Raw genomic sequence first — 91,363 nt, forward strand, 5'->3', positions numbered from 1 at the left:
TCATAAGGCTCGGCGCATATTTCTCCTTTCAAATTAAATTTAACTGCATTAAAAACAACATTTAACCCAAGTCCTAGGTGTTTATCGCCCATATTAGTGGTATAAAAAGGAGTAAAGATATCATGCAAGATAGTTTCCTTAATACCGACCCCGTTGTCTTGATAAATAATTTCGACATGCTTAGGAAAAGCTTTAATCTCGATCTCAATTAAACCGTGTAGCTTTATTGCAAAACCATGTTCGCAGGAATTAATGATTAAGGTTTTTAATATGTCACCAATAATTGCAGGGTAAGAAGTTATTACAACATTATCACCCTGAATATCGAATTTAATACACTTTCCTAAATAACTTGAGAAAGGCAGAACTCTGCGTGATATTTCTTCTTTTAGGTTAAACTGGACTAGCGGTTTATCTAAATCAATAGACACATTGAGTGCCTTAAATTCTTCGACAATACTGGCAAGTCGAGCGATGCTAGCCTGTATTAAATCTTTTGCATCGTTTGTATCGTTTAAAAAGCTATGAAGGTGCTTGCTAGATAGCTCTTGAGATTTAAACTTTTGGCAAATAAGTGTAAGTTGATCATCAATTAAAGAGCTAGCGGTTACAATGGTGCCAATGGGCGTATTTAATTGATGCGCCATACCAGATACTAATGCGGTTAACGATGCTATTTTTTCGATTTCAATAAGTTGTGCTTATGTGTTATGAAGTTTTGTTAATGTTTTAGATAGGGCATTCTTTTGTTGCTTCGTCCTCACTGTCATCAACGTTAATACGATTAAAATTGAGCATAAGGCAAAAGCAATCGCCATAAAGATCACTTTATTTGCTTTATTTTTTGAAGCCTGAACTTGATTTGATTTAGTTAAAAGTTCTATTTCTGCTTCTTTAGTCGTTATATCTAATTCTGCTAACGCTTTGGCAAGATTAGTACTGGTTTGTCTTCTTAGAATTTTTTCTTGAGTTTCATAGAGCTGTTTGTATGCATCAATTGCTGCATGGTAGTTTTTTTGTTGTAAATGCAAAGAGGCTGATAGCTCTTGTGTAGCTAGCAATAATTGATAGTCAGAGATTTTTTTATTTTTTAAATCAATTGACTGAATTTGTGCTAGAGCCAATGCAGGTTTATTTTGGGCTTTGTATGTTATAGCAAGTTCTAATACTACAGCAAGCTTATCGCTTTGAAGATTATTCTCATTTAGTAAATTGAGCGCTTTTTTCAATATTATTTCTGCTTTTTTATATTGTGCTTGAGAGTTATAAATTTTTCCCTGAGTGGTTAGATTAACTATTTGGTGTGAAAGAAAGTCGTTGCTTTTCTGAAAGTTATATATGTTACTAAGTAGTTCTAATGCTTGGTCATATTTTTTTAAACCAAGCAAAGCCTTAGCAAGAAGATTACTCGTAAACGACTCATTAAAGGTATGGTTATTTGTTTTGCTGTACTCTCTAAATTTTTTAAATATTTCTGCTGCATTGTTATATAGGTGTAATTTTAAGTAGATAACAGCGATGTTGTTTTCAGTTTGCATTACAAGGTTATTATTCCTCATCTTTGCAAAAGGGAGCGCTTGTTTGTAATGATTAAGTGCTTCTTGATATAACCCTAAATGGGAATAGATATTTCCCGAAATATTATAGTAGCCATACATCAGACTCTTATCTTTCGATTTGGTAACCATACTCTCGAACTCTACAAGCGTAATCATCGCTTCATCTAGTTTATTATTACCAGATAAAACCCACGCTTTATAGTTAGTCATAATGATCTTCTGTTCAAGATTTAACTCAGAATTGGCTAGTATTTTATTTACTTCTTCTAAACCTAGCTGTCTTGAGTTTGCGTAAGTGTTTCTGACTTGGTTGCGTAGTTTTTCAAATTCTGTTGCTGTAATTGCGGTTGCTTGCAAAGGAACTGACAAAAACATGCCTGCGATAATTGGAACCATGAATCTCATGATTTATACCTATCCAAGCAAACATGTATCATCTGACAATACGTGTTTACTCTACTGCTTTAAGATGATGTTCATTGTAAGTTTTCACTCATTTTAAGGGCATCTGAAAAGGCTTAAATTAAAGGCAGAATTCTCGTGCATGTTTAAAAAAAGCATTAAAGGTTAATTTAAGGTAACGCCAAAAATGTATTTTTCTAGTTATAAATTCTTATATTTAATGCTGGTCATACCTATTTAATTGCTAGCTATTGACTAGGTTAGGGTTATAAATAAAATATGCTGGCTTTCAACTCTGAGAGCTAGAGTTAACCCCTAACCACTCACGCAGTTTAAGAGTATTTTTATGTCAAACGTGTCTACTTGCATTACCTATGATGCATCTACGTCGTTAGTTATGATGACGTTAAGAGGGACGGCAAGCGCACAGGATGTGATTAACTTTTACCAAATCGCCCAACAATACTCAGTATTATATGGGTCAGATAAAATACTCGTTGACGTGTCTGAGTTGACGCACAATTTCGCACCTGCTGATTTATTCACAATTATGCCGGCAGTGGCAAACTCTTTGAAAGAAGCTGTTGTAGCAATTGTCGTAAGTTTTGATGGTTTTATGCACGACTTATTTATGCAAAAAGCAAAGCGCTATAACTTACAAGCTGAAAACTTTGAATGTTTTAACAAAGCAAAAAATTGGCTGGTTCGTCAATAATTGGTCGAGCTAGTCATCGCTATTTTGTTGTGTATATCTGGGCTTACAAATACCGCTAATTTTTAGCTTTTATTGTGCGATTTACCTTGATGTTTACCGCCAAAACCTAGCAATTCATTACGTAACCTTTTAAACTGTTTAGCCAATTAATAATTATAATTTGTTATGACAGCAACTAGGATAGATGCAAGCAAACTAGCTCAAAATTCAGAGCCGTTTAGCTTCAATGATCAACAAAAAAATTCTCTTTTTGCCCAGCTTAAACAGCAACGTGGCATCTTATCTCAAACAGATATTTCTTCTCTTTGTCAGCAGTTTCAAGTTAGCCAACTTGAGTTACTAAAAGCCTGTGTACCCGTCGCAAGTTTATTTTCTGTGGCGCCTATTTCTAAATTCTACGTGGGCGCTATTGCAGTTGGGTTAAATGAGCAAGGCGAAACAAATTTCTATTTTGGCGCTAATGTTGAGTTTTCTCATCAAGCCTTGAGTTTAGTCGTTCATGCTGAGCAATCAGCGATTAATAATGCATGGCTTAATGGCGCGCAAGCAGTACTAAAAATTGCCATTAGTGACGCCCCTTGTGGCTATTGCCGTCAATTTATGAATGAATTGAGCACTGCAGACTCACTTGAGATTTTATTGCCAGAGCGTGACTTTAACCTTCATGAGTTATTACCTTATTCATTTGGTCCGAAAGATTTAGGTAATGATGCGTGTTTATTCTCGCATAAGCAAAGTGATAAACAATTTGCCGACCTTACCATTGATGACGCAAAACTTATTCAATTAGCACTCAATGCATATGTGCCATACACAGGTAATTTTAGTGCTGTTAAATTAAGTACATTTACCGAAGGGGATTTTTACGGAAGCTATGCCGAAAATGCTGCCTATAGTCCAAGCCTTTCGCCATTACAAAGTGCATTGAGTCAGTTTTATCTTGCGGGTTTAAGCTTTGATGATAAAACAGTTAAGTCGATAACCTTGTTAGAAACACAAGGGGCAGAAAATCAATATGAGGTCGCTAAATCTGTGCTGGCAAGCTTTGCAAACCCACCAGCATTTGAGCACTATATTGCGAAATTAAGTAACGCTTAATTAAGCAATAGTTTTGCAGCTTCAATGACGACGGCGACTGATTTTTTCTCAATCTCGCCGTGGTCAACATTCGGAATCTCTTGTTTAGTACGATTTACTAAAACACCTGCAACACATGCTGCGCGTAAGCCAAGGGCAGCACACATAGTAAATAGTGTTGCTGATTCCATCTCGTAGTTCATCACACCTAGTTTTTGCCACTCTTCACAGCTGCCTTGGAATGAGCGCGGAACATAACCTGAATAAGTATCGTAACGCTCTTGACCCGGGTAGAAAGTATCACTCGATGCAGTAATACCAATGTGGAAATTAATTCCTAATTTATCACATGCATTGACCATTGCTTGTGTAGCAAAAAAGTCAGACACAGCAGGGTAGCTTAGTGGTGCAAAATGCTGGCTTGCGCCATCTAATCGAACAGATGCTTGGCTAATTAAAATGTCGCCTTCATTGATGTGGGGCTGAATAGCACCGGTCGTGCCAATTCGCAAAAAGGTATCAATACCAAGTTGGGCAAGCTCTTCAACAGCAATTGAAGTAGATGGGCCGCCAATACCGGTTGAACAAACGACAACACTGTGGCCGTTTAGCTCACCACGGTAAACATGAAATTCACGAGTCTTCGCTAAGCATTCAGGGTTATCAAGAAGCGTAGAAATGCGTGCTGAGCGGTCAGGATCGCCAGGTACGATAGCAAGAGTTGCCCCTTTTAAGTCGTCACGTGTGATCCCTAAGTGAAATACCTTTTCCATTATTAAACCTTATTTTTGTCTAAAGCGTAATACTTTAATCATATGTGTTTAAAGTACAGGACAGATGTCCGATTAACTTAACAATGTTGCAAGAATTGCACAGTTAACCTAAACCTAAAGATGTCACCTTTAATGAGGATACATTATGCCAGCATCATCTTCTATGAACAAAAATCACGAATTTGCTCGTTGTTTAGAGAGCTCTCAAATATCTGCATCTGCACCGTTTCATTGGTTAGCACTTGCATTTAAGGACATCGCTAATGCGCCAATACTGAGTCTTGTCTACGGATTAGTATTTACCTTGATACCAGCGACAATTATGTATTTTGTATATCAGTTTGATACGCACTTAGTTATTTTGCCTGCTGTGGTTGGCTTTGCATTAATAGGCCTGCCTTTGCTGCTGGCCTTTATGATGTGGCGTGGGAGCTTGAAAAAGGCCATAAACCTACTCTAATGCATAGCCTTAAATCTATGTTTAGAAACCCAGCAGGTGAATGGGGCTTTGCGGTGTTACTAATGGTGATTATGATTGTTTGGATGCGTTTAGCTGCGCTCATCCACGCCCTATATCCGAATGTTGTCAATCCAAGTTTTGAGCAATTATCGGCGTTTTTAACGCTCGGTAGTATTGTTGGTGGTATTTTACTGGTCACTGTATTTGCTATCTCTGCGTTTACCCCGCAAATTATGATGGAGCGCCGAGTTGATATCATGACTGCGGTAATTTCTTCGATGAACGCGGTTAAAACCAATTTTGCTGCCATGGTTGTTTGGGCTGGGATAATACTCTGTTTAGTGTTTGTTGGTTTTATTACAGGCACTGCTGGGTTTATTGTGATTATGCCTTTATTAAGCTACGCCAGTTGGCATGCATACATTGCTGTTATCAAAACCAAGAAGCCAAGAGGCTACGAATAATGAGTATTCACTTCGTTTGAATATAAATCTATAGCGGCAATCGACTCGGTTGCCGCAAAATTTGACTTTCTTTTCGCGCATGTTATACCTGCCAAAATACAGCGCTCTTATTTGACTAGAGCAGTTTAAATTTTTCTGCATTAAAAATATAATCTTTCAATATCAGTGAGTTATAGATTCGGTTGAGCAAGTGATTGTTGAGTCTTAAAAATCTTAACTATACACAAAACTGATTGCGTAAGTTTTTTGTTTACGCATGAATATGCAGACAATGATCAGCGGAGTAGAGATGAGTAACACACAAAAAGCATTCCACGAAAAACTAAGTCAGTGTCTTTGTCCTCCTGGCGATGGTGTATTTACAGTAAATACAGCAAAAGAGCGTAAAGATGCGCTGCGTACTAAATTATACGGTCAAACAGATAATGTTGATGTGCTTTGGAAAGAGTCACTTGAAACATTGGCAGAGTCTGAGCACAAAGCCGTTATTTTAGGTATTAGCTCTGACTGCGGCGGCGGTATATTACGTGGTGCTAACTGGGGACCTCTTTTTTTACGTTCTACCTTGATTGATCAACAACCGCAAGCACGCGCTTTTGATTTAGGTGATGTGCGTGTGATCCCACATTTACTGCATGATAAATACCTAAACGATGCGACCATCACAAACTGCCAAAAAGCGTTATATGCTGATGAAAACAGTGAATACCATGTATCACCTTTGTCTATCACAGAAGATGTCTGTGACGGCTTTTATGCGAACTACCCTGATAAGGGTATTTTTGGTATCGGTGGCGACCACTCAATTAGCTACCCGCTAACTAAAGCTTACTTAAAAGCAAAACGTGATGCTGGCAAACGCACTGCAATCATTCACTTTGATGCTCATACAGATTTATTAGTAGAGCGTCTTGGTATTGATTTATGCTTTGGTTCTTGGTGTACACATATTCTTGAGTACTTACCAGCGCCACGTAACCTAATTCAATTTGGTATCCGCTCTAGTGGTAAGCCTAAGCAACATTGGGAAGACACGTTTGGTGTTAAACAACATTGGATCACGAAATTATCGAACGTGGCGCTAAAGCAGTTGCTGATGAAGTGATTGCACAGCTCAAAGCAGATAATGTTAATGAGCTTTATGTGAGCTTTGATATTGATGCGCTTGATGAAAGCTTTGCTTCAGCGACAGGAACACCAGAAGCCGGTGGCTTAACACCTCAGCATGCATTAGACATTCTTGTTGCATTGGCTGACGAGTTCCCAATTACAGGTGCTGATATGATGGAAATCGCGCCATTCACCGACAGCTCACTAATCGGCCAAACAAGTTCTGAAACGACACTCAGAGAAGGTGCTAAAATCTCTGCATTTTTGATTGGTGCAATGAATAAGTAATTCATTTTGCAAGATTAGCGGAAACTTAGTTTCCGCTAATTGTTTATTTCTATTTTACATTTCAAATTTCATCACCTCGCGCTATATTTGTATAAAAAATAATTATAATTTCCGGTATAGCGACTATGCATAAGCTCTTTATCTTACTTTATTTACTAGTGTCTCTACCTGTATTCTCTGCAATTACAGTGGTCACTGAAAATTTACCGCAGTTACAGTATCAAGATGAGAATGGTGAGTTAGTGGGGACTGTAGTTGATAAAGTACTAACATCGCTCAAGCAAAGTAACATCAACTATGAAATTTCTGTGAACCCTTGGTCTGTTTCTTACAATGCGGCTCTAAGAGATGAAAATACATGTATATTCTCAATAGCTAGATTACCTGCTAGGGAGCGTGATTTTATCTGGTTGTCAAAACTTGGACGTTTCTCTGCTTCATTTTATTCGTTTAATTTTCAGCAAATTTCAATTAGTAATTTACAACAAGCTAAGCAATACCGTATTGCGGTGCTAAAAGATAATTACTCTCATATTTTCTTAAAAGAACATGGCTTTGATGAAACAAATCAGCTGATATTACTTGACGCGAATTCAAGTCCGAAGTGCACCACTCGCTAAATTAGGCTGCTTTGCGTAATTCATCGAATATTACCGCTGGTTGCCTAAACCCTAGACATTTTCTCGAACTCGCATTGAGCGCCTTTTCTATGTGCGCAATTTGCTTATCTGTCACCGTTCGTAAATCAGTGCCTTTGCGAATATATTGACGCAACAAGCCATTAAAGTTCTCATTTAACCCTCTTTCCCATGATGAGTAGGGGTTAGCAAAGTAGATGTCGGTTTTTAGCTTGTCTGAAACATGCTCATGTTCACAAAACTCACTCCCGTTGTCTGCGGTTATCGTATGAACATGGCGTCGATAGCGCCACAGCATACCTATCATTGCTCTGCTCACTTGCGCTGCACTTTTTGCTGGCACTTTGCGTATCAGGTAAAACTTACTTGTACGCTCGACTAAACTAACGATTGCTCCCGTACCATGCTTGCCAAGTACTGTATCCGCTTCCCAATCACCAAATCGTGTCTTAGTGTCAACAATCGCAGGTCTATGTTCAATGCCAACACGATTTGGGATGATGACACGTTTGCTTCGGCTGCCTTTACGATAACGTCTGTGCCCTTGTCGCAGATGTTTGTATAGCTTGCCACCACTCAATTTATCTTTTTGAATATAGCCATAAATCCATTCATGACTCACAGGATGCCCGATAATTTTGCTTACACCCGCAACCTGCTCAGGGCTCCATTTTTGCTCCAATCCAAACTCAACGAACGCAATTGTAAGTGCTGGCATGGAATACTTGGCAGCTAGATGTTTTCGTTTACATGCCTTTGAATGTGCAACCTCAGGCAAGTAATGACTTCGAGTACTATTGCGCCTAACTTCACGACTTATAGTGCTGTGGCTCACTTTTAGCCTTTTCCCTATCTCTCGATAGCTAAAACCCTCGCGTAAGTAGGCCTCAATCTGGTATCTTTGCCCTTCGATCAACTGCTTGTAACTCATGGTATCTACTCTTGTTTTTTGGCGATTACAGAGTACCACCAACAGGCAGTTGATCTCTTCTCACCGTTTAACCATGAGTGGTGCACTTATTATCTGAATTCGGGGATAGTTTTGACAATATTTATGATGTGTTAAAAAGTCGTCGAACGAGCATAGATTTAGTCGTTTTAAGTGATCAACAATTTGATTTTGAATTACAAAAAGACTCTACACTCAACTCACTAAAACCAGTGTTTAGTATTCCTGTTGTTAATCCTGACTTATATTTTGCTTGTAATAAAAATATGAACACTGCATGGCTTGAGAAGTTAAGTAAAGCCTTTGCTGATTACGATTAAAAATAGCACTTGTTGATTGTAATAAAGCGGCTATAATCAGCTGCTTTTTGTCCATTCTCGCCAAACTCTAGCTAGCAAAACGAGCAAAAAGTTGTTTGCATTCAACACTCTGAATGCGTTTAAATGTTAGGAGTTACAATGAGTGACTTACTCATTATTATTATTTTAATTCTGATCAGTGCGTTGTTTGCTATGAGCGAAATTGCAATAGCAGCATCACGCAAGATTAAATTACGAGTAATGGTGGACGAGGGGAGTTCTAAAGCCCAAGCGGTGCTGGCGTTGCAAGAGCAACCTGGTGCTTTCTTTGCCATGATACAAATTGCCCTGAATGCAATTGCCATTTTGGGTGGTATTGTTGGTGAGCAAGCATTATCGCCTTATATCGAACAAATCTTAGGTATGATTTACCAAGGACCTTTACTAAGCCAAATCAGCTTTTTGATTTCGTTTTTGAGTATTACCTCTTTGTTTATTCTATTTGCTGACTTATTACCTAAACGGTTAGCGATGATTATGCCGGAAGCCGTTGCAGTTAATGTGGTTTCTATAATGCGCTGGGTAACTTTTGCGCTAACACCCTTTGTCGTTTTCTTTAATGGAATTACCAACCTGATTTTGCGCGCGTTTAAAGTACCCGCTGAACGAGAAGACATTGTTACGACAGAAGACATTGTGGCGATGATGGATGCAGGGGCAGAGTACGGTAGCTTACAGCAACAAGAATATGAGTTAATTGGCAATGTATTCGATTTAGAAGCGCGTTTTTTATCGAGTGTAATGACCCCACGTGATCAAATTGTCTATTTTGATGTTAAAGCAGATGCTCAAGAAGTGGCGACCAAAATTATCGAACACCCACATAACCACTTTTTAGTCTGTGATGGTAATTTAGATAAATTAATAGGTTCAGTTGAATCAAAAGATATTTTGCGCAAAGTACTTAAAGGGCAAAGCGCCGAAATTGATAATGAATTGATAAGCCGAGATATTTTTTATCTTCCAGAAACATTGAGTTTGTCTGAAGCTTTAAACACATTCAAAAAAGCGGCTGAACCATTTGCCGTTGTGGTTAACGAGTATGCACTCATGGTAGGTATTGTCACTGTCAAAGATTTAATGAAAGGCTTTATGGGTGATTTAATTAGCCATCAAGGCGAAGAGTTAATTATTCAACGTGATAATTCATCTTGGCTGGTCGATGGTTTAACACCTGTGGTTGAGCTTGCTAAGGTACTTGAAATTGAAGAGTTTCCTGAGCAATCTCATTACGAAACAGTCGCAGGGTTTTTGATCTACACCATGAAACGCCTGCCTAAACGCGCTGAGTTTATCAATTTTGGTGGCTATAAGTTTGAAGTTGTCGATGTTGAAGGAGTGAAAGTCGAGCAACTACTCGTTACTCGCATTTCGGATACTGTTTAAGTCGCCGATGCGGCCTTACTCAAAGGCGCCTTTCACAAGGGCGTTACCTTTGCTTACCATATGAACACCCTTTGACCAGCATTCTGTTGGCGCAAGCGTTGTTTTATTAAGTAGCACAAGATCGGCATCTGCATTTTGTTTAATGACACCTTTATTGATACCCAGTATCTGTGCAGGGTTTGATGTAATCGCCATTAAAGCGTGTTCAATCGAAACATTATATTTTTGCACTGCTTCTACAAACGAACCATGCAATGTAGACTCTTTACCGACTTCAAGGCCAAGCAGATTATAGCTTTTGTCAAAAATAGGGAGACTTGCATGGCCATCAGAGCTCATAGTGAGCTTTGTTGGGTCGACCTTATTCTCTAGGCAATAAGCGAGTGCGTGTGCGGCAGAGTATTCACCATGAGCAAGGTCATACTCGGTTGTACTTGTTGTAAAGTCGATAGTGCCACCGGCTTTACAAAACTCTACCCCAGCATTAAGTAAGTCGATATTTCGATTCATGTGAGTTGGGTAAAATTGTGCCAGTGAAATATCGGTTAGCTTATCAACCTCATGTAATAACGATAAATGTGTATCAACAGGGCCAACATGAATGCTGACTGTGCCTTTTTTACCACTTAACATGCCTGCCACTTTTGCCTCTGCGGCAAGCTCTGCCAGCTGTTGTACCGTGGGTTGGCTACTACGATGATCAGATATAGCAACTTCACCCACACCAATAAACTCATCAATGTACATTAAATCGCTGGTGACTGAGCCAGTCAGTGTTTTCGCAGGTAAATGATATGAGCCCGAATGACAAAACACGTTGAGCCCAAGCTCTTTCAGCTCTTTTGCTTTAGCAATCAGGTTACTATGCGTTCGGCTACTTGAGTCAGTGCCAAGGGCTGCAATAACGGTTGTTGTGCCATGCAATGTTGCATCAGTCAGGTTCATTTCTGGTGTTCTGCTTGCAAAGCCAGCTTCGCCGCCTCCGCCAGTTATATGAACGAGTGAATCTACAAACCCTGGGGCTAAAATACAATGAGTGCCATCGACTGTGGTAATCCTCTGATAAGTATCGATGGTGATTTCAGGCTGTATATCAACTATTTTTCCGCCAGCAATAAGAACATCTTGAGTGCCTAAAGGTGAGGGGGCGAAAACGTCTGCGCCTTTTATAAGTGTTAACATAATTAAATCTTTTACTGATAGTTAATAAAGTGTGCGAGAAAAATAAAGCAGCTAGCAAGGCCAAACAAAGCTAAAGTGAAGCGCCAAATAAAACGTGCCCATTCACTCCAATCTAATTTAACAATACCTAAACAGCCAATGAGACTAGCAGAAGTCGGAATAAAAATATTGGTTAAACCATCACCCAACTGAAATGCTAACACCACAATTTGACGTGATATATTTAATAAATCACCGAGCGGTGACATTAGCGGCATCGTTATGGCTGCTTGTCCAGAGCCTGACGAAACAAAGAAGTTAAATACACTTTGAAATAATAGCATGCCCCAAGCCGCAATATAGTCGGGTACAACTGAAATGCTGGTGGCACTGTAGTACAGCAAGGTATTTAGAGTTGAAGGCGAGGTTAAGTCACTACCGCCAAGTATTATAATAACGCCTTTTGCAAGTGCCACTAAAAGCGCTGCAGGTAGCAGTTCTTGAGCACCTTCTTTAAATGCGTTTGCGCTTTCATTGGCAGTTTGTTTTTTAAATAGGCTGGCGATTACAGCACAAGCAATCCCTAGGCAAAAGAATTGCGCTGCTAATTCAGGAATATAATACTGCCTAGCCATCACGCCCCAAATAACCCAAACAATGCCAGCAATAAAAGTAAGTAAGATTAGTTTATCTGCGTTATCTAAATTTATTGCACTGTCTTGGTGTTGGTTAGATTGTTGTTTAGTGGCTCTGATAGAGTTGGCATAGCGAATAGTGAATACAAGGCCAAATGAAGTAAAAACAAGCCAAGCAACCATTCTGAACCCTGCGCCAGAAAAAACGGGAATTTCAGCTATAGACTGAGCTATGGCAATGCTAAACGGGTTCATCCATGAGGTGGCAAAGCCAATTTGTGTAGCAACATAGGTTGTTAATACCGTTACTTTTGCGTCATAGCCAAGTTGTTTCATAATCGGGAATAACACAATACAAAAGGCAATGGCTTCCTCACCCATGCCGAAAACCGCACCACCTAAAGAGAAAAGCACGAACAAGAGAGGAATGAATACCCACTCAATATGTTGTGTTTTATTGATCAGTGCCATGATGCCGTTATTTACCGCACCGGTTTTTAAGATAATCCCAAACGCACCGCCAGTGATTAAAATAAACGCCATCACACCAATCGCTGCGCCATACTTATCACCTGACACTAATCCTTCAAATAAGACATTAGCTAAACGAATTTCACCACCTTCTGCAAATAATGCTGGCGGGGTATGATTTGAGGCTGTTTGATATTGTGATAATTCAACACTATGGCTATCTTTTTCGGCATTAAATACACCGGGGGTTATAAATAGGCTGGCAAAATAGGCGATAACTGCGACGCACAACAAAATGATGCTCGCATCTGGCATCGCAAACTGTTTGTTTTTCATAAAGTCACTTAAATGTCATTCGACGTTTATAAGATAAGCAAGGTATTGTAGCCCTTGCTAAGAAAGATTAATACTGAGAGTCGTCAGTTTAAGATAACGTAAGCTCAAAAGTGTGGGCGACGATTAAGCCGCCCATACCTTGCTAAAAGCGATAGCTCAAACTTAACGTATAGCGACTGCCATAAGCATTATGGTTTATAGAATCAAAACCTCGACTTGAACCATATAGTTTAGGCGGTTCTTTATTAAAGATATTATCGATACGAGCACGGATTGATAATGCATCATTGATAAAATATCCGGCTGATAAATCCCATACTAGCCAGTCATCAACATCACGCTTTAACTCATCATTAAGCTCGCCAAGTTCTTCTAGCTCGTCTATTTCACGGCCACGAAGCCCTTCAATATCATCCTCATAGCTACTGGTATAATTGGCACCTAAGTTAAGATAATAATTTTCGGCTTCCCAATCGATAGACAGTCGGCCAATATTTTCTGGATATCGATAAGTGCCGATGAGTTTTTCTACAGCATCTGAACCGGGTTTATTTCTCTCAAACTCTAAATAGTGTGTACCATCAAGGGCAAACGTTAAATCACCTTCAGCTAAGCGAAAACGATGATCAAATTTAAAGTCGATACCCGCTAAGGTTTGCGTGCCGGTATTTTCCAGTGGAATAACATGATCTCTAAATAGTGGCAGGAATAGCTCATCTTCTCGCGGGTTAAACTCACTTATATAGTTTGCTAGGATCTCTGAAAGATTAGCGCCATCACTTTCGATATTAAGGCCTGCATTATCGGTTACTTCACACAGCTGCTGCTCGTAGGAAATACCTTGTTGTCCTTGTGGTACTAAGCCACAGTGACGAAGAGACGCGTCCGTAATTGCTCTATCTAGCACGGCAGTCATATTGGTATCGATGACTTGCTCATGATCAAAATGCCAATAATCGACAGTTAGGTTGGTATTTACAGATGGACTCCATGCAAAGCCAATGCTGAGCGCTTCAGATTCCTCGGCTTTGAGTGCTTGATTACCAAGCTCTAGGCTGTTAACACTGACTTCTGTACCATCACCCATACAGTATAAATCTGCAACAGCCTGATTTGCGCCGCAATCAAAGCTTGATTGTGTGGTCCGTAATTTTACGCCAGCTTGAGTTAATGATGGTGCTCTAAACGACGTTGACCAAGAGCTCCTAATAATTAGAGAATCTGAAGGGCGGTAGCTTAAACCCACTTTAGGGTTAAATGTTCCACCAAAGTCATCGTAATGATTGTAACGACCAGCAATTTGCAATTCTAGCTGCTCAGTAACTGGCATATTCAACTCTACAAATGCAGCGTACTGTGTGCGGTCTGCTTCTGATAAGCTCGAGCCAAAACCAAAAACGTCGACTAAATAACCATTTTCAGCACGCGCTTGAGAGTCTAAAGACGGAATATCTTTTAACTCTTCTCGGCGAGCCTCAATACCAAATGCAGCATAAATGGGTAACTCATTAAATGTAAATAAATCGCCATTAAAGTTTAAATCCCATCCGTAGACTGTACTTTCACCACTTCTACTTGGGTTTGCTTTTGCAAGCTCAAGCACCGCATCATTATTAGCATCACCCTGTAAAAAAGGGTTGTAGAATGGCATTAACTGACCTTGCGCACAATTGAGCTGAGTTCCATCAAATGTAGCTAATGAACCGCCGGAGCATAATTCACCAGTGATTGCAGCATGAAATTGGTAGCGGTTGTAAATACCATCAATCGCTTCTTGCTCTGACTTAGAACGAGAAAATGTTACACCTGACTCCCAACTCCAGTCACCAATGTAACCGGCTAGGCTACTGACTAAGCGAAAGTTTTTAGTTTCAACTTCAACAGTTCGTGGTGAATTAAAACGTGCATCAAATGCAAAGCCATACACATCTCGACCCGCTTGAGTGGTAAATGGATCAATATAAAGCTGGTCCATTAAGTCGTTACTGCCATCAGCGTTATCATAAATGAATAGCGCATCTTCTATGATAAACGGACCATCATCGTCGTTTATTTGATTGATTGGTGCAGGTGATGAATAGGCTTTTGATTTAGTTTGGCTATAGAAGAAATCGGTATGCCAATCTAAATGACCTAAGATGCTGTTAAACATAAAGCCAGTTGAAAGGCTTTCAAATGGGGTTTCTAGGTAATCATCTTGGTTTGCATAGTAAGCACAAATTTGCTCACCATACTCAGTCGTGACAAGCTCTGTTTTACAGTTTGGCGCTGGTAGCTCATTGCCATCTCGGCTACTGAAGTAATAAATGTTTGGAGAGTTCTCAAGTTTCGGTAAGTATGAGTAACCATTTACTAGATTAGGCGTTGCGGTATAACTTCTGTCGGTCGCTTTAAAGGCATTGCGGTCGTAAATATCAGCAAATACCGTTAAGTTACTTTCACCGATATTGGTTCCGTAGACTAAGTTAAGTTGCTTCTTAGCTTCATCATGACTGTCAAAGCTATTGGTGTAAGAAGTGTTTACTTCAGCTCCTTGATAGTCATCTTTGAGAATATAGTTAATAACACCGGCTACCGCATCAGCTCCATAAATTGCTGATGCGCCAGTGGCTAAAATATCAATGCGCTCGATTGCAGCAAGCGGAATTGAATTTACATCAACAAAGTTTTCAGTGCCTGCTGCAAACGAGCTTGGTGCAACACGGCGGTCATTAATGAGTGTTAATGTGGCTGAGGGACCCATACCTCTTAAGCTTGCAGCGGATTGACCCGCTGGCGTTGAGGTTGATGTACCACCACTTTCAGATGTTGAAAAGGTACCGGAACCGCCTTTAAAAACCGATAAATCTTTTAATAATTCATGAATAGTGTTCGCTCCTGAGCGCTTGATTACATCTTGGTCAAGCACTGTAAGCGGGATGGTTCCTTCTAAATCAACCCCTTTAATTCGTGATCCTGTTACTTCTACTCGTTCAATTTTTTCTGATTGTTGGTCGTTTTGAGCATACACAGTTTGTACTGGGCACAGCACAGCACTGATTGCTACAGCAATTGATAACTGACGAAACATATTGATTTACCTTTGTCTTAAAAAACACACGGCAAAACCGTGACGTTTTGAATAATTGTTATAATTTTTTAGACAGGGCAGTGGGTTATAGACACAACTAGCCCCTCACAGGAAGTGAGGTGTGGCTACTCGTCAAACCACTCCGAAAGGTAGTGTGGAGAGTAGAAATATGTGCACAGCGATAATGCGTTTTTCAACATAATTCCAATCCGTAAGGTCTTTTGACAAAGCTAGCGATACAGTGCTAGCTTACTCGCGTTTTTAAATGTTCCTTTTTTTTATAGCAAGCAACAAAAAGCTGCGCAAGCAATTTTCTAATATTTTTTTACAAGAGTGTAACAATATGAACATCCTTAAGGAGCAAAAGACTAAATATCAAACTTCAGCTTTTTCTTTGGTATTTAGTTTGTTTTTCGCATCATTTGGCAGCAAAGTCTATGCAAATGATCAACAGCAAACGTTGGTTTTAATTGGCGGATCTTTGACCACCTGCTCAAGTATGAGCCCTAAAAATTGTCTTTCGAATAAACAGATTAGTGGTAAACAGAATAATCAATATCGATTAAATAATGATGCTTTATCTGCAATAAAGACAAATTGGCCAACCAAGAACAAAAAAAATCGTCAGCAAACGCTTAAGGTATTAGCACAGATTGCACGTCAAAAGTCAGGTGTGATCACCAAAAGTGATATTTTATGGGCTTGGCGCGATTTAGATAACAAGTTACTAAACGAGCTTACTGATTCAGAATACAACTTTGTCATAGACTCACTTGAAGTGGCTGTATCAAATACAGATTCGACCCGCCAAAAAGAGTTGGTAAGTACAAGCGATAATAACGAACGTGCAGCCAATGATATTTTAGACTTTGTTGCTGCTTCATTAAAAACAACCACCGAATCACCAACAATTTTAGCGGTTACTGCATCAAGCAGAGATCCATATGAATCATCTGACTTTTATGAAGGGTTATTAAACTTTACTGGTGTTGAATCAAGCTGGTTACCTCTAACACCCGCCTTAGCAATTGCGATTACTAGTAAGCAATGTGAGAGTTTGGAATCTTTACGTACAGAGTCTATGGGCGTTTTTAATCGTGAGACTATTTACCCTGATCGAATCAAGGCCGAAAAAGCGCTTTGTGATAAAGGGGTCGATCATTTAGTTAAACTGATTGAAAACGCGACGGGTATTATGTTTAACGGTGGCGATCAGAGTTTAACCAGAAAAGTACTGTTTGATGAAAACGGTAAGCAATATCCTTGGACTCACTCAATTTTACAAAGACCATTACTTGTTGGCACAAGCGCAGGTACAGCGGTGCAAAGTGGTGGTAAAAATGCCTATGGAACAGTGCCGATGATTTCAAATGGTGCAAGTTTAGCGGCAATGAGAGAAGGCGCGTTTGCGGTATCACCGCCAAGTGAGCGCTGTGAAAATGAATGCGGTGATAAGCTTTCGGCTGATAGTCTTACCTATGAAAAACAAGGTGGGCTTGGCAGCTTTACTTATGGTGTTCTTGATACACACTTTAGCGAGCGCAACAGAACAATGCGTTTGGCAAGATTACTGGCAGATACCGGGCAACAGCATGGTTTTGGCATTGATGAGACCACCGCCCTTGTATCAATTCGAGCTGGTGAAACCGCACTAATGACGGTGATTGGTAAAAGCGGTGTCGTGCATGTTAAATCTAACGCTAAAAATAACGGAGCAATCAGTTATTGACGTTTGCTGGTGCAGTTATTGATGTAACAAAGGATGGTTTTACTCTAGCTAAACGAACTGTTGATAATGCACTCCCTAGTATTAAAATTCCGCCACTGCCGATGCAGCGTTTTGGCACTATATTTTCAGATGCTAAATTACGTTCGCTTGTACAAGCTATGTGCTTAACACAAGAGCAACAAGCAGTCGCTCAGCATGATGAGTTTTTATTGGATTTAAATGCCACTGACAATACTCATTATTACCGTGTAAACACCAGTAGTACAGGCTGTGCGGTAGAAAACCTAGCCTTTAAAGTTAAGACATTTTAAGGGTGTAAGGTACTGAAAAAGTAGTGGATTATTTGTTCATTATTAGTTAGCGTAAGACTAATAATGAACAAACCATGGAATGGGGTTATGAAATATAACGTACTACTTTTATTTATTTTTGGCTGTTTATTTGCCTATTTATCTATACCAGTCATAGGTTATGGTTCAGCTATTGCGATTCCAACCGAAGTACTTTCAGCCCTTTATGACTTGTCACCTAACTTTGCTTTATCAATGGTTGATATCGTTACTTTAGGCCTTCCTTTATTAGCTTTACTTTTAGTATTTTTACTCATTAGTAAGTCTCTTTACCTTAAAGATAAAGCGTATTCATACTTTATATTGCTGACACCATTTTTAGCGCTGCATTTATATTTTGCAGTTAACACCTTTTCTGCAAATATTGATAACACCACTTTACTGACTAGTCTGCCTAAGTATGTATTACTAGTGCTTTTTGTTGCGCTTTTTTCTACTCATAAGAAACCGAACTTTAGTTGATGTAAGTCATACGCGAAAGTTCAACATATAAGCTAATCTGTAATTAATCAGTGAACGAAGTTGATAACACAATGAAAAAATTACTGCTATTAACAAGTGGGGGTGATTGCCCTGGGCTTAATGGGGTGATCAGAGCGGTGGTTAAAGCAGCCGAGCATGATGGCAATTGGCAGGTGTATGGTAGCCGAAGAGCTTACTGTGGTGTGCTTGAAAAGCCAAATGATATTATGCACTTAACCAGTGAAGTTGTGGCGGGTATTCATGTTCGTGGTGGAACAATTCTCGAAACTGTTAATAAAGGGAATCCAACCGCTTTTCCTGCTGAAATAGCAGGCGAACAAGTGTTTATTGACCGCTCTGATGAGTTAATCAGTATTATTAAGCAACTTGGATTTGATGCCGTTATAAATATTGGTGGTGATGGTTCGCATAGGGTATCTCAGCATTTATTTGAGCATGGCTTAAATATCGTAGGCGTACCAAAAACCATTGATAATGATTTATATGGCACTGATTACACAATTGGTTTTCAGACTGCTGTCGACACCGCCACCGAAGCAATTGATCGATTAATACCAACAGCGCAAAGTCATAACCGAGTGATTGTGACTGAGGTAATGGGACGCGATGCCGGTTGGATTTGTTTGCACTCTGCTATTGCCGCCGGCGCTGAAGTCGCGCTGATTCCAGAAATTCCTTACGATATTGAAGCGATTAAAGCCAAACTAACATCACGTTTTGATAAAGGCCACGGATTTGCCAATATTGTCATTTCAGAAGGAGCTAAACCTGTTGCTGGTGGTGTTGTTAGTAAACAATCAAATGAACTCGGTTACGAAAACCCTGTACTAGGTGGTATTGCTGAGCAGCTTGCTTCACAAATACGTGTAGCGCTTGACCTTGATGTAAGAGTAACCGTATTAGGGCATATTCAACGTGGTGGCACACCTAATGCGTTTGATAGGGTGCTTGCAGCAGAGTTTGGGGTGCAAGCATTTGAGCTAGTAAAGCAAGACCAATTTGGTTTTATCCCTGTCAGTAAAGACGGTGAAATTAAACCAATCAGTTTAAAAGAAGCTACTTCTGAATATCGTGTCATCCCTCTAGAACATCCTTTAATAACAAGTGCCCGCGCAATGGGCATGTGTTTAGGCGAATAATCTGCGAATTGATATAACTTCAATTCGCATAACTAATAGTTTTAAAACAACTTTCTCAGTTACGTTCGTAATAATTCAATTGGCAATTTGTTTATTGCACAAAATTCATGCGTTAAAGCAAGCATTTTATTTAATGTAAAGTTCTTTAAAGATGGTTGATCTGTGCCTTTTTTAGTTTAGAATGATCGTTCACTCTAAACTAAGGAACTACACATGCAGCGCTCTTGCATTCCATTTTTTGCAGTGTCAGCTTTGGCTGGTGCTGTTTTATTATCAGGCTGCGGCCAATCAGAATCGGCTCAAGGGCAAACGCAGGCAGCTCAAGCTGTTCCTGTTGGCGTTATTGAGATGCAAAGTAAACCACTTACACTAACTAAAGAATTGCCAGGTCGTGTGGCTGCTTCACGTATTGCGCAAATTCGTCCGCAGGTTAACGGTATTATTCAGTCTCGTATGTTTGTTGAAGGTGCTGAGGTTGAAAAAGGCCAAGCTTTATATCAGATTGACCCATCTACATTTGAAGCTGAAGTAGCGACTAGTAAAGCCGCTATTACTAAAGCTCAAGCCAGTATTGCTAATGCCAAGGCAAAAGCAGAACGCTACAAAGAGCTATTGAGCATCAAAGCTGTAAGCCAACAAGATTACGACGAAGCTGATGCAGCATACAAAGGTGCAAAAGCTGATTTACTAACGGCTCAAGCGCAGCTTAAAACCGCTGAAATCAATTTAAACTACAGCAAAGTATTAGCGCCAATTAGTGGCCAAATTGGTAAATCAGATGTCACAGCCGGTGCCCTTGTGAGTGCTAATCAAGCAACAGCATTAGCAACCATTACTCAATTAGACCCAATCTATGTTGATTTAACTCAGTCAAGCAGTGAACTAACACGTTTGAAAAAAGCCATTGCTGCGGGTGAGCTTGATAAAGATGCCGCTTTACATTCAAAAGTTGAATTAAAGATGGAAGACGGCAGTACTTATCAACATAAAGGTACATTGCAATTCTCTGAAGTGACTGTTGATCCAAGCACAGGCTCAGTAACCTTGCGTGCTGAATTTCCTAACCCTGAAAAATTACTGTTGCCAGGTATGTATGTTCGTGCAGTGATTGTTGAAGGTGTGAAAAGTGATGCGATTTTAGCACCACAGCGTGGCGTAAGCAGAAACACCAAAGGTGAGCCTACTGCCATGGTAGTAAGCAAAGGCAATACCGTAGAAGCACGCGTGCTTAAAACTGATCGTACTGTTGGTTCAAATTGGTTAGTGACAGACGGCCTAAACAGTGGCGATAAGTTAATTGTTGAAGGTTTACAGAAAATCCGCCCAGGTGCACCAGTCAATGCAATGCCTGCAGAATCAGCAGCTAACAGCCAGTAACGGAGAAACTTAATGTCACGATTTTTTATTGATCGGCCCATATTTGCATGGGTGCTTGCTATCGTTGTGATGCTGGCAGGTATCTTAGCAATTAGAAGTTTGCCGGTTGCGCAGTATCCATCCATTGCACCACCTGCAATTAGTATTCAAGCCACATACCCTGGTGCGTCGTCCGTACTCTAGAAGATACGGTTACACAGGTTATTGAACAAAAAATGAAAGGGTTAGATGGCTTGCTCTACATGTCTTCAACCTCTGAGTCTAACGGCTCAGCGACGTTAACCTTAACATTTAGTGCAGATACAGACCCTGATATCGCACAGGTTCAAGTACAAAACAAATTGTCGCTTGCAACACCGTTATTACCAGAAGAAGTACAACGTCAAGGTGTGTCGGTTGCAAAATCTGCTCGTAACTTCTTAATGGTTGTTGGCTTTGTATCTGAAGACGGCAGCATGAACAACATCGATATTGGTGATTATGTTTCATCAAACGTGCTTGATATAATTTCGCGCGTAAACGGTGTCGGTGAAGTACAGCTGTTTGGTTCTCAATACGCAATGCGTATTTGGTTAGACCCAGCAAAGTTACTTAAATACTCGTTAACTCCTGCTGATATTAGTGCCGCAATCAGTGCTCAAAATGCGCAGGTGTCAGCAGGTCAATTAGGTGCGTTGCCAGCGGTGAGTGGCCAGCAATTAAATGCAACGGTAACTGCACAAAGCCGCTTACAAACACCTGAGCAATTTAGAAATATTTTTGTAAAAACCAATGCTGATGGTTCAGTTGTTCGTTTAAGTGACGTTGCTGATGTTGAATTAGGTGGTGAAAATTACGGTGTTGTTGCGCGTTTTAACGGCAAACCGGCATCAGGTTTAGGTGTTAAGCTTGCTAGTGGTGCTAATGCACTTGATACAGCAGATGGCGTAAAAGCCGCCCTTGCTGAACTTGAGCCTTTCTTCCCTGAAGGTTTAACAACGGTTGTTCCTTACGATACGACGCCATTCGTATCACTTTCAATTGAGAAAGTAGTAAGCACTCTAATAGAAGCTGTTGTGCTGGTGTTCTTGGTCATGTACTTATTCTTACAGAACTTCAGAGCAACACTTATTCCGACTATTGCAGTACCTGTTGTATTGCTTGGTACGTTTGCTATCTTGCAAGTGTTTGGCTTCTCAATTAATACCCTAACCATGTTTGCGATGGTACTTGCAATCGGTCTACTGGTAGATGATGCAATCGTCGTGGTTGAAAACGTTGAACGTGTTATGACTGAAGAGAACTTATCTCCTCTTGAAGCAACACGTAAATCAATGGATGAAATCAAAGGTGCCCTTGTTGGTATTGCGATGGTGCTCTCGGCAGTATTCGTGCCTATGGCGTTCTTCCCTGGCTCAACAGGGGTTATTTATCGCCAGTTCTCAATTACTTTAGTAACTGCGATGAGTTTATCAGTGTTGGTTGCATTGATTTTAACGCCAGCTTTGTGTGCGACCATGCTAAAACCTAGTCATGTACATAACGATAAATCTTTATTTGGTCGTTTCTTCCTTGGCTTTAACCGTGGTTTTGACAGAACGAACTCGGGTACACAAGGTTTTGTGTCTCGCATGATCAAGCACAGTAAACGCTACTTACTTATTTATGGTTTAATCGTGGGTGGCATGGTGTTTATTTTCTCACAATTACCATCGGCATTCTTACCAGATGAAGACCAAGGTATTTTGTTTAACCAAGTCAGCTTACCTGCCGGTGCGACAACAGAGCAAACGTTAAAAGTTGTTGAAAAGATGGAACATCACTTCTTAGAAGAACAATCAGAAGCGGTAAAATCTATCTTTACGGTAACAGGCTTTAGCTTTGCAGGTTCTGGTCAAAACGCGGCAATCGGCTTTGTGGGTTTAAAACACTGGGATGAGCGTCAACGCCCTGATCTAACCGTCGGTGCGGTTGCAGGTAAAGCCATGGGGTACTTCTCAACCATTAAAGAAGCATTCGTGTTTGCTTTCCCACCTCCTGCGGTTGTTGAGCTTGGTACTGCAAACGGTTTCACCTTGTTCTTACAAGATAGGGTTGGTCTAGGTCACGAAAAACTACTTGAAGCACGCAACATGTTTTTAGGTATGGCTGCACAAAACCCGGTGTTATCAGGTGTGCGCCCGAATGGTCAAGAAGATAAGCCAGAGCTTGAGCTTGATATTGATTTAGCAAAAGCCGAAGCATTAAAGTATAACGCAAGCAGATATCAATAATACGTTATCAACGGCTTGGGGTAGTAGCTATGTAAATGACTTTATTGACCGTGGTCGTGTGAAAAAAGTGTACTTACAAGGTACGCCAGAATCACGCATGGTGCCAGAAGACCTAGATGAGTGGTATGTACGTAACAATAATGGTGACATGGTGCCATTTACTGCCTTTGCTCATTCTTATTGGACCTATGGCTCACCGCGTCTTGAGCGTTATAACGGCTTCTCAGCGATGGAAATCCAAGGTGCTGCTGCTCCAGGCTACAGTACGGGTCAAGCGATGGCTGAAGTTGAGAAAATAGTTAAGAAGTTACCACCGGGTGTATCGTTCGAATGGACAGGTATTTCATATGAAGAACGTTTAAGTGGTGGTCAAGCGCCATTACTGTATGCACTTTCATTGTTGGTTGTATTCCTATGTTTAGCGGCGTTATATGAGAGCTGGTCAGTTCCTGCAGCGGTAATGCTTATTGTACCGCTTGGAGTCTTTGGTGCGTCGATTGCGTCATTTGTATTTAATTTATCTAACGATATTTATCTCCAAGTGGGTCTATTAACCACCATAGGTCTGGCATCAAAAAATGCCATCTTAATTGTAGAGTTTGCAATTCATAAAATGGATGAAGGTATGAAACTTGTCGATGCCGCGGTAGCAGCTATTCGCCTTCGTTTACGTCCAATCTTTATGACATCAATGGCATTTGTGTGTGGTGTACTACCACTGGCAATTGCATCAAGTGCAGGCTCAGGTGCACAAAACGCACTCGGTATTGCTGTTATTGGCGGTACGCTTGCGTCATCGACTATTGTGGTAATCTTTGTGCCGCTGTTCTTTGTACTGGTGCGCCGAGTATTCCCCGGCAAAACAAAATCAACTAATGAGGAGCAGGCATAATGAAAGCTAAACTTATCTCAGTGTCTGTTGCTGCACTTATGTTATCTGCCTGTAATATGGCGCCAGATATGGAGCAACGTGAATTACCTGTTGCTCAAAACTATGATATCCAAGGTACAGCGGGCGATATCAATGCGCTCAATTGGCAGTCATTTTTCAGTAATGCGCAACTTCAACAGTTGATTGCGCTAACGCTTGAAAACAACAAAGATATTAAAACTGCTGCACTGAATGTGCAGCAGGTTAGAGCAATGTATCAGATTGAAGATTCTGCACTTTACCCAAGCATTGATCTCAATGCATCGGGTACTCGTCAGCGTCTTCCAGCAGATTTATCTGGTACTGGTCAAGCTACTATCTCTGAAAACTATTCAGCAACTGTTGGCTTAACCGCTTATGAGATTGATCTTTGGGGCAAAGTCCGCAACCAATCAGAGCAAGCTTTGCAAAACCTGTATTCTGCAGAATACAGTTTAACCAGTGTACGCATTAGTTTGATTTCTGAATTAGTGAATGCATGGCTTAACTATGCGACTGACAAAGAGCTATTGGCTTTAGCAAACGAGACTTTAAAGTCTCAGCAGGAGTCTTTAGAGCTAACCCGTAAAACATTTGCTCTAGGTGCTGCCTCTCAGTTAACGCTATCGCAACTTGAAAGCACAGTAGCAACCGCGAAAGTTGATATCGCAAACTATCAGCGTTTATTAAAGCGCGATAAAAATGCCCTCGACTTTTTAGTGGGTAAAACCGTGACTGCGGATTTATTACCATCACAAAATATTGATGATGTACTGAGTTTACCGGATGTGCCAGTAGGGTTACCGTCAGAGCTTCTTACTCAGCGACCTGATATCAAAGCTGCAGAGCATGATTTATTGGCAGCCAATGCAAATATTGGTGTGGCAAAAGCGGCATTCTATCCAAGCATCAGTTTAACCGCGAATGCGGGTACAGCTTCTGCTGACTTGAGTAATCTTTTTGATTCAGGTTCAGGTACTTGGAGTTTTGTACCTTCAGTAAACTTGCCTATTTTTAATATGGGTCGCAATCAAGCTAATCTCGATGTTGCAAAAGCACAGCAAGAAATGGCAATAACCAGTTACGAGCAAACCATTCAACAGGCATTTAAAGAAGTCTCTGATGCCCTTGCTGACCGTGAAGGTTATATGCACCAGCTAGATGCCCTGAATGATTTGTACCAAAGTAATGAGCTATCTTTTACTTTATCGGATGCGCGTTTTCAAAAAGGCGCAGACAGCTACTTGCAAGTATTGGATGCACAACGAAATTGGTACAGTGCAGGACAACAGTTAATTTTGGGTAAGCAAGCGTATTTGGCGAGCCAAATTAATTTGTATAAAGCACTGGGCGGCGGCTGGAATGCACAAAATACTGTGCAATAAATCAGCAAAAGCATAATTTATTTAAGGTTTTGCAGGATCTTAGTTGTTTTGACTCTCCTCTAAGATTAAGATCCTGTAAACCTTATTTAAATTAAAGTTAACCATAGTCAGTAAAGCTTGGAGAAACCATGACGCAAAAAACAAAAAGACACAATGACCCTGCGCTTGCCGAGGCAAGACGTAATCAAGTGCTTTGTGCCGCGGCAGATTGTTTTCGACGTAAAGGCTATCATGGCGCGGGAATGGCGGAAATCTCGAAGACTGCGGGTATGAGTGCTGGCCATATCTATAATTACTTCGCCAGTAAAGAAGCAATTATAGAATCGATTGTTGAACGTGATATGGAAGAAATGTTCTCAATCTTTAAAGAGTTTGCTGATAAACCCGGCGATCGTGTCACTGTTCTGCTAGATGGTCTTGACCGAGGCGTTGAGCGCCATACCGATTTGAGTCAAGGTGCGCTTGATTTAGAAATGCTTGCCGAGGCAGCACGTAATGAAAAAGTCGCTAACTTACTGCGTGAGTCAGATAGCCACGCCCGTGATTCAATGCGCGAATTATTAGTGGGTGAAAAGGGATCGTTACAAGGAACGGCACTTGAAGAAGTGAATGCTCGTATCGAAGTGATGTTTTCTGTGATGGGGGGGCTTTTACTACGCAAAATGCTGAACCCAGATCTAGATATTAATGAATTACTTAAAGCACTTCGCCCAACAATGAAAACCTTGTTACTACATTTTGAATAAAGCGCATCTACTAGCGCTTACTAAAGCTTTAGATAGTTACGAACTAAATTTAATGGCAATAAATCGATTTACAAAACGAAATTTTGCCTTAGTAGCATAGGGTTTTCATACCTATAAATCGACGTACTAATTAGGTGAATTGGTGTCAAATGATTGATTATTTTCACTTAACGTGAACACTCTACTAAAGTTTGCAATGTCAGCAATTGCCTTGTGATTAGCATCAACTTCAAACAACGCACTGTAGTTTATGGTGAATGCTTGTGTAGTAGGACAGGTTATTTGAACAGGCACGACAATATATGATTCATTAAAATGTGAGTCGATTTTTAAATCCCCCTCATTATGCAGCTTACAGCCTATGTCATTCTGATTCACAACCAAATGTTTAGCTAAGTATTTTAAAATACTCTCTTTTTGGCTCTTGATCTCTTGCCATGTAATTACATCATTTGTGTTAATGTCAAAAGGTATAACATGTTCTAAGTCAATAACAGCAACTTGCCATTGCCCTTTTAACACTAACTGCTCGTTTTCGGTTTTTGTTAAGTTAAGATACGCTGTACTTAATTGATGGGCGTTTATTTTAAAGCTACATGCTATTAAAAATAAAAGAGCCGCTGCTAAGATTTTCATGATAATTCCTTAATTGCTAGTGTTAGTGAGTGCTAAAAGTTTTTTATCACTGTCTAATTTAGCTTGTTGCCAGTTCATTTCTGCCCAGTATTTAGCTTTTACATTATTTTTATCTAATGTTAAGTAATACAAAGCTAAATCACTGGCATGATAGGTGTCTTGACGCCGTTCTCTTAGTATCACTCGCTTTCTCATTTTTTCTTGCCATTTATCTGATTGCTTCTCAATTTTTTCAGCTTGCGCTAGGCGTAATAATATAGCGTCTTCCAAGTTAGTATTTTCAGCAGTTAAACTTGCTAACGTTGATAATACTATCTGGTGGTTTTTCTTTGCCATTTGAGCGTCAGCCCATAGAACAACTAAACTGACAGGGGCTGTTTTTAGGTCAAGGTTACTGAGGTAAGTTATCGTTTGTTCTGGATAGCCTAACCTATAGACCATCTCGGCGAGCACATGACGCGTGTTTCTAGTCATTGACGATTCTTTTACAATGGTTTGTAAAGCTTGATAACTTTGCTCAAGTTCACCTGTTTGACTCTTAACATCGAGAGAGCAGGTAGAAATAGTTTCCAGTCCAACTAAACCAAATAATGATAAACACTGTGCAAGTGCTTGTTCAAATCGACCTTTAACCATCAGTAAATTTGCTTTTAATAAAATAGCATTCGTATGATCAGGTTTGCGTGAGATAACTTCTGAAAGAATATTAATTGCTGCTTCAAACTCATGTTCTCTTTGTAGTAAGCGAGCATAAAAATAATGTATATCGGGATCTTCGGTTAGAGTAATTTGTTTTTCTAAATAGCTTTTTAACATACCTTGATTTGTTTCTGTTTGACCAACAAATTGGCTTTTATTAAATAAGGCGGTTAGTTGTTCTTTAGTGAATTCAGTTTCTTTCGGTTTGCTTGATAAGGCTATAACATCTTTATCATTTGGTATATAAGGATCCGCATGAGTGTAAGTGCTAAAAACGAAAGCTATGTATAAAAGATATTTCATGATTGCTCCAGAAATAGCCATCCGTGGCCAAGCTAAAAACTAATTCCCGTTTAATAGATCATCAAAATTTGCCTCAGAACCTGTATTAATAAATTCTCGACCATTCAATCGAAGAGGTTCATCATTTACATCTTGAATAAATGCGGCCCGACCAAGCGTTGCAAAGTCAACTTGTAAGGTCTCTATCGTGATACTTACTGTTGCTGTTACCTGACTATTCACACCATCACTGACTGCAAATTGAAAACTATCAGAACCGACAGTCTCTAGGTTTGGCGTATAAATATAGCTACCATCCGTATTTACATTTACAGTACCTAAACTTGGCTCACTCACTAAACTAAACGTTAACGTATCGCCATCAGGGTCTGAGCCTTCGAGCATGTCGTTAATAACGGTTTCAGTCTGAGTGGTTACCATTGCATCTTCTGCGCTAGGTGCTGAATTAACGACTTCAGTATCCATATTTTTCTTACTATCACTATCGTTACAAGCGACTAGTAAGCTAGACAATACAATGAGTGTGATACTTGAGAGTTGTAATTTACACATAATGACTCTCCTGTTTATTTAGAACCAGCAATTGGGGTAGCAAGGTATGGGAAACTGCTATCCATCATGCTTGCATCAAGAGGCGCACCATCTGTGAAAGGTACATTACCAACACTTGCATCATCTGATGTACATAAACCAAGATCAGTGTCTGTGCCATTAACAGGGATCGGATAACATAAACGGCCCATTACAACACGTAATGCGATATCAACTACATCATCACCAGGGCGACGGCCATTCGGAAAGCCAGCTAAATCATCACCTGCGACACCAAATGCTGATTGCTCATTTTGAGGTGTTGCGGCAATTGCTGTGTTTAAGCGAAGCATTTCAGATGGCGTTACTGTAGCAAGTTGATTTACACCAGGGAAACCCGTTAAAAATGCGGTGACTAAATCATTTCGTGGGAAGTTAGTCGGTGCCAATGTTTCAATATCTGTGCCCAACGTCGTATTAACAGCGTCTTTAAAGAGAATATTTAATAATTCAGGTAAAGAAGGGTGGGTAACATAGTCGGCAAATTGACCATCATCGGCAGGTGCTGAAGTAGAAAATGTGTCTTTATCTTTAAGGCCAATTACTAATTCGTTCACTAATGGGTTACCAAGACGCGAAACCTGCGTTAAAGCACCGCCATTTACCGAAGTTTTTGCAAATGCGGCATTAGGATTTAAAATGCGTGCTTGGAGCAAACTTGCCGTTGTCCAGCTACCAATTGTGCCATTCCCTTCACCTACTACACAGGCTTTTGGTACTTCTACAGCAATTGCAGTGACATTCTTCATAGCTAAGTCATCATTATCAGCTGTTTGTGTAATCCCGCCTGGGAATCCACCACCATCGCCTGCACCTGGCGCACTATCACCTTCAACAGGGACGTAATTAACTAAATCAAATGTTTTGCCTAGATTCACAACAAATGGGTCTTTTCTTTGACCTACAAACACTTTGCCCATGCCATCACATCCAGGCAGTGCGACACTATAAACAAATTGATTTGCGTACTCTTGGTATGAAGCCATTGAAGAGAATGTCTTATTACCAATGTAATCGAGAGGTTTATAAAAATCGTTGCTGCTATTGGTGGTGTTTGTCAGCATGCTTTTTGTGCCGGAACGTTGTGAGCCAGAAATTACACTCACAGTATATGACTCACTGAAATTAACGTCAGCATTATTGCCTGCTGAAACGCCACCAACATTTTTTAGAGGAACTGCGACTGTTCTTTGATTACCTTCGGAATCGACGGTAAGAGCAACTCCCATATTGTTGTTCGGTAACATACTTTTAAAATTAAATGCGAATGTCATATCTTCAACAGCATCACCATCGTTATCAATATGGATGCTATAAGTCGCGTCTGGATCCATCGCAAAGTAGTTTGGTCCGCCATAGGCATCTTGCAAAGGAATATAATTGGCAATAAAGGTTACGTAGTCACCTCGACCTTCTTCGTAACTATTAAAAGCATAAAAGTCAGTCGAATCTAACGTTGGAAAGCGCGTAATATTAGGTGCTTCTCGGTGGCTAGATGCTTCAGAAATAGAAGTGAATAAGGTACTACATACTGCAATAGTGATTAGAGATGGTATTACTTTGTTCATGACTTTTTCCTTAGTTGTAAAATAAGTCATTGCTAGTAACGTACTGGCAATCTTATTGGATGCAAAAAAGTTAAAGTTTTTTAGAAAAAAGTAAAAAGCCGTGTTTAAACACGGCTTTTAATTTACAAAATAATGAGTTCTGTAGTGAAAAGTACCTCAGTTGGAGAGCCATTTGGCGAGCCTCCTAGAGGTTCTAAACTGATAGCGAGTAGTGAAATTTCTGTCGCATCAAACTCTATGTGTTTTGGTAATTCAAGTGTTCCCGATTTTGGAAGTAAACCTAAAGAAACCGGCGCATCTTTACCTTTTAAGATCATCCATAGCTCATAATCTTTATCAGTGCGCGGAACAAGTGCTGTTGCAGCTCGAATCGATAAGTTTTCATCTTTTACATCAATAAACCAAAGGGGTTGTTCAGCCTCATTTTTAAAAAGGGCTATTTGTTCTGATTTAACTTTCGTTATTTCCTGAGGTTGCCAAATAATTAAAGCTAACACTATACATGCAGCCGTAGCGATGAGTGACCAAGCTTGTAATATTGATGATTTAGATTTATTTGGCTTGCTTGTTATAGGTATTACCTGAGGATCGATCCTGCTAACAATTTTCTGCCAAACATGTTCATCTGGAGGCACAGATTCTATTGAACTTGCAAGGTTGTTCAAGTGTTGTTCCCACATCCAAGTTGCTTCACGTGCCCGCGTTGAAGTTAGCATTAACCGAGTGAATCTATCTCTTGCTGAACCACGTAATGTCCCCAGTACATATTCAGCCGCTAACATATCAATGAGTGTTTGATTTTCATAATTCATAGCGTTAAGCACCTTTGTAGTTGCTGTAAACCACGTCGGATCCAGCTTTTGACTGTTCCAAGCGGTGTCGCGATGTGGTCAACTAATTCGTGATGAGTCAAACCTCTATAGTATGCTAAATGAATAGCCTGTCTTTGCTGAGGATCAAGCTGTTCGATACAATCTACCAATTTGCTGTTGTCTTCATAATTAACATCAATAGGTAAATCATCTAAATGATCATTTTCATCAACAAGAGTTTGTTCCTTACGCACTTTGTGATGGCGAATCATATCTAGGCTTCGATATCTAACTATGCTGATCATCCAAGACATAACAGCGCCTTTAGATGATTGATATTCACTTGCGTTATGCCAAACTTTAACAAAAGCATCTTGTAAAGCTTCCTCGGCGTGCGCTCGATTGCCAAGCATCTTAAGACTTATTGCGAAAAGTGTTGCGCTGGTCTTCTGATATAAGTGACCAAAAGCAATTTTATCGCCTTTAGCTGTAGCACTTAATAGGGTTAATAATTCATCGTTTTCCATAGATTTCCTTTGTTATTATTAATAACGATTAGCTGACAGTTTTAGATGCAATTCATTTATGTTTTTACAAAAAGAATGGTTTAATTTTGTAAAAGTAATTCTTTTCCATTAGTTAGCGTAGCAGGGTTGCAAGACAAGGCAAACTTACATGTGAATATTATGTAAACTTGTGTAAGTTATTCATAAAGTAGTGAAAAAATGTCCTAAACTAAATTGGTAAGCTTTTTAATAATTGCTAAATTGCTGATTTTTCATAGTCTATAAAGCTATTTAAATGGCTTTATATGGAGTGAAATTTGCAAGGTATTGTGCAATTAGAATAACAAGGAGTGATTATGTGGGCAGCATTTAGTTACTTAGCATTAGCGATTGTATTTATAATTGCGGCTATTCGCGTAGAAACTGTGTACTTTGCACTGTTTTTTTATTGGACTGCACTGTCGTTACTATTAGTCAGTGGCGCATATTTTTTTAATATCGCGCGTATTTTTAGAAAACGCGAAAATGGCGTTATTCCTATTTATATTCGTTGGGCTTTTATCCCCTTCTTATTGGGTGCACAGCTTTACAATGCTTGGTCGCGTAAACACGATAAAGTACCGCCATTACAGCAAATTAATGAGCATTTATTTTTAGCCTGTCGTTTATTTCCTTCCGATATAGACACTATGAAAGAAATGGGTATTACGGCTATTTTAGATGTAACTTGCGAGTTTGATGGCCTTGAATGGTCTTCTACCCAAGAGAATATTCGTTATTTAAATATTCCTGTTCTTGATCATAGCGTGCCAACACGCGCGCAACTACATCAAGCAATTAATTGGATTGACCATCAAGTAAAAGCTGATAGACGTGTGGTAGTGCATTGCGCTTTAGGACGATGTCGTTCTGTATTTGTGATGGCAGCTTACTTACTTAGCCAAAATAAAGATGCCGATGTACACCAAGTACTCGCACAAATTAAAGAGACACGAGAAACTGCAAATTTAAACAAGCGCCAGCTGCGTCATCTAGTGCGTCGCCATCGTAGAGGTGACTTATTAATCAAAAATAAAGCTGTGCTCATTGCTAACCCTGTTTCTGGCACAAAACTGTGGGAAGCTAAACGTAAGCAAATTACATCTCGTTTGTCTGAGTATTACGATTTAACTGTTTACACCACTTCAGAGCAGGTAAATGGTACTGAGTTAGCCAAAGAAGCACTTGAATTGAACCCTGATGTAGTCATCGCCTGTGGTGGTGATGGTACAGTAACAGAGGTGGCAAGTGTACTTGTTAATACAGACTGTAAACTGGGGATTATTCCTTTAGGTACTGCAAATGCCCTCGCTCATGTGTTGATGGGTATACAATCGAAGCTTATTCCGGTAGAGCAGGCGTGTGAGCTTATTATTGAAGGGCAGGCGAGTCGGATAGATACCGCTGTGTGTAATGGCGAGCGTATGTTATTACTTGCAGGAATTGGTTTTGAACAAAAGATGATTGAAAAAGCCCATCGTGATGCTAAAAATGAGTCTGGGCAATTAGCTTATTTACAAGGGTTTTGGCAAGCATTAGGTGAGCATGAAGCGCAAGACTATGTTGTTACTCTTGATAATAACGATGAGCAAACAATCAATACTACCAGTTTAATCATCGCCAACGCCGCGCCATTTACTACTTTACTTGCTCAATCTGCAGGGCAGCCAGATCACCAAGATGGTTTATTGGATGTTAACTGGCTAACACCTAGTGCCGATTCTAAAGCGAGTACTTTAAGTATTGCGGAGTTAGTGTTCTCGAGTATTACACAAACTAGTTTTGCTATTAACAGTCACCACACAAATGCTAAACGAGTAACAGTACGCGCAGCAAAAGGGTTGAGCTATGTTATTGATGGTGAAGTTAAAACTGCAGATAAACTAGAGGTGGAGATATCACCGAAATCGCTTTCGGTGATTGTAGCAGCTGAAGATTAAGTGGTTACTTTTTGATGCTTTTCCATTGGAAAGTGCCATCATCAGCTTGGTCATTATCGATAAAGGTATCAATATATAACTGCTCTACTTTTTCTCGTGCCCAAGGGGTCTTTCGTAAAAATTTAAGACTCGACTTTACACTTGGGTCATTTTGAAAGCAGCGTACATCGACGTGCGCTGCCATACCTTCCCAACCAAGTTTTTCTTCAAGTTTAGTAACGATGTCGGCTAATTTAACGCCATGTAACGGATTATTTGGTTGATTGTCCATGATAAATCTTAGGTTATTTGCAACCGCGCAATAGTACCCTATCTGTGCGTTTTAATCTAATTGACGTGAATCGTTTTCGTTTGTTTAGGGTAAATAATCTCGCCATTAGCATTTAGTCTGAGCCACGCCAAATCACTGTTTGAAAAATTAGGCTGTTTGGCGCTGCAAATTAAGGTCATCTCGCCAACGACAATATAGGCACCTTCGGTATAGCGTTTATTTTCATACCAACACACTTTTTCATTGTTTAACGCCTCTTGACCATCAAGCACGATTAATGGTTTTTCCTTAGCGTGCGCTTGATTTAGAAACCCTAAAGTAAACAAAGTACTTAACAGTAAAATTTTCTTTAACAAAATACGCCTCCCGTTGGGCAGATTTGTATAACTACACTAAGCTTATGACAAGGAATAAATAATAAAAAGGTGAACACATGCAATTTGATAAAAATATGATCGATGAACTAATCCTGCTTGCAAAATTTCCTCGTAACTCTCAAATGCAGGGAATTAAAATACACTCCGATGCAGAAAACTCAATTAAAGATGCAGCAAAACGGCTTTATGATAAAGGTATTACTGATAGTCCTGATGGGGGCTACTTAACGGACTTAGGGCTCGATTTAATCAACCATGTGAGTGTGATTAACTCAGCGCTTAGATAACAAATATAAAAGGTTCCGAATTGTTCGGGCCTTTTACATTAATCATACTAACGCTTAAATCGCATCTGGCTGATTTTGTGGTGCAGCATCTATAAAGGCATCAAGCTTATTACATTGCTCATAAACAGCTGCAATTTTAGGGTAATTGGTCATATCAACCTTAAAGCGCAAGGCATTAAATACTTGCGGCACTAAGCACACATCTGCAAGCGTTGGTTTGTTGCCCACACAAAACGTGTTCGCTTCATCAAGTAGCTTTTCGATACTCTCAAAGCCAACTTCTACCCAATGCTTATACCAGGTTGTTTTTGCTTCTTCATCAACACCCAGATCGTTAGCCAAGTATTTTAATACGCGCAAATTATCGATAGGGTGGATATCACACGCTACGGCATAACATAAATTACGGATCTGAGCTTTTTGCCATGCATCACCCGTTAACAGTGGCGTTTCTGGATGAGTTTCTTCTAGCCACTCTAAAATAGCCAGCGACTGCGCAAGTACCCCTTGCTCAGTTTCTAATGCAGGCAATAACCCTTGAGGGTTCTTAGCTAGGTACTCGTCGCTTTGCTGTTCGGATTTTAATAAATTAACTGTCACCAACTCGTGATCAATGTTCTTTAAATTAAGCGCAATGCGTACTCGATATGCAGCTGATGAACGAAAATAGCTATAAAGTTTCATTATACGTCCTGTTTACCTGTGAAATGTTTTTTAATAGTGCGCCAACAGTCAGTGTAATTAGGCTGACGCTCTTTACCTTCAAGGGCATATTTAGTTGGTGAAATAACGTAACGCGATTCGAACATAAATGCCAAAGTGTTTTCGTAGCGTTGTGGTTCAAGTTCAGCATTTGATGCTTTTTCGAATACATCGGCTTCTGGTCCATGTGGCGACATACAATTATGTAAGCTAGAACCACCTGGTACAAAGCCATGCTCTTTGGCATCGTAGACACCTTCGATTAGGCCCATAAACTCACTCATGATATTACGGTGGTAATAAGGTGGGCGGAATGTGTTTTCAGCCACCATCCAGCGTGGAGGGAAGATAGCAAAATCGATATTAGCAACACCTTTTGTACCTGATGGTGATGTTAATACAGTAAAGATTGATGGGTCTGGGTGATCGTAACTTACTGTATTCATAACATTGAATCTAGCAAGGTCATACTTGTAAGGTGCACTGTTACCCGTCCAAGCAACCACATCTAATGGCGAGTGACCAATATCACAACGGAACATATTGCCATTGAATTTAGCAACGAGTTCGAAATCACCTTCTACATCTTCAAAAGCGGCTACAGGGTAGTGGAAGTCACGGTCATTAGCATAACCATTGGCACCGACAGGGCCGCGCTCTGGTAAAATATAGGCATGGCCATAGTTTTCACAGATATAGCCACGGGCTGTATCAGTAAGCAAATCAACTGCGAACTTAATGCCACGAGGAATTACGGCAATTTCGCCTGCACGAACGGTGAGTATCCCGCACTCGGTTCTAAGTAATAGCTCACCTTGTTGCGGCACGAATAACATTTCACCGTCAGCATTATAAAAGTAACGGTGTTGCATTGATTTATTAGCGACATAAATATGAATACCAATACCTGTTTGTGCATTGGCACTACCGTTGGCAGCCATAGTGACTAAACCATCTATAAAATCAGTTGGCTGTGCTGGAATTTCAATTGGATCCCAACGCAGCATCGTCGGTGGTGTTGGCACTTCTGTAATAGGAGCGGTGCGAATAAGGCCATTATCAATTGGCGTGTAATCACCTTGTATTACTGACGGGCGAATGCGGTAAAACCAAGTTCGACGATTATCAGCACGGGGCGCTGTAAAAGCCGTAGTACTGAACTGCTCAGCATATAAATCGTATTTAACTTTTTGCGGGCTGAATTGACCGATAGGTAATGCACCGGGTAATGCTTCGGTTTCAAATTCATTACCAAAGCCAGTCAAATATTGTAATTCGTTATTCATCACTAGACTCCTGAAAGGTTTTAGGTAAGATACTCTCATGTGAGACTAAATTCAAACTACACTGAATTTACTTGTGTAAATATTCTTTGACAGTAGTGCAGCCATGACGACAGATAATCAAACAACGCTCGATTTAAAACAGTTCTTACCTTATTCACTAACTAATATTGCAATGCAAATGAGTGAGCAGTTTAGTGAGCTATATCAACAGCAGTTCGATTTAACCGTGCCACAATGGCGGATAATTGCGAATTTAGCGCAATATGGTGAGCGCACTGCCAAAGAATTATGTGATATGGCACGAATGGATAAATCAACGGTGTCTCGTGCAGTAAAGTCGCTATTGACCAGAAACCTTATAATAGCCAAAGAAAACCCTAAGGATAAACGCGCAAGTTTGTTATCGCTTTCCGTTGAAGGGAACCGTCTTCATGAACAAATTGTGCCATTAGCAAATGAGTGGCAAGCAGGTTTAGTGAGTGACTTAGATAGCCAAGAACTTAAACAATTTATAAGCACTCTTAGTAAGCTTTCCAATCACCTAAATAAAAATGTTTAAATCTGTAATCAAGGCTTTATAGCAATTGATTTAGACAATCGATACATATATGATAATGGCTATCATTTACAATTAGAAACTTGGATGTCCCCCCTATGAAATTAGCGTTAAACACCGTTAAAACACTAGGTCTTAGCCTAGTATTAGCATCTACTTTTATTGCCCAACCTGTATTGGCAAATGGCCCAATTGGTGAGCACGTTAATCATCTAAAAGAAAATTTAAAAGATTACTCAGAAGACGTTGAGTGGATGGTCGGTAAAGTTGACACCATGGTTACCGATTATGAAACAAAAGGCGCAAAAGCAGTTAAAAGCGATGATTTAATTGAATACTGGGAATCAGTAAAGTTTCACAGTGCGATTGAAACGAATTATGTGCCGGTTTATGCATCAATCTGGCAAGGCATTTATGGTATCAAAATGGCTATTGATGACAAAAAACCAGCAAGCGAAGTACGTAAACACCAAAAGGCCTTAAATGCTGCCTTGTGGCAGGGTCTTGGAGCTGTTAAACTTGCTGCTGACTTCCAGCAAAAAGGCTTATTAAAAGCTGTAAAAGCAACTGCTTCTGAAACAATGACGCAAAGCGCTACTATCGATGAGATCAAACATAAATTAGACCGTGTTGTTGCAAAATACGCAGAACGTTTAAGCGATGAAGCAACGCAAATTGTACACGATACTTACCTTCACTTATTTGAAGGTGTTGAAGGTACACTTATCGAAAAAGATGCGAAGTTAGTAGAAGTACTCGAAAAAGATTTTAACGTAACCCTGCCTAAAGCTATTTCTGATAAAGGGTCTGTTGACCAAGTCCGTGCAGTGGTTGTTGATATGCAAGAAAAACTAGATCGCGCTAAGGTGTTACTAGAAGAAGCCGAAAAAGCACGTAAGGATGTATTTTAGTGAAGCGTAGGACCTTTATTCAAGGCCTGGCTGCGTTTGGGGTAGTAGGCGCAATGCCGCTACCTCTTTCTCGTGCCTTTGCAACCTCTGCTGCAAGCCCAATTTCAGTGAAAGACTTACCATCCCTAGAGGGTGACCTAACTTTATATTTAGGCCGTGGTGAAGGTGGTTTGTACGAAAACGTACTGCAATCAATCCAAAAGAAAAACCCAAAACTTAATTTATCTATTCGCCGTGACCAACTGCTGCACTTGCCAACATGATAGTGGCAGAAGCGAAAGCGGGTGTTAAACGTGCTGATCTATTTTGGGCGGTTGACTCTGGTGCGATTGGCTTAGTCACAGATGCAGGTTTAGCTAAACCGCTACCATCTGACTTAGAGGCGCAGTTACAACCGCAGTTTCGTTATCCGGGCTGGGCACCAGTGACAGGTCGTATTCGTACATTGCCTTATAACACTAAGCGCCTAAGTAAAGATCAGATCCCAGATAGCATAATGGCCATTGCTGATAGCGATTTATCTATTGGTTGGGCACCGGCTTATGCTTCTTTCCAATCATTTGTCACGGCAATGCGTATTCTTGAAGGTGAAGATAAAACCGCTAAATGGCTTAAGAAAGTTCAAAAACGTTCGAAAACCTATGCAGGCGAGCTTGGCGTAGTGATGGCTGTTGAGCGTGGTGAAGTGGATATTGGTTTTGCAAACCATTATTACACGTTACGTCTTAAGTCAGGTAAACCTGATGCTAATCTTGATCTAGCATTCACCAATGAAGATGCCGGTTGTTTAGTTAATGCATCAGGTGTGTTATCACTGACAGACAACCCAAATGCAATGAACTTTATGCGCTACTTACTAAGTTCTGAAGTACAAAGTTACTTAGCACGTGAAGCGTACGAAATTCCATTGATCCAGGGCATTGAACAGCCTGCTGGGTTACCAGCATTAACGGATGTGTCACCGCCGAAAATCGATTTAACTCAATTGGCAGATTTAAGGCCAACACTTGACCTTATGCGCAGTAGCGGTATTTTATAATGCGCATACCTGCTTCTTATCCCATGGCGCTGCTTGCAGCGCTTTTGGCGTTAGTGCCAGTTTATATTCTGATCACCTTAGCCAGTGATGCGACGGCTGTTTTTGATAGTCATAATTTAAAAATTCTTGGTAACACTTTATCACTTATGGTGTTAACTGTTTTAGGCTCTATTTTAATTGGCGTGCCTCTGGCGTTTATTAGTGCCTATGTTCAACTTCCTTTTAAAAAGCTTTGGCTTGTTTTGTTTGCAGCGCCACTTGCTATTCCAAGTTATATTGGCGCGTTTACTTTATATGCAGCATTTGGCCCCGGTGGTGAGATAAATCAGCTGCTAGGCATTGAAACCCCGCCTATGTATGGCTTAACGGGTGCAGCCATTGTAATGACGCTATACACATTCCCGTTTGTAATGCTAACTACGCGTTCGTCTTTACTTAGTCTCGATGCCAGCATGGTAAACGCGGCTCGCACTTTAGGCATGTCGATGCCGATGAGTGTGTTTAAAGTCATATTACCGCGCGTAATAAACGGTATAGCGGCGGGCTCATTACTTGTTGCACTTTATACCCTATCAGATTTTGGTACACCGGCGATGATGCGATTAGATACCTTTACTCGGGTAATCTATGTTGAATATAACGCCTTTGGCTTAAGTCGTGCAGCGATGTTGTCGCTTCAATTAATGGTAATAGTAGGCTTTTTACTGTTCATCGAATCACAAATTAAAACCGCTTCAGAGCGCCACGGTAGACCGCTGATGTTATTCCCATCTAACGGGCAAAAGTTAGCCATGCTGGTGACTTTTCTACCTGTTTTATTATTGGCTATTTGTTTGCCGTTAGCCATTTTTACCCTTTGGCTTGCCCGTGATGGTGTTGCTGATTTTGATTTCAGCATTGCGTGGAACTCAGCTTATGCATCTGGCATTGCGGCTATTGTCGCTGTTGTGGTTGCTGTGCCTGTAGCGCATGCTGCCTTAAGCGGTAAAGTAGGGCGCATTATGGAACGGGTTACTTATTTCGGATTTGGTATTCCAGGTATCGTAATGGGTACTGCACTTGTTTATGGTGGCCTGCAATTACCGCTTTTATACCAAACTCTGGCATTATTAGTGATTGCCTATGTGCTGCGCTTTTTACCGTTGGCAGTTGGCTCTGTGCGAACCAGCACAGAACACTTAGATTCGAGTTTAATTAAATCAGCTCGCGTATTAGGCGCAAGCCCTCGTGAAGCATTTATGCGTATTACCTTGCCTTTAACACTACGCGGTATCATTGCTGGTGCAGCCTTGGTATTTTTAGAATCAATGCGAGAGCTTGAAGCAACATTGTTACTGGTTCAACAGGATTTGAAACCCTATCAACCTATTTGTGGCGAGTTTATGAAGCCGGTTATTTCGGTCGCGCTGCCATTCCTGGGCTCTTGTTAGTAGTGATATCAGCATGTGGCTTAGCTATAATGCTCTCAGGTGAAAAGCGCAGTCAATTAGAACATTAAGGATCAGTTTAATGCTATCAGTTAGTAAGCTGTCTATCGATTATGGTAGCAATCGTGTGGTAAGTGAACTTAACTTATCACTTGGGGAAAGTGAGATCCTCATGCTAGTTGGTCCAACTGGCTGTGGTAAAAGTACAATTTTACAAGCGTTAGCAGGGCTTATTCCTATCAGCGAAGGCGAAATTAACTTAGGCTCATGGCGGGCAACACCCAAATTAAAAGTACCACCAGAAAAGCGTAAAGTAGGGATGGTATTTCAAGACTTTGCGTTATTTCCGCACTTAACGGTACAGCAAAATATTTGCTTTAGATTAACCGATACTTCAAAAGCAGATCACTGGATTAAGTTACTGGGTCTTGAAGCTTTTCGTGATAAAAAGCCCGCTACTTTATCGGGTGGTCAAAAGCAGCGTGTAGCACTTGCCCGTACATTGGCTCATGAACCTGACTTTGTATTGCTTGACGAACCTTTATCAAACCTTGATGCAGCTTTAAAAGATACCCTTCGTTGGGATATTCGTAATGCATTAAAAGATGCTGGTGTACCTGCTATTTGGGTAACCCATGACCAAGAAGAAGCCTTATCTGTCGGTGACCGAGTTGGCGTACTGAAAGAAGGGATTATTCAGCAAATAGATACCCCTGAACGCTGCTTTAGCTTACCAAGCAATCGCTTTGTTGCACGTTTCTTAGGTGAAGCAAGTTTCATTGCCGGTAACTGTGAAGGTGATATCGCCACCACTGATTTAGGTAATGCCCCAGCTATTAAGGTTGATCATGAAACCGCGAAGGTTGATGTATTACTTCGCCCTGATGATATTAATCTTATTCAAAATGCAGCTACTAGCAATGGTAAAGTGACATGGGTCCGTTACGAAGGTGGCAGCCGCTTATGCGCTGTTAAACTGGCATGTGATACTGTGGTGACAAGCCGTGTTAGCCATGAAGTGATGGTACGCCCAGGTGATGCAGTGCATGTTTCTATCAATACAACACATCCACTTGCGGTTTACGCAGCTTAAATAGACATAACTGTGCAGGTCTCATTGGTTTGCATTTACATATCAGTGTAGGTCGGGCTTTAGCCCGTCATCATTTGGTGTTTAAACATTTGTCGCCATAAATGACGACCTACATAACAATCTTAGATCGAGTTAAACATCAGCCCTCAGACGCGATATAAAATCTGCTACATGTAAATGCATTAATTTGTTATTTCAAGCTTTAATCTTGGTACTGGCTTATTTTCCTCTCGTATCTCGTATCTCATATCTACACCCATTCCCGGCTAAAGTCAGTCCTACGAAAAGATTTATCAGGTATTAGGTTCTAGGTTTTATGTAGAAGGGCGCGATGTAAAGTCGCTGATACCTAGCAAATCGCTAACTTTACTCTTGGAGCTTTACGCTTGCTAACTTTCCCCTAGTAGCTTTACTCTCGTAACTAGCAACTCCCTAAGTTTCTCCAAAACGTAAAAAGCCCGCCAGTAGGGGCGGGCTTTTGCTTTATAACAAGGTTAACTTGTTATTAGAATGTGTAACGTACACCTACACGCATTTCCCAAACTGATGCACCGCTTTGAGTTGCAGTTTTACCATTGTTAGGGCTGAAGTCAGAGTATACGTAACGACCCTGGTCATCGATTGATGTTTTGATCATACGGTTACCAACGAAGTTACCTTTCTTAAGTACGCCCCAATCATCGTTTAACATGTTAGTTAAGTTATCGATAACGAAGAATACTTCACCTTTGTGACCAGGCATGAAACCAGGTAACTCTTGAGTCATCTTGAAGTTAACTTTAGTGAACCAATCAGCATTTTGGCTGTTACGGCTAACGATTTCACCGCGTTCAAGGCCTTGAGCTGAAATCCACTGGTTAAACTCAGTCACTTCTTCAGGTGTCATGTCGTAAACAACGTTAGGGTCATTTACTTCAGGGATATACATTAGCTGACGGCTGCGGTTAGAGTTGCTATCACCCCAAACACCGTCACTACCGTTATATGTATAGCTGTAAGGTAGACCTTTGAACGTTTCGCTGAATAAGTTGAAACGTGTGCTGTAGCCATCAAACAACTCAGTTGTATAACCTAATGTCATTGTGAAGCGATGCGGGATCTCGTAATCAGATGTGTGTGCACCTGGGTTTGTCGGATCGTATGTCGCCATGTTACCGTAGTTTGAACTCGCTACAGAGCTAGTCATTGGGTTTACATCTGTTGAGTCAGTGTAAGCATAAGCAAGTTGTACGCTAATACCGTTATCAAAACGCTTACTCATTGCAGCAGAAATGATGTGAGACTCACCGCTATCACCACTTACGTTAGTCAGCAGTAAGTCACCGCTACGACCTTCGATAGACTCAAGAATTGGACGACCATCAAATGTAGTTCTGCCTGAATCTTGTAATGCGATGTCTTGTAAAATTGCAGCATCTTTACGCTTAGTGAATAAGTAATCTAGAGAGAAAACGTATTCATCTTCAGTTGTGTATGTTGCACCTACTGAGTATTTCCACTCTGATGGCATTTCAAAGTCTGGGTCAACAGCATTTACTGATGAGTCACCTGCACCTATTTCAGTGTTAGCAACTTTATTATATAAATCTTGAGGTACTTCGTAACCTGGAGTACCACCATTAACATTTGGAGTGTCAAATAGGTTTAGACGTGCTTGTCTTTGTTCTTCATCTAGATAATAAACACCGTCTACATCTTTAATACCGGTACTAATATTAGTGATACCGTCGTTTGAGTACGAGTTAGATAACCAAACGTTCGGGTTACCACCAGAGAATATACGTTTACACCTGCACGTACTTCTAACGAGTCTGTTGCATACCATTCAAAGCCTACACGTGGTTGAATTAAATCGATGCCATCAAATGTTGCTTGGTTGCTGAAACCGTAGCGGTTTGTAAAGTTCTCGTTGTAGTTAGGCGCGTCATCACTTGTGTATTTATCATAGCGAAGACCAAATGTTAACGTCGCATCTAAATCTGTGAAGCTATACTCATCTTGTACATAGAAAGTATGCTGAGCATAAGAGAAGCTTGCAGCTGCATCGGTCGGGTTGTTTGTACCCGCAGCATTGTTGTAGTACAAGCCATCAGCAATTCCATCTTCAAAATCATCTACAGAGTTAAAACGCCACTCACCTTGCGTATGCTGTACGAATTGGTTAAATACGTCTAGCTTTTCGTACTCATAGCCACCGGTAATCGTGTGTTGATCAAGGTAGTAAGTACCTGCAAGTTTTACAGTCGTTGTCTCATAGTCTAGGTCATTTGATTGACGTGAGTCATCTGGACCAATGTAGATAGTACCACCGTCAGCGGTATCAATTTGCATTTCACCAAAGCTGCTTGCAGCATCTAAAGATTGTACCGTTGCATCTAGCTCTGACTTACCAATACGAACTTCAGTTGAGAAGTTGTCTGACCAATCTGAGTATAGTGAACCGATGATTGATGTAAACTCAGCACCTTGCTTGAAGAAGTGATTATCTAAAGCTACTGTATCGCTGTATGCATCTGATTGAGATAGCGTGAAAGCATCATTGTAGTTATAGATTAAGTTTGCACGATGGTCATCGTTGATGTTCCAGTCTAACTTAATTAAGATTTTTTCATCTTCTACTGGAGCACTAGATGGCATGCCACCTGCGTCATAACCGTATACGTCTTGTGCGATTTGCTGTACACGAGCAACGTCTGCAGCTGAAACACTACCTGTGTTTAAACCGCCATACTCGTATTGTTTAACGCCTTCAACTTTTTCGTATGAGGTGAATAAGAAAAGGTTATCTTTGATTAGTGGTAAACCAACGTTGAAGCCGTAACGTTTTTCAGTGTAATCACCGTTGTCGTAGTCTTCACCTTCGATTTTATCGCCTTTCATTGAATCATTTGTGTAATCGAAGAAAACACCACCGTGTACTTCGTTACCACCAGATTTAGTAACTGCGTTGATGTTACATGATGTGAAACCGCCATATTGAACATCAAATGGTGCTAGCTCAACTGCAACTTGCTCGATTGAATCGAAAGAGAAAGGAGCACCGATAGTTGGGTAACCATTTGAGCTTAAACCGAAGTTATCGTTCATACGAACGCCGTCAAGCGTTAAGCTGTTAAAACGTGGGTTACCACCACCACAGTTGATTGAACCGCGGCTATCATCGATAGTTACACGTGGGTCGATACGGATGATATCTTTTAAATCACGGTTGATAGCTGGTTGGTTTTCTAAATCTTCAAGAGTGAACGTTGCAGCAGGACCTGTACCACCAGACATACGGCTGATAGGGCGACCAGTAACTACGATTTGTTCTACATCAGATTGTCTCTCTAACGTAACATTAACTGGGTAGTCAGCACCCACTTGTAGGTTAATGTTGTTGAATGTTTGATCTGCGAATACGTCAGAATCTACAACAACGCGGTAAGGACCACCTACACGTAGCGTTTTTTGCTGTGAAGTAACCCGCATCGTTCGTTTCAGTTTCTTTAGTTGAACCTGAAGGTAAGTGAACGATAGTGATCTTAGTGCCAGCAGCAGGGTTGCCGCTAGGACCTTTGATTTGACCCTTGATAGCAGATGTTGTTTCATTTGCTAACGCTGCACCACTCACACCAACACATGCTGCAATAGCAAGTGATAGAGCTGTTTTGCGGAGTTGGATTTTCATTATGTTATTTCCCGTGTTAGAGGTTATGTTTCATTTATAGTTTGCTGTCAGTTGGCATCTTAAGTGCCTTTACTAACGGTTTTGCTGATTTATCAAATAACGTATTTAATAAACCAGCCAATCTTATACCGCCTTGTTGTAGGCGAGTTTTAACAATTGGTAAGTTTTTGTAGATATAACTATAACTTACGTTTGTTTCATTTTCGTTATACAGTGAATTTGCAATATTATTTGATTCGATTAACCAATCGCTAGGTGAACTGGCAAGATAGTCCGTGATTAACGCTTGATTTGTTGTATTTATAAATTGCGCAAACTCAGTATAGGACAAATTTTCATTTTCAATGAGTTTTGTGTCCCATAGGCTATGTAAATTGGTATCTTGACCGAAGAATGTGACAGAAATATTGTTGCCACCACGATCTTCACCGCGTCCGGCATGAAAAGGTTGGTGGCTGTCACCAACTAGATGAACTAAAAAACGCAGTGCGAACTGTTTTTCAGCTAGTGAGGCTTTCTGGTTTTGTAAAACTGAGATTGAGTATTCCATGCCTTCAAGGATATCTGACACGGTTTCTTTATTATGATGGGCATCTGAATCGTAATGGGGTTTAGCATCGCCTTCTTTAAAGTTAATGTAATGCCAGCGCGAAGATTTCTTTTGCCAGAAATTTTCTGGAGCAGAACGCATTTCATCAGCCCACGTTGCAACTTGTGCTAGTGAGTCACCATCGAGTAGAGGAACTAATGCTAGTTTAGTGGTGTCTGTAATATGCTTAGATGCAATTTCACCAACAATACGATGACCATTTTGACCCCATGCATTTGCAGGGGTGCTTAACACTGCTGAAATAACTGGTGTTGATAACAGCAACATTTTTATTGTTTTTTGTAACATTGACTCAGTGTCCAAAATGAATGTGCAATGAAGCACGATTTCTTGTGGCATATTTTCCTGAATTTAAAATCAAATAGAAAGGACTCAATAAGATTCATAATTTCTTGTTCATATATGTTATTTATCAATGGTTTAAATAATTCAAGTAAAATTACTTGTTGTAATAAGTAAGAATAATTGTTCAAATAGAGACAACGGAGCGTTGTTGGCTATTAAAATTGAATTTAAGAACAATACTAATAAAAAAATCGTCGATTGTTACATTTTTGTTTCTATCAGTTATTTTGTTTTTTTATATCGGAATTTTGCAGGGTAAACCGGCTGTTTCTGATATCGATGCATTTATTGAAACGTCTTTTCAATGTGATACCAAATCAGAGGTTAACCTTAACGAGTTAGTGGTGTATTCATCGGGCAAAGTGTTGGCTGAGGATGTTGCTAAAACCTTATGCAATGATGACATCATAAGTAAACAATATGGCAAGGTAACCTCTTATTGGGGTTATAAAACCTCAGACACGATTGAGTTTTTAGGCAAAGGGATTGCTGATTTAATCCTTGCTAAAGAAAATTTAATTAACGCTTTTATGGCGGAGTCAACTTACAACTACCAAGCTGTTGTTGGATTTCCTGATTACACTGCCTATTTAATTTCGAGTAAAGAAAAACCTAGAATTGATAAGAGCTACTTTTTAGATAAACGCATTGGTTTACTTGATTACCCAACCAGTCGCTCAGGACATATTTTACCAAAGCAGCTATTTAAAAAATTAGATATCAACCTAGAAAACCTAGATATAACTTACGCTAGTTCCCATACTGAGTTAAGAGAGCTGCTTGCCAGCGGAAAGGTTGATTTAATTTCTTCTTATTGGCAAGACAGTGACCAGCAACGTTTTTCTAAAAATTATATTACGCCTATACGCGACAATATAAGTGGCAGTCGTTGGTATTTAAAAATGCAGGACGAGAACACCGACCTTTTATGTGCAGTTCAAGCGCAGTTAACCCTATTGGCACACAATCAAAATTCTCATTACTTTAATCATGTTGAGTCTTTTTGGGAATGTGACTCGACTCAGCAAACAATGAAAGTAGGGGATAGCAATGCTGCCAATTAGAATTAAGCTTGTTTATGGCGCAATATTTTTAAGCTGCTGCTTGGTATTATTTGCTACCTTCATTATTGCAAAAGCTTATAAGACAACAACTAATGATGCACTGACTTTAGCAAAAGTTGAAAACCGTATTGCTCTTGATTTAAACCATTTAAATTTACCAGATGGTTTTTTGAAGCACTCCGGTAGTAGAGACATGGTACTCAATTATATCACACGTCTTAATGCTCAGTTAGCAGACTCAGGCGTGATGGTTTACTCTATTGAAGGTATTTCGGAATATCCTGCTCGTGCTGATTTAATTACTAAGCAATTACATGCACCTCAAAAATCATTAACGGTTAGCTTTGTTATCGCATCTTCTTTATTAGATAAAAACGATATAGCTGTGTTCATTCTGGTCTGCTTATTTGCATCTACATTTACCTACTTATTATTTATCAGTGAACGAACCAAGATTCAAATAGCTAAAAACGAACCTGAAGTTGCAGTTCAGATAGAAGAGAAACCTAAATTGATAGTCGATCTTCAAAATAAAACCTTGGCTGCTAGTTGCGATGTTGATAAAACAGTGACCCTGCGAATAAACCATTGTGTTTTTATCTTGCTTTAGTTGAGTTTTGTATTGAACAACCAGACGTAGTGCTTAATCAAAATAAAGATGTACCAGAAGAATTACTGACTTTAGCGAACAAGTATTTTTACCGGTTAGTTGAGCTTGGTCACACAATACGTAAACGACCAAACTTTACTAATAGCTTAGAAAAAACTTTAAGCGAAATTCGGGCAGCCCTTGATGAAGTTTGGCAAGACCAGCTTGAGATAAAAGAAACCTATTATCCGCCTAAAGCCCATGGTGAAGGTTCACGCTCTCGATTACATCATTACGGATTGAAGTCGATTGAGAGCACCGATATTGAAGTCATAGGCAAATAATCTAGTTTTAAAGTAAAAAGGGAAGTCACTGACTTCCCTTTATCTATTTAGATATTGATGATTAGGTATCTAAAACTGCTTAGGAGTGTAATCAGCCGCTTTAACAGGGCTATTTTGCTCAAAGAAACGTTTTAATGCCTGTGCATCGGTATCATCTGTACTTACAAAGCCTTTTTTATTGGTAAGCGTAGGGTAGCCATCACCACCAGAGGCGTTGTAGCTATTAATACTCATTCGATATGTTTTAGTCATATCAAGTGGTTTACCAGCAATTTTAACATCAGATAAAGTGTCGTTATCGCGTTTGAAGCTTAGCTTATAGTATTGTAAGTAGGCACCTGAATCAGGTGGGAAAGAAGTAACAACCTGCAAGTAGTCATATAGCTCTTGGCTTGTCATATCAATATAGGTGATACGGTTTTTAAAAGGATGAACTTTTAAAATATCTTTATAACTGACATCGCCAGCTTGAATGCTATCACGAATACCGCCACCGCTTATTAAACCAAAATCAGCACCCACTGACTGCATTTGTGCAGCAATAATAACGCGTGCTAAGTTTACTTGCTCATAGCGTACTTTATTGCGGTCACCTTCAAGTTTTGCATCCACGTTACCTATTTTACCAGCAATTTGTGCTGCACCTTTTTTCTGATAAACCGCGAGCATGTCTTGTAAGTTTTTGTTTGGCTCGATGTACTCAGCCGCTAGCTGTTTATTGCCATTTTCATCATCGATATAAAGGTTTACCGGAATAAGTGAGTAATTAAGCAGAGTTAATTCATCGTTTTCTAACTTGAATTCAGCTTTTCCCACATATTTACCCCACTCATGGGCTTGCATGATCCAAGTACCGTTTTGTTGATCAGGCTTACACGCTTTACCTGGCATAAAGCTTTCGTCAGCAACATTGGCTTCTTTCATACACACCGGCTCTTGTGAATGACCGCCGACAATAATATCTAGCATTCCTTTTGGTAAGTTACGCGCCATAGTCACATCACCGGGTGCATTAATACCAAAGTTAGCATCAACATAGTGACCCATGTGCGTTACAGCAATAGTGATATCAGGCTTGTACTGCTTTTCAATTTTTGGGGCTAATTTTGCAGTCACTTCTGTAGGGTCTTTAAATTCTAGGCCACCGATATACTGCGGGTTACCTATTTTTGCTGTATCTGTTGTGGTTAAACCAATGACAGCAATTTTGAGTCCGTTTTTTTCAAAGATTTTGTATGCTTGATAACGAGTTTCACCGGTCGTTTTATCTATAATATTGGCTGATAAAAAAGGGAAGTTAGACCATTTTTGCTGTTTATCGAGTACAGCCAGCGGGTTATCAAACTCATGGTTACCAATTGCCATGGCATCGTAACCAATTACAGACATACCTTTAAAATCCGGTTCTGCGTGTTGTAGATCTGATTCAGGAATACCTGTATTGATATCGCCACCAGACAGCAGTAAAACTGCATGTCCTTGTGCTTTAGCATCGGCTCTTAATTGATCAATTAAAGTCTTGCGAGCAGCCATACCATATTCACCATGTTCGTTATTCCAAAAACGACCGTGATTATCATTAGTATGGAGCAGAGTGAAATATTGGGCTGAATCTGTATTGTTAGAAGAGGAGCTACACGCGGTTAGGGTAACCAGTAGCGATGTTAGTAAAAAAAAACGCATAATTGTTTGCCTGAATAGAGCAGTAGGTTAATTATGCGCTTAGTTTAAACGACTTAAGTTTAAATTAAATGTCTTTTATAAACTTTTGTCGCTATTTTCTGTATTTAGTTGTCCTGTTGCGGCAAGTTGTCTTCGTTGTAGTTCTTGTTCTGCATAATGAGACTTAAGATGATTATTGCCGACCATCCAATTTAAAAAACTAGCGGGTAACTTACTATAAGGCTCACCTTGGTGTAAACGAAAATCGCATATTGCGTTCTCTTCATTCGCCATGGTTCATTCCTGTGTGTTCATTGTTGTCGTGCAGATACTAACAAACTGAGCCTATTTGATAAGACGATTTTGATTTAATCTTTAAACTTTTTATAACCATAATGAATACACAGTGTAAATTAATGTAACTGAGATGTAATTGATTTGACGCGTTTTGTGTAACTGTTTTGTTTGCTATTTAAGCACCTGCCTATTTTGTTTAAGCTTCTTGCAGTTTTATAATAAAAATTATCAGGAAAGATAAACAATGAAAAAACATCTACTTGCAACAGCTTTATTGGCTAGCAGTTTTACAGCGAATGCAACTATTGTCGAAATGCAAACGGACCTGGGCAGCATTACGATTCATCTTTATGATCAACAGACACCTGTTACAGTTGAGAACTTTTTAAATTATGTTGCAGATGGTAGCTACGATGGCACCGTTATCCATCGTTCTGTTGATAACTTTATTTTACAAGGTGGGGGTTTTAAATTTGGTACTGACTTTGATGCGATAGACACCGCAGACGCTATTACTAATGAACCAGAGTTGTCTAATGTGAAAGGTACCATTGCAATGGCTAAGCTTGGTGGCAATGCTAACAGTGCAACCAGTCAGTGGTTTTTTAATTTAAAAGATAACAGCGCAAATCTTGACTTACAAAATGGTGGCTTTACCGTTTTTGGCGAGGTAACTGTCCAGAGTATGGCTGTGATAGAGCAAATCACAGAATTAGTACATTGTGGAGAGATCCCAGTAGTAAACTTAAATGAAGAGCAGTGCCCAGATACAACATCAGGTTTTAGTGGTGAAAACTTATTTTACATTAACAGTGTAACTGTGATTGACGATGACCCTAATTCATCTGCTTCTTTATCACCAAAAGAAAACACGCTGATTGATGAAGATGACGCTTCAGACAACGGCGGTAGTAGTTCAGGTGGTAGTCTTGCATGGATGCTATCTTTATTAGCCCTAGCAGGCTTTGCTCGTCGTAAATAATTCCAACCAACAAAGTTAATAAGGCGCTAAAAAGCGCCTTATTTCTTTGTATTGATGATTATTAAAAGATTCTAACTAAAATCAGCACCCACATTATTAGCATTATAAAGCTACTGACAACGAAACTATAATAGCGCGCCTTCAAGGTGTTTGAAGTTAAGTGTATTACGCTATGAATAATTCTTAATGCAACATAAACCCAAGCAAGGGCAACAAAAACAGTACCTACAGCATTGACTTGCAGAGCTGTTAAACAGGCAATAAAAAACAGCACAGGCATTTCGAATTGATTGATAAAGTTACGATCTGCTACGCGAACATTATCCCCAGCTTTTTCAAGTTCCATTAATAAGAAGTCTTTCATCTCAATGGTTTTTTGCTTTGCCGCACGAAAACGGCGCTTACCCATAATGTACATCACAATAAATGTCAGTAACACCTGAGTGAACATTGCTACAATTAGCCACCTTTCCATAGCTCATCCTTTGTTATAGTTATTGCTATTAATCTTAACCGTAAGTACTGCATTTTCACAATGTGTTACAAAGTTTTGCTGTAACTTAACTGAAAAGCATTGAATTGCGGCGCTCGAAAACACATGATAAATAAAAATTTATTCAATTTCTAATGGATACAAAATAATGAAAAAAATAATGGGACTCAGTGCAATCGCTTTTGCAGTGTTAGCAGGTTGTTCTTCTACTTCTACCACAACGCCTCCTGCTGCTAATACTAACCTTATTCCAGACTCGTTAGTTATCAGCCCAAACGACACCCGTGAGTACAAAACATTAAAACTTGATAACGAAATTGATGTAATTTTAATTTCAGATCCAAGTGCTGAAAAATCAGCTGCTGCATTGAGTGTTGGTGTTGGTTTATTGCACGACCCTATGTCGCAACAAGGTATGGCGCACTATTTAGAGCATATGCTGTTCCTTGGTACGGACCGTTACCCAGACACCAAAGGTTACAGTGATTTTATGACTAAAAATGGCGGTGCTCATAACGCTTACACTTGGTTAGATATCACAAACTACATGTTCAAAGTGAACAATGATGCCTACGATGAAGCACTTGACCGTTTTGCGGATTTCTTTAAATCACCAAAGCTTTACCCTGAGTACACAGACAAAGAAAAAAATGCCGTAAATGCCGAATGGTCAATGCGCCGTGAGATGGACTTTTTTGGTCAATTCAAACTGGCACGTCAAATGATGGGCTCACATCCTGCTAACCGCTTCTTGATTGGTAACCTAGAAACACTAGGTGATAAAGAAGGCAGCAATCTTCATAAAGAAACCGTTGCTTTTTATAACAAGTACTATTCATCGAACATTATGAAAGTGGCGATGATTTCTAATCGTCCACTTGCTGAGATGGAAGCAAAAGCAAAACAGTACTTTGCTGAAATTGAAAATAAAAATATCGAAAAGCCAACGGTGACTGATAAGTTAGATTTCTCTGAAGCTGGCGGTAAACGTGTTTATTACGCACCGAATGAAGACGTAAAACAACTGCAATTAGAATTCACTATTGCTGATAACAGTTCACAATTTGCAGTTAAACCAAACCGTTTTGTTTCTTACCTTTTAAGTAACGAAATGCAAGGCAGCCCAGCACAAATACTACGTGATAAAGGTTGGGTATCAGGTTTATCGTCTTCTGCTTCACCAACGCAATATGGGAACTACGGAAGCTTAACAGTTGATATTGAATTGACTGATGCCGGCATGCAAAACCGCGAAGAAATTGTTGCTATGGTTATGCAATATATTGCACTTATCAAAGAGCAGGGTGTTGATAGCAAATACTTTAATGAAATTCGTACATCGTTAAACAATTCGTTTCAATTCCTAGAAAAAGGGGATGAGTTTGGTTATGTAAGTAACTTAACTGATAGCATGCAAAAGTTCCCTGTGAACAACGCAATTAACGCACCTTATTATTATGCCAAGTTTGATGCAGATGCGGTGCAAAATGTCCTTTCGCAATTAAACGAAGATACTTTACGTATTTGGTATATTTCAAAACAAGAAGAGACAGATTCACAGCTGCATTTTTACGATGGTAAATATCGTATTGAAGATATCAGCGAGTCAGAAGTTGCAAGCTGGAATAAACCAAGTGAATACGCGTTAGCATTACCAACAGTAAACCGCTTATTACCTGAAAGCTTTGCAATTAAAACAGCTGAGTTTAAACAACAAGCGCACCCTGAACTCGTATTTGATCAGCAAGGCGTTAAAGTTTGGCGTCAAGCAAGTCAGCAGTTTGCTGAGCAGCCTAAAGGTCTTGTTGAAGTTTATATTAATACGCCAGATGCCCTTGTGAATGTAAAATCACAGGTTCTTTACTCAATTTGGGCTGATCTTTATAACTTACAACAAAGTAAATTAAGCACAGAAGCCGCTGTTGCAGGTATGAGTTTAGGGTTACAGCCAAGTAATGGTCTTGTGTTATCGCTTAGTGGTTTCACTGATAAACAAGATGTCCTTTTAGCTCAGGCGCTTGAAAATCTTACCTTAGAGGTGTCTGAAGAAGGTTTTGCCCAAGCAATCGATCGTTTTAAGCGTGATTTACTAAATCAGCAAAAACAGTTCCCGTTCTATCAAGCATTCGGTGAGTACTCTAAGCTTACTCGTAGTGGTAAATTTGATACCGAAACCTTGATTGCTGCGGCAGATGCGCTTACCTTAGCTGATTTTACGGCTATTAAGCAATCAACACTTGCTGCCAATGACTTACGCGTATTCACGTTTGGTAACTACAACCAAAATGATGTTGACGCTATTGCGAGTAAACTAACCGCTATTTTACCAAAAGGTCATAAAGCGACCGAGTTTGCTAGAAGTAAAGCCTGGTTGCCTCAGCCTGGTGAGCGTATCGTTTTACAAAAAGATATTGATGTAGCTGATGTAGCAATCATTGACATGGTTGTTCACCCAACCCCTGGCTATAAACAACAAGCACAGGCACAAATTTTACAAAGCCACTTTAGAACCGTAGCGTTTGATAAGTTACGTACTGAAGAGCAACTTGCTTATGCGGTTGGTGCGTTAGCGCGTCCAATCGAAGATTATTCTGCATTAGGTCTTTACATTCAAACACCGGTTAAAGGTCCTAAAGAGATGCAGGCGCGCTTTGATGAGTTTAAAAAGCAATACGCAGTTGAGCTTGATAACATGACAGAAGAAACATTTGCACAACTTAAAAATGCAACGCTTGTGTCTTTAAAAGAGCAACCTAAGAATTTAAGTGATGAAATGTCGCCACTTATTACAGACTGGTATCGTGAGAACTTTAAGTTTGACTCTAAAGAAAAGCTTATCGCTGAAGTTGAAAAAGTAACCTTGGCTGATCTGAAAGATTATTACAAGAAAACGATGCTCAATAGTGAAGCTGCGCGTTTAAACATTCAAATGCGTGGTAGTAAGTTTGCAGACAAGCCATTTGCAGATCTGAAAAGCCAAACAAAAGTTGAAAACTTAGAAAGTTTTTACAAAGGCATTAAATTCCAAAACTAATTTAATAGTTGATAAACAAAAGCCCAAGCTATTGCTTGGGCTTTTTGATTTATGCGATAAGCAAAAATCCTATAAATGCAGCCGTTGCAGCAAGTAAGGTATAAGGCAGTTGCGTGATAGCATGGCTGACTAAATCACACCCTGAGCCTTGTGCAGCAAGTACGGTGGAATCTGAATAGAAGCACGCTTGACTACCAAATGACGACGCCGATAACAAAGCACCAATCACTAAAGGAATATTGGCATCAATTGCGTAAGCCAGTGGCATTACAATAGGAATAGTTACTGCGAAAATCCCCCAGCTTGAACCCGTTGCAAAAGCAAGGACTGCCATTGCTAAAAACACCACGGCTGGTAAGTACTGTGCTGTCATATAAGGGCTCAAGGTATTTATGACATATTGCGGTAGCATTAATTGGTCACACACATCTTTAAATATAAATGCTGCAACCACAGTTCCTATAGCGGGTATCATGCTTTTAAAACCATCGAGCATACGCTCAACGAGTTCTGACAATGTCATCAACTTTTGTAACATATAAAAAGGCAAAACAACGGTAAAGGTTGCCAGCAGCCCTTTATAGACGTCAATGTCAAAGTAAACAGTAAACGTAACAAGTAAAACTATAGGTACTAAAAAGTTATAGAGTTTGCCGTTTGAAGCGGCTGTTTCAAAGTTTTCTTCTGCTGCTTTTACTGCGTATTCATCCGCTGTTTGAACATCTGTGTACTGGCTATTTGATATTTCGATTTGATTATTCATGGCACGTAGTTGTGCTTTTTTCATCGGACCAAAAGCAGGAATGACATTTAAGCTAACTAGTAATACCACAATGACTGCAAACCAAGCATATAACATGTAAGGTATTGCTTGGATATATACAGCAATACCTTGACCTTCTGGTGCAACATTATTATCAACTAACAAGCCACCAAAAAAAACGGCCCATGTAGAGAGTGGTACAAGCACACAAATAGGCGCAGCCGTTGAGTCAACAACATAAGCGAGCATTTCGCGGCTAATTTTAAACTTATCGGTGATACGCTTCATAGTTTCACCGACGGTTAATGCATTTAGGTAATCATCGATAAAAATAATTACACCTAGCACAAAGGTCATTACTAACGATGAACGCTGGCCTTTGGCAAATTTTAACGCTAATTCGGCGAATGCACTTGCACCCCCGGTTCTCACTAATAAAGCGATTAATGCACCAAATCCACCACAGACTAGAATTAGCCAGGCAATGGTTTCGTCTTGCATTACTTTTAATGAAATATCAGCAAAATTGGCTAACACAGCGGTCGGACCTAGCATGGCTAAACCAAATAAAGCACCAATCAGTAAAGATAAAATAGGGCGGCGTAAAAATACGGCCAAAACCACCACCAATACTGGCGGCAGTAAACTTAACGCAGAAGGTTCTTGCATTATAATTTTCACACAGTTAAGCAATCGAGATTGCTTAGAGAAATCAAAAGTCTATTGACTCAATTAACTGCTTTACGCGAACACACTTTTATGGACCCTTTAGGGAAAGTGCCTGCGTTGGCTGGCGCCAGACAGTATAGAGGGTATACTGCTTTTGTTTTGCCCAAAACATCGCAAGAAAAATAATCCTGAATATTAATTTAGTCAATAACAATTTTAATTGCGATGATAATTATTTTACACTCATCTATAACGTCACTTTTTATTAATTGAGCAAAGGGATTATGGCATTTTCAGATACTTACAGACTCAGTAGCCATGCGGTTATCACCAACAACCAAGGTCAGGTGTTATTACTAAAAGCTGATTACGGTCAAAAAAGTTGGGGGCTACCTGGCGGCGCTTTAGATAAAGGTGAAACCATTCATCAAGCGTTACTTCGCGAATGCCAAGAAGAACTTAATTGTTATGTAGATATCGCTTATTTAAGTGGCGTTTATTATCACACAGCGTTTAACTCTCATGCGTTTATTTTTCGTGCTCATATAGCTGAGGACGCTGAGATAATGTTGAGTAATGAGCACACAGAGTATGGCTATTTCGATATTGACGAGTTATCTAAAGTACAAAAAGAGCGTGTTCTTGATTGCCTTAATTTTACCAATGATGTCGTGAGTAAGGTGTTTTAATAAATGTTAGATATATATTTGCGCGCTGGGCAGCCTGATGATGCCGCGTTTATCGTTGAGCTTTTAAACCAAGCAACATTTTTAGAGCACATAGGTAATAAAAACATTAATACGCCCGCACAAGCAGAGCATTATATTCAACAAACGTTTATAAATAGCCACCAGCAATTTGGCTTTGGCAGTTATATTGTTTGTTTAGCTGATGATACACCGGTTGGAATGGTGGGGCTCTTTCAGCGCGATGCGTTAGCTATCCCCGATTTAGGATTTGCCTTGTTAGCTAAATATGAAGGCAAGGGTATTATTACATCTGCTGCTAGGTTATTGATGGCCAAAAAACACGTATTAGAGCTTGGTGTACTTGCAGCAATAACCTCACCAACAAATATTGGCTCACAAAAGGTGTTACAGAAACTTGGCTTTGAGTTCATAGGCGATGTCATCATTAACGATGACAATCAGCCTCTAAAACTCTTTTTAAAGAGTAAGCTTTGATACTTCGTTTGCAACTTGTTTGTTTACCTTTAACCATGTTGACTCAAGTGTCGCGACAAGCCCTTCGTAATCACTTGCTTGTAATGGTGTGAGCTCATTGAAGTAATTAACCGCTTTTAACTTTGATCCGACTCAGGGTTTGTATAGTACAAACGCCAAAGCCCTGCAATGTTGGCATTGCCTTGCTCATCGCCATTAAAGTGATGTAGCTCATATTCTAATTCATAATAGCTTTGTTGATCTAAATCGGTGATCACCGGTAAACCTTTTATTACCATCCAATTATCAAGGTCAGTGTAAAGCTGTTGATGGGCACTGGCGGTTAACATTAAATCCGGTGATTCACTCCATAAATGGTAGTTAGCAGCATTGACTCGGTTGTTGTCGAGTACCATAGCAATACCGCGATTATTAAGCGCACCACGTAATTGTACTGTGTTGATCCTTAGCTGAGCTTGCGTATTTTCAGCTAACCGCTGCATATTCACGATTGGCTGCGAGAATTGATAATACTCAATAGTTGAGAATGACGTCTGACTGCAGGCCGAAAGTAACAGCACTGATGCCACTGAAGCACAGAGTTTATAGTTCATTATTGTTTCCTCGGCGTTGGATCTGCGGGTAGTTCTTTATCAAATATCAGCATATTAGGCTGCTGGTTCAAGCCACGTGTAAGTGGTTGTAGCTCTTCACTTAAACGTTTAAATTCGGACAAGGTAGTTTGTAACTGCTGATGGAAAGCCGAACCTTGTTCGTAACTTGCCATGGTTTTTTCAAATTGTTTCATGGTTTTATCGAACTGTTGCATGCTTTTAGTCATTTCTGCAAAGTTGCGATTTATATCACCGGGTAAATCTTGGGTATCTTGTTTATTGATCAATTCTCGCATGTCATGAGCAAGTTCTTGGTACTCAGAAAACGTAGTTTGCATTTGTGCCAAGCTGTCTTCTATCTTAAGGTTGTTCACTTTATTTAACACATCGGATACTTGGTCAGCTATGACCGTAATACCACTCGATACACTTGGGAATACGGTATAATCTGCTATAGTCTTTAATTCGGCAGGTTCCGCGTTATCATAAATGTCTAAGTCAACGTATACAGCGCCGGTAAGTAAGTTACCTGGCTTTAAAGAGGCTCTAAGGCCATTTTTAATCCAGCTATCTAAGCTTGAATGCCAAAACTCGCGTGCAGCTGTACTGTCGTGGTAAAGACGACCATATTCAATTTTAATAAGGGCAGGTACTGCGGTATTGTCAGTTCTAAAGTGTGCAGGCTTGCCGTCGATCATGACACTTGCTGGTGCTTCAACCACACTACCAATACGCATACCACGGTATTCAACAGGTGCCCCAGCTCTTAACCCGCGAATTGATTGCTCAAAATCGATTAAGTAATAATCAAAGTCATAAAAGCGCTCTTCTAACGCGGCTTTATAACTATTACTTAATGAAAAACTGTGTCCATTAGTGGCGACTTCACCAGGAGATTGCTGCTCAGGTATACCTACAGAAATTCCACCTTTAAGTAACTTACTTAATGAACCTGTATTTACATTAATTCCATCAGCTGATAGGTCTATTTCGATACCTGAGTTCACCCAAAATATAGAATTTAAGGTAATTAAATTTTGATAAGGCTCATTAATGAAAATGCCATATTTCATGGCCTGATTTTTCCAGTCAAAGGTTGCAGTTTCTATTTGGCCAATTTTGTAATCTTTGAAATAAATACCCGTACTTACATCAAGTACTTCAGCGTTATAGCTAAGCAGTGTGAAACGACCACCTTTAACATCATTGCCAATTAATGCGGGTTCATCCTGAAGTTCAAACTTATCCGCTAGCTTCTTGCTTTCACCCGGTGCAAATTCTAAGTATACGCCTGAGAGCAGAGTGCTCATTCCAGTAATACCTGTATCATCAATTCGTGGTTTAACGACCCAAATTTTTGCATCGTCAGTTAATAGGTCATCATAGTGTTTATCGATTTGAGCTCTTGCAATTACACTATTTTGCTGATCTGACAGACGTACATGATTAATTTGGCCGATTTTTACACTACGTACTTTTATTTCAGTTTTGCCAGCAACGATACCTTCTGCATGAGGCATTTTTATAAAGATAGTGGTGCCTTTATTTGCCTGATACTGGTATAACATCCATGCGCCTATTAGTAGGGCAATTAACGGAATTATCCATATAGCCGAAATATTTGGCGCTGATTTTATTTTAGCGTTTTCGCTCATGCCAGAGTCTCTTGTTTTACTTTCTTTAAATTAGTAGGGCTGTCCCACAGTAAGCGTGGATCAAATGCATGGGCTGCCAACATTTGGCAAATTACCATAGTGGTAAAAAATATTGTGCCGATGCCTGGTGTCACAGACATTAAATTTCCTAGTTGTACTAAGGCTACTAGAATCGCGACAACAAATACATCAATCATTGACCATTTACCTATAAATTCAGTTAATTGGTAGATACGTGTATAGCCTTTTGTTTGTCTATTTGCAGGCTTCATCACCATATAGCATAAAAAACTTAAGATTAGCGCTTTGGCAAGGGGAACAACTACACTGGCCAAAAATATGATCATGGCTATTGGATAAGAACCACTATTCCACAAAATCATCACACCACCAATAATCGTAGAAGGCATTTCATCACCTAGGCTGGTGGTATACATAATTGGGTAGATGTTGGCTGGGATGTAGCAAGCGACAGATGTGATCAACCAAGCAAACGCTTTTTGTACACTATAAGGATTGCGGGTAAAGGTTTTTGTGTCACATCGCGAGCAAATTTCAGTATTACATAATTGGCCACAAACATGACAAGCACGCAGTCCTTGATCGATAGCTCGTGTGTTTGCAATTGTTTGATCTATATATGCGGGCTCTCTTAATTGCTTCCAAAGATAGTGTTTATTTAACTTCGCCATGGTTGCTACATATAGAACCACAAATGCCACATAGGACCAAAAGCTTACACCAAATTCAATGTCTGCCATTGACATTATTTTGACCATGCTGACCATCACCCCGATTAAGAAAATCTCGGACATGATCCAAGGCTCTAAAGCAAAGGTGGTTTTTAACAATCTTTTGCCCCACAAATAAGGTATTACTTTTAATACACCTAAATGTAGCGGAATAATCAATAGTAATAACAACATAGGTAAGCCTATGATGCTTATGTCAATAAATAGACCCAAAAAATCGTTATCGTAATTGAATAAAATACGCGCAGCATCAGGAAGCGTAATGGTTTGTGTAATACCGCTACTCGTGAAAGATAAAAAAGGATAAAACATACTGCTTAAAAGCATGACTATTGCGCTTAAGCTCAATGCGACCACTGTACTGTCTTGGCAGGCTTGTGATGTTGATAACTTAGTATTGCAATGTGGGCAAAGCGCTACTTGTTTTGCATTTAAATGTGGGATCTCAACGACCAGATCACAACTAGGGCAGGCTGTTTGCAAACTTAGGGTCTCATAAACAAGAACTTAGTTAAGTTTGCACCAAATACTGCATAAATACAAATGCAGCATTGTTTAATATAAGCTAATATTTGTACAAAGCGATTACGCTTTTTAATACATTTAATTCATTATGGTGATTAGTGAAGCAATTATTTACCCTTTTAATGTTGTTTATTAGTGTTAAAGGTGAGTGTTTATCTGAGCCAAATATACAACAACCTATTGTTGTTGCTGCAAGCGCCTCTTTACCTCCTTATGTTATCGAAGATACCAATAGCGGTATTCAACTTGAAATTTTAAAAGCAGCTTTTAAGTCACAAGGCATCTCTAATATTCATATTCATTACATGTCTAATAAACGTGCAGAGCAACAGCTTATGCAGGGAGAGGTTGATATTGCATTAAACTTTCCTCCAGTTCTCACTCCACATGTTTATAAAAGTGATGAACTACTGCGCTATCAAAATGTCGCGGTCAGCCTTGCTAATAGAGATTTAAAAATTAGCACTATCTATGATTTAGCAGGTAAAAGTGTACTTGCCTTTCAGAACGCAACTAATTTTATTGAAGCACCTTTTAAATCGGTTACCAATATTTTACGCTCTTACGAAGAAGTGGTTAACCAAGAAGCGCAAGTTGATCACCTTATGAAGGGCTGGGTTGATGTTATTATTCTAGAGCGCCGGGTGTTTTTATATTATTTAGAAAAATATAAACAAAGCGCTGAGGTAAAACCTTTTATTGTGCATGCAATCTTTAAAGAAGCACCAAGACCTGCGTTTTTTTACAGTAAAACGTTAAAAAACACGTTTAATTTGGGTCTTGGTGAGATCATAGAATCAGGCGAATACCAAGCAATTATTCGCCTTGATGGTACTGAGTACGCGCAGCTTTCAGAGCCAGAGTTACGCGAATAACGCAACAGTTTGGCGGCTCAATGCTATTAGCTTACCGTCTTCACTCCAAATACAGCCATCTTCAAGACCATAGCCATCTTTACTATGATGGGTAACAGCCTCGTAGCCAATCCAAGCATCATGGGCAATTGCAGGTTCTTCTACAAATTCTATGTACCATGACATACTACTTGCTGGTGCAGGTTGCTTGTACATTTGTAATAGAGTCGGTGGCCATGCATCTGTTAAAGCAATGATATGCGCTTCACTCATTTGCTCTGGTACATGTTTGAATTTCATCCAACCACCTAAATGTGAGGTGTCTGCTCCAGAGAAAGGCATATTGCCGTCTTGCAAACACAGTGCAACGTGCTGGAAAAATGCCGGCATCACGCCTTCTTTATAAGGTAGGGTAAAACGTTCATCAACGGGTTTTAGCTGCATGGTTTTAGTGACATCTACTTGTACACTTGATTGACGCTCAGCCCCAAAACAGGCTTGTGTAATAACACAAACATCGCCATTTTGAATCACTTTTGCCAGTACCTGCGCACTGTTTTTTCCTTCACGTAAGACTTCAACGTCGATTGAAAAATCATTGTCAGCGATTAACGGGCCAACAAAGTTAGTACTTAAAGATAATAAACGGCGAGAGTTATCGATATGCTGCCGTATAGCTTGATATAATAAAGCTGCAGATAAACCACCAAATGCAGTGCGGCCTTGGCACCAGTTTTCTGGAAACTGCATTACTTTTGTTTTGTCTTTACCAAGTTCAGCTGCCATGGCGAGTAATTGATCAAAATGCATAATTTTCCTTAACGTTTATTGTTATGGTTTAGGTTATAGCACAGCCAAAGTCATCAGACCAGTTTGTTTATTCCGCAATAGGCGTACAAATACAGTGCTTTTTGAGGAAAAAACATGCATTTCAAAAAAAATTTCAAAAAAAAGTAAAATTTTTCATTTTTATAGTTGAATTCAGTTTCCTGCATCCCTATTTACTAGTCATCGAACGTATTAACGAATTTTGAAGTTGGAGAAGATTCATGGGTAGAATTATTGGAATCGATTTAGGTACTACTAACTCTTGTGTAGCAGTACTAGACGGTGATAAAGCACGCGTTATCGAAAACGCGGAAGGCGATCGCACAACACCATCGATCATTGCATACACGCAAGACGGTGAAACATTAGTTGGTCAACCTGCAAAACGCCAAGCAGTAACTAACCCAACTAACACATTATTTGCAATCAAGCGTTTAATTGGTCGTCGTTTTGAAGACGAAGAAGTACAACGTGATATCGGTATCATGCCTTTTAAAATTGTAAAAGCTGATAACGGTGATGCATGGGTTGAAGCGCGTGGCGAGAAACGTGCTGCACCACAAATTTCAGCAGAAGTGCTGAAAAAAATGAAGAAAACAGCAGAAGACTTCCTAGGTGAAGCGGTTACTGAAGCAGTAATTACAGTACCTGCATACTTCAATGACTCACAACGTCAAGCGACTAAAGATGCTGGTCGTATTGCTGGTCTTGAAGTTAAACGTATCATCAATGAGCCAACTGCCGCTGCACTTGCATACGGCATGGACAAAAATAAAGGTGAAAACGTTGTTGCAGTATACGACTTAGGTGGTGGTACTTTCGATATCTCTATCATCGAAATCGACGAAGTTGAAGGCGAGCACACGTTTGAAGTGTTAGCAACTAACGGTGACACTCACTTAGGTGGTGAAGATTTCGATAACCGTGTTATCAACTACTTAGTTGAAGAGTTTAAGAAAGATCAAGGTATCGACCTTAAAAACGACCCGCTTGCAATGCAACGAGTTAAAGAAGCTGCTGAAAAAGCGAAAATTGAACTTTCTTCTGCACAACAAACAGAAGTTAACTTACCGTACGTGACTGCTGACGCAACAGGTCCTAAGCACATGAACGTGAAAGTTACTCGTGCAAAACTTGAGTCACTTGTTGAAGACTTAGTAACTAAGTCAATTGAGCCACTTAAGCGTGCACTAGCTGATGCTGATTTATCAGTAAGCGACGTAAATGACATCATCCTTGTTGGTGGTCAAACACGTATGCCTCTAGTTCAAAAAACAGTTGCAGAGTTCTTTGGTAAAGAGCCACGTAAAGATGTTAACCCTGATGAAGCAGTTGCAGTAGGTGCAGCGATTCAAGGTGGTGTATTAGCTGGTGACGTTAAAGACGTACTTCTACTTGACGTATCTCCGTTATCACTAGGTATCGAGACTATGGGTCAAGTAATGACTGCGCTAATCGAGAAAAATACGACGATTCCTACTAAGAAATCACAAGTTTTCTCAACAGCTGAAGACAACCAATCAGCGGTAACGATTCACGTATTACAAGGTGAGCGTAAGCGTGCAAGCGATAACAAATCACTAGGTCAATTTAACCTAGAAGGTATTCGCCCAGCACAACGTGGTACGCCACAAATCGAAGTAACATTCGACGTAGATGCGGACGGTATCTTACATGTATCTGCTAAAGATAAAGATACAGGTAAAGAGCAGAAGATCACAATCCAAGCTTCTTCAGGTCTAAGCGACGATGAAGTAGAAAAAATGGTTCGTGATGCTGAAGCGCACGCTGAAGAAGATAAGAAATTCGAAGAGCTAGTAGCAACTCGTAACCAAGCTGATGCAATGGTTCACGGTACACGCAAGCAAATCGAAGAAGCGGGTGATGCATTACCTGCAGAAGATAAAGAAGCAATCGAAGCTGCGCTTACTGAGCTAGAAGCGGCGATTAAAGGTGATAACAAAGAAGAGATTGAAGCGAAAACTCAAGCTCTTGCTGAGAAGTCACAAAAGCTAATGGAAATTGCACAAGCTAAAGCACAGCAACAACAAGGTGGTGCGGATGCAGGTGCACAACAATCTTCTGCAAAACAAGACGACGATGTTGTTGATGCAGAGTTCGAAGAAGTGAAAGACGACAAGTAATTGCTTGTTTCGCTTCTGCCTAACGCATTAATGGCTGCTTTGTTTAGCCAATTAAGTTAGGATGAAATGATTGAGGCGCGCCAGCGATTTCGCTTGACGCGCCTTTTGCATGTATATAAACGGTAAAGTCGTTCGACTTACCTTACGCAGTGTAACTGCAGTAAAAAGAGTAGTGTGATAGATATGTCAAAAAGCGATTATTATGAAGTTCTCGGCGTGAGCAAAGATGCCAGCGAACGAGACATAAAAAAAGCGTATAAGCGCTTAGCGATGAAATATCATCCAGACCGTACCGCAGGCGATAAAGAACTTGAGTCTAAATTCAAGGAAGTAAAAGAAGCCTACGAAGTACTAACTGATGACCAAAAACGTCAGATGTATGATCAATATGGTCACGCAGCCTTTGAACAAGGTGGTGGCGGTCATGGCGGTGGCTTCGGCGGCGGTCATGGTGATTTTGGTGATATTTTCGGTGATGTGTTTGGAGATATCTTTGGTGGTGGCGGTGGTCGTCGTCAATCGCGTCAACAACGTGGTTCGGACTTACGTTACAACATGGATTTAAGCCTTGAAGAGGTTGTTCGTGGTAAAGATGTCGAAATTAAAGTACCAACTTGGGTTAGCTGTAAGCCATGTGATGGTAGCGGTGCAAAAGCGGGTTCTAAACCAAAAACATGTACTACCTGTCATGGTGCTGGTCAAGTACAAATGCGCCAAGGTTTCTTCGCGGTTCAGCAAACTTGTCCTACGTGTCAGGGCACAGGTCAAATTATTTCTGATCCATGTGACAGCTGTCATGGTCAAGGTCGCGTAGAAAAAACTAAGACCTTATCAGTGAAGATCCCAGCGGGTGTTGATACAGGTGACCGTATTCGTCTATCAGGCGAAGGTGAAGCGGGCATGCATGGTGCACCAGCAGGTGATTTATACGTTCAGGTTTCTGTTCGTGAACACCCGATTTTCCAACGTGATGGTAATAATCTGTATTGTGAAGTTCCAATTAGCTTTACGACAGCAGCACTGGGTGGCGAAATTGAAGTGCCGACACTGGATGGTCGTGCAAAACTGAAGATCCCATCAGAAAGCCAAACGGGCAAGATGTTCCGTATGCGTGGTAAAGGTGTTAAGTCTGTACGTAGTGGCGCTCAAGGTGACTTGATCTGTAAAGTGGTTATTGAAACGCCAGTGAATCTAAATGACCGTCAACGTGAATTGCTTGAAGAGCTTGAGCAAAGCATGGGTAAAGATGGCTCTAAAAACCGTCCAAAAGAAAAAGGTTTCTTTGATGGTGTGAAGAAATTCTTCGATGACCTAACTAAGTAACTTCTAGTTAAGTAACTTGAGTTCGAGAATAAAAAGGCGCTGATAAGCGCCTTTTTTATGCCTTAATGATCTAAGAATAGGTAGTTTTGCCAACTTTTCATTCTGATCAATACTTTACGCATCACTGATACGTGTTCGAAGTGTTCTGAATAAACTGCAACTTCTGTGCTTGTTCCTTGTGGCAGGTGATATTCACTCATGTCATCGGTGATTTTTAAGGTGACAATTGCGCGCCCTTGACGAGCAAAAAACTCAGTGCCCATCAGTGTGCCTTGTGCTTGCACTTGCCCTTCGCCAATCGCAGGTAATACATCGATTACTTCGCCTGCAAAGGTTTTGCCCGGAATAGCTTTAAAAATAAAATCTGCTTTGTAGCCAGACTCGAGTCTTAATAGTGAATTTTGTCTAAATGCAGCGACGTAAACGGCATCTTCTTTGTGCACAAAGGTCATTACTGGGCGTAATGGCATTGGTACTGCAATCATCCCAGGGCGTAATGTTAGTTGTGTTACATAGCCATCAGTAGGTGCATAAACGCTTGTGCTGTCTAAGTTAAATTGAGCTTGCTCTAAATTAGCGCGAGCTGCGGCAATTTTAGTTTGCTCACCGTTTATTTCAGACTCAAATGCTAGTTTCTGGCGTAACTCTTCGGCTTGTGCTGCTTCGTAGCTTGCCTTTGCTGCTAAATATACACCTAATTTATTATCAACTTGGCCTTTTGAGTAAGCACCGCTTTTTGCGCCTTTTTCATAACGTTCGTATTCTTTCTTGCTACGATCATATTCAGCTTTAGCCATTAGGGCACTGGCTTGTGCTGATTTATAGCTCGCTTCTAAACCGAGCACTGACTGTTTTGCATCCTGCAAAGCGGCAATCGCTTGATTTAGTTTGGCTCGATATAAGGTATCGTCTATGCGAAACAATAAGTCACCTTTTTTAACCGGCTGATTTGGCTTTACTGCAACCTCTTCAACGGTACCACGTACATTTGGCACAATGGGTGTTGTGACATAGGCACTGCTGGCCATATTTGAATGTGGATGATTATAGTTCATTAATAGGATTAAAGCGCCTATCAGTACCACACCACCGAGTACCGCGGTGGGTACTGTCCATTTATTAAGTGGGATTTTAAACACTTTAAAGATACCAATGCACAATGCGGTATAAGTGAGAATTAATAACAAATCCATAGTCTAGTTCTCTTTATTATTCGATTGAGCATTTATTTGTGCTTGTAGTGCTGCAACCGTGGCTGTCAGGCTAGCTACTTTGTCAGCTAAGTCTTCCTGTTCCTTTTGAATTTGGTTAAACCCCCAGCCACGGTCATCACGCCATAATGTCGCCCAAACCCATAAAAATGGCCACAGCACATGTAGGGTAAACAGGCTAACCCAGTCGGCATAATGGATGGCATCTTGGTGAGGGTGATTACGTTTTTTGGCAATTTCGTAGGGAATATCGTGAATGGCAATAACACCATAAAATATTACTACCGTTACAAACACTAGCATGACCAGTGCAAAGTAGTCTAAAAACATCTATCTTCCTTTGTTAAATTAATACCTAATTTATAATACGTTAAATTGACCCTATTACTAATCGGCATTTTCAGATTTAATCTAATACAACATAATAGGCAGAATCATCAAGACATCTGCACAATGTTACATCATCAGAGAATACCGTTTTTTGAATCTTCCCTTTATTTAGACCAAGTGTTTGACATTTATTTTGGCAATCAATAAAGGAGTTCCACGCTAAGTATTCGTTGCAGATAAAATTAATCGTATACAACAGGGTGAGTATGATAAGTAACTGCTTAACCAGATATAGGCTATTAGCTCTAGACATTTTCATTACCTTGCGTAGTGTCTATCACTTAAGTGTAGTTCATTTTACTTAAATTAGTACGATTGTAGGCTTTGATTAATTGCTTTTAGACTACCGTTCACGTTATGTTTTTTATCGTTCAGCATTCAGTATTTGGAAGAAGTAATGACACCGGCTATTAATTTATTACAAAAGAAAGGTATTAATTTTGATGTGCTCAGCTATCAACATGATCCTTCAAAGCAACAGTTTGGTCTTGAAGCGGTTGAGAAGCTAAAGCTCCCTGCTGAGCAAGTATTTAAAACTTTAGTACTTGAAGATACTGAGCATCAGCTTTTGGTTGCTATTGTGCCAGTGAGCCAGCAAGTTAACTTGAAAATGCTAGCAAAGGCGGCAAAGGTTAAAAAAGTGCAGATGGCTCCACAACAAAAAGTCGAAAACACGACAGGTTATATTTTAGGTGGGGTGAGTCCGCTAGGTCAGAAAAAGCGATTAATGACGTTTGTTCATCAATCAGTATCTAATTATGAAAAAGTATATGTTTCCGCGGGTAAACGTGGATTAGAGATTTCTATAGATCCTAACGATTTATGTGCTTTGTTAGGTGCTAGGTTGGCTGATTTTTAATCATATAACGGTGTTTTTTCCTAATTTCGGAAATTACTTATTGTACTGAGGCTATTTATAGATAAGCTGTTCATGCGTTATTAATTCTAATAACGAATTATCTTAAAGGATTCAGGATATGAAAAAAATTATTGCTATTTCTGCACTTACTCTTCTTCCACTTTCTAATGCGATGGCTGATCAAGATATCGGCTGTGGTCTAGGTTCGCAACTTTTCGCAAACCAAGAAGGTAAAGTTGTTAAAGTATTAGGTGCGACGACAAACGGTACATCTGGTAACCAAACTTTTGGTATCACATTTGGTACGTTAGGTTGTGACGGTACAGGTACTGTTACGGCGTCAACTAAAGTAGCAACATTTATTGATGGCAACATGGAACAACTTGCGCGCGATATGTCTCGTGGTGAAGGCGAATCACTAGATACACTTGCGGAAGTTTGGGGTGTTCAAGCTCAAGATAAAGCGGCGTTTAATAAATTAGTACAGGCTCAGTTTACTCACGTTTTCACTTCTGAAAATGTTACTTCTCAAACTGTACTAGAAAACCTTAATAACCTTGTAGCGAGTGACTCACAGCTATCTTCTTACACTTTATCTTAAGTGTTAATATTCTTATCTAAAGCCCGTTTAGGGCTTTTTTATTTTATGTTTAAATTTCTTATTGTTGCTTCGTTTGTTTTGAGTAGCTCGGCTTATTCTGCTACAACAATACACAATATCGCCTCCCATCCATACTGGCTTAAATTAGGCCATTATCAGCAATCAATCTCGGGTTCATATGAAAGTGAGGTTGATAGCCATAGCTTTTTTCTTTCGGTTAATGGAAAGTTTGATCCTCATGCTGAACTTTTAGCTACTATCGAAGCGTTTCAGAGTGAGAATAATGATGTTACTTGTCAGTTCCCTGCTCGTTATCAATGGTTAAAGCAAAGCTTTTATTCGGAGTGGCCTGAGTTAGCTTGCCCTGAAATTAAGACATGGCAAAAGCTTATAAACCCAAAGGGGATGACTTTAGTTTTTCCTACCGCTTTTATGAATGATCCAGCTTCTATGTTTGGTCATACCTTGTTACGAATTGATGCTAAAGATCAAACTCGCAGTAGAGAACTGATTGCTTTTGCAGTCAATTTTGCTGCTGAACCTGATGCAACTGATAATGCAGCTTTATATGCTCTTAAGGGGCTTATAGGTCAGTATCCTGGTAAGTTCACATTAATGCCATATTATCGCAAGGTTCGTGAATATAATGATTTGGAATCCCGTGATATGTGGGAATATAAATTAGCTTTGTCTGAATCTGAAATTCAACGTGTTTTACTGCATTTATGGGAACTGCAATGGGCTACATTTGACTATTTTTTTATTGATGAAAATTGTTCTTATCAATTATTAGCGCTATTGCAAGTGGCACGTGATGATCTTAACTTAACTAATAATTTTTCTAGTCATGCTATTCCTTCTGATACTGTCAAAGCACTTGCTGAACACAAACTTTTATCTATGCCTCGATATCGTCCTGCATCTGGCACCATGCTAATTAACTACGAAAGCCAGTTGACTGATGAACAAATTGATATTGCACGTAAATTAAAAAATGGCGAACCACTCAGTGGGTTTTCTTTAACAGCGGAACAAGCTGTGCCTGTACTTGAAATGGCATACGAGTGGTTAAATTATCAATACTACGACCAAGGTTTAGAACGTGAAGCAATTGCGCCTAGATTAACGGCCTTACTGCACCAGCGTAGTAAATTACTTTTGCCTTCGCCCTTTGCAAGACCTGTAACACCCAGCATTAGCCCTGAAAAAGGTCATGATTCTAGTCGTTTTGGAATGGTATTTAATCATTTTAAGTATTCAGAAAATCGCTACGGTTTTAGTTATCGAATGGCGTACCATGACTTGTTAGATAACGCTGGTGGATTTATACCTGGCGCGCAAATTAGCTTTTTTGATATAGAGGGAGATCTAGACTCTGAGGGGAATGTCTATTTAGAGCATGTGTATTTTATTGATGCAATGTCGTTAGCTCCAGATAATCGTTTGTTTGACTCTTGGTCTTGGAATATGCGTGTTGGTTTTGACCGTAAACCTACTGACGATAAACGTAAGGGAAGAGCCTTCATACAAGGCGGTTATGGAAAATCATTCGGTGATGCATCAGGCTTTCAAAGTTACTTTCTTGCGTCTTCGTTATTACAAGCTGGAGAGCTTACTGATTCAGTCTCGCTTGGCTTTGGCACAGAATTTGGACTAATTTGGCAAGCAAGTGATGCGCAAAAACTTGCTCTAACAGCACAGGGATTTTGGCTTGCTAATGATGCGAGCACAAATCATCAAATTGAGCTTGCTGCTCATTGGCAAATTGCACTTGCTCAAAACTGGGGATTAAGAAGTTCATATGTTTATCAAAATCAACAAAGTACTGAGCAGCAGTTAAAACTACAGTTATTCCATTACTTTTAACAATGTATTTTCGGTAGGTTATGCCAGCGGGTTGTGTAATGAGGCGATAAGTAAGCGCGTTTCATATGCCAACGGGTCGTAGGAGTTTCGCTGGCTATGGCAAGGGTACCCACGCCATAACGGGTGTTAATGCTATCAAGACACTGCATCAGTTTAGGGTTATCGATAGGTGCTTGAAACAAATCAGGTTGCTGAAACATGTGGCTCGATAACTCTAGGGCACCTACACCACATTTATAAAATCGCACCCCTGGTTTATAAAGATGATCAAATACCTCGCTGATAGCATTGGCAAACACGCAACTATCGGCGGTGGCGACACTAAACTCATAAATATAGGACTTTTTATAATAGCCATCTTGATGAGGAGAGCTGGCCACAAACATTAATAAGCGTTGAGTGTGTGAACCTTGCGCACGTAGTTTTCTTGCTACAATGACACAATGATTGATCAGTGCCGTTTTCAGCGCGGTGGCGTCAGTGATACGCTCTCCAAAACTGCGGGTCGAAAAAATTTCTTTTTTGTCTTGGCGTACTTCATCCCAGGCTAAGCAGCTTTTTCCGCGTAACTCGTTCACTGTGCGCTCTAATACAATACTAAACAGGCGTTTCATTTTTCGAGGATCTTGCTCGGCTAAATCAAAAGCCGTATTGATATTCATTGCTTTGAGTTTTTTAGCTAAGCGTCGACCAACGCCCCAAACATCTTGTACGTCCATGGCTTTTAAAATGGTTATCCGTGAAGCTTCTGAGTCAATCACTGCAACGCCATCAAAGCCGGGGAGTTTTTTAGCTGCATGATTGGCGGCTTTGGCAAGGGTGGCTGTTGGGCCAAATCCAACCCCAACAGGTAGCTTTGTTTCGCGCCATACGGTACGGCGAATATCATGGCCATAACGATGCCAATCGTGAATAAGCTTATTGAAACCAGTAAAGTTTAAAAATGATTCATCAATAGAATATATGTGCTGATTATCGCAAAAGCGATAATCACGTTCATCATTCGCTCGCTTAAATCCGCATACAGCTCATAGTTAGATGAGCGGATCACCACTTGGTTATCTTCGAGTATTTTCTTTACTTGAAAATAAGGCTGAAATTTTGGAATAGCCAGCTTTCGTGCAATAGGGCACACGGCACAAATACAGCCATCGTTGTTGGTGAGCACCACAACCGGTTTACTACGAATAGCCGGATCAAATACTTTTTCGGCGCTGGCATAAAAGGCCACAGCATCGACTAAGGCGTACATGCTAACAGCTCTTTACTACTGCGATGTAAGCGAATTGAGCGAGTAACCACGCCTTCTAACTGAAACTCATCCGATTGGCGTAGTTGCACCGCGGGGTATTTAGGCGAGGCTGATAATAACTGAGCATTGTGTTTATCTAATAGCTTACAAACAAATAAACCATTTAGATTCGCGACAATGACATCGCCATTTTTAACATCTTCGGCGCGATCAACCAGTAATAAGTCACCATCAAAAATCCCCACACCTTGCATTGATTCGCCAGAGGCAATACCAATAAATGTTGCATCAGGGTGTTTAATCAATAGCTGATCTAATGATAAGCCTAGCTCTTTGTATTGTGCTGCCGGTGATTCAAAACCACATACGCCAGCTTCGATATAAATAGGAATAACACGCATAACAAAACCACTATACTGTACATTTGTACAGTATAGTGGTTTGTGGTTATCTTGCCAATAAGATCACGGCGTGTTGTGATTGATATTTTCGATCATAGTTGTGGCAATAGCGATGAAATCACGTACTTGCTGATCAGTTAAACCGTGGCAAAGTTTAGCATCAACCTCTTGCTCTGCAACTTCTAAGCGCGAGAACAGGGCGTTACCTTGATCAGTAAACGATAAAATTAAACAGCGTTTGTCATTTTCGTCGGCACATTTAGAAACCAGTTCAAGCTTTATAAGCTCTTTTACTAAGCGTGCTATTTGTGCTTTATCACGCCCTGTTTTGGTAACAATATCATTGGCGGTACAGTGCTGTGTTTCGGCAATGATATGTAAACAGCGTACATGCAGCGCATTAAGGCCAAGCTCGTTGGCGTTAATGGCTTCGCGTACAGTGACACGGTAACTTTGTGCCAGTGTAAATAAAGCAGAAGAAAGCGAGGTTTGTGGCATGGTTCACCTAAGTTCAGTTGGTGGATTTAGTTGACAAAGTCAATTAAAAGCGTATAGTTGACTATATCAACTATTGGGGCGTTGTGCAATTTAACCAGCTAGGAGACCAAGATGGCTAGAAAAGTTCGTCGTGCAAACGTATTAAGTACTACACGTATTTCCCCGCATCTACAAAGAATTGTTGTTGGCTCAGACGAGTTTGCTGACTTCCCGCAAGATGCAAAAGGTGCGTACGTAAAGGTATTGCTCCCGCATGCCGGTGAATCTAAGGTTGAACTTGATTTACACGCTGAGCATCCTGCATTAATGCGCTCTTACACTATTCGTGATATCAACCCTGTTAACGGTGCAATTACCCTCGATTTTGTGGTTAACCAACATCAAGGTGTGGCAACCAACTGGGCACAAAATGCGTGTGTAGGCGACGAGGTCGGTATAGCAGGCCCGGGCCCTAAAAAACTCACTGATTTTACGCAAACACATTATTTAATGCTGGCAGATTTAACCTCTGTCAATGCAATCAATGGCTACTTACAAGCCCTGCCACAAGATGCCACTGTCGATGTCATTATTCATGTTGCTGATAAAGCCGACATCATTGAGCTTGAGCAAATTGAAGCACACAGCCAACATAGTGTTGAATGGCTAGTTACAGATGAGCCAGAAACTGATCTACTCGATCAAGTAACTCGCTTATGCGCAGGTTATAACGCGCAACCTATGGTGTTTATGGCACTAGAAGCAAATTTGGTGAAGGCAATTCGCCGTTTAATTACAAGCAGTTTTGAAATTGATCGTGAACACATTGTTGCATCGGCCTATTGGAAGCGTGGTATCGATGCTGATGGCCTAAAGGTGGAAAAACAGCAACAAAGCCGTGCCTAATTAGCATTTGAAAAAAAGCCATTCGCTCTCATTAACTAATTATAAAGAGTTAAACTTTGGAGAGCGAATGTCAGATCTTAGCAACACACCTTTTTCATTGCTTGAATTGAGCCCAATGAAAGAGCACGAAACCGTTTCGCAAACACTAGCAAATAGCGTTACCTATGCACAAACAGCCGACAAACTGGGTTTTAATCGGTTTTGGATGGCAGAGCATCATAATATGCGCGGTATCGTGTGTGCCGCAACTTCAGTACTGATAGGTCATATCGCAGGTAAAACTCAGAATATCCGCGTAGGTGCGGGTGGAGTGATGTTACCTAACCACCCACCGCTGGTGGTTGCTGAGCAATTTGGCACCCTAGAGAGTTTATACCCCGGTCGCATTGATTTAGGGCTAGGCCGAGCCCCAGGTAGTGACCCAATTACCAGCCGTGCTTTGCGCCGTGATGAACAACGCGCTGAGCACTTCAATGATGAAGTAACGGAGCTGCAAGCTTTACTTGGCCCATATAAAGGTGATTCTCCAGTACGCGCAATCCCAGGTGAAGACACTAATGTGCCAATCTGGTTACTGGGCTCAAGTCTTTATAGTGCTGGACTTGCGGCAAAAAAAGGTTTGCCATATGCATTTGCTGGGCATTTTGCGCCACGATTTGTTGAAGATGCCATTGCATTGTATCGCAGAGAATTTCAACCATCTGAGGTATTAGATAAGCCATACGTCATGCTTGGTTTACCCGTTGTTGCCGCTGACACCGACGAACAAGCACAGTTTTTAGCAACCACAGCGAAACAACGTATCTTAGCACTTATGCGCGGCAAGCCACTTTGGCTTAAAGAGCCAGTTGCAACAATGGAAGGGTTGTGGACAGCGCAAGAAAAAATGCAAGTAGAAAACTTTTTAGGACTTTCTGTTGTGGGCGGTCAAGCGAGCGTTAAGCATAAGCTGAGTATGATTAAACAAACGCTACAGGTTGATGAGTTTATTTTTACAAATGACCTGTATGAATTGAGTGACAGACAACATGCGCTGGAAATATTAGCAAGCATCATGCGCTAATACGGTTTAGCAAATAGTGAATGCGTGTAATGAGTTTTTATGCGCATTGCTTAAGCCCTGACACTCATTTATCAAACGGTTTTATAGATTAATTCAATTTATATAATCCGTTTTAAGGATTGAATTTAACTTTATACAATACATTTATTAACCATTACCCTAGGAAGGTGCACCGTGAAATCTCAAACAATTGCCGCAGTAGAACCACAAACAAAAACAGCATTAATCGCTGAGGGTGGTGGGCAACGAGGGATTTTTACTGCAGGTGTACTCGATGCGTGGTTAGAAAATAATTACGATCCATTCGATTTATTCATTGGTACATCAGCAGGCTCACAAAACTTAACAAGTTATTTAGCGCGTCAAAAAGGCTATGCAAAACGTTTGATCAGAGGACTTTCGCGGCATAAACGTTTTTTCCAACTTGGTCGCGGGCTGTTTGGTAAAAGCATTGTTGACCTTGATTGGTATTTTGATAAAACCAAAGAAGTAAACCGTGCCTTAGATTTTAAAACAGCAACGCAAAATTTAGGTAATCGTGAATTGTTGATCACAACCACTAACGCGGCTGATCGTAAACCGTATTACTTGAGCCCAAATGGTGAAGATACACAATGGTTGGCCTTGTTAAAAGCATCAAGCGCATTACCGTTTTTATATAAAGATGGCGTTAACTTAACGCCTTGGCTAACAACCAAGGCCGCAAATGATGCCATTATTCAAAGCTCTAATACTGATTTAGTCCATGATATGTATTTAGATGGGGGCTTAGCTGCACCTTTACCTGTGAAAGAGGCCTATAATCGTGGTGCTCGTGATATTGTGGTTATTCGTACTGTTGATGAAAACTTTCAAGTGCAATCTGAATGGGTAAATAAGTTAAAATCACTCGTTTGCGTATCGGGTTATTGCCCTAAAACCATTGATTACTTGGTTCAACACGAACAAGCTTATCAAGATGAATTAGATTTCATTGCAAACCCGCCAAGTGATGCCCGTATCACACAAATTTTTGCAGGTGATAAATTACGCAGTAAACTGCTGGGTAGTACAGATTCAGATCTCCGCTATGATCACAAATTAGGCTTAGCGGCAGGTCGTGCCTTTTTACAGCAACAACTGCTAAATTAGTTGGGAGCAGGCTCGGGTAATTAATCCCATTGCCTACTTGAGATATTTGTAAATAGAGTTAAAGTGGTTAGCTATTCACTTTTTGTGATTTTTTATCTATAAGAACAATAAAGGCTTGCCATGTTTAACAGTGCTGTATCGACAATCAATGGTTTTCTTTGGGGAGAAGGCCAAATTCTTATCTATATTCTTCTGTTTGCTGGGATCTGGTTTTCGGTAAGACTAAAAGCGATTCAATTGGTTAAGTTTCGCCATATGTTTAGCCTGTTAAAGTCGAGTAGCAGCACCGATAAAAACTCAATTAGTTCGTTTCAAGCTTTATGTACTGGTCTTTCAGCACGAGTAGGTACTGGTAACCTTGCAGGGGTTGCCGTTGCTATTTCGTTAGGAGGCAGTGGCGCAATATTTTGGATGTGGGTGATTGCCATTTTGGGCATGACCACGGGCTTTGCCGAAAGCGTACTTGGGCAAGTCTATAAAGTCAGAGATGCAAATGGTGAGTTTAGGGGCGGGCCTGCTTATTATATTCAGCAAGGCTTAGGCAGTAGAGCGCTTGCAGTGTGTTTTGCTTTTTGCTTGTTTCTTGGTTATGGCTTTACGTTCAGTGCCATGCAAACGAATACCATTACCGATGCTCTCAATTACGCATTTGAAATTCCAACTTTGTATTCAGGCATTGTGATCACAATACTGGCAGGCTCTATTATTTTAGGTGGCTTTAAAGCAATCGCCCGCTTTGCTGAACGCATTGTGCCAGTCATGGGCATTTTATTTGTACTCGCCGCTATCATAATTACTTTACTGAATATCGGTAAAGTGCCTGCGATGATTGAAGATATTTTACTTTCAGCCTTTGGCTTACAAGAGGCAGGCGCAGGGGCTATGGGCGCAGCAATTAAAAATGGTATTCAGCGAGGGCTTTATTCGAATGAAGCCGGAGCGGGGAGTGTGCCCCATGCATCTGGCTGTGCATCGCCAGTACCAAATCACCCAGTCACTCAAGGCTACATTCAAATGCTAGGGGTGTTTTTCGATACAATTGTACTGTGTAGTTGTACGGCAGTGATTATTTTATTAGCTGATATTGATATTAGCGGCGAAATGGAAGGGATCCGCTTAACTCAATCAGCGATGACAGCACATATGGCTGCTGGTGGCATTTACTTTGTAGCGGCTGCAATTTGTTTATTTGCGTTTACTTCTGTGGTTGCAAATTATGCTTATGCAGAAAGTAACCTGCATTTATTTAAACTAGATAATAAACTCGGCCGAGGTATTTATACCTGTTTATATTTATCAATGATGATTTGGGGCGCATCGGCCACCATTAAACAAGTGTGGGATCTTGCAGACATTGCTTTAGGTTTAATGACAGTGGTGAACGTTATCGCTATCATACGCTTAACGCCAACGATCTTATCTGTGACAAAAGACTACCATAGTCAACGAGAAGCAGGGCAAGAGCCGAGGTTTGACTCTGAAAAAGTGCAGGTTCAAGGTCAAACAGAACAAGGGATTTGGCGTAAATAAGCTAAAACAATAACGAGAAAAGTAACCATGATAGATATTTATGCAGGGCCAAGTGCTGCAAAAGTAATTCAAGAGCAAGGCCTGTCTGCCGATTTGTTCAATACATTTTTAGGGGCAAGCGGTGGACCCAAATGGTTTACATTATTTGGTTTGGATAAATATCTCTTTGGTGAATTTTTTAAAGACCGTACCATACCTTTAAACTTATTAGGATCAAGTGCAGGGGCATTTAGAGCTGCCTGTTTTGCACAAAATGACCCTGTTGCTGCAATATCGCGATTAGCAAAGTCATACTCTGAAACACGTTATTCATCGAATAAAGCAAAACCAGAAGAAATAACAACAAAAGCACGAGAGTTATTAAGCACTGTTTTTGCTGAAAATGGTATTCAAGAAATCATTAACAACCCTATTTTTAAAGCTCACTTTATCGTTGCAAAATCGAATGGCTTTACAGCATCAGAAAACAAAGTGATGCAGTTAATGGGGTTATCTAAAAGCTACTTAGTCAATAGAATGAATAGGCGTTTGTTAAGCAAGCAATACGAGCGTTATGTATTTCAGCCTGCAGATAGTCAATTATCGTTTTCCGATAACAATACTTTCAATACCCATACTATAGAGCTAAGCGAAGATAATTTAGCGGATGCTTTGCTTGCTTCAGGCTCTATTCCATTAGTGATGCAAGGCATTAAAAATATAACAGGAACACCACCAGGTATGTATCGTGATGGCGGTATTATCGATTATCACTTTGACTTAAGTATTCATAATGACGGGCTCATATTATATCCGCATTTCAATAATAGCCCAAAGGCAGGTTGGTTTGATAAGAGCCTAAAGCGCGGTATTACCCCGAGTAACTATGATAACGTAGTGATGATCACCCCATCAGCGGAATTTGTCGCTTCATTACCTTATGGAAAAATTCCCGATCGTAAAGACTTTACAGAACTTGATGCTGATATACGAATCAAATATTGGCAACAAGTATTCAAAGAAACCGAACGGCTAGCAGAGGCATTTGATACGGTATGTACGAATAAGCACACACCGAAAATAAACCTTATCAAATAATCGTGGTTTTGCTTTAACTACTTAAACTGGCTAATCAAGGATGTTTGTTCTGTCACTTTACTGAGTAATGCTTCACAAAGTTGCTGCGAAGTTTAATCAAGCTCTTTACAGTCATGAGCAAAATCTTGAGCTGCTGTTATATTTCTTGCGATCGATTGACTTGCCGTTAGCTGTTCTTTTATCGCTTGGGCTACAACACTATTAAGCTCACTTAGTTTGATTGATTGCGCTTTAATATGGTCTAAACTATCGCCACTTTGATGGGCAAGCTTAACACTTTTGGCCGACAAATCTAGTCCGTCATTCATGGCAATTTGTGCTTGTTTCGAAGCGTGGGTGAGTTGATTTAATACATTGCTAATTTCTTCTGTTGATTGCTGAGTTCTAGACGCTAGAGCTCGTACTTCTCCTGCAACTACCGCAAACCCTCTGCCATGCTCACCTGCGCGGGCTGCTTCAATTGCCGCATTTAAAGCAAGTAAATTAGTTTGATCTGCGATGGCATTAATCTCAGAAAGAATTGCCACAATATCTTGATTTCCTTGGATTAAGTTTTCTACATAATTGCTTGCGGCATTGAGTTTTTCGTCAAGTTCACTAATTGAATTTATAGTTTGTCTAACAGCAAGTGAACCGTCTTCTGTTGCTTGATTCGTTAACTCAGAAGTTTGGCTTGATTTCATCGTGCTAGACGAAAGTTCATCAATAGAAGCGGTCATTTGTTCTGTTGCTACAACAATTTGTGAAACTTCGTCAGTTTGTTTATTTAAAAGCTCCGTAACATTATGGCCAGACTCAGCACAATGTTGGGCATTGTAATTAACACCCACACTAACATCATTCACACGGCCAACAACTGCTTTTAGTTTTGCTTTTTGCATCTCAAGTGCAAGATATGCAAAGCCAGATTGATCATTGGTACCAGAATACAGGTAAGCCATTATGGGGTTATCGTATACTTGTTTTGCTTTACTAATAAGTGCTAAATATTTTTGGCGCCAAAAATACATAAGCCCATTAGCTGATGCTAAAAATAGTACAAGTACACAATTAAAAATATTAAATCCAGCACTGAATAGGGCAGCCAGCGAGCATAAAAAGCTAATTAGCAACAGGGCACTTATGTAAAGAGTGGCATCATACTTTACTGCTGTAGCATGAGACTTTTGGTTGTTGTTTATTTTTGCATATTCAGCAGTTGCTCTTTGTACAACTTCATCACTCTGTTTGGTTCTGACTGATTGGAATTCAATGATATTACCAGTTTTATCTTTAATAGGTGTTACAAAGGCATTCACCCAGTAGTAATCACCATTTTTACATCGATTTTTAACAGGTTCATCCAAGATTGACCATTTTTAAGATGGTGCCATAAATCAGCAAAAGCAAGCTTTGGCATATCAGAATGACGAACGAGATTGTGTGGTTTATGCACCATTTCGTCGAGGGAATATCCGGCTATTTTACAAAATTCATCATTGGCATAAGTAATATTGCTATTTAAATCTGTAGTTGATAATAGGATAGATGATTCAGAAAATTTAACTTCATTGCTATTTATTAGTTGGCTATTCACAGTGCTGTTCACTTTTTTAGAATAATTATAATAGTAAAGTATTGTTTATTGCCGATATTATTATTGTGAAATAAACAAGGAAAGTCTTATTTAAATAAGTTTTGTCCTATATCAATTTACACCTAAGTAATTGATATGGAATTAAGAAAATTCATATTTTTCGTAAATGCGGAGGAAAACTTTAATTCTAAATAGAATTTAGAATTAAAGTTAAACTATAGAAATTAAAACCTAGGATCACCTTCACATAACTCACCATCATAATCACTATCTAAATCAGTATTTGGACAATGCCTATTGAAAAAATAGGCTTCTTCAATGGATGTCATTTGCTTACAGTATTGTCTGCCATCACATTCGAAATAACTTTCATTAGTAGAGAAGCGTTTTTGTTGTCTCTTATTAAAGCGTGCTTTTAAAGGTGCTATAACACGGCTATTGACTACCTCAGTAATAGATGTACCACCATTATTTGTAACGTAATATTCCCATCCCAAATACAAAAAAATTGTCAGCAAAATAAACTTTCTCATAGGACCTGCTAATAATTATAGTTATAAAGTTTGAAGAAAATGCATAAAATGTTAAAAGAGCAACTCTTCTAGTATTAAAGTATGGATATGCTACTAAGATGAAAATGAAAAGTTAAGTTTAATTAATGGTTTATCCAAGAAATCTGAATTTTCCTAGGAGGTGTAAGAAGAGATAACTTAAAAAACCCCGAACTACTTCTGATGTGGAACATCAAATGAAAAGATATAAAGTTATCAAAATTAGGTCGTTTATTTTGAATGGGCATTGTGCAAGCAAAGCAAGAGCAGATATACGAGATAGGTTTAAATGCTAAAAATATAAAAAGCTTTAACATCTAAACTGTTAGAGTAATACATTAAAAATAATTACGCATAACAAACTAATCTCTTGAGAACTATAAAAAACAACTAGCTATTTGTTCAAAGAACTTATTAATTGAAAGAGCGATAAATGAGTACTCATAAAAGATAGTAAAATAGATATAAACAAGTAAATTAACTACTAGAAACAAATTATACTTAATTACCCATAAATTAAGTTATGTTAAATTGAATAAAATAATTAAAAGTGGGAGTTAGGTTACTAACTAGCCCACTTTTAGAAGGGTTTAAAATAGCTTAATTTAGCTCAGAATCTACCCAAAACTTAGTGCCTTTAAGTACCGCTTGTAACGCAAGGCCATTTTCGGTTAAGGAATAAACAGTTACTTGGTCGGCAATTGCTTCGGCAACTAAAGCACCACCTTTATCTTCATATTTTGCTGCTGCATCTGCATTTCCACCGAATGCCCAACCATGTTCAATAAAGCGATTTACTGCTGCTTGATTATGAAAAACCATCACAACATTAAAGTCTTTAACACCTAAACCTAAGCCTAAACCTGCTTCACCCATATTCATGTAAGTTGATTTACCGGTTAAGTTATTTTTTACTACACCATAACCACCGCCAAAACTGGCTAAAACAACATTTACATTGGCATTATCAAAAACCGCATAACCAGCAGAGTTAGCAATTTGTTGTTTAACATCAGGTTTTTGAGCGTAAAGCTCACTTAATGTATTGTTTTTCATGCTTTGTACTAAAGCACGTTTTTCATCGGGAGATGCACTTCCTGTTGTAGCACAACCGGTTAAAATTGTAGTGATTAAAACTAAACTAATAGCGATAAACTTTTTCATACATATTCCTTGAATATTAGTATGGCAATCTAGTTAATTTTGCAAATACTATAGATATATTAAGTCCAATACTAGACAGTATCGGACTTTATGGTAATCTTATAACTAGCTATTTTACAAGATATTACATCATTATGCTCGTTGCTCTCGTCGATACACTAAAACAACTGCGTTACCAAATTGCCCATCTTGAAGATGATACTCTTGCAACAGAATATCCAGAACTTGAACACTTTATACATCAAGTTGGATTGACTGTTGCTGAATCAAAAAATGACTTAGCTTTTGTTTATCAGTTTTTATATGTGTATGACCGAAAATCAGAAGCCACATTTAATCGTTTTCGAAATGAGCTTGAGCGTTTTTGTTTATGGTCGTGGTTGTTTGCTGAAAAATCGGTATTTGATCTAAAACGTGAAGATATTGAAGCCTATGTTGATTTTATGGTTGAACCAGATTCAGCCTGGTTGTCAAGTTCAGTGCAATGGCGTTATAAAGATGAACAAGGCATAAGACGACTAAATACAAATTGGCGCCCTTTCATCAATAAAGAAAATATTGCTAGCCAACAAACACTCGCAGCTATGTTTACAGCTTTAAATGTTTTTTATAAGTTCGCAATTTTAGAAGAAAAAACCTTTGCTAACTTTGTACCGGTTGTTAAAAAGAATAGCCCTTACTTAGTTGTGCAATCGCAAATTAAAATTCCCGATACACTTAGTGATATTCAATGGGAATATGTTTTTGGTGTTACTCGTGATTTATGTGAACAACAACCTGATTTAGAAAGAAATTTATTCACACTTGCTTGCTTAAAAGGATTGTACTTACGAATATCTGAGTTATCCGAGCGCCCTCAGTGGTCACCCGTTATGTCACATTTTTGGCAAGATAATGATGGTTTTTGGTTTCTAAGAATTATGGGTAAAGGCAATAAATTACGTGATGTTACCTTAAGTGAAGATTTTATATCATATCTAAAACGTTATAGGCTTTACCGTGGTTTACCTGCCCTGCCCCGCGTTGATGAAGCTGAGCCGTTAGTTCATAAAATTCGTGGTAAAGGTGGAATGACTGTTCGTCAAATTCGTCGTTTGGTTCAGCAAAGTTTTGATTTAGCAAAACAATCTCTTTTAGATGACGGCTTTAAAGATGATGCGGAACAACTTGAAGCGGTCACTGCTCACTGGTTAAGACATACCGGTGCAACACACGATGCCCAAACAAGACCGCTAAAACATTTATCTGAAGATTTAGGTCATGCAAAAATTGCTACGACAGATCAAATCTATATTCAAACAAATATAAAAGAACGTGCAAAGTCCGGAATAAAAAGGAAAGTGTAATGGAATATACAATACTGGCATCAGTTGGCTTAGCTTTATTATTTTATTCACTGACGATTCGGCAATTAGAGCGAACAGAAATTACCGGGCCAATGTTTTTTGTGTTGGTCGGAATTGCAATGTCTTACTTTTTGCCGAGTGAGTTTAAGTTAGGCGAAGCCGGACTCAGTGACATTTTACCTTTGGTTGAATTAACCTTAAGTATTTTTTTATTTACCGATGCCGCCAAATCAAAACTTCCCGTATTAAAACATAGTTATCAGTACCCTAGCCTGTTACTTTTTGTTGCTTTGCCGATGACATTACTGTTAGGTGTAGCTGGCGGGTTGTTTTTCTTTTCGGAGTTATCACTTTTTCAATCTGCTTTGATTGCGGTAATCTTAACGCCGACTGATGCCGCGCTTAGCAAAGGAATTTTAGAATGCACATCGGTTCCAGAGAAAGTTCGCGAAGGAATAAATACGGAAAGTGGTTTGAACGATGGCCTTTGCGTACCCATCTTTTTAATTTTACTTTTATTAGCTCAAAATCCAGAAAGTGCTGTAACGACAATTGATACTTTACTTGTTTTTGCAAGAGAGTTAGGTGTAGCACTTATTGTTGCAGGCGTGTCGATGGCTGTGTTTATTCCACTTTTAAAAATAGCATTAGCACGTCATTACTTTGCAAATAATAGCAGTCCATTTTTATTGATTGGCTTAGTCATGGCTATTTTCTCTTTAACACAAAATTTTCATGGCAGTGGCTTTATTGCTGTTTTTGTTTCGGGGCTTTTATTTGATTACTTAGCACCTAAAAAAATTCGTTCAACACTAGTTAAAGACTCTGAGCATATCGCTGAATTTGTTGCGCTACTAATTTGGTGTTTATTCGGTTTTGTATGTGGTCACTTAATTGTGAATGATATCACTTGGTCAATTATTTTTTATGCGTTATTAAGTGTGACGATTTTTAGAATTGTGCCGGTACTCCTTTCACTTATGTTTACTAATCTAAATTTCAAAGACAAATTTACTTTTGCGTGGTTTGGTCCAAGAGGTTTGGCGTCTATCGTTTTCACTTTAATGGTGATGGATACAGTAATTGAAAACAAAGAACAAATTGCCACAGTAACATTAACAACCATTTTATTTAGTGTGTTCATTCATGGCATGAGTACCAAGCCCATAGCAAAAAGTTACCAATAAAAAAGGCGCGTTGAGCGCCTTTTTTATTTTTACAACTTAAAGTAGCTCTGCAATTAATTGCAGTGGATGCTTTGGTTTAAATTTTTCATAGCGCTTCACTTGGCTACGACAAGAAAAGCCAGTTGCTAAAATAGTTTCAGGCTCATTACTTGAAATAATTGGTTGCCAACTCATTTCATAAAGAGCCCGTGAATTTTCTTGGTTTTGTTTTTCATGGTCGTACGTTCCTGCCATACCACAACAACCCGTACTGGTAGTTTCAAGCTGTAAATTTAGATCAGCAAAAATGGTTTGCCAAACTTTAGATGCATTCGGCATTGCTGTTGTTTCAGTACAATGACTCAACAATTTAAATGGCGAACTCGTTGTAGTGGCAAGAGTAACTTGTTTAAAGTTTTGCGTTTGAAGCCATTCATGCGCAAGCTCAACTTTAAAATCTCCACGGTTCTCTTTTAAAATTGACACATATTCATCTCGGTAACACATAACCAAAGATGCATCGAGCCCAACTAAAGGAGCATTGATTTCACTGAGTGAATTTAAAAACTCAGCAGCATTTTTTGCTGTTGTTTTAAATTCATTTAAAAACCCTTTTACATGCTGTGCTTTACCATTAGGTTTAAATGGTAATAGCATAGGTTTTTTGCCTAACGCTTTAATGACTTTAATAAAGCTTTCGACTAATTCGGCTTCGTAAAAACTCGTGAATGGATCTTGTACTATCAGTACATATTCAGCTTGTTGTTCTTTTGAAAGTGAATTAAGTAATTCAAAATTAAAATGCTGATCTTTTGAAATACGTTTAGAAAGTTGCGGTATGCTTAAACTTGGCGTATCAACATAACCAATGGTATTTTTAATTAATCCTGAAACAAGTTTTGTATTTACTATTGGATTTACCACTTTAGCAAATTTTGCCATCACCGGCGCAGTTTGTTCGATGCCTGCTACTAAATAATCTTTTGCTGGGCGCGCATAATAACTGTGGTAGAAATTTAAAAAGCGTGAACGGAATGTTGGTACATCAACTTTGATTGGGCAAGCAGTAGTGCATGCTTTACAAGCTAAACACTCGTCCATTGATTCTTTTACTTCATGAGAGAAATCATAAACGCCTTTTTTCTTATCGCGACTATGTTGATAGCGCTCCCACCAAGTGATTACTTCGCCATTAACTAATTCTTTTTCGACATTGAGTAAATCAATATTTTCAGACTCTTGAAGGCGCAACCACTCGCGCATTAAACTTGCGCGACCTTTAGGTGAATAACGGCGGTCACCTGTTACTTTATAAGATGGACACATTGGTGATTTTTCATCATAGTTAAAACACAGACCATTACCATTACAGGTCATCGCGTTATTAAATTCAGTTTTAACATCGATAGAAATTTCTTTGTCGAACCAGGCACGCTTTTGATCATCAACAGAAACGAGTGAGTCTTTACTTTCAATTGGCGTACAGATTTTACCTGGGTTTACTCTATTATTTGGATCAAATACCGCTTTGATTTTTCGAAGTTGTGTAAATAAATGCTCGCCGAAAAATTCAGGGCCATATTCACTTCGATATCCTTTTCCGTGCTCACCCCACATCAATCCGCCATATTTTGCAGTCAGTTTAACGACTTCATCTGAAATATGGCGAAGTAATTTTTCTTGCTCTGGATCACACATATCTAAAGCAGGTCGTACGTGTAATACACCGGCATCAACATGGCCAAACATACCATATTGAAGGTTGTGGTTATCGAGAAGTTCACGAAACTCGACTATAAAATCGGCTAAGTTTTCTGGTGGTACTGCAGTATCTTCAGCAAAAGCTAACGGTTTTTGACTGCCTTTTACATTTCCTAAAAGGCCCACTGACTTTTTACGCATTGCATAAATTTTTAATATATCAGCTTTGTCATTCGTTAACTGATAACCGATCACGCCATTAGTTTGTTTTTCAACACATTCATCGAGTAGCTTACAAAGAGTGTCTACTTTATCTTTAATGTCTTCTGGTGAAACCGCATTAAACTCAACCATGTTGAGCCCTTGCATATCTTTGTTTTCAACATCGGTTATTAAGTCCGATACTGAATGCCAAATGATATCTTCTCGAGCAAGGTTAAGTACTTTGCTATCGACTGTTTCTACAGAAGTTGCATTTGCTGCGACTAGAAAGGGTGAATGACGAAGTGCAGAATCAAAGCTATCGTATTTAATATTGATTAATGTTTTAAATTCAGCAATGGGCGTAATATTTAGTTTTGCTTCAGTAACTATACCTAATGAACCTTCGGAGCCAGTAATTAATCGGCTCATATCAAAGGTTTGTAAATCATCAGAAAAAATATGTTCTAAATCGTAGCCGGTCAGAAAACGGTTTAAACGTGGGAATTTTTCTAAAATAGCGTCTCGATTCTCAAGGCCAATATCAAGAACTGTTTTATATAACTTACCTACTGTCGTGTTTTGTTCAGCAATTACTTTTGCTTTTTCAATAGGCATAGGGGTTGTTGACATTTCAGTGCCATCAACAAGATAAGTTGTTAGGCCTAAAACGTGATCACTTGTTTTGCCATAAACCAAAGAGCCTTGACCTGATGCATCTGTATTTATCATTCCACCGATTGTTGCACGGTTACTTGTTGATAAATCGGGCGCAAAGAAAAAACCGTAAGGACGCAAAAAGTCGTTTAATTGGTCTTTTATTACACCCGTTTGCACGCGCACCCAGTTTTCTTCGACATTGATTTCTAAAATTTCACGCATGTAGCGAGATAAATCAACAACTATACCTGGGGTTAGCGATTGACCATTAGTACCTGTACCACCTCCGCGTGGACCAAAAGTCAGTGATAAAAACGGATCACGAGAAGCAATTTGCATAGCAAGTTGTATGTCTTTTGCTGACTTTGGAAAGATGACACCTTGAGGTACCTGTTGGTAAACGCTGTTATCGGTTGATAAACTTAAACGTGTAGAAAAGCTTGCATCGGTATCACCACTAAAACCTTGTTTTTGTATTGTATCTAAGTAATTAGAAACGAGTTCTGTGGTGGCTTGTTGTTGGCTTATTGTTGCTATCATGACGGTGATAAATTAAGGCATTTTGCAAATTATATCATGCTAATAGCTAAGATAAATTGAAGATTTTACAGTTTGTAACACTCTTTTTATCGATTTCGGGGGCAATACTTTTATACTGTGTATTAAAGCAGCAAATGAGATAGTCAGATGAAAAAAATTGCATTAATCAGTTTAGGTGCCTTGTGCATGTTATTGGGTTTAGTTTTTGTTATTATTCCCGGACCGTCGCTGATCTTCTTTATTGCAGGACTTTTCTGTTTATCTTTTTACTATCCTAAAGCGCGTGATTATTTAACCTTGTGCCAAAAGGCTCTGACTAAGTCATGTGCTTATATCGATAAAAAACTTGCTCGCTGATTTCTAATTGAGCTACAAAAATGCCAGCTAAGTGCTGGCATTTTTTATATCAGAATCATTATTTTAATTAAATAAAGTACTTAGTCGGCTAATTTCTTAGCAAGATATAACCAAGTTTCTAATACTGTATCTGGGTTTAGAGAAACAGAATCAATGCCCTGCTCAACTAACCAAGCTGCAAAGTCTTCATGATCTGAAGGACCTTGACCACAAATACCTACGTATTTGCCTTTTGCTTTAGCAGTTTGAATAGCCATTGATAATAGTTTCTTGATTGCAGGGTTACGCTCATCAAATAGATGGGCAATTAAACCTGAGTCACGGTCAAGACCTAATGTTAACTGAGTTAAGTCGTTTGAACCGATAGAGAAACCATCAAAATATTCTAAGAACTCATCTGCAAGTAACGCGTTTGATGGTAATTCACACATCATGATTACTTTCAGACCATTTTCGCCACGTTTAAGGCCATGTTCTTCAAGTAATTCAATAACGCGCTTACCTTCTTCAAGCGTACGAACAAATGGGATCATGATTTCAATATTAGTCATACCCATTTCGTTGCGAACACGTTTAATCGCTTCACACTCTAAAGCGAAACAGTCACGGAAGTCTTCAGAGATATAACGTGCTGCACCACGGAAACCAATCATTGGGTTTTCTTCTTCTGGCTCATATTGCTGGCCGCCAACAAGGTTTGCATATTCGTTTGACTTAAAGTCAGACATACGAACAATGACACGCTCAGGTGCAAACGCACAACCTAGTGTTGCAATACCTTCAACAAGCTTAGAAATATAGAATTCTACAGGTGATTCATAACCTGCCATCATTTCTGAGATTTCAGCTTTTAGCTCGTCAGATTGCGCATCAAAATTAAGAAGTGCTTTAGGGTGAACACCAATCATTCGGTTGATTACGAATTCAACACGCGCAAGGCCAACACCGGCATGAGGTAAGCGAGCAAAGTCGAATGCACGATCAGGGTTACCTACGTTCATCATAACTTTCATTGGTAATTCTGGCATTTCATCAACACGTGAAGTAAGTACTTCGTAATCTAAAATACCTTCGTAGATATAACCTGTGTCACCTTCGGCACACGATACAGTTACATCTTGGCCTGCTTTAATTAAATCAGTTGCATTACCACAACCAACAACTGCAGGAATACCTAATTCACGAGCAATGATTGCCGCGTGACAAGTACGTCCACCACGGTTTGTAACAATCGCAGCGGCACGTTTCATGATTGGCTCCCAGTCTGGGTCAGTCATGTCAGTAACTAGAATGTCGCCTTGTTGTACTTTGTCCATTTCATCAATTGAATCTAGTACGCGTACAGTACCTGAACCAATCTTGTGACCAATTGCACGGCTTTCAGCAACAACTGTGCTTGTACCATTTAATTGGAAACGCTCCATAACGTTAGCGTCTTCGTTTGAACGAACTGTTTCTGGACGTGCTTGAACGATGTAAAGTTTACCGTCGTTGCCGTCTTTTGCCCACTCGATGTCCATTGGACGACCGTAGTGCTTTTCAATAATAACAGCTTGCTTTGCAAGTTCTTGAACTTCAGCATCTGTGATTGAGAATTTGTTTGAAAGTGACGAATCTACGTCAACAATTTCAACTTGCTTACCATGTGATTCATCCGCTGAGTAAATCATTTGGATTGCTTTTGAACCAATGTTACGGCGAACTACCGCTGGTTTACCGTTAGCAAGAGTTGGTTTATGAACATAAAATTCATCTGGGTTTACAGCACCCTGTACAACCATTTCACCAAGACCATAGCTTGAAGTGACAAATACAACATCTTCAAAGCCAGATTCAGTATCAATACTGAACATAACACCTGAAGCTGCTTTATCTGAACGAACCATGCGTTGGATACCAGCTGATAATGCAACACCACGATGATCATAACCTTGGTGAACACGGTAAGAAATAGCGCGGTCATTAAATAGTGAGGCAAACACGTGTTTGATTGCAGTCATTACTGCATCAATACCACGTACGTTTAAAAACGTTTCTTGTTGTCCTGCGAATGAAGCGTCTGGCATGTCTTCTGCTGTAGCAGATGAGCGAACTGCAAATGAAACATCTTGTGATGCGTCGCCGTGTAGTTGGCTATATGCGTCGCGGATGGCTTGGTCTAGGTTAGGTTGGAATGGTGTATCGATAATCCATTGGCGGATTTCGGCACCGACTTTAGCGAGTGTATTTACATCATCCACATCCAATGTGTCTAAAATATCGTGGATTTTTGAGTTTAATCCAGATTGCTCTAGAAACTCATTGAATGCATCAGCGGTTGTAGCGAAACCACCTGGCACTTGAACACCAGCGTTAGCTAGGTTTGAGATCATTTCACCAAGTGAAGCGTTTTTACCGCCAACACGAGGAACATCTTGCATACCAAGCTCTTGATACCAGAGAACGTATTCTTGCACGGATCTTCTCCATAAACAAATTGTAGTACTAACTGTGAGAGTTAAGAAAGAAAACCTTCTAAAAAGGTCGTAGTCATTCTACACTGGCAACAGACCTCACGTAAACCGTGAAGCCCCTATTTTGCAGATAAAGGTAATAAAAAGGTTAAATATGAGAACTGCATTTTATATTTCTGATGGAACAGCAATCACCTCTGAAGTCTTTGGTCATGCGACCTTATCTATGTTTCCTGTTGAGTTTAATCACAAAACAATTCCTTTTGTTGAAACAGAAAAAAAAGCAATTGAAGTTAAGAACTTAATTAATTCAACAGCGCAACGTGATGGAGAACAGCCACTCGTGTTCTTCACTTTTGTAAACCACGAGCTAAGTGAAATTATTAAATCGTCTTGCGCGGTGTGTTATGACTTTTTATCACAATACAGTGATAAAATTTCTCAAGAGTTAAAAGTTGCGCCAGTACCAAAGGTTCATAGAACGCATTCGATGCACGAGAAAAGTTATGATTTTCGTATTGATGCGGTTAACTATGCGTTGACCAATGATGATGGCGCTAACATTAAAAACTATGCTGAAGCCGACATTATTTTAGTAGGTGTTAGCAGAAGCGGTAAAACACCAACTAGTTTATACCTGGCATTACAATATGGTATCAAAGCGGCGAATTACCCGCTGACAGAAGATGATTTAGAAAGAGGCACCCTGCCTGAGTGTTTAAAAGCTTACAAACATAAACTTTTTGGTTTAACGATTGACCCTGTTCGCCTTGCCGATATTCGCCAGCGTCGTATGGCTAATTCAAAATATGCGTCTTTAAAACAGTGTCGTATCGAAGTGCGTGAAGTAGAAATGCTTTATAAAAAACAGAAGATTCAATTTTTAAATTCGACTCATCATTCAGTAGAAGAAATTTCTGCAAAGATTATATCTGATACTGGTCTTGAAAGACGTAAGTACTAACTTATTTTAGTATCGGACATTAAAGAAGGCTGCAATATGCAGCCTTTTTTGGATAACTTAGTGTTACTTACGTGCGTCTTTTAATAAATCAGCAACTAAGAAACCTAGTTCTAAAACTTGATCTGCATTTAGGCGTGGGTCGCACTGAGTGCGGTAGCGCTGTGCTAAATCTTCATCAGATAAGCCATATGCACCACCAGTACATTCAGTCACGTGCTGGCCAGTCATTTCAAGGTGAACACCACCTGGGTATGAACCTTCAGCTTTGTGTAC

At 39.7% G+C, this 91,363-nt stretch carries 76 protein-coding genes and 8 pseudogenes (1 of these 84 running past the window's edge); 44 read left to right on the plus strand and 40 right to left on the minus strand.

Annotated elements, in window-relative coordinates:
• On the minus strand, positions 1-647 hold the 5' portion of the coding sequence (locus tag ACRWSG_RS21645) for a sensor histidine kinase (RefSeq protein WP_462167499.1). It extends 67 nt beyond the left edge of the window; 647 of the gene's 714 nt are visible here — the first part of the coding sequence; its start codon is at positions 645-647; its stop codon lies beyond the left edge, outside the window.
• A gap of 54 nt (positions 648-701) precedes the next feature.
• Complete coding sequence (locus ACRWSG_RS21650) at positions 702-1,964, minus strand: tetratricopeptide repeat protein (protein WP_462167500.1); 1,263 nt, start codon at positions 1,962-1,964, stop codon at positions 702-704.
• A 343-nt stretch (positions 1,965-2,307) separates the two neighbouring features.
• Between ACRWSG_RS21650 and ACRWSG_RS21655 the strand changes: the two genes are divergently transcribed.
• Both ACRWSG_RS21655 and cdd read left to right on the plus strand, forming a co-directional pair.
• The gene (locus ACRWSG_RS21655) at positions 2,308-2,676 is read left to right on the plus strand and encodes a hypothetical protein (RefSeq protein ID WP_054552162.1); all 369 of its coding nucleotides are present in this window, start codon (positions 2,308-2,310) and stop codon (positions 2,674-2,676) included.
• A 165-nt stretch (positions 2,677-2,841) separates the two neighbouring features.
• Positions 2,842-3,774 carry a cytidine deaminase gene (cdd, locus tag ACRWSG_RS21660; protein WP_462167501.1) on the plus strand — a complete coding sequence of 311 codons (933 nt, stop codon included), beginning with the start codon at positions 2,842-2,844 and terminating at the stop codon, positions 3,772-3,774.
• Here cdd and udp read toward each other — a convergent pair.
• Positions 3,771-4,526, minus strand: coding sequence for a uridine phosphorylase (gene udp / locus ACRWSG_RS21665; RefSeq protein ID WP_054552164.1), 756 nt, complete (start codon positions 4,524-4,526; stop codon positions 3,771-3,773). The genes cdd and udp overlap by 4 nt on opposite strands.
• A 145-nt stretch (positions 4,527-4,671) precedes the next feature.
• On the opposite strand from udp, the pseudogene ACRWSG_RS21670 reads away from it, so the two are divergent.
• The 3 genes and pseudogenes from ACRWSG_RS21670 to ACRWSG_RS21680 all read left to right on the plus strand — a co-directional run bounded on the left by ACRWSG_RS21670 (position 4,672) and on the right by ACRWSG_RS21680 (position 7,468).
• A pseudogene (locus tag ACRWSG_RS21670) lies at positions 4,672-5,450 on the plus strand (DUF2189 domain-containing protein).
• Positions 5,451-5,739: 289 nt separating this feature from the next.
• Positions 5,740-6,848: pseudogene (locus ACRWSG_RS21675) on the plus strand (arginase family protein).
• A gap of 125 nt (positions 6,849-6,973) precedes the next feature.
• The gene (locus ACRWSG_RS21680) at positions 6,974-7,468 is read left to right on the plus strand and encodes a type 2 periplasmic-binding domain-containing protein (protein ID WP_462167502.1); all 495 of its coding nucleotides are present in this window, start codon (positions 6,974-6,976) and stop codon (positions 7,466-7,468) included.
• A 1-nt stretch (position 7,469) separates the two neighbouring features.
• Here the strand turns inward: ACRWSG_RS21680 and ACRWSG_RS21685 are convergent, their stop codons facing one another.
• Positions 7,470-8,417 (minus strand): IS30 family transposase, encoded by a 948-nt coding sequence (locus tag ACRWSG_RS21685; protein WP_462167215.1) that lies wholly within the window; start codon positions 8,415-8,417, stop codon positions 7,470-7,472.
• Between the two features lie 128 nt (positions 8,418-8,545).
• Between ACRWSG_RS21685 and ACRWSG_RS21690 the strand changes: the two genes are divergently transcribed.
• Both ACRWSG_RS21690 and paeA read left to right on the plus strand, forming a co-directional pair.
• Entirely contained in the window at positions 8,546-8,755 is a 210-nt protein-coding gene (locus ACRWSG_RS21690; RefSeq protein ID WP_462167503.1) for a hypothetical protein, read from the plus strand.
• 138 nt (positions 8,756-8,893) lie between these two features.
• Positions 8,894-10,180 (plus strand): polyamine export protein PaeA, encoded by a 1,287-nt coding sequence (gene paeA / locus ACRWSG_RS21695; RefSeq protein WP_462167504.1) that lies wholly within the window; start codon positions 8,894-8,896, stop codon positions 10,178-10,180.
• A 15-nt stretch (positions 10,181-10,195) separates the two neighbouring features.
• Here paeA and iadA read toward each other — a convergent pair whose 3' ends face one another.
• From iadA to ACRWSG_RS21710, 3 genes are all read right to left on the minus strand, one after another.
• Positions 10,196-11,362, minus strand: coding sequence for a beta-aspartyl-peptidase (gene iadA, locus ACRWSG_RS21700; RefSeq protein WP_187490404.1), 1,167 nt, complete (start codon positions 11,360-11,362; stop codon positions 10,196-10,198).
• Positions 11,363-11,373: 11 nt separating this feature from the next.
• Positions 11,374-12,783 carry a putative basic amino acid antiporter YfcC gene (yfcC, locus tag ACRWSG_RS21705; protein ID WP_462167505.1) on the minus strand — a complete coding sequence of 470 codons (1,410 nt, stop codon included), beginning with the start codon at positions 12,781-12,783 and terminating at the stop codon, positions 11,374-11,376.
• A 142-nt stretch (positions 12,784-12,925) separates the two neighbouring features.
• Complete coding sequence (locus ACRWSG_RS21710) at positions 12,926-15,853, minus strand: TonB-dependent receptor domain-containing protein (RefSeq protein ID WP_462167506.1); 2,928 nt, start codon at positions 15,851-15,853, stop codon at positions 12,926-12,928.
• Between the two features lie 343 nt (positions 15,854-16,196).
• Here ACRWSG_RS21710 and ACRWSG_RS21715 point away from each other — a divergent pair, with 343 nt between their 5' ends.
• The 8 genes and pseudogenes from ACRWSG_RS21715 to ACRWSG_RS21750 all read left to right on the plus strand — a co-directional run bounded on the left by ACRWSG_RS21715 (position 16,197) and on the right by ACRWSG_RS21750 (position 26,224).
• A complete protein-coding gene (locus tag ACRWSG_RS21715; RefSeq protein ID WP_462167507.1) occupies positions 16,197-17,582 on the plus strand; it encodes a cyanophycinase in 1,386 nt (461 codons plus the stop codon).
• A complete protein-coding gene (locus ACRWSG_RS21720) occupies positions 17,579-17,893 on the plus strand; it encodes a hypothetical protein (protein WP_462167508.1) in 315 nt (104 codons plus the stop codon). The genes ACRWSG_RS21715 and ACRWSG_RS21720 overlap by 4 nt, the downstream gene beginning before the upstream one ends.
• An 87-nt stretch (positions 17,894-17,980) precedes the next feature.
• A complete protein-coding gene (locus tag ACRWSG_RS21725; RefSeq protein WP_462167509.1) occupies positions 17,981-18,394 on the plus strand; it encodes a hypothetical protein in 414 nt (137 codons plus the stop codon).
• Positions 18,395-18,465: 71 nt separating this feature from the next.
• A complete protein-coding gene (locus tag ACRWSG_RS21730; RefSeq protein WP_462167510.1) occupies positions 18,466-19,554 on the plus strand; it encodes a 6-phosphofructokinase in 1,089 nt (362 codons plus the stop codon).
• A 213-nt stretch (positions 19,555-19,767) separates the two neighbouring features.
• Positions 19,768-20,931, plus strand: a complete 1,164-nt coding sequence (locus tag ACRWSG_RS21735; RefSeq protein WP_462167511.1) for an efflux RND transporter periplasmic adaptor subunit — start codon at positions 19,768-19,770, stop codon at positions 20,929-20,931.
• A 12-nt stretch (positions 20,932-20,943) separates the two neighbouring features.
• A pseudogene (locus tag ACRWSG_RS21740) lies at positions 20,944-24,075 on the plus strand (efflux RND transporter permease subunit).
• The gene (locus ACRWSG_RS21745; protein WP_166340955.1) at positions 24,075-25,478 is read left to right on the plus strand and encodes an efflux transporter outer membrane subunit; all 1,404 of its coding nucleotides are present in this window, start codon (positions 24,075-24,077) and stop codon (positions 25,476-25,478) included. Before ACRWSG_RS21740 ends, ACRWSG_RS21745 begins: the two are co-directional and overlap by 1 nt.
• 128 nt (positions 25,479-25,606) lie before the next feature.
• Positions 25,607-26,224: a TetR/AcrR family transcriptional regulator gene (locus ACRWSG_RS21750; protein ID WP_462167512.1), complete on the plus strand. Its 618-nt coding sequence runs from the start codon at positions 25,607-25,609 to the stop codon at positions 26,222-26,224.
• 126 nt (positions 26,225-26,350) lie between these two features.
• On the opposite strand, the gene ACRWSG_RS21755 is transcribed toward ACRWSG_RS21750, so the two are convergent.
• From ACRWSG_RS21755 to ACRWSG_RS21780, 6 genes are all read right to left on the minus strand, one after another.
• Positions 26,351-26,860, minus strand: coding sequence for a hypothetical protein (locus ACRWSG_RS21755; RefSeq protein WP_054552178.1), 510 nt, complete (start codon positions 26,858-26,860; stop codon positions 26,351-26,353).
• 9 nt (positions 26,861-26,869) lie between these two features.
• A complete protein-coding gene (locus ACRWSG_RS21760; protein WP_462167513.1) occupies positions 26,870-27,862 on the minus strand; it encodes a tetratricopeptide repeat protein in 993 nt (330 codons plus the stop codon).
• Between the two features lie 39 nt (positions 27,863-27,901).
• Positions 27,902-28,414, minus strand: coding sequence for an Ig-like domain-containing protein (locus ACRWSG_RS21765; RefSeq protein WP_138617319.1), 513 nt, complete (start codon positions 28,412-28,414; stop codon positions 27,902-27,904).
• Positions 28,415-28,428: 14 nt separating this feature from the next.
• On the minus strand, positions 28,429-30,021 hold the full coding sequence (locus ACRWSG_RS21770; protein WP_462167514.1) for a DUF4331 domain-containing protein: 1,593 nt from the start codon (positions 30,019-30,021) through the stop codon (positions 28,429-28,431).
• Positions 30,022-30,143: 122 nt separating this feature from the next.
• Entirely contained in the window at positions 30,144-30,833 is a 690-nt protein-coding gene (locus ACRWSG_RS21775) for an anti-sigma factor (RefSeq protein ID WP_054552182.1), read from the minus strand.
• Complete coding sequence (locus tag ACRWSG_RS21780; protein ID WP_138599809.1) at positions 30,830-31,360, minus strand: sigma-70 family RNA polymerase sigma factor; 531 nt, start codon at positions 31,358-31,360, stop codon at positions 30,830-30,832. Before ACRWSG_RS21780 ends, ACRWSG_RS21775 begins: the two co-directional genes overlap by 4 nt.
• Positions 31,361-31,695: 335 nt before the next feature.
• Between ACRWSG_RS21780 and ACRWSG_RS21785 the strand changes: the two genes are divergently transcribed.
• Positions 31,696-33,318 (plus strand): diacylglycerol kinase family protein, encoded by a 1,623-nt coding sequence (locus ACRWSG_RS21785; RefSeq protein ID WP_462167515.1) that lies wholly within the window; start codon positions 31,696-31,698, stop codon positions 33,316-33,318.
• Between the two features lie 4 nt (positions 33,319-33,322).
• Here ACRWSG_RS21785 and ACRWSG_RS21790 read toward each other — a convergent pair whose 3' ends face one another.
• Together ACRWSG_RS21790 and ACRWSG_RS21795 are read right to left on the minus strand one after the other, a co-directional pair.
• On the minus strand, positions 33,323-33,589 hold the full coding sequence (locus ACRWSG_RS21790) for a VF530 family protein (RefSeq protein WP_055198859.1): 267 nt from the start codon (positions 33,587-33,589) through the stop codon (positions 33,323-33,325).
• Positions 33,590-33,645: 56 nt separating this feature from the next.
• Positions 33,646-33,945: a DUF1496 domain-containing protein gene (locus ACRWSG_RS21795; protein WP_054552186.1), complete on the minus strand. Its 300-nt coding sequence runs from the start codon at positions 33,943-33,945 to the stop codon at positions 33,646-33,648.
• Positions 33,946-34,022: 77 nt separating this feature from the next.
• Between ACRWSG_RS21795 and ACRWSG_RS21800 the strand changes: the two genes are divergently transcribed.
• Positions 34,023-34,253 carry a TIGR02647 family protein gene (locus tag ACRWSG_RS21800; RefSeq protein WP_166340967.1) on the plus strand — a complete coding sequence of 77 codons (231 nt, stop codon included), beginning with the start codon at positions 34,023-34,025 and terminating at the stop codon, positions 34,251-34,253.
• A gap of 54 nt (positions 34,254-34,307) precedes the next feature.
• Here the strand turns inward: ACRWSG_RS21800 and maiA are convergent, their stop codons facing one another.
• Together maiA and hmgA are read right to left on the minus strand one after the other, a co-directional pair.
• Positions 34,308-34,937 (minus strand): maleylacetoacetate isomerase, encoded by a 630-nt coding sequence (maiA, locus tag ACRWSG_RS21805; protein ID WP_138617312.1) that lies wholly within the window; start codon positions 34,935-34,937, stop codon positions 34,308-34,310.
• The gene (gene hmgA / locus ACRWSG_RS21810) at positions 34,937-36,241 is read right to left on the minus strand and encodes a homogentisate 1,2-dioxygenase (protein WP_462167516.1); all 1,305 of its coding nucleotides are present in this window, start codon (positions 36,239-36,241) and stop codon (positions 34,937-34,939) included. The genes maiA and hmgA overlap by 1 nt, the downstream gene beginning before the upstream one ends.
• A gap of 103 nt (positions 36,242-36,344) precedes the next feature.
• Between hmgA and ACRWSG_RS21815 the strand changes: the two genes are divergently transcribed.
• The 5 genes and pseudogenes from ACRWSG_RS21815 (at position 36,345) to ACRWSG_RS21835 (ending at position 41,267) form a co-directional block, all read left to right on the plus strand.
• Complete coding sequence (locus ACRWSG_RS21815) at positions 36,345-36,800, plus strand: MarR family winged helix-turn-helix transcriptional regulator (RefSeq protein WP_138617308.1); 456 nt, start codon at positions 36,345-36,347, stop codon at positions 36,798-36,800.
• Positions 36,801-36,895: 95 nt separating this feature from the next.
• Positions 36,896-37,708: a hypothetical protein gene (locus tag ACRWSG_RS21820; protein ID WP_054552191.1), complete on the plus strand. Its 813-nt coding sequence runs from the start codon at positions 36,896-36,898 to the stop codon at positions 37,706-37,708.
• Positions 37,708-38,747, plus strand: a pseudogene (locus ACRWSG_RS21825) (extracellular solute-binding protein). Before ACRWSG_RS21820 ends, ACRWSG_RS21825 begins: the two are co-directional and overlap by 1 nt.
• Positions 38,747-40,245, plus strand: a pseudogene (locus ACRWSG_RS21830) (ABC transporter permease). The pseudogenes ACRWSG_RS21825 and ACRWSG_RS21830 overlap by 1 nt, the downstream one beginning before the upstream one ends.
• Positions 40,246-40,256: 11 nt before the next feature.
• On the plus strand, positions 40,257-41,267 hold the full coding sequence (locus ACRWSG_RS21835) for an ABC transporter ATP-binding protein (protein WP_054552194.1): 1,011 nt from the start codon (positions 40,257-40,259) through the stop codon (positions 41,265-41,267).
• A gap of 505 nt (positions 41,268-41,772) precedes the next feature.
• Here ACRWSG_RS21835 and ACRWSG_RS21840 read toward each other — a convergent pair.
• Positions 41,773-44,937, minus strand: a pseudogene (locus ACRWSG_RS21840) (TonB-dependent receptor).
• A 34-nt stretch (positions 44,938-44,971) separates the two neighbouring features.
• A complete protein-coding gene (locus ACRWSG_RS21845) occupies positions 44,972-45,835 on the minus strand; it encodes a S1/P1 nuclease (protein WP_194441397.1) in 864 nt (287 codons plus the stop codon).
• A 218-nt stretch (positions 45,836-46,053) separates the two neighbouring features.
• On the opposite strand from ACRWSG_RS21845, the gene ACRWSG_RS21850 reads away from it, so the two are divergent.
• The 3 genes from ACRWSG_RS21850 to ACRWSG_RS21860 are packed head-to-tail and all read left to right on the plus strand — an operon-like array spanning position 46,054 to position 47,889.
• Positions 46,054-46,956, plus strand: coding sequence for a type 2 periplasmic-binding domain-containing protein (locus ACRWSG_RS21850; RefSeq protein WP_054552196.1), 903 nt, complete (start codon positions 46,054-46,056; stop codon positions 46,954-46,956).
• Positions 46,943-47,566 (plus strand): hypothetical protein, encoded by a 624-nt coding sequence (locus ACRWSG_RS21855; RefSeq protein WP_462167517.1) that lies wholly within the window; start codon positions 46,943-46,945, stop codon positions 47,564-47,566. The genes ACRWSG_RS21850 and ACRWSG_RS21855 overlap by 14 nt, the downstream gene beginning before the upstream one ends.
• Positions 47,545-47,889 (plus strand): hypothetical protein, encoded by a 345-nt coding sequence (locus tag ACRWSG_RS21860; RefSeq protein WP_462167518.1) that lies wholly within the window; start codon positions 47,545-47,547, stop codon positions 47,887-47,889. Before ACRWSG_RS21855 ends, ACRWSG_RS21860 begins: the two co-directional genes overlap by 22 nt.
• Positions 47,890-47,958: 69 nt before the next feature.
• On the opposite strand, the gene ushA is transcribed toward ACRWSG_RS21860, so the two are convergent.
• The 3 genes from ushA to ACRWSG_RS21875 form a co-directional block, all read right to left on the minus strand.
• Positions 47,959-49,572: a bifunctional UDP-sugar hydrolase/5'-nucleotidase UshA gene (gene ushA, locus ACRWSG_RS21865; protein WP_462167519.1), complete on the minus strand. Its 1,614-nt coding sequence runs from the start codon at positions 49,570-49,572 to the stop codon at positions 47,959-47,961.
• A 75-nt stretch (positions 49,573-49,647) separates the two neighbouring features.
• The gene (locus ACRWSG_RS21870) at positions 49,648-49,845 is read right to left on the minus strand and encodes a hypothetical protein (RefSeq protein ID WP_462167520.1); all 198 of its coding nucleotides are present in this window, start codon (positions 49,843-49,845) and stop codon (positions 49,648-49,650) included.
• 231 nt (positions 49,846-50,076) lie between these two features.
• Complete coding sequence (locus tag ACRWSG_RS21875) at positions 50,077-50,184, minus strand: AgrD family cyclic lactone autoinducer peptide (protein WP_365995968.1); 108 nt, start codon at positions 50,182-50,184, stop codon at positions 50,077-50,079.
• Here ACRWSG_RS21875 and ACRWSG_RS21880 point away from each other — a divergent pair.
• On the plus strand, positions 50,153-50,830 hold the full coding sequence (locus ACRWSG_RS21880; RefSeq protein WP_366035299.1) for a peptidylprolyl isomerase: 678 nt from the start codon (positions 50,153-50,155) through the stop codon (positions 50,828-50,830). The genes ACRWSG_RS21875 and ACRWSG_RS21880 overlap by 32 nt on opposite strands.
• A 61-nt stretch (positions 50,831-50,891) precedes the next feature.
• Here ACRWSG_RS21880 and ACRWSG_RS21885 read toward each other — a convergent pair whose 3' ends face one another.
• Entirely contained in the window at positions 50,892-51,305 is a 414-nt protein-coding gene (locus ACRWSG_RS21885; RefSeq protein WP_138599799.1) for an MAPEG family protein, read from the minus strand.
• A gap of 166 nt (positions 51,306-51,471) precedes the next feature.
• Between ACRWSG_RS21885 and ACRWSG_RS21890 the strand changes: the two genes are divergently transcribed.
• Positions 51,472-54,357 (plus strand): insulinase family protein, encoded by a 2,886-nt coding sequence (locus ACRWSG_RS21890; RefSeq protein ID WP_462167521.1) that lies wholly within the window; start codon positions 51,472-51,474, stop codon positions 54,355-54,357.
• A 49-nt stretch (positions 54,358-54,406) separates the two neighbouring features.
• On the opposite strand, the gene ACRWSG_RS21895 is transcribed toward ACRWSG_RS21890, so the two are convergent.
• On the minus strand, positions 54,407-55,789 hold the full coding sequence (locus tag ACRWSG_RS21895) for a Na+/H+ antiporter NhaC family protein (protein WP_138599797.1): 1,383 nt from the start codon (positions 55,787-55,789) through the stop codon (positions 54,407-54,409).
• Between the two features lie 284 nt (positions 55,790-56,073).
• Here ACRWSG_RS21895 and ACRWSG_RS21900 point away from each other — a divergent pair, with 284 nt between their 5' ends.
• Together ACRWSG_RS21900 and ACRWSG_RS21905 are read left to right on the plus strand one after the other, a co-directional pair.
• Positions 56,074-56,478, plus strand: a complete 405-nt coding sequence (locus ACRWSG_RS21900) for an NUDIX hydrolase (RefSeq protein ID WP_462167522.1) — start codon at positions 56,074-56,076, stop codon at positions 56,476-56,478.
• Between the two features lie 3 nt (positions 56,479-56,481).
• Positions 56,482-56,973: a GNAT family N-acetyltransferase gene (locus tag ACRWSG_RS21905; RefSeq protein WP_138599795.1), complete on the plus strand. Its 492-nt coding sequence runs from the start codon at positions 56,482-56,484 to the stop codon at positions 56,971-56,973.
• Here the strand turns inward: ACRWSG_RS21905 and ACRWSG_RS21910 are convergent.
• From ACRWSG_RS21910 to ACRWSG_RS21920, 3 genes and pseudogenes are all read right to left on the minus strand, one after another.
• Positions 56,956-57,566, minus strand: a pseudogene (locus tag ACRWSG_RS21910) (PqiC family protein). The gene ACRWSG_RS21905 and the pseudogene ACRWSG_RS21910 sit on opposite strands and share 18 nt — an antisense overlap.
• On the minus strand, positions 57,566-59,221 hold the full coding sequence (gene pqiB, locus ACRWSG_RS21915; protein ID WP_054552207.1) for an intermembrane transport protein PqiB: 1,656 nt from the start codon (positions 59,219-59,221) through the stop codon (positions 57,566-57,568). Before pqiB ends, ACRWSG_RS21910 begins: the two are co-directional and overlap by 1 nt.
• Positions 59,218-60,456, minus strand: coding sequence for a PqiA/YebS family transporter subunit (locus tag ACRWSG_RS21920; protein ID WP_462167523.1), 1,239 nt, complete (start codon positions 60,454-60,456; stop codon positions 59,218-59,220). Before ACRWSG_RS21920 ends, pqiB begins: the two co-directional genes overlap by 4 nt.
• Before the next feature lie 140 nt (positions 60,457-60,596).
• Here ACRWSG_RS21920 and ACRWSG_RS21925 point away from each other — a divergent pair, with 140 nt between their 5' ends.
• Entirely contained in the window at positions 60,597-61,373 is a 777-nt protein-coding gene (locus tag ACRWSG_RS21925) for a substrate-binding periplasmic protein (RefSeq protein WP_235373655.1), read from the plus strand.
• On the opposite strand, the gene ACRWSG_RS21930 is transcribed toward ACRWSG_RS21925, so the two are convergent.
• Positions 61,362-62,162 (minus strand): thioesterase family protein, encoded by an 801-nt coding sequence (locus ACRWSG_RS21930; protein WP_187490383.1) that lies wholly within the window; start codon positions 62,160-62,162, stop codon positions 61,362-61,364. The genes ACRWSG_RS21925 and ACRWSG_RS21930 overlap by 12 nt on opposite strands.
• 239 nt (positions 62,163-62,401) lie before the next feature.
• Between ACRWSG_RS21930 and dnaK the strand changes: the two genes are divergently transcribed.
• The gene (gene dnaK / locus ACRWSG_RS21935; protein ID WP_138599790.1) at positions 62,402-64,324 is read left to right on the plus strand and encodes a molecular chaperone DnaK; all 1,923 of its coding nucleotides are present in this window, start codon (positions 62,402-62,404) and stop codon (positions 64,322-64,324) included.
• A gap of 183 nt (positions 64,325-64,507) precedes the next feature.
• Positions 64,508-65,647 (plus strand): molecular chaperone DnaJ, encoded by a 1,140-nt coding sequence (gene dnaJ / locus ACRWSG_RS21940; protein ID WP_462167524.1) that lies wholly within the window; start codon positions 64,508-64,510, stop codon positions 65,645-65,647.
• Between the two features lie 62 nt (positions 65,648-65,709).
• Here dnaJ and ACRWSG_RS21945 read toward each other — a convergent pair whose 3' ends face one another.
• On the minus strand, positions 65,710-66,840 hold the full coding sequence (locus ACRWSG_RS21945) for an HlyD family secretion protein (protein ID WP_199529828.1): 1,131 nt from the start codon (positions 66,838-66,840) through the stop codon (positions 65,710-65,712).
• 3 nt (positions 66,841-66,843) lie between these two features.
• Entirely contained in the window at positions 66,844-67,188 is a 345-nt protein-coding gene (locus ACRWSG_RS21950) for a DUF3302 domain-containing protein (RefSeq protein WP_462167525.1), read from the minus strand.
• Between the two features lie 457 nt (positions 67,189-67,645).
• Between ACRWSG_RS21950 and ybaK the strand changes: the two genes are divergently transcribed.
• From ybaK to ACRWSG_RS21965, 3 genes are all read left to right on the plus strand, one after another.
• Positions 67,646-68,107, plus strand: coding sequence for a Cys-tRNA(Pro) deacylase (ybaK, locus tag ACRWSG_RS21955; RefSeq protein ID WP_054552215.1), 462 nt, complete (start codon positions 67,646-67,648; stop codon positions 68,105-68,107).
• 118 nt (positions 68,108-68,225) lie between these two features.
• Positions 68,226-68,708 carry a DUF3015 domain-containing protein gene (locus ACRWSG_RS21960; RefSeq protein WP_462167526.1) on the plus strand — a complete coding sequence of 161 codons (483 nt, stop codon included), beginning with the start codon at positions 68,226-68,228 and terminating at the stop codon, positions 68,706-68,708.
• Positions 68,709-68,753: 45 nt separating this feature from the next.
• Complete coding sequence (locus ACRWSG_RS21965) at positions 68,754-70,574, plus strand: Lnb N-terminal periplasmic domain-containing protein (RefSeq protein WP_462167527.1); 1,821 nt, start codon at positions 68,754-68,756, stop codon at positions 70,572-70,574.
• On the opposite strand, the pseudogene ACRWSG_RS21970 reads toward ACRWSG_RS21965, so the two are convergent.
• The 3 genes and pseudogenes from ACRWSG_RS21970 to ACRWSG_RS21980 all read right to left on the minus strand — a co-directional run bounded on the left by ACRWSG_RS21970 (position 70,571) and on the right by ACRWSG_RS21980 (position 72,725).
• Positions 70,571-71,826: pseudogene (locus tag ACRWSG_RS21970) on the minus strand (Y-family DNA polymerase). The gene ACRWSG_RS21965 and the pseudogene ACRWSG_RS21970 overlap by 4 nt on opposite strands.
• Positions 71,814-72,227, minus strand: a complete 414-nt coding sequence (locus ACRWSG_RS21975; protein ID WP_054552219.1) for a LexA family protein — start codon at positions 72,225-72,227, stop codon at positions 71,814-71,816. Before ACRWSG_RS21975 ends, ACRWSG_RS21970 begins: the two are co-directional and overlap by 13 nt.
• Positions 72,228-72,290: 63 nt before the next feature.
• On the minus strand, positions 72,291-72,725 hold the full coding sequence (locus ACRWSG_RS21980; protein ID WP_054552220.1) for a MarR family winged helix-turn-helix transcriptional regulator: 435 nt from the start codon (positions 72,723-72,725) through the stop codon (positions 72,291-72,293).
• Between the two features lie 111 nt (positions 72,726-72,836).
• Between ACRWSG_RS21980 and ACRWSG_RS21985 the strand changes: the two genes are divergently transcribed.
• From ACRWSG_RS21985 to ACRWSG_RS22005, 5 genes are all read left to right on the plus strand, one after another.
• Positions 72,837-73,610 (plus strand): siderophore-interacting protein, encoded by a 774-nt coding sequence (locus ACRWSG_RS21985; RefSeq protein ID WP_166341000.1) that lies wholly within the window; start codon positions 72,837-72,839, stop codon positions 73,608-73,610.
• A 67-nt stretch (positions 73,611-73,677) separates the two neighbouring features.
• Positions 73,678-74,673, plus strand: coding sequence for an LLM class flavin-dependent oxidoreductase (locus tag ACRWSG_RS21990; protein ID WP_138599782.1), 996 nt, complete (start codon positions 73,678-73,680; stop codon positions 74,671-74,673).
• 174 nt (positions 74,674-74,847) lie between these two features.
• A complete protein-coding gene (locus ACRWSG_RS21995; RefSeq protein WP_054552223.1) occupies positions 74,848-75,804 on the plus strand; it encodes a patatin-like phospholipase family protein in 957 nt (318 codons plus the stop codon).
• A gap of 120 nt (positions 75,805-75,924) precedes the next feature.
• Positions 75,925-77,334 carry an alanine/glycine:cation symporter family protein gene (locus ACRWSG_RS22000; protein ID WP_462167528.1) on the plus strand — a complete coding sequence of 470 codons (1,410 nt, stop codon included), beginning with the start codon at positions 75,925-75,927 and terminating at the stop codon, positions 77,332-77,334.
• 27 nt (positions 77,335-77,361) lie between these two features.
• The gene (locus tag ACRWSG_RS22005; RefSeq protein ID WP_235377391.1) at positions 77,362-78,411 is read left to right on the plus strand and encodes a patatin-like phospholipase family protein; all 1,050 of its coding nucleotides are present in this window, start codon (positions 77,362-77,364) and stop codon (positions 78,409-78,411) included.
• A 92-nt stretch (positions 78,412-78,503) separates the two neighbouring features.
• Here the strand turns inward: ACRWSG_RS22005 and ACRWSG_RS22010 are convergent, their stop codons facing one another.
• From ACRWSG_RS22010 to ACRWSG_RS22025, 4 genes are all read right to left on the minus strand, one after another.
• On the minus strand, positions 78,504-79,757 hold the full coding sequence (locus ACRWSG_RS22010; RefSeq protein WP_462167529.1) for a methyl-accepting chemotaxis protein: 1,254 nt from the start codon (positions 79,755-79,757) through the stop codon (positions 78,504-78,506).
• Positions 79,706-79,987: a PAS domain-containing protein gene (locus tag ACRWSG_RS22015; protein ID WP_462167530.1), complete on the minus strand. Its 282-nt coding sequence runs from the start codon at positions 79,985-79,987 to the stop codon at positions 79,706-79,708. Before ACRWSG_RS22015 ends, ACRWSG_RS22010 begins: the two co-directional genes overlap by 52 nt.
• A gap of 224 nt (positions 79,988-80,211) precedes the next feature.
• Positions 80,212-80,520 (minus strand): excalibur calcium-binding domain-containing protein, encoded by a 309-nt coding sequence (locus ACRWSG_RS22020; protein WP_054552227.1) that lies wholly within the window; start codon positions 80,518-80,520, stop codon positions 80,212-80,214.
• A 618-nt stretch (positions 80,521-81,138) separates the two neighbouring features.
• Positions 81,139-81,702 carry a lipid-binding SYLF domain-containing protein gene (locus ACRWSG_RS22025; protein ID WP_054553327.1) on the minus strand — a complete coding sequence of 188 codons (564 nt, stop codon included), beginning with the start codon at positions 81,700-81,702 and terminating at the stop codon, positions 81,139-81,141.
• A gap of 134 nt (positions 81,703-81,836) precedes the next feature.
• Between ACRWSG_RS22025 and ACRWSG_RS22030 the strand changes: the two genes are divergently transcribed.
• Both ACRWSG_RS22030 and ACRWSG_RS22035 read left to right on the plus strand, forming a co-directional pair.
• Positions 81,837-83,048 (plus strand): tyrosine-type recombinase/integrase, encoded by a 1,212-nt coding sequence (locus ACRWSG_RS22030; protein WP_462167531.1) that lies wholly within the window; start codon positions 81,837-81,839, stop codon positions 83,046-83,048.
• Complete coding sequence (locus tag ACRWSG_RS22035) at positions 83,048-84,235, plus strand: cation:proton antiporter (RefSeq protein WP_054553329.1); 1,188 nt, start codon at positions 83,048-83,050, stop codon at positions 84,233-84,235. Before ACRWSG_RS22030 ends, ACRWSG_RS22035 begins: the two co-directional genes overlap by 1 nt.
• Positions 84,236-84,271: 36 nt before the next feature.
• Here ACRWSG_RS22035 and ydiJ read toward each other — a convergent pair whose 3' ends face one another.
• Positions 84,272-87,316: a D-2-hydroxyglutarate dehydrogenase YdiJ gene (gene ydiJ / locus ACRWSG_RS22040; protein ID WP_462167532.1), complete on the minus strand. Its 3,045-nt coding sequence runs from the start codon at positions 87,314-87,316 to the stop codon at positions 84,272-84,274.
• Positions 87,317-87,463: 147 nt separating this feature from the next.
• On the opposite strand from ydiJ, the gene ACRWSG_RS22045 reads away from it, so the two are divergent.
• Positions 87,464-87,673, plus strand: coding sequence for a PGPGW domain-containing protein (locus ACRWSG_RS22045; RefSeq protein WP_054553331.1), 210 nt, complete (start codon positions 87,464-87,466; stop codon positions 87,671-87,673).
• Between the two features lie 80 nt (positions 87,674-87,753).
• Here the strand turns inward: ACRWSG_RS22045 and ppsA are convergent, their stop codons facing one another.
• Positions 87,754-90,129, minus strand: a complete 2,376-nt coding sequence (ppsA, locus tag ACRWSG_RS22050; protein WP_462167533.1) for a phosphoenolpyruvate synthase — start codon at positions 90,127-90,129, stop codon at positions 87,754-87,756.
• Between the two features lie 151 nt (positions 90,130-90,280).
• Between ppsA and ppsR the strand changes: the two genes are divergently transcribed.
• A complete protein-coding gene (gene ppsR / locus ACRWSG_RS22055) occupies positions 90,281-91,090 on the plus strand; it encodes a posphoenolpyruvate synthetase regulatory kinase/phosphorylase PpsR (protein ID WP_054553333.1) in 810 nt (269 codons plus the stop codon).
• A gap of 63 nt (positions 91,091-91,153) precedes the next feature.
• On the opposite strand, the gene ACRWSG_RS22060 is transcribed toward ppsR, so the two are convergent.
• Positions 91,154-91,363 (minus strand): 3-deoxy-7-phosphoheptulonate synthase (locus ACRWSG_RS22060; RefSeq protein WP_462167534.1); only part of this gene is annotated, 210 nt, incomplete at its 5' end.

This window comes from Pseudoalteromonas sp. GB43, assembly GCF_054923805.1.

Coding starts and splice junctions, on each gene's coding strand:
- ACRWSG_RS21800 (WP_166340967.1), top strand. CDS start 34,023: ATGCAATTTGATAAAAATATGATCGATGAACTAATCCTGCTTGCAAAA.
- ACRWSG_RS21765 (WP_138617319.1), bottom strand. CDS start 28,414: ATGTGTAAATTACAACTCTCAAGTATCACACTCATTGTATTGTCTAGC.
- ACRWSG_RS21975 (WP_054552219.1), bottom strand. CDS start 72,227: ATGCGTGTTATTCCTATTTATATCGAAGCTGGCGTATGTGGTTTTGAA.
- ACRWSG_RS21845 (WP_194441397.1), bottom strand. CDS start 45,835: ATGTTACAAAAAACAATAAAAATGTTGCTGTTATCAACACCAGTTATT.
- pqiB (WP_054552207.1), bottom strand. CDS start 59,221: ATGAGCGAAAACGCTAAAATAAAATCAGCGCCAAATATTTCGGCTATA.
- ACRWSG_RS21755 (WP_054552178.1), bottom strand. CDS start 26,860: ATGAAAATCTTAGCAGCGGCTCTTTTATTTTTAATAGCATGTAGCTTT.
- paeA (WP_462167504.1), top strand. CDS start 8,894: ATGAGTGACTTACTCATTATTATTATTTTAATTCTGATCAGTGCGTTG.
- ACRWSG_RS21730 (WP_462167510.1), top strand. CDS start 18,466: ATGAAAAAATTACTGCTATTAACAAGTGGGGGTGATTGCCCTGGGCTT.
- ACRWSG_RS21855 (WP_462167517.1), top strand. CDS start 46,943: ATGCTGCCAATTAGAATTAAGCTTGTTTATGGCGCAATATTTTTAAGC.
- ACRWSG_RS21960 (WP_462167526.1), top strand. CDS start 68,226: ATGAAAAAAATTATTGCTATTTCTGCACTTACTCTTCTTCCACTTTCT.
- ACRWSG_RS22045 (WP_054553331.1), top strand. CDS start 87,464: ATGAAAAAAATTGCATTAATCAGTTTAGGTGCCTTGTGCATGTTATTG.
- ACRWSG_RS21715 (WP_462167507.1), top strand. CDS start 16,197: ATGAACATCCTTAAGGAGCAAAAGACTAAATATCAAACTTCAGCTTTT.
- cdd (WP_462167501.1), top strand. CDS start 2,842: ATGACAGCAACTAGGATAGATGCAAGCAAACTAGCTCAAAATTCAGAG.
- ACRWSG_RS21650 (WP_462167500.1), bottom strand. CDS start 1,964: ATGAGATTCATGGTTCCAATTATCGCAGGCATGTTTTTGTCAGTTCCT.
- ACRWSG_RS21725 (WP_462167509.1), top strand. CDS start 17,981: ATGAAATATAACGTACTACTTTTATTTATTTTTGGCTGTTTATTTGCC.
- ACRWSG_RS21750 (WP_462167512.1), top strand. CDS start 25,607: ATGACGCAAAAAACAAAAAGACACAATGACCCTGCGCTTGCCGAGGCA.
- ACRWSG_RS21790 (WP_055198859.1), bottom strand. CDS start 33,589: ATGGACAATCAACCAAATAATCCGTTACATGGCGTTAAATTAGCCGAC.
- ACRWSG_RS21735 (WP_462167511.1), top strand. CDS start 19,768: ATGCAGCGCTCTTGCATTCCATTTTTTGCAGTGTCAGCTTTGGCTGGT.
- ppsR (WP_054553333.1), top strand. CDS start 90,281: ATGAGAACTGCATTTTATATTTCTGATGGAACAGCAATCACCTCTGAA.
- ACRWSG_RS21965 (WP_462167527.1), top strand. CDS start 68,754: ATGTTTAAATTTCTTATTGTTGCTTCGTTTGTTTTGAGTAGCTCGGCT.
- ushA (WP_462167519.1), bottom strand. CDS start 49,572: ATGCGTTTTTTTTTACTAACATCGCTACTGGTTACCCTAACCGCGTGT.
- ACRWSG_RS21900 (WP_462167522.1), top strand. CDS start 56,074: ATGGCATTTTCAGATACTTACAGACTCAGTAGCCATGCGGTTATCACC.
- ACRWSG_RS21815 (WP_138617308.1), top strand. CDS start 36,345: ATGACGACAGATAATCAAACAACGCTCGATTTAAAACAGTTCTTACCT.
- ybaK (WP_054552215.1), top strand. CDS start 67,646: ATGACACCGGCTATTAATTTATTACAAAAGAAAGGTATTAATTTTGAT.
- yfcC (WP_462167505.1), bottom strand. CDS start 12,783: ATGAAAAACAAACAGTTTGCGATGCCAGATGCGAGCATCATTTTGTTG.
- ACRWSG_RS21785 (WP_462167515.1), top strand. CDS start 31,696: ATGTGGGCAGCATTTAGTTACTTAGCATTAGCGATTGTATTTATAATT.
- ACRWSG_RS22030 (WP_462167531.1), top strand. CDS start 81,837: ATGCTCGTTGCTCTCGTCGATACACTAAAACAACTGCGTTACCAAATT.
- iadA (WP_187490404.1), bottom strand. CDS start 11,362: ATGTTAACACTTATAAAAGGCGCAGACGTTTTCGCCCCCTCACCTTTA.
- ACRWSG_RS21710 (WP_462167506.1), bottom strand. CDS start 15,853: ATGTTTCGTCAGTTATCAATTGCTGTAGCAATCAGTGCTGTGCTGTGC.
- ACRWSG_RS21820 (WP_054552191.1), top strand. CDS start 36,896: ATGAAATTAGCGTTAAACACCGTTAAAACACTAGGTCTTAGCCTAGTA.
- ACRWSG_RS21950 (WP_462167525.1), bottom strand. CDS start 67,188: ATGTTTTTAGACTACTTTGCACTGGTCATGCTAGTGTTTGTAACGGTA.
- hmgA (WP_462167516.1), bottom strand. CDS start 36,241: ATGAATAACGAATTACAATATTTGACTGGCTTTGGTAATGAATTTGAA.
- ACRWSG_RS21895 (WP_138599797.1), bottom strand. CDS start 55,789: ATGCAAGAACCTTCTGCGTTAAGTTTACTGCCGCCAGTATTGGTGGTG.
- ACRWSG_RS21945 (WP_199529828.1), bottom strand. CDS start 66,840: ATGGATTTGTTATTAATTCTCACTTATACCGCATTGTGCATTGGTATC.
- ACRWSG_RS21685 (WP_462167215.1), bottom strand. CDS start 8,417: ATGAGTTACAAGCAGTTGATCGAAGGGCAAAGATACCAGATTGAGGCC.
- ACRWSG_RS22020 (WP_054552227.1), bottom strand. CDS start 80,520: ATGAGAAAGTTTATTTTGCTGACAATTTTTTTGTATTTGGGATGGGAA.
- ACRWSG_RS22005 (WP_235377391.1), top strand. CDS start 77,362: ATGATAGATATTTATGCAGGGCCAAGTGCTGCAAAAGTAATTCAAGAG.
- udp (WP_054552164.1), bottom strand. CDS start 4,526: ATGGAAAAGGTATTTCACTTAGGGATCACACGTGACGACTTAAAAGGG.
- ACRWSG_RS21680 (WP_462167502.1), top strand. CDS start 6,974: ATGCATAAGCTCTTTATCTTACTTTATTTACTAGTGTCTCTACCTGTA.
- ACRWSG_RS21655 (WP_054552162.1), top strand. CDS start 2,308: ATGTCAAACGTGTCTACTTGCATTACCTATGATGCATCTACGTCGTTA.
- ACRWSG_RS21745 (WP_166340955.1), top strand. CDS start 24,075: ATGAAAGCTAAACTTATCTCAGTGTCTGTTGCTGCACTTATGTTATCT.
- maiA (WP_138617312.1), bottom strand. CDS start 34,937: ATGAAACTTTATAGCTATTTTCGTTCATCAGCTGCATATCGAGTACGC.
- ACRWSG_RS21890 (WP_462167521.1), top strand. CDS start 51,472: ATGAAAAAAATAATGGGACTCAGTGCAATCGCTTTTGCAGTGTTAGCA.
- ACRWSG_RS21990 (WP_138599782.1), top strand. CDS start 73,678: ATGTCAGATCTTAGCAACACACCTTTTTCATTGCTTGAATTGAGCCCA.
- ACRWSG_RS21770 (WP_462167514.1), bottom strand. CDS start 30,021: ATGAACAAAGTAATACCATCTCTAATCACTATTGCAGTATGTAGTACC.
- ACRWSG_RS21835 (WP_054552194.1), top strand. CDS start 40,257: ATGCTATCAGTTAGTAAGCTGTCTATCGATTATGGTAGCAATCGTGTG.
- ACRWSG_RS21985 (WP_166341000.1), top strand. CDS start 72,837: ATGGCTAGAAAAGTTCGTCGTGCAAACGTATTAAGTACTACACGTATT.
- ACRWSG_RS21760 (WP_462167513.1), bottom strand. CDS start 27,862: ATGAAATATCTTTTATACATAGCTTTCGTTTTTAGCACTTACACTCAT.
- ACRWSG_RS21775 (WP_054552182.1), bottom strand. CDS start 30,833: ATGAATTATGAAAATCAAACACTCATTGATATGTTAGCGGCTGAATAT.
- ACRWSG_RS22035 (WP_054553329.1), top strand. CDS start 83,048: ATGGAATATACAATACTGGCATCAGTTGGCTTAGCTTTATTATTTTAT.
- ACRWSG_RS21930 (WP_187490383.1), bottom strand. CDS start 62,162: ATGCATTTTGATCAATTACTCGCCATGGCAGCTGAACTTGGTAAAGAC.
- dnaJ (WP_462167524.1), top strand. CDS start 64,508: ATGTCAAAAAGCGATTATTATGAAGTTCTCGGCGTGAGCAAAGATGCC.
- ACRWSG_RS21980 (WP_054552220.1), bottom strand. CDS start 72,725: ATGCCACAAACCTCGCTTTCTTCTGCTTTATTTACACTGGCACAAAGT.
- dnaK (WP_138599790.1), top strand. CDS start 62,402: ATGGGTAGAATTATTGGAATCGATTTAGGTACTACTAACTCTTGTGTA.
- ACRWSG_RS21870 (WP_462167520.1), bottom strand. CDS start 49,845: ATGGCGAATGAAGAGAACGCAATATGCGATTTTCGTTTACACCAAGGT.
- ACRWSG_RS21885 (WP_138599799.1), bottom strand. CDS start 51,305: ATGGAAAGGTGGCTAATTGTAGCAATGTTCACTCAGGTGTTACTGACA.
- ACRWSG_RS21780 (WP_138599809.1), bottom strand. CDS start 31,360: ATGGAAAACGATGAATTATTAACCCTATTAAGTGCTACAGCTAAAGGC.
- ydiJ (WP_462167532.1), bottom strand. CDS start 87,316: ATGATAGCAACAATAAGCCAACAACAAGCCACCACAGAACTCGTTTCT.
- ACRWSG_RS21875 (WP_365995968.1), bottom strand. CDS start 50,184: ATGCTGCCCAGGTCCGTTTGCATTTCGACAATAGTTGCATTCGCTGTA.
- ACRWSG_RS21905 (WP_138599795.1), top strand. CDS start 56,482: ATGTTAGATATATATTTGCGCGCTGGGCAGCCTGATGATGCCGCGTTT.
- ACRWSG_RS22000 (WP_462167528.1), top strand. CDS start 75,925: ATGTTTAACAGTGCTGTATCGACAATCAATGGTTTTCTTTGGGGAGAA.
- ACRWSG_RS22025 (WP_054553327.1), bottom strand. CDS start 81,702: ATGAAAAAGTTTATCGCTATTAGTTTAGTTTTAATCACTACAATTTTA.